Genomic DNA, 98,144 nt, shown 5'->3' with positions numbered 1-98,144 from the left:
GGACTTCACCCCGGCCCCATGGACAAGTGGACAAGCCGCTGACGCGTCTTGCCCACTTGCCCACAGGGCTCGACTACTACCAGCGATTCTCAACCCTGGATCCACACAAAACGACGAGGGACCTTCTCGATGACGGTTTTGCCCTCGCTCGGTTGTTCGTGAAGAATCACTGGCACCAAATCGATGCCCTCTACGAAACGAGCGACGGCCTGCTTCATGCCATCGTCATGCCCGTGCACGACGAAAGCTCTTCGTGTCGGCGCGCACGGAGCCGGCGCGGTGGAATTCGGTGCGGCCGGCTGCGCAGCATGCTCCTCGAGGCGCTCCTCGAACAAGTCGACGAGCCCGGATAGGTTTGTGGCTGAACGGTCGAGTTCGTGTTTGAAGGCCGTGCGGATACTGGCGATATCAGGTCCTTCACCCCAGTACAAGCCCATCGTGTCGAAGGAGCCGACTTGATAGCGGCTGAACTCCACGGTGCCGTGACCGAAGACGTCCTGGAGGGTGGCATCGACCTTCTTCGCGAGGGCTTCGATGTCGTTGTCCTTTCGCCCTTTCAAGTTGGCTACATCGAAGCCTCGCATCTCTTCGATGCGTCGTCGCAGCTTGGGAATTGCCGCACGCACTTGGGCGTCTGAAAGGGCCGCTGATTGAAGTGCTGGCGCGGAGGCCTTCCGTGTTGCCATCTTGGACGTACTCGCAAAAGTCTGTTGAACCGCCAGTACAGCAGTACAGCACTTTCCGGCCCGTGCAATCAAAGTGCACCGGCGTCACGCGGAGCCTCGTCGGGTCTCGTAGTCCTTTGGTCGTTGATTCGATCCCAGCCCGGCCTACCGATTTTCGTCGACGCTCCCGGCGCTGGAGCGGAGCGCCTGTGCCACCGGCGGCGCTCTAACGTGAAGGCCCGTTGTTCGTATCGGACGTTTCGACGGCGGATGCGCCGTCGGCGGCTTCATCCGCTGGCTGGCTGCCGTCGATGCGACTCAACACCCGCACCAACGCCCGTTCCAGCGCCGCCTTGCTCGGATTGGCCACGAAGACACAGCGCTTGCCGGTGCGCTTGCAGTGGTCCTTGACGCGCCAGTAGGCGTCGTGGCTGACGCAGCCGGTCTGGCAGATCACCAGGTCGGCGGCGGCGAGCGTGGCGTCGAGTTGCGCGACCTTGTCTTCCTCGCCGCCATCGTGGCGCAGGAAGCGTCCGCCGGTGCTTTCGACGACCTGCCGGTACGTCGGCACGCTGGCCGAGCGACCGCCGACGCAGAGCACCGCTCGATGGTTCAAGGTCGGCAGCGGCTCGGCCACGGCAGGGGCCGTGGGCGCGGCCTGGCGCAGCGCGGCCGCATCGGCCACGGCCTCGTCGGTGCGGCGGCGCTGGCGGTCGGCCTCCTGCCGCGCCTGCAGCAGCGCGCGCTGCAGCGCGTGGATCCGTTCGGCCTGCCCGCGGTTCTCGCGCGCCAGGTCGAAGCGCGTGCGCAGCTCGGGCGCGGCCTGTTCGAGGGCCACGATCTGCTCGCGCAGTTGCGCCAGCGCGGTATCGCGGCCGATCAGCTCGGCGCGCAGCCGCATCGTCTCGGCCTCGGCGCGCTCGATGCGGCGTGCCTGCTCGGCGCCGAGGCGTGTCGTGCGCTGCTGCGCTTCGGCCAGCGCACGGCCGAGCACGCCGTTTTCGTCGATCAGCGCCTCGAAGCGGGCGGCGTCGATGCGCGTGGCCATGCCGACCTGGTGCTGCAGCATGTGCACGTCGCCGAGCACGGCGTGCTCCAGCGCCTCGCTGCAGCGTGGATGCGTCATCACGGCCCAGAACGCGCCGGCCAGGTCCTTGCTCGCCGCTTCCTCGCGCCACCAGGCGGCGAGCGTGTCGGTGGTCTTCAGCTTGGCTGTGCGCTGCACGGTGAGCAGGTAGCGTCGGTCGAGCTCCTTCTGCAGGCCTTCGGCCAGCCGCGTGCGCTGGCGGCAATCGGCGACCACGCCGCAGTGCAGCTCGTAGTCGCCGGCCAGCGCCTCGCCGCCGAGTACTTTGTCCGTCAGGCGGCGCAAGGCGGCGATCGGCAAACACACGCCGATCAGCGGGCAGTGCGCGTGGCTGCCCAGCTCCCACAGGCGCCGCCGGCGCGAGCCGGCGGCCGGCGTCTCGGCGGGGGCGGGCAGGGGTGTCGCAGCGGGGCCGCCGGGCGGCAGCGTCGCCGGCGCGGCGGTCGAATGGCGCAGCACAGTGGACTCCTGGAGTCTTCGAGCACGTGCTGGCGGGCCTGGCTGGCGAGTGCGGTGGGGATGGGTTCGGCGTTGCTACTTGGTCAGGATCAGCTTGCCGAGCGAGGTGATGCGCAGGCGGTAGATCGCACCGTGGTGGTCGATTTCGATCTCGTTGCCGCCGCCGAGGATCGAGGCGCTGGCGAGTCGCGGGCAAGGTGCGCCGGCGCGCTTCGCAGCGACCGGCACGACGAGGGGCCCATCGGGCGAGGAGCATGCCGCGTTGGCGGCGAGTGGCAGGGAGCGGATCATGTTGGTGGGACTGTAATGCGAATCGTTCGCATTGACAATGGTCTGCTCCGACCGGCTTTTCCCGCTGCTACATGCTCGGCGCCGGGAACGCACCGGGCGGCTGCGGCGACGCATGCCCACCGCCATGCGGGGCCGGGTAGGCGCCGGGCTGTTGCCCCGGCGACGGCTGCTGCTGCCGCGCCGGCACCAGGTCGAGCCCCGCGCGCTGCCAGGCTTCGAGTCCGCCGCGGTACCACAGCACGTTGCGGTAGCCGAGCTGGATCGCGCGCAGCGACGCGTTGTACGACAGCCAGCACTGCGGGCCGCCGCAATAGAACACCAGCGGCACGGCGGTGTTGCCGCGGGTCAGCTGACGCAGCATGCGGGCCATCTGGGCTTGCGTCTGATCGTCGAAGGCGCCGGGCTGCGCGGTCCAGGCGGCGGGGATCGCGTTCGGCAGGGTCTGCGGGCCGCCCAGCGCGTCGAGCACGTGCATCGCCATGCCTTGCTGCAGCAGCGGCAGCAAGCCCTTGGTGGTGATCACCTGGCCGCCGGGGATCGTGTTCGGCGTCGGCCCGTGCATCGCGCCGGTGTGCAGCTCCTGCGCGGCGCGCACCCCCATGTCCTGGCGCTCCCAGGCCATCAGCTGGTCGAGCGGACCGTTGCTGGCGCGCGTGGCGCTGTCGGGGTTCAGCGGCAGGCCGTTGGGGCTCAAGCCCTGGGCGAGCGCGCACGGGCCGGCGAGCAGCGCGACGACAGCGGTGGCGGCCCAGCGGTGCAAGGTGTCGATCAGCGTGTCCATCGTGTGCACTCCGATCAGCGGGCGGCGTCCAGCCGCACCCAGCCGTTGCCGGCCCAGCGGTGGTACACGCCCTGGGCGTCCTGCGCGTAGGCGTTGTTCTGCCCGTCGCGATAGACCTGGCCGGCCGGCAGCGAGTGCGGCAGCATCTGCGTGGCGCCGGTCTGCGAGTCGACATAGGGCCCGACGCCGCGGATCGCCTGGTTGCTGTAGTTGGCGACGGCCGCCGATTGGCGCGCGCTGTTGTTGCGCCAGCCGGCGTTGTAGCTGTCATGGCCCTGCTGCACCGTGCGGTGGGCGGCCTGGTTGCCTTCGAACTGCGCCCGCTGCGCTGCCAGCGCACCCTGCACGTTGGTGCCGGCGGCCGTCATCAGGTCCCAGTAGGCGAACTGCTCGAAGGTGAACTGGCGGTTGCCCGAGGCGAGCAGCTGCCGGTACTGCTGCTGCAGGCGCGGGCCATTGACGCGCAGGTGCTGCTGCCACAGCTGCTGCTGCGCGTTGGCGTTCTGCCGCTGCATGTTGGCCAGCATCGACGCCTGCTGCTGGTCGAAGGCCTGGTTCGCCGCGGCGATCTGGAACAGCGACTGCGCATGCGCGGCCGGAACGGCGGAGGCCCAGACGGTCAATGCGCCCAGTGCGGCGAGGACCAGACGAACGGCGAGGGGACGGCGGCTCATGAAGATCTCCTGTGGCGGTGGTGCATGGGATGGCTGCACGATAGGAAGCCACCGTTAGAGCACCGTTAGAAGATCGCTTGATGCCGCGCTAAACCGCCGCCTTCCCCCTTGAATCGGGGGGCGCCACGCCTTCGACCCTCGCCTTCGGGTCGGTGAGCGTGAGCAGGATGTCGGCATACCAGGCGCAGTTCAGTCCGAGCGACTCGTCGAGCTGCAGGTCCCGGCCGCCCATGTCCATGCGGGACGAATGAACACCCAGCAGCTTCCAGGGCAGCTTGTCGGCTTCCGTGCTGCGCATCACGACCGGCGCACCGCTGGTGCCGCGATGGGTTCGCGCATCGGTCAGAAAGTAGCCCTGCCCCTGGAAGCGAAGCCCGAAGGACGACGCGATCGCGGCGTGCCGCACGACCGGCAAGTGGTGGAGCGTGTCGTGGAAGCCGAGGGGGAAACCAACGACGAGCAGCGAGCTGCCGACTTCCACTTCGTCGAGTGAGCGCTGGAGATGGGCCGGCGTGAAGCACTCCATCTCGACGTCGGCCGGGAGAACCGCGCGATCGAGCTCGATCACGGCGACGTCGATTTCGCCGGCGTCGTCCTTGCCTTGGCGCCAGATGCTCTTGCCATCCTTGTAGAGCAGGACCGACAGGCCGACCGAGCACGTCAGATTGGCCGCATCGGTGTGCAGCTCGATCTCGATACGGTCCGGATAGTGCTTCGTCGGCTCGTCGAAGACGACGTGCCGGCTGGTGACGAGGAACAGGCGGCCGTCGCGCTCGAAGAAGAAGCCGCTGGCGGCTGTCAGGGCGCGAGTCCCTTCGAACGTGGAAACACGGGTCGTGGTCAGCAGCAGGGGTTCGATCATTCGCATGGTGGGGGGCCTTCAGGTTCCGAGCAACTCGCCGACGGGCTTCAGGCTGTCGACCCGATCGCAGGCGGCCTTGACGATCATCAGGATCGGCACGCCGAGCAGCATGCCCCACACGCCCCACAGCCAGCCCCAGGCGAGCACGCCGATGAACACCGCCACCGGCCCGAGCTGGCTGGTCCGGCTGGTGAGCCAGGGCGTGAGCAGGTAACCCGACACCACGTGAATGCCCAGCGAAACGCCGGCGATCGCCAGCGCCATCTCCAGCGTGCCGAACTGCATCAGCGCGACCAGTGCCGCGCCGACGGTCACCACCAGCGAGCCGATGTACGGCACGAGGTTCAGCACCGCCGCCGCGATGCCCCAGACGCCCGCATGGTCGAGCCCGAGCCACAGGAAGGCGAGCCAGGTGGCCACGCCGACCAGCGCGCTGAGCAGCAGCTGCACCAGCAGGTAGCGCTGAATCTGCTCGGTGATCTCGTCGAGCGCCTGGATCGTGATCCGCTTCTCGCTGAAGGTCGGTCCGGCAATGCGCACCATCTTGCGGCGAAAGGCGCTGCCGGAGGCGACGAGGAAGTAGGTCAGCAGGCACACGGCGAGCGACTGCCCGACGAAGGCGACCAGGCCGCGGGTGCCGGTCCAGAGATATTCCTGGATGTTGAACTTGGCTCGAACGATCTGCACCTGCGTGACGCCCTTGGACTTAGTCACGGGCCCCGACGCAGCGTTCTCGTCGACAGCCTGTTCCAGCTGCGCAGCCGCCTCCTGCACCTTGTCCAGCGTGCCGCGGCCTGACCGGTCGGCGGTCAAGGTCTGGCGCAGTTTCTGCGCGGCGGCGGGCAGCGACTCGAGCAGTTCCGTCGCGTCGTCCGCCAAGGCGTAGGTGGTCCAGCCCAGCGTGCCGGTAACGGTCACCACTACAAGCGCGGCGCCGAGCCAGCGCGGCAGTTGCCAGCGTTCGAGCACATCGACCGCCGGCGACAGCGCGTAGCTGAAGATCAGCCCGAGCAGCAGCGGAATGATCAGCGCAGCCGCCCAGTGCAGCGTGTGGATCGCGAGCAGCAACGCGATCACCGCCAGCGCACCGCTGCGCACGTCGACCGGCATGTGCATCAGCGCGCGCGCGGGCGTCTCCACCTGCGCCTCGGTCGAGATCGCAGCGGCGCTGGGGTGGGTCGTGTCGTCGTCCACGGAGACTTGCACGGTACGGCGGACCATCGCGCATGAAGGTGGTCTTCCGCCGCGACTGGCTGTGGGTGCGGTCCTACGGACAGGCACGATGCTTGCCCCGCCGCCGCCATGCCCGATCTCAGTGAGTCGACATTGCCGGAATCGGCAGAGTTGCGCGTGCTCATCGTCGATGACGATCCCGATGTTGCCGATGCGCTGGCCGGCTTGCTCGAGCTGATGGGTTGCCGCACGACGGTCGCGTTCGGCGGCGAGTCCGGGCTGCGCATGCTGCAGCTGTTCAAGCCGGGACTGGTCTTCCTCGATCTGGGGATGCCCGGCTACGACGGCGTTGGCGTCATGCACCGGGCCAAGACCTTCGGCCAGGCGGACGGGGCCATGTACGTCTGTCTCACCGGCAACAAGTACGAGGAAGACCGGGCCCTGGCGTCGGGTTTCGACCGCTTCGTGCACAAGCCGATGACGATGGACAAGCTGTCCGAGATCCTGAGCGAGGCGCGCGCCCGATCCGTCGTTCAGGACCACTGGCGCCTGAAGTCGGTCGACGGCACCAGCAGCGCGTTCAGCGAAGCCGGTCCTCCGATGAACTGAGCCTCGACGGCGGCCCGATGCGGCCGGTGGCACGCGCCTATACTGCCGCGAATGAACGAAACAGTTCGTCTTGTTCGCCGTGCCAAGGCGGGCGCTCCGGTGCGTGCTGCCGCCCCGCGCAAGGAGCCGAGCCGCACCAACGACCCCGAACGCACGCAGGCCAACATCCTGCAGGTGGCCGAGGCCGAGTTCGGCGAGAAGGGACTCGCCGGCGCGCGCATCGACGCGATCGCCGAAGCGACGAAGACCAGCAAGCGGATGATCTACTACTACTTCGGCAGCAAGGAGGGCTTGTACCTCGCGGTGCTGGAGGAAGCCTATCGCCGCGTGCGCGATGTCGAGGCCGAGCTGCACCTGCAGGACCTGGAGCCCGAGGAAGCGCTGCGCCGGCTGGTGGCCTTCACCTTCGACCACCACCTGCACCACGAGAGCTACATCCGCCTGGTGATGTCGGAGAACATCCACCGCGGCGAGTACCTGGCGCAGAGCCCGCGCATCCAGGAGCTCAACGTGCCGGCGATCGCGGCGATCCGCAACCTGGTCGAGCGCGGCGTCAAGGCCGGCGTCTTCCGCAAGGGCCTCGACGCGGTGGATATCCACGCATCGATCTCCGCGCTGAGCTTCTTCAACGTCTCCAACCGCCACACCTTCGGGCTGATCTTCAAGCTCGACATGCAGTCGCCGGCCTACATCGCGCAGCGCCGCGACAACGTGGTCGAGATGATCGTGCGCTTCGTTCGCAAACTTTGAAGCAGGCCGCGCGGCCGCGGCGCCGCGCTGCACGGCGGGCGGGTTATCCCCCGGTTTAAAACTAACCAGTTCGTACAAAATGCGCGACGGAGACATTACGCGCATGCTCGACACGTTCATCGACCGGCTCTGCCGGCTGTTCGGCTTCCTGATGGTGACCTGCCTCGCGCTGATGGTGCTGATGGTCTTCGGCAACGTCGTGCTGCGCTACGGCTTCAACTCCGGCCTCACGGTGTCGGAGGAGCTGTCGCGCTGGCTCTTCGTCTGGATGACCTTCCTCGGCGCGCTGGTCGCGTTGCGCAAGCACGGCCACCTGGGCACCGACACGCTGATCTCGCGCCTGCCGGTGGCCGGCAAGAAGCTGTGCCTCGGCGCTTCGCACCTGCTGATGCTGGCCATGTGCTGGCTGATGGCCAGCGGCGGCTGGCAGCAGATGCTGATCAACCGCACCACCACCAGCGCGGTGATGGAGGTCTCGATGGCGTGGTTCTACGCCAGCGGCGTGGTGTTCGGCGTGCTCGGCGCGCTGATCATCGCGCACGAGTTCTGGAAGCTGGTGTCGGGGCGGCTCGCCGAAGCCCAGCTGATCGGAATCGTCGAGTCGGAAGAAGACGTCGCCACGGCCGATGCCGGCGCCGGCGCGCGAAAGGTGGCCCCGTGACGATCGCGATCTTCCTCAGCTCGCTGCTCGGCGCAATGGTGCTGGGCGTGCCGATCGCGTTCGCGCTGCTGTTCTGCGGCGCCGCGCTGATGTGGCACCTGAACATGTTCGATGCGCAGATCCTGGCGCAGAACACGCTCGAAGGCGCCAACAGCTTCCCGCTGCTGGCCGTGCCCTTCTTCATGCTGGCCGGCGAGATCATGAACACCGGCGGCCTGTCGCGCCGCATCGTCAAGCTGGCGATGACCCTGGTCGGTCATGTGCGCGGCGGCCTGGGCTACGTTGCGATCATCGCGGCGGCGCTGATGTCGGCGCTGTCGGGCTCGGCGGTCGCCGATGCAGCGGCGCTGTCCGCGCTGCTGCTGCCGATGATGGTTCGCGCCGGTTACGACCGGCCGCGCTCGGCGGGCCTCATCGCCTCGGCCGCGGTGATGGGCCCGATCATTCCGCCGAGCATCGGCTTCGTGGTCTTCGGCGTCGCGGCGAACGTCTCGATCTCCAAGCTCTTCATCGCCGGCATCTTTCCGGGCATCCTGCTCGGCGCCTCGCTGTGGCTCACCTGGTGGTGGATGACGCGCCGCGACCACCGCAGCAAGCCCGCCGAGCCGCCGCCGCGCGCCAGCCGCCACGACGTGCTGATCGCGCTGAAGGACGCCACCTTCGCGCTCGGCCTGCCGCTGATCGTGATCGTCGGCCTGAAGTTCGGCGTCTTCACGCCGACCGAGGCCGCGGTCGTCGCCGCGGTCTATGCGCTCCTCATCGCGACGGTGGTCTACCGCGAGCTGAAGCTGTCGCAGCTGTACGGCCTGTTCCTCGCCGCCGCGCAGACCACCGCGGTGGTGATGTTCCTGGTCGCCGCGGCGATGGTCTCGGCCTGGATGATCACCGTGGCCAACCTGCCGGCCGAGCTGGTCCGCCTGCTGCAGCCGCTGCTCGACCAGCCGACGCTGCTGCTGCTGGCGATCATGCTGCTGACCATCGTCGTCGGCACCGCGATGGACATGACGCCGACGATCCTGATCCTGACGCCAGTGCTGATGCCGCTGGTGCGCGCGGCCGGCATCGACCCGGTGTACTTCGGCGTGCTGTTCATGATCAACAACGCGATCGGGCTGGTCACGCCGCCGGTCGGCACGATCCTCAGCACCGTCGCCGGCGTCGGCAAGATCAGCATGGACGAGGTCACCAAGGGCGTGTGGCCGTTCATGCTGGCGCAGTTCGCCGTGATGTTCCTGCTCGTCTTTTTCCCCGCCCTCGTCACCGTGCCGGCGCGCTGGCTCTACAACTGAGCCCCCGCGCCCGCCATAACCCACGAAAGACACGTCCATGAAACACATGCTGCTGAAGACGCTGCTGGCCGCCGTCGCGCTCGCCGCTGCGGCGCACGCCACCGCGCAGACCCGCACGATCAAGTTCGCCAACCAGAACGCCAAGGGCCACCCGGTCGTGCTGGGCATGGAGAAGTTCGCCGAGATCGTCGAGGCGAAGTCGGGCGGCAAGCTCAAGGTCAACGTGTTTCCCGGCGGCGCGCTCGGCAGCGACCAGGCCAACGTCTCGGCGCTGCAGGGCGGCACGCTGGAGATGGCGTCGATGAACTCGGGCATCTTCGCCAGCATCGTCAAGGACTTCGAGATCTACGACTTCCCGTTCCTGTTCGCCACGCCGAAGGAAGCCGATGCAGTCGTCGACGGCCCGTTCGGCAGCAGCCTGCACAAGAAGCTCGAGGACCGCGGCATCGTCGGCCTGGCGTACTACGAGCTCGGTTTCCGGCAGATCACCAACAGCAAGCGCCCAATCACCAAGGTCGAGGACGTCGCCGGCCTGAAGCTGCGCGTCATTCCGAACCCGATCAACGTCGACTGGGTCAGCGCGCTCGGTGCCAACCCGACGCCGCTGCCGTTCCCCGAGCTCTACGCGGCGCTCGAGCAGAAGGCCGTCGACGGCCAGGAGAACCCGGTCGCGACGATCAACGGCGCCAAGCTCTACGAGGTGCAGAAGTACATGACGCTGACCAACCACCAGTACAACCCGCAGTCGGTGGTGATCAGCAAGAAGTTCTGGGACACGCTGTCGGCCGACGAGAAGAAGCTGGTGCAGGACGCCGCGCTCGAATCGGCCAGGCACCAGCGCGAGCTGTCGCGCAGCGCCGCCGCCGGCATCCTCGACAACCTGAAGAAGGCCGGCATGCAGGTCAGCGAGCTGCCGCCGGCCGAGTTGGCGAAGCTGCGCGAGAAGATGAAGCCGGTGATCGCCAAGCACAGCGCCGGCGTCGGCGAGGCCACCGTCAAAGCGGTGATGGCCGAGATCGACAAGGTGCGCGGCAAGTAGCGGAAACGAGCTCACTGAGGTTTCCGCCATGCAGATCGACGGCCGCACCGAGGTGATCGCGCACCTCGGCTATCCGACCCACGCCTTCAAGGCGCCGCTGGTCTACAACCCGTACTTCGAGGCCGCGGGCATCAATGCCGTCGTCGTGCCGATGGCTTGCCGCGCCGAGCACTTCGCCGCACTGCTGCCGCGCTTGTTCGCGCTCGACAACGTGCGCGGCGCGCTGATCACGATGCCGCACAAAGTGAGCGTGCTCGCGCTGCTCGACGAGCTGACGCCGACGGCGCGCGTCGCCGGCGCCTGCAATGCGGTGAAGCGGCTGCCCGACGGGCGGCTGGCAGGGGATCAGTTCGACGGCGCCGGCTTCGTCCGCGGCCTGCGGCGCAAGGGCTTCGAGCCGGCCGGTGCACGCGCACTGGTGGTCGGCTGCGGTGGTGTCGGCTCGGCGATCGCGGCCTCGCTGGCCGACGCCGGCATCGCGGCGCTGGCCTTGTTCGATGCCCAGTCCACCACCGCCGATGCGCTGGCGCAGCGGCTGCAGATGCACTACCCGCAGGTCAGCGTCGCCACCGGCAGCCGCGATCCGGCCGGCTTCGACCTCGTCGTCAACGCCACGCCGCTCGGCATGCAGCCGGGCGATCCGCTGCCGGTCGACGTCGCGCGGCTCGATCCGCGCTGCTTCGTCGGCGAGGTCGTGATGCGCACCGAAAAGACGGCTCTGCTGCTGGCCGCCGAAGCACGTGGCTGCCGCGTGCAGGTCGGCACCGACATGCTGTTCGAGATGATCCCGCCCTACCTCGAGTTCTTCGGCTATCCGACGACGACGGCGGAGCGGCTTCGGGCGCTGGCGCGGCTGCCGGCGACATCGCTGGAGGAAGCATGAATGAATTGCTGCTCGATGCGGCGCACGGCCCGGCCACACCGGGCCGCGAGCCGGAACAGCCCTCGTTCAGCGACGAGGCCAACCCGCTCGGCCTGAACGGCATCGAATTCATCGAGTACGCGACGGCGCGGCCGCAGGCGCTCGGCCAGGTGCTCGAATGCATGGGCTTCCGGCCGGTCGCGCGGCATCGCTCGCGCGAAGTGCTGCTGTACCGGCAGGGTGGGCTCAACATCGTGATCAACGCGCATCCGGTCGCCGACCGCGCAGCCGACGCCGCCGACGAGCCGCCGGCGATCAGTGCGATCGCGCTGCGCGTGCGCGATGCGCGCGCCGCGCACCGGCTGGTGCTCGAGCGCGGCGGCTGGGAGGTGCCGACGCAACCCGAGGCGATGGAGCTGAACATCCCGGCGATCCACGGTGTCGGCGGCAGCCGCATCCACTTCGTCGACCGCTACCGCGAGTTCTCGATCGTCGACGTCGACTTCGTGCCGATCCCGTCGGTGGATCCGCAGCCGCCGGCCGTCGCGGGCCTGCACTTCTTCGGTGTCGTGCAATACATCGGCCGCGGCCGCAGCGCGGACTGGATCGCGTTCTACCGCACGCTGTTCGGCATGACGGCGATCCCCGACGAAGAACGCTTCGGCATCCTGCCGGCCGGCACCTTGCTGCGCGCGCCGGCGCTCGAGCCGGAGAACGGCTTCCTGCTGCAGCTGATCGAGCCGCCGAAGGAAAGCGACGATCCGGCCGGTGAGCGCCTGCAGCGCATCGGCCTCGGCGTGCCCGATGTGCTGGCCGCCGTGCAGGCGCTGCGCGCGCTCGGCATGCAGTTCGTCGAGACCGCCGCAACGCACTCGGGTCAGCGTGGCGCGTTGACGAAGACCTACCTCGGCAGCGTGATGTTCGAGCTGGTGCACCACGAGCGATGACCCACCGCCGCAGCATCGAGCACACCATCGCCGGCTTCGGCATGGACACGATCACTTTGGCCGGGCCGCTCGAAGCCAAGCTCGATGCGATGCGCGGAGCGGGATTCGGCCAGGTGATGCTGAAGGCCAACGACCTGGTCGGTCATCCGCAGGGTTGGCAGGCGGCAGTGCAGGCGGTGAAAGCGAGCGGCTTGCGCGGCACGGGCTTCCAGGTGCTGCGCGATTTCGAGGGGCTGTCGGGACATCTGCATCAATACAAGGTCGACATCGCGAAGACGATGCTGCAGATGTGCGCCGCGCTCGGTTGCGACGTGCTGCTCGCCTGCTCGTCGACGTCGACGCATGCCAGCGCCGACCTGGACCACCTGGCGCGCGACCTGCGCAAGCTGGCCATGCTGGCTCTGCCGCACGGCATCCGCATCGCCTACGAAGGGCTGTCCTGGGGCCGCACGGTCAATGAGTTCACGACCGCGTGGGACGTCGTCTGCCGCGCCGACTGCCCGAACCTCGGCCTCGCCTTCGACTCGTTCCACGCGCTCGCCGCGGGCACGCCGCTGCAGGCCATCGAGCAGCTCGATGCGGCGAAGATCTTCCTCGTGCAGCTGTCGGACTTCATGTGGCAGGAGACGCGCACCTTCGAGGAACGCATGGCCACTGCGCGCACCTTCCGCGTTTTCCCCGGCGAAGGCGTGCACAGCGGGCAGCTGGTGGAGATGGTGCGCCGGCTCGATGCGCTGGGCTACGCCGGCGACTACAGCTTCGAGGTCTTCAACGACGACTACGTGCAGATGCCGCTGCCGATGGTGGCCGAGCGCGCGCGGCGCTCGGCGCTGTGGCTGGCCGAGGACGTGCTGCGCCGCGCGACGCCGCGGCCGAACCAGCTGCGGCTGCGCGGGTGATGGCTACGCCGCGTCGCTCTCGCGCAGGATCTCGACCAGGGCGCGCAAGCCCGCGGTGTACGAGCGCCAGCCCAGCCCTTGGATTGTTGCCTTCACCGCCGGCGAGATGATCGAATGGCTGCGCCACGGCTCGCGCGCGCCGATGTTGCTCATGTGCACTTCGAGCACCGGGAACGGCATCGCCTTGATCGCGTCGTGCAGCGACACGCCGTGCTGCGTCAACCCGGCCGGGTTCAGCAGTGCGCCCTGCGCGAGGTCGATGTTCTCGTGGAGCTTGTCGACCAGCGCGCCTTCGTGGTTGGACTGGAAGGTCTCCAGCTCGATGCGCAGCTCATCGGCCAGCCCGCCGAGCCGCTCATTGATTTGCGCCAGCGTCGTGGTGCCGTAGATGTGCGGCTCGCGGCGGCCGAACAGATTCAGGTTCGGCCCGTGCAGTACGAGGATCTTCATGCGCACTGCTCACTTGTGCAGGCGAGCCAGCTCGTCCGCGTAAAGCTTGGTGATCGCGGGGTCGTAGCTGGCGAGGAACTTCTCGGTCACCGGCTTGGCGATCTGGCGCATGCGCGCCTGCTCGGCCGCAGTCAGCTCGTTGTACTGCATGCCCTTGGCCTGCAATTCGGCCACCGCCTTCTGCGCCGCGGCGCGGCTCGCCTGGCGCTGGTAGGCACGCGTCTCGTTCGCCGCCTCGGTCATGATGCGCTGCTCGGTCGGCGACAGCCGGTCCCAGAAGCGCTTGCCGACGAGCATGATGTTCGCGGCGTACACATGGTTCGTCGCGCTGACGTACTTCTGCACCTCGAAGAACTTGTTCGACAGGATCACCGCGAACGGGTTCTCCTGCCCATCCACCGCCTTGGCTTCCAGCGCGCCATAGAGCTCGACGAAAGGCATCGGCACCGGGTTGGCCTTGAAGGCCTTGAAGGTGTCGAGGAACACCGGGTTCGGGATCACGCGCAGCTTCAGGCCATCGAGGTCCTCGGCCTTGGTGATCGCCCGCTTGCTGTTGGTCACGTTGCGAAAGCCCAGATCCCAGTAGCCGAGCGCGACCAGGCCCTTTTCCGGCAGGCGCGCGATCAGCGCCTGGCCGAGCGGCCCGTCGAGCAGCGCATCGGCCTGCGCGAAGTTGGCCACCGCGAACGGGAAGTCGACCAGGCCGAACTCCTTGACGATGCCGGCCAGCGAGGTGGTCGCCGGCGCCGACATCTCCTGCACGCCGCCCTGCAGCGCCGACTGCTGCTGCATCTCGTTGCCGAGCGCCGAGGCCGGGAACTCCTGCACCTTCAGCTTGCCGCCGCTCTTGCTCGCCACCAGCTCGGCGAAGCGCTTGACGCCCAGGCTCACCGGGTGGTCGGCATTGTTCAGGTGGCCGAACTTGATGACACGTTCCTGGATGTCCTGCGCATGGGCGCCCGCAGTCCAGGCGAAGCAGACCCCGGCAAGAGACAGGGCGAGGGTGAGACGACGCATGGTGGCGCTCCTTCGTTGCGATCAGAGCCACGATTGTCGAAAGCGCAGGAGAACCGCCTTCCAGATTGGAAATGCGTTCCGGATCGAGAAACGAGGGCGCCGTGAGCATCGCGCTGGAACGTGGCCTGGCGATCCTCGAACGGCTGGCCGCGCACAGCGAGGGCCTGTCGCTGATCGCGCTGGCCGACGAGATCGAGATGCCGCGCAGTGCCTGTCACCGCTTGCTCACCGAGCTGCAGCGGCACGGCTACGTGCGGCAGCTGCGCGAGCGCGGCGACTACGTGATGACGACCAAACTCGTCTCGCTCGGCCTGGGTTTCCTGAGCAACGCCGGCATCGTCGACATCGCCGAGCCGCTGCTCGAGCGGCTGGCCGAGACCTCGGGCGAGCTGGTGCGCCTGGCGATCGTCGACGACGACCGGCTGACCTGGGTGGCGAAGGCGCAGGGCACGCGCCGCGGCCTGCGCTACGACCCCGACATGGGCATGGACGCGCGGCTGTCGTGCACCGCGTCGGGCCACGCGTGGCTGCTGACGATGAGCGACGAGCGCGCGCTGGCGCTGGTGTCCAAGCAGGGCTTCGGTGCGCCGAAGGACTATGGCCCGAAGGCGCCGACGACGGTGAAGGCGCTGCTCGCCTTGCTGCAGGCGGCCCGCACGCGCGGTTTCGCGATGATCGACGAGGTCTTCGCGCCGGGCATGGCGGCGATGGCGGCGCCGGTGCTGCGGCGCGGCCACGCGGTCGGCGTGATCAGCATCGCCGGGCCGCGCCAGCGGCTGACGATCGCGCGCATGCAGGCGCTCGCGCAGCCGCTGCTGGCAGCGGCGGCCGAGCTGGGGCCGATCAGCGGCACGTCCAGCCTGTTCGGGCGGCCGCCGCTGGGCAAGGCCTGAGTGCGGCCGGCATCGCGGCGCGGGCGCAGCTTCCTGCGCCGCACAATCACCGCATGCATCTCATCCGCTGGATCGACAACACGCGCCGCCACCCGTCGGCGATCCTGCTCGTCGTGCAGCTGGCCGGCATGCTGCTGTACCCGTTCATCGAAGGCACCGATGCCGGCCGCATCGGCTTCGGCGTGTTCGGCATCGTGGTGCTGGCCATCACGACCGGGATGGTGCGCCGCACGCCGGGGCTGAACTGGGTCTCCGGCGGCATTGCGGTGCCGGCGGTGGTGTTGCTGGCATTGCAGGCGTTGTTCGGCATGCCGTCGTTGCTGCCGTGGTCGGCGGCGCTGGAGGCGGTGTTCTACTTCTACGCGGCCGGCAGCCTGATCGCCTACATGATGGCCGACCGCCACGCCACCACCGACGAGCTGTTCGCCGCCGGTGCCACCTTCACGCTGCTGGCCTGGGGCTTCGCCTATGTCTACGTGCTGACGCAGGCGCTGCAGCCGGGCTGCTTCGCCGCCGCGGTGAACCCGCAGTCGCCCCGCACCTGGACCGAGCTGATGTACATGAGCTTCGCGCTGCTGTCGAGCACCGGCATCGGCGACGTGATTCCGATCAGCACGCATGCCCGCATGCTGGCCGCGGTCGAGATGTTCGTCGGCGTGATGTACCTCGCGGCGGTGGTGTCGAGGCTGATCGGCCTGACCTTGCTGGACCGCAAGGACCTGCCGCCGCGTTAGCGCGTTAGCCCGAGGTCAGCGAGCTGCGGCGATGACACCGCTGCACGCGCGCTGCACATCGCCGATCAATACGTCCGCCGGCGGGCACTCGTCCCGCACCAGCAGCGCCTGGATCACCAGCGCATGCACGATCGCGAAGGCTGAGTCGGCGGTGTGCTGCGCATCGAGCCCCGCCGGCCAGTCCGACGCGGCGGCCAGCGCATCGCGGAACAGCGCGACGAACTCGCGGTAGATCTCGCGGTAGCTCTCGGGCGACGAGATGCGGCGCTCCAGCGTCAGCAGCGCACGCCACTCGGCGCTCTGCGCGGCCAGCGGCTGCACGTGCGCGGCGACCAGGGCGTCGATCGTCTGCTGCAGCGTGCGCGGCGTGTCCGCCCGCGCGGCCGCGGCCACCGCCGCCGCCTGCTTGCGCATCCAGCCGCGCACGGTGACCGCGGCAATCGAATCCTTGCTCGGGAAGTAGCGGTACAGCGTGCCCAGGCCGACGCCGGCCAGCGACGCGATCTCGCGCATCGAGACTGTTTCGTAGGGCTGTTCGAGCAGCAGGCGCACGAGCGCTTCCTGGATCGCGCCGCTGGTGATCCAGGCGCGCGATTGCGAGGGCTTGCGGCGGGGCTTGAGCGTCGAGGTCATGCGGGCAAAGCTGAACAGGGCCGTCTGCGGCGTTGGCGGGCAGGCGGGTCGCGGGGCCATTGTCACGAGTGAAGCGCCGGCCCGCCGGCCCGGGTTTCGGCAGCGCGCAAAAGGCGAACACCCCGATCACCCATCGCGCCTAAGCTTCAGCCACCCCGACGGGAGCCCCGACGATGAACCACCCGCTCGAAGCGCCGCTGCCGGCCACGCTGGCCGGGATGATCGATCGCCTCGACCAGCAGCGCCGCAGCGGCCGGCGCGAGACCGGCGACGCGGCCGGCAGCCTGCCGACCCGCCGCTACACCGACCCCGCGCACTGGCAGCGCGAGCAGGCAGCGCTGTTCGGGCAGTGGCCGGTCGTCGCGGCGCACAGCTCCGAGCTGCCGGCCGGCTCGGCGCTGGCCTTCGATGCGCTGGGCGTGCCGATCGTGTTGACGCGCTCGGCCGAGGACGGCCGCGCGCGCGCCTTCTTCAATGTCTGCCGCCATCGCGGCATGGCGCTGGTGGCGGCAGGGGCCGGATCCGAGCCGGCGCAGGCGAAACCCTGCAAGGCGCTGGTCTGCCCGTACCACGCCTGGACCTACGAGCTCGACGGCCGGCTGCGCCACCGCCTGCATGCCGAGACCTTCGACGGCATCGACCCGGCGATGCTGAACCTGGTCGAGCTGCCCTGCGACGAAACGGCCGGCCTGATCTTCGTGCAGCGCACGCCCGGCCCGGCAATCTCGGCCGCGGCCTTCCTGCAGGGGCTGGACGAACACCTGCAGTGGCTGGGGCTGGCCGGCATGACGGTGTTCCGCAAGGTCGACCGGACCTACGCCGCGAACTGGAAGCTGACCGCGGACGCGTTCCTCGAGGGTTATCACATCCGCGTGCTGCATCGCGACACGATCTACCCGTTCTTCGCCGATGCCTTCGTCGTCAACCTGCACGCCGGCCCCCACCAGGATTCGCTGGTCGCGCGCCGCGCCGCGTTCGAGGCCTTCGAGCCGCCGCGCGACCGCGTGGCACTGTGCAAGCTGGCCTCGCCGACGCAGCTGCTGTTCCCGAACACCTTCCTGATCTGGCACCCCGACTACGTCAGCCTGATCGGCATGTTCTCGCCGGCGGTGGATCAGGTGCGCTGGGTGCACACGATGCTGATCCCGCCCGAGCGCAGCGGCGCCGACTGGACACCGCACTGGGAGAAGACCTTTCGGCTGATCGAGCAGACGGTGTTTCAGCAGGAGGACATCGGCACCGCGGTGGCCATCCAGCGCGGGCTGGCCAGCGGCGCCAACACCACGATGCAGCTCGGCCGGCTCGAGCACGAGGTGCTGCGCTTCCACCGCGGCATCGACGCGGCGATCGACGGCACGCTGCTGCCGTTCAGTGCAGCGCCGACAGAAAGCTCTTCAGCTCCGCCGTCTGCGGCGCCGTGAACAGCTGCTCCGGCGGGCCCATGTCGTGGATGCGGCCGGCCGTGGCCGCTGAAGCACGTTTCAGGACTTTTAATCGGCGACGTCGTCTGCGCTCAAGGACAGGACGGCCACCCCGGCCCACGATGCAGCCACGATCAAATCCGGTGGAGTCTGAGTCATGTCCTGGAGCCGGCAATACGATCCCGACGTGACCGAAGGACCGTCCATGGCAGTCACGGCCTACGCATTCGCGCCCTACCGCCTGCTCCCGTCGCAGCGCCAGCTGCTGAGTGGCGACGTGCTCGTCAAGCTCGGTGGCCGGGCGTTCGACCTGCTGCTCTCGCTCGTCGAACGCCGCGACCGGGTCGTGAGCAAGCATGAGCTGATGGACCTCGTGTGGCCCGGGCTCTTCGTCGAAGAGAACAACCTGCAGGTGCAGATCGTCGCGTTGCGCAAGCTGCTGGGCCACCCGGCCATCGCGACCGTGCCGGGACGGGGCTATCGGTTCACGCTGCCGGTCACGGAGGAGGGTGCCGCTGCGGAGCCCGCGCAGCGAGGCGCCAGCGCACACGCAGCGGCCGACACCCGGGCGCTCACGAACCTGCGGCCCGCGTTGCCGAAACTGTTCGGACGCGAGCAGGACCTGGCCGCGTTGCTCGGACTGCTGACGCGCCATCGGCTCGTCACGGTCGCCGGTGCGGCCGGGATCGGCAAGACACGGCTGGCGCAGGCCGCGGCCGAGGCTTGCAGGGCATGGGCGCGTGACGGCGTGTGGTGGATCGACCTCGCGCCGCTGGCCGAGTCGTCGTGGCTGCCCGGCGCCGTGGCGGCGGCGCTGGGACTGCGCTTCGAAAGCGGGACCGATCCCGATGCCGCCGCCCTGCGCGAGCTGCAGGAGCGATCGGCGCTGCTGGTCCTGGACAACGCCGAGCACCTGCTCGACGGCGTGGCGGGTTTCGTCGCCCGGGTGCTGCAGGCCGCGCCGGCCGTGCACATCCTCGTGACCAGCCAGGAGCCGCTGCATCTGGAGGACGAGCGCGTGCTGCGGCCGGCCCCGCTGTCGCTGCCGGTCGGCGATGACCCGGCAGCAATGGACGCCAGCGGGGCCGTGGCGCTGTTCGTCGCGCGTGCGAAGGAGGCGGATCGACGCTTCGAGCTCAGCGCTGCCAACAGCGCCCCGGTGGCCGACGTCTGCCGGCGCCTGGACGGCCTGCCGCTGGCGATCGAGCTCGCGGCGGCGCGGCTGCCGCTGCTCGGCATCGAAGGCCTGCGCGACAGGCTGGACCAGCGCTTTCATGTGCTGACCGCCGGGCGTCGCGGCGGCTTGCGACGCCACCAGACCCTGCGCGCCGCGCTCGAATGGAGCCACCAGTTGCTGTCGCCGGTCGAGCAGGCCGTGCTGCGCCGGCTCGGCGTCTTCGTCGGCGGCTTCACGCTCGAGGCGGCGCAGCACGTGGCCGAAGACAGCGGCATCGACCGCTGGGATGTGCTGGAGCACCTGGGCACGCTGGTCGACAAGTCCCTGGTCGTGGCCGAAGGCGACGCGGTGCTGCGCTACCGGCTGCTGGAGACGACACGATTGTTCGCGCTGGAGCGTCTCATCGACAGCGGCGAGGCACCCGCCGTGCGCGCCCTTCACCGCGAGCACTTCCTTCAACTGGCCGAAGCCTGCCAGCGCCACTTGCTGCACGCCGACGGGCGGTCCCACTTTGCCGTTCTCGATCGAGAGCGCGACAACCTGCTGCTGGCCTTGGCCTGGGCACCGGCGGGCGACGATCCGACCGCCGGCTTGCGGCTGGCCGCCGCGCTGCACCACTATTGGTTCCTGCGCGCGCTGCCTGCATTGGGCGCGCAGGTCACGCACGCCGCGCTGGCGCGACCGGGTGCCGAGCGGCCCTCGCTGGCACGCTGCCGTGCGTTGATCACGGCGGGATGGTTGAGTACCTGGACCGCCGAGGATGGGGAAGCCGTTCGGCTGATGGACGAGGCGCTGCGGCTGGCGCGGTCACTGGGCGACGCCGCGACCTTGTGCTTCGCCCTGGCGAAATTCGCGCATGTCCGGCACAACCGGAACGAGACGCGCGAGTCCCTGCCCTTGGCGTGCGAAGCCCTGACCGTGGGTCGACCGCTGGGCGACAGCATCGAGCTGGGCGACGCGCTCGTCATCCGGGCCCACGTGCACTTGCGTTGCGGCGAGCGGATGCAGGCACGCGCGCTGTTCGACGAGGCGCTGGCGCTGCGACAGCGCTTGAACACGCCTTCGGGAATCCTGTCGGTGCGGTTGTGCCTGGCGTTCTTCGCGATCGAAGACCGCGCACCCGAAGAGGCGAAGCGCCAACTCGAGCATGCGCTGCCGCTGGTCCCGCTGGCGGACTCGCACAACGCCGGGCTGCATCTGATCTCCGTCACGGCGCAGTGGGCCGCGATCGCCGGCCTGCATGAAGCCGCTGTCGTGCTGGAAGCGGCCGCCGAAGGGCTTCTCCATCGCGCCAGCATGAGGACCGAGCTGGAGCCGCAGGAGCACGAGCGCCTCGACCGCGCCTGGTGTGCATTTGAACCGCGCGCGCGCGAAACGCTCGTGGCTGCCGGCCGGGCCTTGTCCTATGCGGATGCGCTGCAGGCGGTTGCGGACGCGCTCTCGCCGAAGGCATGAACGACTGCGCGCGATGGCGCACGCATCCATGTCGCAGGATGCCGGTGGCGCTCGGGCGCTCAGTGCAGCGCCGACAGAAAGCTCTTCAGCTCCGCCGTCTGCGGCGCCGTGAACAGCTGCTCCGGCGGGCCCATCTCGTGGATGCGCCCCGCGTGCATGAAGACGATGCGGTCGGCCACTCGGCGCGCGAAGTTCATCTCGTGCGTGACCATCAGCAGCGTCATGCCTTCCTCGGCCAGGCGCTCGACGACCTTCAGCACCTCGCCGACGAGCTCGGGGTCGAGGGCCGACGTGATCTCGTCGCACAGCAGCACCGCCGGCTCCATCGCCAGCGCGCGGGCGATCGCCACGCGCTGCTGCTGGCCGCCCGACAGCTGGTCGGGGTAGGCCGCGAACTTGTCGGCCAGGCCGACGCGCTCGAGCAGCGCGCGCGCACGCGCTTCGGCCTCGGCGCCGCGCCGCTGCTTGACCAGCCCGGGCGCCAGCATGATGTTGTGGCCGACGTCGAGGTGCGGAAAGAGGTTGAAGCTCTGGAAGATCATGCCGACGTGCTGGCGCAGCTCGCGCATCGCCTTCGCGTCGCCGTGGCGCAGCGGCCGGCCGTCGACGCTCAACGCACCGTCGTCGAAGGATTCGAGGCCGTTGATGCAGCGCAAGAGCGTGCTCTTGCCCGAGCCGCTTCGGCCGATGATGGCGATGACCTCGCCGGGCGCGACCGCGAGGTCGATGCCCTTGAGCACTTCGTTGGCGCCGAAGCGCTTGCGCAGCGACTGGATGTCGACGATCGGCTTGGGCATCTCATTGGCCACGGTGCAGTTTCCTTTCCATGCCCCGGCTCCAGGCCGAGATCGGGTAGCAGAGCGCGAAGTACATCAGCGCGACGCAGGCGTAGACGGTGAAGGGCCGGAAGGTGGCGTTGGTGATCATCGTGCCGGCCTTGGTCAGCTCGATGAAGCCGATCACCGAGGCCAGCGCGGTGCCCTTGATCACCTGCACCAGGAATCCCACCGTCGGCGGCAGCGCGATGCGCAGCGCCTGCGGGCCGATGACGTGGCGCAATTGCTCGGGCAAGGTCAGCGCCAGGCTGGCGGCCGCTTCCCACTGGCCCTTGTGGATCGCATTGACGCAGCCGCGCCAGATCTCCGTCAGGAAGGCGCTGGTGTAGAGCGTCAGCGCCAGCGCGGCGGCCGTCCAGGCCGACACCTCCATGCCCAGCAGTGCCAGGCCGAAGTAGGCCAGGAACAGCTGCATCAGCAGCGGCGTGCCCTGGAACAGCTGCACGTAGGCGCCGACGACACGGTCGGCGCCGGGCCAGCGCGCCAGCCGAGCGCCCAGCAGTGCGAGGCCCACCGCGCCGCCGCCGACGAAGGCGATCAGCGACAGCACGACCGTCCAGCGCGCCGCCAGCAGCAGGTTGCGCACGATGTCCCACAGACTGAACTCGACCATCGTGGGTCCTAACGTCCAAAGAGAAAGCGCGGGCCCAGCCAGTGCAGCAGCTGGCGCAGCGCGACGGCCAGCGCCAGGTAGGCGAGCGTGGCGACGATGTAGGCCTCGAAGGCGCGGAAGTTGCGGCTCTGGATCAGGTTGGCGTAGTACGACAGCTCCTGCGCCGCGATCTGCCCGCACACCGCCGAGCCGAGCATCACGATGATGATCTGACTGGTCACCGCCGGCCACACGCGCTTGAGCGCCGGCGGCAGCACGACGCGCATGAAGACCTGAGCGCGCGTCAGCGCCAGGCTCATGCCCGCCTCGATCTGGCCGCGCGGCGTCGCGGCGATGCCGGCGCGCACGATCTCGGCCGCGTAGGCGCCGAGGTTGATCACCATCGCCAGCACCGAGGCCAGCTCCGGCGTCAGCCTCAGCCCCAAGCTCGGCAGCCCGAAGAAGATGAAGAACAGCTGCACGATGAAGGGCGTGTTGCGGATCGCCTCGACGTAGGCGCCGACGATCAGCTGCAACCAGCGGGGGCCCCAGCTGCGGCCCCACGCGCAGGCGATGCCCAGCGCCATGCCGACGACGGCCGACAGCGCGGTCAACAGCACTGTCGCGCCAATACCGCGTAAAAGCAGCGGCCATTCGGCCAGCACCGCGGCAAAATCGAAGCTCGGCATCGTGCGCTCCCTCGAAGCGATCAGTTCGGCAGATCGCCCGCCGGGCGACCGAGCCACTTCTGCGCCAGCTTGTCGAGCTCGCCGGCGGCCTTGGCGGCGCCGATGACCTCGTTGACCTTCAGGCGCAGCTTGTCCTCGCCCTTGGCGATGCCGATGAAGTTCGGCGAGTCCTTGATCAGCAGCTTGTACTCGGCGTTCAGCGCCGGGTTGCGCTGCATCATGTTGCCGGCCACCGAGGCGCCGGTGGCGATGACCTGCACCTGGCCCGAGACGAAGGCCGAGACGGTGGCGTTGTTGTCCTCGAAACGCTTGATGTCGGCGTTCGGCGGCGCGAGCTTCGTCAGCTCCATGTCCTCGATCGCGCCGCGCGTCACGCCGACCGTCTTGCCGGCGAGGTCGGCGAAGCTCTTCAGCGCCAGCGACTTCGGTGCGAACACGGCCTGGAAGAAGGGCGAGTAGGCGGCCGTGAAGTCGATGACTTTCTCGCGCTCGGGGTTCTTGCCGAGCGTGGAGATCACCAGGTGCGCCTTCTTGGTCTGCAGGTACGGGATGCGGTTGGCGCTGGTCACCGGCACCAGCTCGACCTTGACGCCGAGCTTGGCGCCGATCAGGTTGGCCATGTCGACGTCCAGGCCCTGCGGCTTCAGGTCGACGCCGACGAAGCCATAGGGCGGGAAGTCGGTCGGCACGGCGATCAGGATCGTCTTCTTCGCGAGCACGTCGTCCAGCGCGGCCTGGGCGCGGGCGGCCAGCGGCGCCAGCAGCGTGGCGGCGACGGCCAGGGTGGTGATCAGGCGGCGGTTCATCGTGGGTTCTCCTGGGATTTGCGGCGGTCGGCCGCGTCGGGGTTGATCAGGTCGCTGAAGAGGCGCCGCGGCGCCTCGGCTTCGGGCAGCAGCGCGGCGCGCAGCCGCTGCAGCGGGTCGTCGCCGGTGCTCGGCTGGCCGAGGTGGTTGGCCACCTCCTCGATGTGCTGGCGCAGCAGCTGCGCGGCCAGCGCATGGTCGCCGGCTTCGAGCGCGGCGACGATGCGTGCATGGTCGGCGCAGGAGCGGGTTGCGTCGTGCGTCGACTGGTAGAGCGCGGCGATCAGCGTCGTGCGCGCGGTCAGGTCCTTCAGGATGTCGGCCAGCAGCGGGTTGCCGGCGCAGTCGGCCAGGCAGACGTGGAACTCGCCGAGCAGGTAGCTGCGCCGCGCCGCATCGCCCGAGCGGATGGCGGCTTTCTCGTCGGCGACGTGCCGCTTCAGCCGCTTCAGCGCCGCCGGCGGCAAGGGCGCCGCCAGCGTGTGCACGAGGCCGGTCTCGATCGCCACGCGCGCATCGAAGGCCGACTTGGCCTCGGCCGCCGACGGCTCGATGACATACCAGCCGCGGCGCGGGCTGACCTGCACCATGCCGCGCGCCGACAGCCGGCCGAGCGCCTCGCGCACCAGCGTGCGGCTGACCCCGAACAGGTCGGCCAGCGACTGTTCGCCCAGGCGGTCACCGGCGCCGATGCGGCCGGCGAGGATCGCATCGACGATGCGGCCGGCGATGGCGTCGGGGTTGCGTACCGCGTCGGCATCGGCGTTGCGCACCGCGTCGGGCGCTGTGTCCGCTGCTTCCTGGTGCGTTGGCGCCCCGGTTGGGGGCGTCTTGCGTTTCTGCATGGCGTGGATGACTTGTATGCAAGACGTCCACGCAAGAATGAGGCCAACGTGCGCGGGTGTCAACCCGCGACAGCCCTGCTACGCCGCCGGTCGGTGCTGCGATCCCAGGTCGAACGGCAGCCGGCGCAGCCGTCGCCCGGTCGCCGCGAACACGGCATTCGCCAGCGCCGCCGCGGTGCAGTGCGAGGCCGGCTCACCGATGCCGGTCGGCGCGGCGTCGCTGTGAATCAGCACCGTCTCGATCACCGGCATCTCGTCGAAACGCAGCAGCGGGAAGTCGTGGAAGTTGCTCTGCTGCACACGCCCGGCCTCGACGGTGATGCGCGCCTTCAGCGCCGCGGTCAATGCGAACACGATGCTGCCTTCGACCTGCGCCTTCACGAGCTGCGGGTTGATGACCCGCCCGCAGTCGACCGCGCTGACCACGCGCTGCACCTTCAGGCCCTTGCCGTTCGGCACCACCTCGATCACCTGCGCGACGCAGGTGTCGGTGTAGGTGCTGGCCAGCCCGCGCCCGGCGCCGGCCGGCAGCGGCCGGCCCCAGCCGGCGGCTTCGCAGGCCACGCGCTGCACGCGTGCGAGCCGGCCGGTGTCGATCACCTCGGTGTCGCCTTCGTTCTCATAGCGCAGCTCGCGCGGCGCGCCGAGCAGGCGCTGGCGGTAGGCGAGCGGGTCTTCCTTCATCGCATGGGCGCATTCATCGAGCAGCGTCTCGTTGACCAGCGTGTGGTTGGCGGTGTAGCCGCGCCGCCACCACAGCACGCGGATCGTCTGCTCGACGAGGCGGTGCCGCACGTGCATCTCCTCGGCGCCGTACGGAAACTTCTCGGCATCGATCACCACGCTGCGGTCCAGGCCGCTCGGGGCGATCGATTCGCGCTCGCTCTGCTGTCGCACCGACAGCGCGGCCACCGAGTGTTCCAGCGCCAGGATGCGGCCGTCAGCGGCGAGCGCCACGCGCGCGCGGTGCCGGCTCGGCGGCGAGAACAGGCCGTGCTGCATGTCGTCCTCGCGCGTCCACAGCACCTGCACTGGCCGCTCGGCCTCCCGCGACAGCAGCGCCGCCTCGATCGCGTAGTCGGGCATCAGGCGGCGGCCGAAGCTGCCGCCGAGCAGGGGGGTGTGCACGACCACCCGGTCGGCGCTCAGGCCGGTCAGGTCGCGCAGCAAGCGGTGCAGATAACTCTGGAAGTGGCAGGGCGCCCAGACCTCGCATCGCTCGGGCGTCCAATGCGCGACCGCATTCATCGGCTCCATCGGCGCATGCGGGTACAGCGGCACCTCGTAGTCCAGCTCGAGCGTGCGATGAGCCGTCGCGAAGGCCTGGGCCAGGCCTTCGGGCGTGCCGTGGCGCAGGCCGCTGACCCACGGGCGCAGGCCCTCACGCGGCGCGTCCGGCGTGCCGTCGGCGAGCGCGCGCTGCAGGTCGTCGGCCAGCGTCGTCGTCGACGCCAGCCGGCCGCCGCGGGGTTTGCGGTCGGCGCTGTTCTCGTTCCACTGCAGCTTCAGCTGGCGCCGGCCTTGCAGTGCGGCCCAGGTCGAGCTCGCCAGCACCGCCGCGCCGTCGCGGATGTAGAGCTCCGACTCGGGGAAGGTGTTGCCCCGCAGCGGGATCACCTGCTGCACGCCGGGCACCGCGCGTGCCGCGCGCGCATCCAGCCGCGCCAGCCGACCGTTGATCACCGGGCTGCGCTCGATGACCGCGAACAGCATGCCCGGCACGCGCACGTCGAGCCCGTAGACGGCCTGCGCGCGCACGATGGCGTCGAGGTTCTTCGCCGGCAGCGGCCGGCCGATCAGGCGGTGCTCGCGCGGGTCCTTGAGCGCGGGCTTCTCGGGCACCGGCAGCGCGGCCGCGCGCGCCACCAGCTCGCCGTAGCCGATGCGCCGGCCGCTCGCCGGATGCAGCACCGCATGCTGCTCGGTTCGGCAGTCCGCAGGCGCGACGCCGAGCGCCTGGGCACCAGCCGAGCGCAGCAGCTCGCGCGCCTGCGCGCCGGCCACGCGTGCCGGCTGCCAGGCCGCGCTGATGCTGTACGAGCCGCCGGTGATCATGAAACGCTGGCCGTCGGGGCGCATCGTGTCGACGCTGATCCGCGCCCAGTCGGCATCGAGCTCGTCGGCGACCAGCATCGCGATGCCCGTGGCCGTGCCCTGACCCATCTCGGTCTTCGAGATCGACACCTGCACCGCGCCGTCGCGGTTGATCGTCAGCCAGGCGTTGGGGCGGAAGGGGGCGGCGGCCGTGGCGGGCTGTGCCTGCGCGTTGCCGTGCAATCGAAAACCGAGCACCAGCGAAGTGCCGGCGGCCGCGCCCAGGCGCAGCACGTCGCGCCGCGTCGGTGCCGTGGCGTTGGCGGTGGCGGCGCTCATGACCGCGCTCCGCGCGCAGCACCCAGCTCGGCCGCCCGATGCACCGCGGCGCGGATGCGCTCATAGGTGCCGCAGCGGCACAGGTTGCCGCGCAGCGCGTCGTCGATCTGCGCATCGGTCGGGCGCGGCACGCGCTCCAGCAACGCAGCCGCCGACATCATCTGGCCCGCCTGGCAATAGCCGCACTGCGGCACGTTGTGCTCGATCCACGCCTGCTGCACCGGATGCAGCTGCTCGCCGCGGCCGAGTCCTTCGGCCGTCAGCACGCGCTTGCCGGCCAGCGCGGACATCGGCACGCTGCAGGCGCGCGCGGCCGCGCCGTCGACGTGCACCGTGCAGGCGCCGCAGGCGCCGATGCCACAGCCGTATTTGGTGCCCGTCAGGCCGAGCTCGTCGCGCAGCACCCACAACAGCGGCTGCTCGCCGTCGCCGGCATAACGCCGGCTGACCCCGTTGATCGTCCATTGCACTCGCAGCGCAGCCATGTCGCCTCCGCACGCCGGACATCGGCGCGGCGACTATTCTTCGGCGCGCTGCACGGCCAGGCCAGGGCCTTCGGACGAGCGACGGGAATCGGGCGCCGAATGGCGGCGGCTGTCAGCCGCGCTGCAGCTTGGCCTCGCGCGCCGGGAGGTCGACCGTAGGCAGCGGCCAGTCCGCTGCGGGCTCGTCCGCCTGCAGATCGTCGTAGCCGGAGGCCGGATCGAGGCGCGAATCGGTCATCCACTCGAGTGGCCGCTGCAACTGCCGGCTGATCCATGCCAGCAGGGCCAGACCCATCAGCACCAGCAGGGCCAGGAAGGCGAATTCATGCAGTTCCATGGTGCCGGCTCCTTGCGAGATGTGTCTGTGGTTGCAGTGTCGAGTCGCGCCGCGCAGGGGCCGTGCCGGCCGGCGCCCGTTTCAGATGCCGGCTGGCAACGCCGCCACGGGTAGGAAGTGGCCGACAAGGGTCGGTCTGCTCCGACAGGACAACCCGTCCCACACCGATCCGTGCTGCCCGGGGTGGGACCTATGGTTGCCATCACCCCGCCGTCCTGCGGCGTTCCCCGCCATCCAAGGAGTCATCCATGAATGCACGTACACCCCGAACCCCGCTGCTGAGCGCGCTGTGCGCCGCCGCGCTGACGCTGGGCCTCGCCGCCTGCGATCGTCCCGACCAGACCGCCCGCGACGACACGGCGGCCGGCCAGGTGGCCCAGAAGGCGGATGAGGCGCAGGGCGCGATCAACGATGCGGCGATCACCGCCTCGGTGAATGCCCGGCTGGCGCGCGACAACGAGCTGAGCGCAATGCGCATCGACGTCGACACGGTCGGCGGCAAGGTCGCCCTGAAGGGCACCGCGCCGAACGACAGTGCGCGTGAACGCGCGACGCAGCTGGCGCAGGCGGTCGACGGCGTGCGCAGCGTCGACAACCAGCTGGCGATTGGCTGATCGTCCTCGAGTCTTGACGAACAGACGCCGGCCGGGGCCATTCCGGCCGGCGTTCTTTTTTGCTCAGCGCCGCTCGACCGCCTTCAGGTTGTCGTCGCTGAGCCGGTCGATGCGCTTGTTGTACGGATCGATGCCGGCCCACTGCGGCTCGCGCTCCAGCACCAGCGTGATCGTCTGGCGGCCGCTGCGGATCGCCTGCACGTTCATCGACAGCACCGATGACGCGTCGAACCCCGCCTTGCCCGGCTCGGCGCTGAACACGCCGACCTCGACCAGCTCGTCCTGCAGCGGCGCTTCGGTCTCCTTGCCCTGGCCGTCGGCGTAGAGCTTGCGCGCCTCGATCACCAGCTCGAGCTCCCAGCGCTTGTCCTCGCGCGGCCGCTTGCGCGCTTCCACCGTCTTCAGGTCGAGCAGCGTGATCTTCTCGAACAGGTCGCTGATCAGCGTCTCGTGAGCGGGTCCCGCTTCGGCGCGCAGCAACGCCAGGAAGTCGCGCGTGTTCGGATACGGCGCGGCCTTGAACGCGTGCTGCGCGAGGAACTTCGCCAGCGTGCGGTTCAGCGCCGGTTCGCCGATGCGCTCCTTCAGCCAGTACAGCGCCAGCGAGCCCTTGTTGTAGTGGATGTAGGGCTGGTTCTCGACCCGGGCCAGCGGCAGCTCCTCGACCACCTCGCCGCCGCGGGCGCGCAGGTAGCGGTCGAGCTCGTACTTCAGGAAACGGCGGATCTGCTCGGGCCCGTAGAGGCGCTCCATCACCAGCAGCGCCGAATACTGCGCGAAGCTCTCGACCAGCATCGTCGCGCCCTGCTGGCTGCTCGGCACCAGCTGGTGGCCCCACCACTGGTGAGCGATCTCGTGCGCGGTGACGTAGCTGACCATGTCGATCTTGTCCGGGTCGACCTGGCGGTGGATGAAGCCGATCGATTCGGAATACGGAATCGTGTTCGCGAAGCTCTGCGCGAAGTCGGCGTAGGCCGGGAACTCGAGGATGCGTGCCTGCTTGAACTGGTAGGGGCTGAACTGCTCGGAGAAGACCTGCAGCGACAGCTTCATCGCCGCCAGCATGCGCTCGACGTTGTACGGATGGGGCTCGTGGTAATAGACCGCCAAAGGCACGTCCACCTCGCCTGCAGGACCACGGAAGCGCCAGGTGTCGCGCTTGACCGCATAGCGCGCCGACTGGATCGAATAGAAGTGCTCGATCGGCGCGTCGGGCTTGAAGCGCACCGTGCGGCGGCCGTCGGCGACCACCTCGCTCACGCTGGAGCCCGGTGCGATCGGCGTCTGGTCGGCATCGGTCGTGACCGTCAGGTCCAGCTGCACGAAGCCGCTGTCGCGGCGGAACGCCGAGTGCCGGCGGCCGCTCTCGTCCTCGAGCGTCGGCGGCCGCAGGTCCGGCGGCAGGGCGTGCTTGCGACGCTTTGCGCGGTCCTTCAAGAGACCTTCGCGCGACAGCCCGATGGAGGGCGTGATCTCGTTGTTGTCGATGAACGTGCCGTTGGCGACGATGCGCGTCAGCGGCGCGCGGTTCGGGAAGCCGCGCTCCTGCAGCGTCGTCGTGAAGGCCAGCGTGCGGCGCTCGCCCGGCTGCATCGGCTGCGCGAGCTTGTAGATGCGGTAGTGCAGCGTCGGCCATTGCTGGGCCAGCGTCGCGCCGTCGAGCTCGATCGAGTCGAGCTGCAGCGCCGGATGCCAGGCCAGGTGCAGCGCGTCGATCGGCTGGGCCTCGCGGTTCTCCAGCGTGTAGCGGCCGCGGGTCACGGCGCGTGCTTCGCGCGGATGCAGCTGCACGTCGAGCGTCACTTCCGTGATGCTCGGCTGCGGCAGCTTCTCGTACTGCAGCAGCGTCTTCTCAGCCTCGGCCAGCAGCGCTTCCTGATCGGGCTGGGGCCGGTAGCGGTTCAGCACGTTGGTGTTGTGGAAGATCCACGCGCCGCTGCCGGCCCAGGTGGCGAGCGCCGCGCCCAGCACCCAAAGTGCGCGGCCACGCAGCCGCTGGCGCAGCTGGCTGAGGCGCGGCCGCAGCGCGATCGTCGCGCCGCGGCGCCACAGCGCATACGCGAACACCGTGAGCAGCAGCGCGAACGCTGACCAGTAGACGTGCAGCCAGGCCGCGCCGACCCAGAAGCGGCCGAGGCCGTTCATGTCCGACAGCGGCACCGGCGTCGTCGTGCCGTAGTTGTAGAGCGTGTGCTCGAAGCCGGCGTTGGCCATCGAGATCGAGGCCACCAGGAACACCAGCATCACGCCCCAGCCGAGGTACTTCTGCGGCACCAGCACCTGCACGAAGACCGACAGCACCGCGAGCTGCAGCGAGGCGATCGCGGTCGGCACGACGAACCACAGCAGGTAGGCGTCGAGCTGGTAGCGGTGAAAGCCCTTCAGCGTCTGCACCAGCACGCCGGCCAGCGCGCCGACCAGCGCGGTGGCCAGCAGCACCAGCGCGATGGCGATGATCTTGGGCACCAGGTGCGCCCAGTCCGGCGCCGCGGTCGCGTCGACGATCTCGTGCACGCGGCGTTCGCGGTCGCGCCACACCAGCTCGCCGCCGTAGTAGATCGCGATGATCACCGGCATGATCGTGTAGGCCTCGTTCAGCGCCTGCACCATCAGCCGCGTCACCGGCCACGACGGGCTGCCGTAGAGCTCGCCGCCGAACCACAGGCTCGCGCCGCCGTTGATCAGCCCGATCGCCAGCAGCACGAAGAAGGCCGGGCTCTTGAACACGAAGGCCATGTCGAAGCGCGCCAGCGCCCAGGCCTGCGCCCGGCGGGTGGCGGCGTCGGCGCGCGGCGCGGGCAGGTCGGCGATTGCGGGCCGGCCGGCGTCGGTGAGCCGGGCCAGACGGGCGGCGGGTGTTTCGTCGGCCGCGTCGGCGTCGCCGTCGGTCGTCGCGGCGGCGGCGCGCGGCGTGCGGCCTTCGAAGCGGAACAGCCGCCACGCGATGCCGAACATCACCAGGGCGGCGCCGGTCCACAACACGCGGTTGGCCAGCAGCAACCCGCTCAGCGCCGGCAGCTGGCTGTTGCGCTCGGCGGCGGTCCAGTAGCGCATCGTGATCGACAGCGGTGAGATGCCGAACGGATCGAGCAGCGCGGCGAGGGTGTCGTGCCGCGGGTCGCGCAGCAGCACGCGCATCACGATGTACAGCACCAGCAGCGCGACGACGCCGACGTAGGTCCACATCATCGAGCGTGTCGCGGTGGCCAGCGCGAAGAAGGCCGCGCCGGTGATCAGCAGCGTCGGCAGCGCGATCGCGAACAGCGGCCACAGGTAGTTCGCCCAACGCTGCGGGCCGACCTTCTCGGGATCGAGCCACGGCATCAGCGAACCGAGCGCGACCGCCAATGGAATGCACGCCAGCAGCAGGAACGCCGCGGCGCACGCGCCGACGAAGCGGCCGACGAGGTAGTCACCCTTGCGCAGCGAGGTCGAGCGCAGGATCGGCGCGAAGCCGGTCTCGTCGTCGCGGATCACGACGTTGGCGACCAGCGCGACGGTGACGAAGACGGCGAACAGGCTCATCACCGCCAGCGTCTGCACGATCGCGAACGGCGAATTGATGTTGACGTTGCCGCGGCTGCCGATCTGGACCTGCTCGATCGTCGTGGCGCCGAAGCTCAGCAGGAAGAAGATCAGGCAGCCGACCCAGAACACCGGGCTTTTCAGCTGATAGCGCCATTCGAAGGCGGCGATGTGGCGCAGCATCGGCGGCGTCCTTCTAGGCGGCTGCGGCCGAAGCGGCAGCAGCAGCCGCTTCGGCGCGGCGGCGTTCACGGTGCAGCGTCGCGAAGTACACATCCTCCAGCGCCGCCGGCACCGGCTCGAAGCGCGGGTCCGGCGCCGCGTCGGCGAGCACGTGGATCTGCGTGCGGCCGGCGCGCAGCCGCGTCGCGATGACCTGGAACTGCTTGCGGTACTCGGGCAGCTCGGCCTTGTCGATCACGCTGGTCCAGACCCGGCCCTCGATCGAGGCGATCAGCGTTGCCGGCGTGTCCTGCGCGACGATGCGGCCATCGACCAGGATCGCCATCCGCGAGCACAGGTCGCTGACGTCGTCGACGATGTGCGTCGACAGGATCACGACGACGCTCTCGCCGATCTCCGACAGCAGGTTGTTGAAGCGGTTGCGTTCCTCGGGATCGAGGCCGGCGGTCGGCTCGTCGACGATGATCAGCTGCGGATTGCCGATCAGCGCCTGCGCGATGCCGAAGCGCTGGCGCATGCCGCCGGAGAAGCCGGCGATCGCGCGCTTGCGCACGTCCCACAGGTTCACCTGCTGCAGCAGCGCCTCGATGGTCTCGCGCCGCTCACCACGCGCGGCGATGCCCTTGAGCACCGCCAGGTGGTCCAGCATGTCCCAGGCCGAGACGCGCGGGTAGACGCCGAAGTCCTGCGGCAGGTATCCCAGCGTCGCGCGCAGGCGCTCAGGGTGAGTGCGCAGCTCGATGTCGCCGAAGCGGATGCGGCCGCTGCTCGGGATCTGCAGGGTCGCCAGGCAGCGCATCAGCGTCGACTTGCCGGCGCCGTTCGGCCCCAGCAGGCCGAACATGCCGCGCGGGATCTCGAGGGTCACGTTGTCGAGCGCACGCGTGCCGTTGGGGTAGACGTGGCTGAGCTGCTCGATCTGCAGCAGGGGCGGGGACATGCGGGGCTCTCCGGACGGGCGACAAGGGCGCACTGTCCGGGTCCACCGCCGGCGCGGCAAGGGGCAGGCGACGAAAAGTCGGGGCGGCAGGATGAGGCGTCTGCCCGGCGCCACAGGCCGGGCAGACGCGGGACCGTTCAGGCGTGCAGGCGGCTCGAGCGCGGCACGCTGGCCAGCAGGAATTCCATCTGGTCGGTCAGGATGCGGCGGCCGCGCAGGATCATGTCCTCGTGCAGGCTGGGTATGTAGGGCAGGTACAGCAGCGTCATGCGCGCTTCTTCGGGCATCCGGTTGCCCTTGCGGCCGTTGCAGGCGCGGCAGGCGGTGATGCAGTTCATCCAGGTGTCGCGGCCGCCGCGCGAGACCGGCACGATGTGCTCGCGCGTCAGCGTGTCGAAGCCGAAGCGGCCGCCGCAGTAGGCGCAGACGTGGCGGTCGCGCACGAAGAGCTTGGTGTTGGTCATCGCCGGCGTCTGGCGCCAGGCGCGGCTAGGGATCGAGCCGCGCACCGCGACGATCGAATGCACCTCTATGCGCGATTGCAGGCCGGTGGTGCGCTGGATGCCGCCACGCAGCACGTGGCAGGCGCGGCCGAGGGTCCAGGCGATGCCGTCACAGGCATACAGCAGTGCAGCCTCGCGAGGCGTGATCCACGCCTGCGGGCGGCCGGACACATCGAGCTGCAAGACGTCCAAAGGGGGTGACCTCCGGTGCACGATCCCGGAAGGGTAATGCATTCCGGTCGTTTTCCGGTGTCATCGGCCCCGCGGCGGCGCATTCAAACCTTGGCAGGTGGCGTGCCCAAGGGATTTCCCGGCGTCGAGATTGCTGCGCGATCTAGAAGCTGCCACCTAGAAAAAGCGGCCTGAGTTGGCAACACGGACCGGCGGAGTTCTGCAAAATAGCACGATCGTTCGTTCCTTTCGGGACCGCCGTGACCGTCACCTCCCTGCCTCCGCCGCGCAAACGCTCTTCTGCCAGCGCCGCCGCGCGTTCGTTGCAGAAGGGCCAGCAGACCCGCGCCGCGATCCTCGAAGCCGCCCTCGGCCTGGCCTCGCACATGGGCCTCGAAGGCCTGTCGATCGGCGCGCTGGCCGAGGTGACGCAGATGAGCAAGTCGGGCGTGTTCGCCCACTTCGGCTCGCGCGAGGAACTGCAGATCGCGGTGATCCGCGAATATCACCAGCGTTTCGAGGAAGAGATCTTCTTTCCCGCGGTGCGTGAGGCACGTGGCCTGCCGCGGCTGCGGGCCCTCTTCGAGCGCTGGGTCAAGCGCGTCTCCGTCGAGCTCGATTCGGGCTGCATCTACATCAGCGGCGCGGTCGAGTTCGACGACCGGCCGGGCCCCGTGCGTGACGCGCTGGCCTCGATGGTGCGCGCCTGGCAGGCGGCGCTCGAGCGCGCGATCCGGCTGTCGATCGACGAAGGCCACCTGCGCGCCGACACCGATTCGCTGCAGATGTTGTTCGAGATCCACGGCCTGATCCTGGCGCTGCACCACGACGCCCGTTTCCTGCGCCTGCCCGGCGCCGTCGACCGCGCCCGCACCGGCTTCGACCGCATCGTTTCGCTGTACCTCACCACCACGCCCGATCGCAAGCCCCGCGCTGCGACCCGCTGACCGTTTTCCCGTTCCGTATCACTCCAGGAGCTGTCCCATGCCTCAGTACACCCCGCCGCTTCGCGACATGCAGTTCCTGATGCACGAAGTGCTCAATGCCGTCGAGGAGCTGAAGGCCCTGCCGAAGCACGCCGACATCGATGCCGAGACGCTGAACGCGGTGCTCGAGGAGGGCGGCAAGTTCGCGGCCGAGGTGACCGCGCCGCTGAACCTGTCTGGCGACGCCGAAGGCTGCAAGCTCGACAAGACGACGCACGAGGTGCAGACGCCGAAGGGCTTCAAGGCAGCCTATGCGACCTATGTCGAAGGCGGCTGGCCGTCATTGAGCGGCGATCCGGAGTTCGGCGGCCAGGGCCTGCCGATCCTCGTGAACCAGTGCTTCTACGAGATGCTGAACTCGGCCAACCAGGCCTGGACGATGTACCCCGGCCTGTCGCACGGTGCCTACGAGGCGCTGCATGCGCACGGCACGCCGGAGCAGAAAGCCACCTATCTGCCCAAGCTGACCAGCGGCAAGTGGACCGGCACGATGTGCCTGACCGAGCCGCACTGCGGCACCGATCTGGGCATGCTGCGCAGCAAGGCCGAGCCGCGGGCCGACGGTACGTACCGCATCACCGGCCAGAAGATCTTCATCTCGGCCGGCGAGCATGACCTGGCCGACAACATCATCCACCTGGTGCTGGCGCGCCTGCCGGACGCGCCGCAGGGCAGCAAGGGCATCTCGCTGTTCGTGGTGCCGAAGTACCTGGTGAATGCCGACGGCTCGATCGGCGAGCGCAACGGCATCCACTGCGCCGGCCTCGAGCACAAGATGGGCATCCACGGCAATTCGACGTGCCAGATGGTGCTGGATAACGCCGTCGGCACGCTGGTCGGCGCGCCGAACAAGGGCCTGGCGGCGATGTTCGTGATGATGAACGCGGCGCGCCTGGGCGTGGGCAACCAGTCGCTCGGCCTGACCGAGGTGGCCTACCAGAACGCGGTGGCCTACGCGAAGGACCGCATCCAGATGCGCGCGCTGTCCGGCCCGAAGGCGCCCGACAAGCCCGCCGATCCGATCATCGTGCACCCCGACGTGCGCAAGATGCTGCTGACCGCGCGCGCTTATGCCGAGGGCGGCCGCGCGCTGTCGATGTTCACCGCGCTGCAGCTCGACAAGATGCTGGCCACCGACGATGCCGACGAGCGTCAGGACGCCGACGACATGGTCGCGCTGCTAACGCCGGTGATCAAGGCCTTCCTGACCGACAACGGATGGATCGCGACCTCGCACTGCATGCAGGTCTTCGGCGGCCATGGCTACATCCACGAGTCGGGCGTGGAGCAGTTCGTGCGTGATGCGCGCATCAACATGATCTACGAAGGCACGAACACCGTGCAGTCGCTCGACCTGCTGGGCCGCAAGGTGCTGTCGGACAACGGCAAGAAGCTGAAGAAGTTCGGCAAGCTGATCGCCGCGTTCGTCGAGGAGGAAGGCGTCAGCGAGCCGATGCAGGAGTTCGTCAACCCGCTGGCCGACCTGGGCGACAAGGTCACCAAGCTGACCACCGAGCTCGGCATGAAGGCCTTCGGCAATGCCGACGAGGTCGGCGCGGCGGCGGTGGACTACCTGCGCATCGTCGGCCACCTGTGCTTCGCGTATCTCTTCGCCCGCATGGCGAAGGTGGCGCTGGAGAAGCAGGGTTCGGGCGATCCGTTCTACACCGCCAAGCTGCACACCGCACGCTTCTACTTCGCCAAGCTGCTGCCCGAAACCGCGTCGCTGATCCGCAGCGCGCGGGCCGGTCTCGCGCCGCTGATGGCGATGGACGAAGCCTTGTTCTAAGCTGCCGCCTCCCACCTCCTGGAGACGTTAGCAATGAAGAAGCATCTGGTTGCCTTTGTCCTGTCCGCCGCTGCCGGCCTGGCCTTCGCACAGGCCTCGCCGGTCGGGCTGTGGAAGACGATCGACGACGAGACCAAGACCGAGAAGTCGCATGTGCGCGTCACCGACTCAGGCGGCGTGCTCAGCGGCAAGATCGAGAAGTTCCTCGATCCGAAGGCCAAGCAGGACGCCGTCTGCGACAAGTGCAGCGACGACCGCAAGGACAAGCCGATCCTCGGCATGACCATCATCCGCAACGCGAAGGCCAACGGCGACGTCTGGGAAGGCGGCGAGATCCTCGATCCGAACAACGGCAAGGTCTACAAGCTGCGCCTGAAGCCGCTGGACGGCGGCAAGTCGCTCGAAGTGCGCGGCTACGTCGGCCCGTTCTACCGAAATCAACAGTGGATCCGGGTCGAGTGACCCTGAATCCTTCACCGGAGAAGTCATGAGCAAGTTCAACGTGCGCAAGGTCGCCGTTCTCGGTGCCGGCGTGATGGGCGCGCAGATCGCCGCCCACCTCGTCAATGTCAAGGTGCCGGTGGTGCTGTTCGACCTGCCTGCGAAGGAAGGCCCGAAGAACGGCATCGTCACCAAGGCGATCGACGGCCTGAAGAAGCTGAAGCCCTCGCCGATCGGTAACGCCGACGACCTGGGGTTCATCCAGGCCGCGAACTACGAAGAGCACCTGGACCTGCTCAAGGACTGCGACCTGGTGATCGAAGCGATCGCCGAGCGCATGGACTGGAAGCTCGACCTCTACACGAAGATCGCGCCGCACGTTGCGCCGCACGCGATCGTCGCGTCGAACACCTCGGGCCTGTCGATCACCAAGCTCGCCGAGGCACTGCCGGAGTCGATCAAGCCGCGCTTCTGCGGCATCCACTTCTTCAACCCGCCGCGGTACATGTACTTGGTCGAGCTGATCCCGACGCCGACCACCCAACCGCAGGTGCTCGACCAGCTCGAGACCTTCGTGACCTCGGGCCTCGGCAAGGGCGTCGTGCGCGCAAAGGACACGCCGAACTTCGTCGCCAACCGCGTCGGCATCGCCGGCATGCTGTCGACGATCCAGGAGGCCCAGAACTTCGGCCTGAGCTACGACATCGTCGACGACCTGACCGGCAAGAAGCTCGGCCGCGCCAGCTCGGGCACCTTCCGCACCGCGGACGTGGTCGGCCTCGACACGATGGCGCACGTGGTCAAGACGCTGCAGGACAACCTGAAGGACGATCCGTTCTATCCCAGCTACGCGACGCCGCCGGCGGTGGCCAAGCTGCTGGACGCCAAGGCGCTGGGCCAGAAGACCGGCGCCGGTTTCTACAAGAAGGTCGGCAAGGACATCCTGCGTTTCGATCTCGCCAAGGGCGACTACGTGCCGGCCGGCGGCAAGGCCGAGGCGATCGTCGACCGCATCCTGAAGAAGCCCGCGGCCGAGCGGCTGAAGCTGCTGCGCGAGGCCAGCCATCCGCAGGCGCAGTTCCTGTGGGCGATCCTGCGCAACAGCTTCCACTACGTCGCGGTGCACCTGGCCGAGATCGCCGATTCGGCGCGTGAGGTCGACCAGGCGATGCGCTGGGGCTTCGGCACCAAGCAGGGCCCGTTCGAGCTGTGGCAGGAAGCCGGCTGGCAGCAGGTGGCGACCTGGGTCAAGGAAGACATCGATGCCGGCAAGGCGCTCTCCAAGGCGCCGCTGCCCGACTGGGTGTTCGATGGCCGCACCGGCGTGCACACGCCGGAAGGCTCGTGGAGCGCCGCGCAGAAGAAGTACATCCCGCGCTCGTCGCTGCCGGTCTACCAGCGCCAGCTGTTCCCCGAGGCGCTGCTGGGCGAGGGCGCGAAGGCGCCGATCACTGCCGGCACCGAGGAATTCAAGAACGACGAACTGCGCGCCTGGACGCTCGACGGCGAGGTGCTGATCGCCAGCATCACCAGCAAGATGCACCTGATCGGCCCGGGCGTGATCGATGGCCTGCTGAAGGCGGTCGAGCTGGCCGAGGCCAAGTACAAGGGCCTGGTGATCTGGTCGCCGGACGAGCCGTTCTCGGCCGGTGCCAACCTCGAAGCGATGCTGCCGACCTTCATGAAGTCGGGCGCCAAGGGCATCGCGCCGGAGATCAAGAAGCTGCAGGATGCGCTGCTGCGCGTGCGCTACGCCGGTGTGCCGACGATCGCCGCGGTGCGCGGCATGGCGCTCGGCGGCGGGTGTGAGATTGCCGTGGCCTGCGCGAAGCGGGTCGCTCACATGGAGAGTTATGTGGGCCTGGTGGAAGTCGGCGTCGGCCTGCTGCCCGGCGGCGGTGGCCTGACCTACATCGCGCGCCGTGGCGCCGAGAAAGCCAAGGCAGCCAACAACACCGACTACCTGTCCTTCGTCAAGGACGGCTTCCAGGCCGCGGCGATGGCCACTGTCGGCACCAGCGCGCTCGAGAGCCGCAAATTGGGCTACCTGCTCGACGACGACGTGATCGTCGCCAACAAGGACGAGCTGCTGTACGTCGCGATCGCGCAGGCCAAGGCGATGACCGACTCCGGCTGGCGTGCGCCGCTGAAGTCGCTGATCCCGGTGGCCGGCCGTTCGGGCATCGCCACGATCAAGGCCCAGCTCGTCGCGATGCGCGACGGCGGCTTCATCGGCCCGCACGACTACCACATCGCCGGCCTGATCGCCGACGTGGTCTGCGGCGGCGAGGTCGATGCCGGCTCGCTGGTGACCGAGGAATACCTGATGACGCTGGAGCGCAAGCACTTCTGCGCCTTGCTCGAGCACCCGAAGACCCAGGAGCGCGTGATGGGCTTCCTGCAGACCGGCAAGCCCGTGCGCAACTGATCCGGAGTACCGAACATGAGCAAGCAGATTCAAGATGCCTACATCGTCGCCGCCACGCGCACGCCGATCGGCCGTTCGCACCGCGGTTTCTTCCGCAACACCCGTCCCGACGACCTGCTGGTCGCGGCGATCCAGGGCGCACTCAGGCAGGTGCCCTCGCTCGATCCGAAGGCGATCGAGGACGCGATCATCGGCTGCGCGATGCCCGAGGGTGAGCAGGGGCTGAACATGGCCCGGGTGGCCGCTCTGTTGGCAGGTTTGCCGAACTCGGTCGGCGGCATCACTGTCAACCGCTTCTGCGCCTCGGGCCTGTCCGCCGTGCAAATGGCTGCTGACCGCATCCGCGTCGGCGAGGCCGACGTGATGATCGCCGGTGGCGCCGAGAGCATGAGCATGGTGCCGATGAGCGGCAACAAGCCCTCGTTCAACCCGGCGGTGTTCGCCCGCGACGAGGACGTCGGCATCGCCTACGGCATGGGCCTGACGGCCGAGAAGGTCGCGCAGCAATGGAAGGTCAGCCGCGAGGCGCAGGACCAGTTCGCGCTGCAATCGCACCTGAAGGCGATCAAGGCGCAGCAGGCCGGTGAGTTCACCGACGAGATCACGCCGGTCGACGTGATCGATCGTCTGCCGAATCTGCTGACCGGCGAGGTCGACACCAAGACCCGCACCGTCAAGCTCGACGAGGGCCCGCGTGGTGACACCACGCTCGAAGCGCTGGGCAAGCTGAAGACGGTGTTCGCGTCATCGAAGACCCCTGGCGGCCAGGCCACCGGCCTGGGCAGCGTGACGGCCGGCAACAGCTCGCAGACCAGCGATGGCGCCGGCTGCCTGATCCTGGCCAGCGAGAAGGCGGTCAAGCAGTACGACCTGAAGCCGCTGGCGCGCTTCGTCAGCTTCGCGTCCTGCGGCGTGCCGCCGGAGATCATGGGCATCGGCCCGATCGAGGCGATCCCGCGCGCGCTGAAGTCCGCCGGCCTGACGCTGGCCGACATGGGCTGGATCGAGCTGAACGAAGCCTTCGCGGCGCAGGCGCTGGCGGTGATCAACACCGTCGGCCTGAACCCGGAGATCGTCAACCCGATGGGCGGCGCGATCGCGCTCGGCCACCCGCTGGGCGCCACCGGCGCGATCCGCGCGGCGACCGTCGTGCATGCGCTGCGCCGCCACAACAAGAAGTACGGCATGGTCACGATGTGCGTCGGCACCGGCCAGGGCGCGGCCGGCATCTTCGAGCGCGTCTGAGCGTGATGCTGCGCCGGCGACACCTGATCGTGGCCGGCGCGGCCGGTGCGGTGCTGCCGCTCGCGGGCTGCGGCGAGGCGACGCCTCAGCTCTTCCGCTCGTTCGCCGCGGCGCGCGACGCGGTTGCGGCGCTGGCCAAGCGCGACGGCGTGCGCAGCAGCGGTGCCTGGCCGCTGTCGCAGGTGCTGCAGCACGCCGCGCAGAGCATCGAGTATTCGATCGACGGTTATCCGCAGCCGAAATCAGCGCTGTTCCAGGGCACCGTCGGCGCGGCGGCCTGGGCGCTGTTCAACGCGCGCGGCCGCATGAACCATGCGCTCGACGAGCCGATTCCCGGCGCGCCGGCGCTGGATGCCGCGCTGCCGCTGGACCAGGCGGTGGCGCGGCTGCTCGCGGCGTTCGAGCGCTTCGAGCGCCATGCCGGCGCGCTGCAACCGCATTTCGCCTACGGCGCGCTCGACAAGCCGGCTTATGCGCGCGCGCACCTGATGCATCTGGCGAATCACTGGTCCGAAGTCAGCGCGGCCTGAATCGGCAGAGCGAACCATGCAGACGATCCCTATCACCGCCGCCGATGGCTTCCAGCTCGCCGGCACCGTTGACGTCAGCGGCTTCTTCGCCGCGTGACGGCATCGATTCCCCAAGGAGACGACAGATGGACCACATCAAGACCGCGACGCTCAACGGCGTCGCCACGATCGAGATCGCGCGACCGGAAAAGAAGAACGCGCTGACGCAGGCGATGTACCAGGCGATGAGCGACGCGATCAATGCTGCGGTGCTCGACCCGGCGGTGCGCGCGGTGCTGATCACCGGGCAGCCGGGCCTCTTCACCTCGGGCAACGACTTGGAAGACTTCATGCAGCGCCCGCCGCAGGGCGCCGATTCGCCGGTGTTCCGCTTCATGCAGGCGCTGGTGGGCTGCGACAAGCCGGTGATCGCCGCAGTCACCGGCGCGGCGATCGGCATCGGCACGACGATGCTGCTGCATTGCGACCTGGTCTACGTCAGCGACGAAGCGCGCCTGGCGATGCCCTTCGCCAGCCTCGGGCTGGTGCCGGAATTCGCGTCGAGCCTGGTGCTGCCGCAGCTGATGGGCCACGTGCGCGCCGCCGAGAAGCTGATGCTGGGCGAGCCCTTCACCGGCGCCGCGGCGGTCGATTGCGGCATTGCCAATGCGGTGCTGCCGAGCGCCGAGGTGGTGCCGCATGCGCGCCGCATGGCCGAGCGTTTCAATGCGCTGCCGCCGGGCGCCGTGCGCGACACCAAGAAGCTGATGCGCGCGCCGCAGCGCCAGGCCGTGCTGCAGACGATCGCCACCGAAGGCGAAATCTTCGGCGCGCGACTGCGCAGCCCCGAGGCAATGGAGGCCTTCCAGGCCTTCTTCCAGAAGCGCAAGCCGGATTTCAGCAAGTTCTGACGCCGGCATGTCGCTGGCGCTGAAAGTCGCGCTCGGCCCGCTGCTGTTTGCGCAGGCGCTGCGCACGCGCCGGCGGCTGCCGAAGCTGCCCGAAGCCGATGGCCCGCGCAGCGGCGCCGTCGGTCGCGGCCGCGCACTGTCGCTGCTGGTGCTCGGCGATTCGTCGGCCGCCGGCGTCGGCGTCGAGACGCAGGAGCAGGCGCTTGCAATGCAGCTGGCGCGCTCGCTCGCGGCACGCGCGAAGCGCCGCGTGCAGTGGCAACTGCGCGCGCGCTCGGGCGTGACGACGGCGCAGGCGATGGCGCTGCTTCAGGAAGCGCCGCTTCATCCTGCCGAGGTCGCGGTGATCGTCACCGGCGTCAACGACGTCACCGACCAGGTGCCGCCTGAGCGCGCGATTGCCGCGCGCGAGGCCTTGTGCCGCGCGCTGCGCGATGCGCACGGTGTTCGGCACCTGGTTCTGACGCCGGTGCCGCCGATGCAGCGCTTCGCCGGGCTGCCGCAGCCGCTGCGCTGGATTGCCGGCCGCGACGCCGCGGCGCATGATCGGGCGCTGGCGGTCTGGGCCTCGGTGCAGCACGACGTGAGCCATCTGCCGTTCGACCTGCCGCTCGATGCCGCGCTGCTGGCGCGAGACGGTTTTCACCCCGGTGCCGAGGTGTACCGGGCCTGGGGGCAGGCGCTGGCCGAGCACATTGCCGGCCAGGTGCTGCCCCGACTCTCGATGACATGAGGAGACTCGCATGAAACAACAACGCAGCCTGAAGGGCCAGACCCTGTTCATCAGCGGCGCGTCGCGCGGCATCGGCCTGGCGATCGCCAAGCGCGCTGCGCAGGACGGCGCCAACATCGTGCTGGTGGCCAAGACCACCGAGCCGAACCCGAAGCTGCCCGGCACGCTGTACAGCGCCGCCGCCGAGATCGAAGCCGCCGGCGGCCAGGCGCTGGCGGTGCAGACCGACATCCGCGACGAAGACGCGGTGGCGCGCGCAGTGGCTGCGGGCATCGAGCGCTTCGGCGGCATCGACATCCTGGTCAACAACGCGAGCGCGATCAACCTGACGCCGACGGCCGCGACGCCGATGAAGCGCTTCGACCTGATGATGGGCGTCAATGCGCGCGGCACCTATTGCTGCACGCAGGCCGCCCTGCCGGCATTGATCAAGGCGGGGCAGGCGGGGCGCAATCCGCATGTGCTGAACATGTCGCCACCGCTGTCGATGAAGGACCACTGGTTCGCGCCGCACGTGGCCTACACGATGGCCAAGTACGGCATGAGCATGTGCACGCTGGGCCATGCGCGCGAATTCAGGAAGCACGGCATCGCGGTGAACAGCCTGTGGCCGCGCACGGCGATCGCCACCGCCGCGCTGCAGATGATTCCCGGCGTCGATACCAACAAGTGCCGTGTGCCGGAGATCCTGTCGGATGCCGCGTACCTGATCCTGACCAGCGACGCCAAGTCGACCAGCGGCAACTTCTTCATCGACGACGAGCTGCTCGCCAAGCACGGCATCACCGATCTCGATCGTTACGCGGTCGTGCCCGGCACCACCGACTTCATCCCCGACTTCTTCATCGACTGATGAAGGCCGCCGCGCTCCTGTGCGCAGCCGCGGCGCTGTCCGGCTGCGCGACGCTGTCGGACAAGGAGTGCCGCCGCGCCGACTGGCGCGCGATCGGCCAGAGCGACGGCGTGGCGGGCTGGGGGATCAGCCGTCTCGACGAGCATGCCAAGGCCTGCCGCGAGGTTGGCGTGGTGCCCGATCCCACGGCGTATGCGCGCGGTCGCGAGCAGGGGCTGCAGAGTTATTGCCAGCCGCAGGTCGGCCGCACGAAAGGCGCCGACGGCGCGAGTTACTACGGCGTGTGCAGCGGGCCGGCCGAAGCGGCGTTCATGCGTGGCTACCAGGTCGGCAAGCAGATCCACGACCTGAAGAAGCTGCAGGACAGCAACCGGCGGCAGCGCAAGGAGCTGACCGACCAGCTGGCGAAGAAGGACATCAAGGAAGACGAGAGCAAGCGCATCCGGCGCGACCTCGAGCGCCTGGACCACGACGACCGGCGGCTGCAGCGGCTGGTCGAGCAGGCGTACCAGATTCCGCTGTAATTCCTAACGCGTCGGCAACGCGGCCAGCGCGCAATCCACGAAGGCCTCGGCCGCCGGTGACAGCGCGCGCCCCTTCAGCGTGGCGATCGACACGCCGCTGATCAGCGGCGGCTCCAGCGGCACGAAGCGCACGCCGGCACGTTCGAGTACCGCCTTCGTGTGCGACGGGCACAGCGCCAGCCCGAGGCCCGCTTCGACCAGCCCGATCGCGGTGCCGAGGTAGGCCACTTCGTACTCCGGCCGCGGCGCGCAGCCGGTCTGCGCCAGCGCGTGCTCGACCAGATCGCGGAACGCACTGTCGCGGCTCAACAGGATCAGTGGCTCGCCCTGCAGCTCCGCCAGGCCCAGCGCGCTGCGCGCAGAGAAGGCATGCGCCTGCGGCACCGCGACACCGACCCGGCCGCTGCGCAACAGCCGCAGCGCGATGTCCTCGCTCACCGGCCCGAAGTGGCCGATCGCCAGCTCGGCCTCGCCCGATCGCACGCTGCGCAGGTTCTCCACGGCCAGGCGGTCGTGCACGCGGATCAACAGGTTCGGATGGTGGCGCTTCAGTGCGGCGCAGACGCCGGGAACGAAGCTCGCCGCCAGCAGCGGCGTCGCGGCCACGGTGAGGCTGCCGCGGTGTTTCGATTGCAGCTCGCGCACCGCGTCGACGCCGCTTTCCAGGTCATGCAGCACGCGCTCGGCGACTGGCAGCAGCTCGCGCCCGGCAGCGTTGATGTCGACGCTGCGGGTCGTGCGGTCGAAGAGGCGCGAGCCGATCTCCGCCTCGAAGTCGCGCACCAGCGCGCTCAACGTCGATTGCGTCACATGCAGCTGCGCCGCGGCGGCCGTGAAGCTGTGGGTATGCGCCAGCGCGACGAAGGCGCGCAGCTGGCGCAGCGTGACGCTGACGCGCGACGACGGCACGGTGCCGAAGGTCGGGGCGGGGGGAGGGGGCGGGTCGGGAGTCATCGGGCGGCTCCTGCTGGCGGTTGCCGCTGCGGTTGTCTCATCGCGGCGGCTGCTCGCCCGCGGTAGTTCTACGTAGCGCCCGTGATTCAGTGGTCGGGCCGATGGATTGAGCGGGCTTTATCGTTTGTACCGCGCGCCGCGGGCGTGTCCACTGGCGGCATTGCCATTCCCGCCCCCGCCATGACCCACGACACTGCCGCCCGCGCTCCGCTGAAGGTTGCCCTGATCGGGCTCGGCGCCATCGGCACCGCGCTGTGCGAGGTGCTGGCCGAGCCGCCGCGCAAGGTCGCGCTGCTCGGCGCGCTGGTGACGCAGCACCCCGGGGCCGCGACGACCAGCGCGCTGCCGATGTGGACCTCGCTCGATGCCCTGCTGGACGCCAGGCCGGAGGTCGTCGCCGAGTGCGCCGGCCACCACGCGGTGGCGGCCCACGGCGAGCGAATCCTCGTGGCCGGCTGCGACCTGCTGCTGGCCTCGGTCGGCGCGCTGGCCGATGAGGCGCTCCATCGACGGCTGCTGCGCGCTGCCGAGCGTGGCGGTGCGCGTCTGCTGCTCACTTCAGGCGCTATCGGCGGACTCGACATCCTGGCCGCCGCGCAGCGCTGCGGCCTGCACCGGGTTCAGCTGCGCAGCAGCAAGCCGCCCGCGGCATGGCGCGGCACGATCGCCGAGGCGCGCGTCGACCTCGATGCGCTGAAGGCCCCGGTGGTGCTGTTCAGCGGCAGCGCGCGCGAAGCGGCCACGCTGTATCCGAAGAATGCCAACGTCGCCGCGACGATCGCGCTGGCCACGCTGGGCTGGGACCACACGGTGGTCGAGCTGGTCGCCAACCCGGGATTGCAGGCCAACGTGCACCAGGTGGATGCCGACGGCGTCGGTGGGCGCATCTCGATCCGCATCGAAGGCAGCGCGTCGAGCAATTCGCGGACATCGATGCTGACGGCGTACAGCCTGGCCAATGCGCTGCTGGACAAAGCGCCCAGGTGACGCTGTGTCTCCGCACTTCGCTTGCGTAGGTCGGCTCACGACCCTGAGTAGTCATCGGCTGCCCTGATCTCTCTGCGCGCGCGCTCCTTGCAATCCGCAGGTGCGGGCGATATAGTGAACCACATGGTTCAGTATACAGGTACCCACCTCGATGCCTCTTTCGCCGCGCTGTCGGACGTTACCCGACGTGGCGTTCTGGAGCAGCTAGTGCGCGCTGACGCTTCCATCACGGACCTGGCCGAGAAGTTCCGCATGACCCTCACGGGCATGAAGAAGCACGTCGGCGTGTTGGAGCAGGCGGGGCTCGTCACCACCGAAAAGGTCGGGCGCGTGCGGACCTGCAAGCTGGGTCTGCGTCGACTCGAGGAAGAGGCGATGTGGATCGAGAGGTACCGCCAGCTCTGGGAGGCACGCTTCGACGAGCTGGACAAGGTTGTCGAAGGATTGAAACGCAAGGAGAAAGTCGATGGACGCAGGAAGAAGTAGTCAGCCAAGCTCCCTGAAGAATCGAATGTCGGTGGAGCGGAAGTCCGAGCGTGAGCTCGTCGTTACGCGAACCATCAACGCCCCGCCGCGCCTCGTGTTCGAGGCGTGGACCAAGGCCGAGCTGTTTCAACGCTGGTGGGTTCCGAAGTCGTTGGGCCTGACGCTGCTTTCCTGTGAGCTCGACGTTCGCGTGGGCGGTGCGTACCGCCTCGTGTTCCGCCACCCTGCCGCCCCAGAGCCCATGGCGTTCCACGGCAGGTACCTGGAAGTGACACCGCCGTCGCGTCTCGTCTGGACCAATGAAGAAGCGGGCGGCAACGGGCAGATCACCACGGTCACGCTCGAGGAAAGAGCTGGGCAGACGCTGCTCGTCGTGCACGAGCTCTATCCCTCGAAGGAAGCGCTCGACGAAGACATCGGCTCCGGGAGCACGAGTTGGAACGACGAGACGTTCGACCAACTTGACGAGCTTCTCGGCTCGGCAACCGACATGGAGTAACTCATGCCAGCACTCGGGCGCCTGCAATGGCGGTAGAAGTCCCGGCTCCGGCATCAAAGGGAACTGGCTGCAAGCGGTCACAGAACCGAGGCGACTACAGCCGGATGCGCAACCCCGCACGGCCGATCGCCCCGGCCGCGGCGACGATCAGCGCGGCATAGACCGCCATCGCCAGCATGCCCCCGAGCCCCGTGCGCCAGGCCGCCGGCCACGACAGCCCGAGCAGCGTCATCGCCGCCAGGATCACATACGGCAGCAGGTAGGTCACGAGCGGATTCGAGGCCGCCGGCTCGACCAGCCGCATCCAGCCGCCGCGGCCCGCCTGCACGAGCGCATGCAGCGCCAGGTACAGCAGCACGCAGATCGCGGCGCACAGCAGGCACCAGCTCGGCGTCGCGTGGATCTTCGAGATGCCGAAGGCCGGCCGCAGCGCGAGGCCGGCGATCAGCAGCAGCAGCGCCCAGGCCAACGCGTCGAGCAAACGCCGTTGCGGTGGTGCGGCGCGCCGCTCGTCGTGCAGGATCAGCGCGCAGACCACGCCGCACAAGACGATGGATGCGTGCGCCGCATGGGCCGATTGGCCGAGCAGCGCGCGTGCGACCGGTCCTCCGGGGCCCAGGCGGTCGAGCACCACGAAGGCCGTGCAGGCCGCCGTCAGCGCGATCAACACGCCGAGCCGGCCGCGGGCGGCGAGGTAGAGCACGCAGGCCAGCGCATAGGCCCAGCCGATCAGACCGAGGATGCCCCACCACTGCGGCGCGAGCCCGTCGCGGCCTTCGGGTCCGCCGCGGTACAGCAGCGCCAGCGCCAGCAGCAGTGCCCAGCCGGCGGCGCGCAGCGCCGCCCGCAGCAGCGTCGACCCGCCACGCCAGTCGCCCCACACCAGCACCACCGCCGCGAAGAACAGCAGCGACCAGCCCGCGATCGGCAGCGCCATCGACTCGGCGTGATGGCCGCTCTCGGCATTGACCATGAACAGACCCATCAGCACCAGCGCCAGCGTGCGCTCGCCGATGTGGCGCGCCAGTGGCAGCGGGCCGTCGCCCGCCTGCAGCCGGCGCTGCAGCGCGAACGGGATCGACAGCCCGACGATGAACAGGAACGCCGGGAACACGATGTCCGGAAAGCTCATCGCGTCGGCATGGGCCGGCATGTGCTTCCACCAGTGGCTGATGTCGGAAACACCCGCCAGTTCGTTGACCCACACCATCACGACGAAGGTCAGCCCGCGCAACGCGTCGATCGCCGCGTTGCGCTGCTGCGGCAGCGCGGGCCAGGCCGCCGGCTCAGATCGATACGCGGACACCGAGGAAATATTGGCGGCCATTGGTGTAGAAGGCGCGCGGCTGATCCCGGTTGTCGCCGAAGTACTTCAGCGTCGGGTTGTTCAGGTTCAGCGCGTCGAAGGCGATCGTGACGTTGTCGTTGATCTTGTAGTTCAGCGATGCGGCGAGGTAGCCCACGGCATCGGCGTATTGCGTCGTCGAGCGGTCCAGGCCGACCAGGTAGGCCGAGCGGTAGGTGTAGGCCAGGCGCGCGCTGAAACGATCGTCCTCGTAGTAGCCCTCGAGGTTCCAGGTGTCCTTCGATGAGCCGACCAGCCCATCGCCCTTCGAATCCTTGCCGCTGGTGTAGGTGTAGTTCGCGACGATGCCGAAGTTGCCGAACAGGGGTTGCTGGTAGCCCAGCTCGACGCCCTTGTTCTTCGCGCGGATGTTGATTGGCGAGGTGATCGTGTATTCGGTGATCGCGTTCTGGTTGCTGGCGTCGGGCAGCATCGCCTTGCGCGTGCCGAAGGCCAGGTAGGACGAGAAGTCCATGTGGAAGAGGGCGGCCGACAGAACAGCCTTTGGCGCGAAATACCACTCGATCGACGCGTCCAGGTTGCGCGAGCGCACCGGTTTGAGATCCACGTTGCCGCCGTGGCCCGAGTGCGTCAGGTTGTCCAGGCTGGTGATCGCGCCGGCGAGCGCGCTGTAGTCGACGCGCGTCATCGTCTTGGCGGCCGAGAAGCGGGCCACCAGGTCCTTGCCCAGCTCCAGGCGCAGGTTGGCGCTGGGCAGCACGTCGTCGTAGCTGCGCTCGTCGTGGATGCGGGTGAAGGGGCCGAAGGTCGGCGATTCGACCGGGTTCGGGCCTTCGGGGATGTTGAAGTCGGTGGCCTGCTTCGTACGCACGAAGCGCAGGCCGACGTTGCCGCGCCACTTGTCACCGGCCAGGTTCAGCATCGCGTAGGCGGCGGCGGTCTTTTCGCCGACGGCGAATTCGCCAGGCCAGTAGTTCTCGGTCGGCACGGTGTTGGTCTTGACCGCCTGCTCGACGGTGTGCGGCGGCAGGCGCCACAGGTTGCGCAGGAAGGCGTCGCCGCCACCGAAGCCGCGGCCGAAGTTTGCTGGGTACATCGTGCCGTCCCACTGCGCATTGCCCGGGCAGGCGCCGGTCTCGACCGTCTCGGCGCCCCAGCCGCAGCCGCCGTTGTTCGGGTAGCGCACCTGGCGCTTGTGGTCGGTGAAGCGCACGCCGAACTTGGCCGAGTCGAGCACGCCCTTGTCGATCGCCCATTCGGCATCGGCCTGCGCGTAACTCTCCTTGTCGACCACGCGCACGATCGAATACCACATGCCGAACAGCGACGACTCATGGAAGTCGGCGGTGTTCATGCCGGGGAACGAGACGATGGTCGGCGAGCTCATGCCGTTCATCGCGAAGTTCAGGCCCGCATGGCTGGAAAGGTAGGACTCGTAGCCCAGGTCGCCCGGCGTGTCGCCGAGGCCGCGCGTGTGGCCGGCCTTGCCGGTGATCGTCAGGTGGTCGCTGGCGCGGTACTTGCCGTTGACGTCGAGGTACCAGCTCTCGCTGGCGGCGCCGGGGCGGTACATGCTGTCGGTGAAGCCGACCTGGGTGCCGTGGGCGTTCGGGAACTGCGCGGCCACCAGCGTGCCGTTGCGCACCACCGGGTTGCTCGGGATGTCCTCGCTCGCCAGCAGGTTCTCGACGCTCGCCAGGTAGCTGTGGTCGTAGTTCGTCGCATCCATGTGCGAGAAGAAGCCGTTGACATCGAGCGTCAGCGCGTTCGTCGGCTTCCACTCGATGTCGAACAGGCCGCCCTTGCGCACGCGCTTCTGCGTGAACAGGTTGTGGTTGATCAGCAGCGGGTACTGCACGCCGGCCAGCTGCGGATGCGCTTCGACCACCGGGTTGGGCCGCGTCAGCGGCTCGCCGTGCTCGTCGTGCATTTGCTCGCCGTGCTCGTCGGTCAGCGGCAGCCGGGCCTCGATGTGGCCATAGCCCAGGAATTCCTGCGCATCGCGGCGCTCGTAGCGCGTCTCGGAAAAGACCTGGAAGGTCGCGCCGAAGGTGCTGTTCTGGTTCTTCCAGTTGAACAGCGCGCTGATCTGCGGTGCCGACTTGCGCGGCAGGTCGGCGTAGAAGCCCTGGACCGTCGCTTCGGCGGTGAAGGGCTTCGTGAAGCTCAGCGGCCGGCGCGTCTCGATGTCGATCGAGCCGGCGGTGCCGCCTTCGGGCAGGTCGGCCTGCGAGCTCTTGAAGACGGTGACCTTGCTGACGATTTCCGAAGGCAGCAGCGCGTAGCTGACGCTGCGGCCCATCGCCTCGGTCTGGCTCAGCACGAACCAGTCGCCGGTGCCGACCGCGTGGCCGTTGATCAGCGTCTGCGTCAGGCTGGGGCTGGTGCCGCGGATGCTGACGCGGTCGTTCTCCGAAAAGCCGCCTTCGCCACCGGCCATCGAGCTGATGTTGACGCCGGGAATGCGCTGCACCGCGTCGGCCACGTTCTTGTCCGGCAGCTTGCCCAGGTCTTCGGCGGTGATCACGTCGACGATGCCGTCGGCATTGCGCTTCTGGTTCAGCGACTGCTCGCGCGACGCGCGGATGCCGGTGACGATCACCGTGCTGGCCGGTTCGCTGGCTTTCGCGGCCGGCGCCGCCGCCGCGGTCTGCGCCTGGGCTGTGCCCAGTGCGCACAACAGTGCCGCAGCCGCGATCGGGGTCAAGGTCGACTTCATGCGCTCTCCTCCATACCAATAGGCTTGGGTCGGCATTGAACCGCTGCGCGGCCGCGACCGCCATCCAAGGATGTACCGCGCGGCATCGGTAGATCTACCGGGGTGCGGCGGTAAATCCCAGGCTTGCCGTGGCGCCGCGACTGGCCTGAAATGCTGGACCATGCGCTTGCTCCCTTTCTTCGCCCTGACCGCCGCCCTGCTGGCCGCTGCACCGGTGCGCGCCGCGGAGCTGAACCTGTGGGTGATGTCGACCACCGAGCAGCCGCAGCAGGACATGCGCGAGCTGCTGCGTCCCTACCTCGCCGGCAAGCCCGACCTGCGGATCAACGTCACGGTGCTGAACTGGGAATCGGCCTGGGCCAAGATCACCGCTGCCGCGGCCTCGGGCCAGGGCCCGGACGTGATCGAGCTCGGCACGACCTGGGTCGCGGCGATCTCGTCGATGGGCGCGCTCGAGCGCCTGAGCGACGCGCAGCAGGCGCAGGTCGGCGGCGCGAAGGCCTTCTTCCCGGTGATGTGGGGCACCACGCACCGCGCAGACGACAGCAAGGTCTACGCGATTCCCTGGTATGCCGATGCGCGTGCGGCGTTCTACCGCAGCGACGTGTTCAAGGCCGCCGGCGTCGACCCGCGCGACGCCTTCGCCAACTGGGGCAGCTTCAAGCAGGCGATGCAGAAGATCAACGGCACCGAGATCGGCGGCAAGAAGGTCGCCGCGCTCGGTTATCCGGGGAAGAACGACTGGAACGTCGTGCACAACCTGGCGCCGTGGATCTGGAATGCCGGCGGCGACTTCCTCTCAGCCGACCGCAAGCGCGCGGCGATCAACTCGACCGAGGCGGTGCAGGCGATCGTCTACTACACCGGCTTCGCCGCCGAGGGGCTGGTGCCGAAGGGCGCGCTGGAGAAGGACTCGACGCAGATCGAGTCGGGCTTCTTCAACGGCCAGTACGCGGTGATCTTCAGCGGCCCGTGGATCCTGAAGCAGCTGAAGACGCCGAAGGCCAAGGGCGGCCAGCTCGAATCGCTGACCGCGCGCAACTTCGGCATCGCGCCGTACCCGGCGGGCCTGAAAGGCCACCAGACCTTCTTCTCCGGCTCCGACCTCGCGGTCATGAAGTCGTCGAAGCACAAGGCCGAGGCCTGGCAGCTGCTGGCCTACCTCACCAGCCGCGAGGCGCAGGTCGGATTCAGCAAGGCCTCGGGCATGCTGCCCGCGCGGCTCGACGCGGCGCAGGACCCGCAGCTCACCGCCGATCCGCACTACGCGCTGTTCCTCGACCAGGTGCGCAACGGCCGCCACTATCCGTCGGTGCCGGGCTGGGGGCCGCTCGAGTCGGTGTACCTGAAGAACCTCGGCCAGATGTTCGACATCGTCGGCGGCGTGCGCGGCAAGTATTCGCCGCTGGCGATCAAGCAGGCGATGGATGCGGCCGCGTCCGAGGCCGATCAGGTGCTGGCCGAGACGCGGTAGTGCCGTGATCGTGAAACGGCGGCGCTTCGACGCCTTTCCGTATCTGCTGCTGCTGCCGGCGCTGCTGATGATGGCGGCGGTCAACGGGCTGCCGATCGTGCAGGGCTTCTGGATGTCGCTGCTGAAGCTCAACCAGTTCACGCTGGGCCAGTACCTGGACGCGCCTTTTGTCGGTTGGGACAACTACCGCCGCGTGCTGTTCGATCCGGCCAACCCCTTGCGTGCCGGCTTCGCGATCGCGTTGCGCAACACGGTGCTTTTCACCGTGGTGGTCTCGACGCTGTCGATCGGCATCGGACTGGGCATGGCGATGCTGCTGCAGCGCAACTTCCCGGGCCGCGCGCTGGCGCGCACACTGCTGCTGCTGCCATGGATCGTGCCGAGCTACGTTGTCGGCATGTTGTGGGGCCAGCTGTGGCAGCGCGACACCGGGCTGATCAACACCGTGCTGGTCGACTGGCTGCACCTGGTCGACGAGCGGCCGTTCTGGCTGATCGGCAGCAACGCGTTCTGGGCCATCGTCATCCCGACCGTCTGGCGCGGCTGGCCGCTGCTGATGCTGGTGTTCGGCGCCGCGCTGCAGGCCTTGCCGGAGGAGCCCTACGAGGCGGCGACGATCGACGGCGTCAGCCGCTGGCAGCAGTTCCTGCACATCACGCTGCCGCTGTTGAAGCCGGTGATCCTGATCCAGCTGATGTTCCAGATCATCGACAACCTGTACTCGTACAACATCGTCTCGATGATGTTCGGCCACGGCGCCGGCTACCCCGGCGAATGGGCCGACCTGCTGCTGCCGCTGCTGACGCGGCAATCGTTCAGCTACTGGCTGTTCGGCCAGGGCGCGGCCGTGTCCTTCGTGCTGATGGCGCTGATGCTGCTGTTCGTCGGGCTGTGGCTGAAGGGCTTCCGCAGGAGCCTGGTCGATGCGTACTGAGCGCTGGCTTGGGTCTGCGTTGACGACGCTCACCTGGGTGCTCGTCGCGCTGACCCTGTCGCCGATCGGATGGATGCTGTGGGCCTCGCTGAAGAGCGGCAGCGAGCTCTCGGGCGGCGCGTCCGAGCCCGGCGCGGCGCTGCGCTGGCGCAACTATGTCGAGATCTGGACGCAGGTCGACTTCGGCGCCTTCCTGCTCAACAGCCTGGTGATCTGCGGCGTGGCCACGCTGATCGCCACCGGCTGCGCGCTGTGCGCCGCCTACGCGCTGGCGCGGCTGCGTTTTCGCGGCAGCGACGGCGTGTCCGTGGCGATCACGCTGACGCAGGTGGTGCCCGGCATGCTGTTCTTCCTGCCGTTGTACATGCTGTACCGCGCACTCGGCGAGCGCTGGGGCCTGCCGATGCTCGACACGCGGCACGGCCTGGTGTTCCTCTACGTCGCGCTGTTCACGCCGGCCAGCATCTGGATCATGCGCGGCTTCTTCGTCGGCATCCCGCGCGAGCTCGAGGACGCCGCGGTGATCGACGGCTGCTCGCGCTTCGGCGCGCTGTGGCGCATCGTGCTGCCGCTGTGCGGGCCCGGCATCATCGCCACCGCCACCTTCGTCTTCCTGCTGGCCTGGGACGAGCTCTTCTTCGCCTGGGTGCTGACCAGCTCCACCAGCGTGCAGCCGCTGCCGGTCGGCATCCGGCTCTTCGTCAGCCAGTTCCACCAGCGCCTCGACCTGCTGATGGCCGCCGGCATCGTCTCGACCTTGCCGATGCTGCTGGTGTTCTTCGCCGGCCAGCGCTGGTTCATCAAGGGCCTGACCGCCGGTGCGGTGAAAGGATGATCGGATGGCAGCGCTGCGTCTGAGCGGGATCAGCAAGCACTACGGCCGCGGCGCGCAGGCCGTGGCCGCGCTCGACACGGTGGACCTGCAGATCGACGATGGCGAGCTGGTGGTCTTCGTCGGTCCGTCGGGCTCGGGCAAGTCGACCTTGCTGCGCGTGCTGGCGGGGCTCGACGAGCCGACCGCCGGCGAGATCCACATCGGCGAGCGCCGCGCCGACACGCTGCCGCCGGCGCAGCGCGGCATCGCGATGGTCTTCCAGTCGTATGCGCTGTACCCGCACATGAACGTCTACGACAACATGGCGTTCGCGCTGCGCCGCGGCGGGGTCGCGAAGGACGAGGTCACACGCCGCGTCGGGCGTGCGGCGGAGATCCTGCAGCTCGATCCGCTGCTGCAGCGGCTGCCCCGCGCACTGTCCGGCGGACAGCGCCAGCGCGTGGCGATCGGCCGCGCGATCGTTCGTGAGCCGGCGGTGTTCCTGTTCGACGAGCCGCTGTCGAACCTGGATGCCGCGCTGCGCCAGGCGATGCGCGTCGAGATCGCCCGCCTGCACCAGCGCCTGGGCGCGACGATGGTCTACGTCACGCACGACCAGGTCGAGGCGATGACGCTGGCCGACCGCATCGTCGTCTTCGATGCCGGCCGCGTGCAGCAGGTCGGCACGCCGGCGGCGCTGTACGAGACGCCGGCCAACCTGTTCGTCGCCGGCTTCCTCGGCGCGCCGCAGATCAACCGCCTGGCCGGGCGGCTGCTGGCGGCCGGCGCGACCGGCGCGGAGATCGAGGTCGCCGGCCTCGGCCGGCTGCAGCTGCCGGTGGATGCGCGGCGCGCCGCGGCCGGCAGCGCACTGACGCTGGGGCTGCGGCCGGAACACTTGCAGCTGCGACCGGGGTCCGGGTCGGGTCAGGTGCAACTGCTCGAATACCTGGGCGATCACCGGCTGGCCTACGTGGAGCTCCCAGGTCTGGGCGAACCGCTGTGCGCCAAAGTGAGCGGCCATGGGCCTTCTCTGCGAACCGGCGAATCCGTCGCCGTCGACATCGCGACGGGGCACGGCTTGCTGTTCGACGCGTGCGGCGATGCCTTTCCGGGCTTGAAGTGAAATCAATACGGTCCTTGTCGCTCAACCGAGCGTCGCCTCGCGACCCTGTGCAGTCGTCGGCGCCGTATCGCGCATGCACAGACCGAGCGAGCCAAGGCCACGGGGTACCCGCTGCCGCTCGTGTCCCCCGGTCGCTGCGCTCCCTCCTCCTCTTACCTCGCTGCAGCGGGCACCCCATGTCCTTGGCAACGGCACCACGGTGGCGTGCGAAGAATCAATTCCAGGGCCGCGCCGGATCAGGACGGCAGGGTGCCCTGTGGAGCGAAGTAAGAGGAGGAGGGAGCGGAGCGACCGGGGGACACGAGCGCAACAGGGCACCCTGGCGGCCTGATCTCGCTGAGTCTTCAATCGCAATGGCAGCAACGGGGCGAAACCAGTCGCTCGACAGCGAGCGGTTCAAGGCGTCGCGCTGCTGACGATCGCTCTGGAAACGACCGCAATGAAACTACTGCACAACCACCTCGGCTTCGAAGCCGCCGGTCCGAAGGTCGCGCTGTTGCAGGCCGATGCGCCGATCGAGCCGCGGCTCTTCGCCCTCGTGCCGTCCGCCGGCGGTGCGCCGGTGTTCGAGGGCCGCCTGGCACCGCTCGCACCGGTGCCCGGCTGGCAAGGGCGGCACTACGCCGCGGCGGACTTCTCGGCGTTGCAAGCAGTCGGCGACTACGGGCTGCAGTTGGGCGAGGGCGCGTCGCTCGTCGCCGCGCCGCTGACCATCCGCGCCGAAGTCTTCGACGAGTCGCTGCAATCGGACCTCGTCCACTACTTCAAGTCGCAGCGCTGCAGCGGCATCTTCGACGCCGCCGACCGCTCGTGCCCGGTGTTCGGCAGCGAGCAGCGCGTCGACGTGCATGGCGGCTGGTACGACGCGTCCGGCGATGCGTCGAAGTACCTGTCGCACCTGTCGTACGCCAACTTCATGAACCCGCAGCAGACGCCGCAGGTGGTGTGGAACCTGATCGCCGGGCTGCAGCAGGGCGGGGCGGTGGCGCCGTGGCTGGCCGAGCGCACCGTCGACGAAGCGCTGCACGGGGCCGACTTCCTCTGCCGCATGCAGCACGACGACAGCTGGTTCTACATGACGGTGTTCGACCGCTGGACCAAGGATGTCACGCAGCGGCGCCTGTGCAGCTACACCACGCAGCAGGGGCACTTGTTCGCCAGCTACCAGGCGGGCTTCCGCCAGGGCGGCGGCTGCGCGATCGCTGCGCTGGCGCGCGCGAGCACCTTGCCGCGCGACGGCGAATTCCCGCGCAGCCACTGCCTCGCCGCCGCGCAGCGCGGCTTTGCGCACCTGCAGCAGCACAACGCGGCCTACCTCGACGACGGCCGCGAGAACATCCTCGACGACTATTGCGCGCTGCTCGCCGCCTGCGAGCTGTGGTCGGCCACCTGCGACGAGCGCTACCACCGCGCGGCGACCGATCGCGCGCACCGCCTGATCGCACGCCAGCATGCCGACGGCTGGTTCTGGGCCGACGACGATCGCACGCGCAGCTACTTCCACGCCGTCGACGCCGGGCTGCCGCTGGTCGCGCTGCTGCGCTACCTCGACCTGGCGCCCGACGACGTCGCGGTGCGTGACGGCGTGCGCCGCGCGCTGCGGCACGAGTTGCGCATCACCAACGACGGCGCCGGCAACCCGTTCGGCTACCCGCGCCAGTGGGTGCAGGCGCCGGGCGAGCCGGGCCGCGCGCAGTTCTTCATCCCGCATCACAACGACAGCGGCTACTGGTGGCAGGGCGAGAACGCGCGGCTCGGGTCGCTCGCCGCCGCTGCGTTGGCTGCCGAACGGCGCTTCGGTGAAGACGCGTCCTTGAGAAGTTATGCACGCTCGGCTCTCGACTGGATCTTCGGCCGCAACCCCTTCGACACCTGCATGATGCAAGGCCGCGGCCGCGGCCATCCGCACTACGAACCCGGCTACTGGAACGCGCCCGGCGGCGTCTGCAACGGCATCACCGCCGGCCTCGACGATGAGGCCGACATCGACTTCCGCGCCCCGCACGAGACGACGCCGATGCATTCGTGGCGCTGGCGCGAGCAGTGGCTGCCGCACGGCGCGTGGCTGTTCCTTGCGCTGGCGTGGTGGCGGGCGCGCTGAGATGTCTGCCCCCAGCTCACTTCGTTCGCGGCCCCCAAGCAACTGTGTTCGGCGTCAAGCGGTGACTCCGTGAAGGTCGGGGTTCCAAGGCTTGCCGCTGCGAGCCATGGCGTTGAGGATGCGCAGGAGCTTGTGCGAACAGGCCGTCATGGCGACCTTCTTGGGCTTGCCGGCGGTGAGCAGGCGTTGGTAGAAGGGCCTGATGACGGGGTTGAAGCGCACGGCACTGAGCGTGGCCATGTGAAGAGCGCAGCGCACGATGCTGCGCCCGCCCCAGATGCTGCGCTTGCCGCGCGAGCTGCCCGAATCGTTGTTCAGCGGCGCCAGGCCGGCCAGCTTGGCCGCGCGGGCGTTGCTGATCTGGCCCAACTCGGGCATGAAGGCCACGATCGCCGCGCAGGTGTTGGGGCCAATGCCCTTGATGTGCTCGAAGCGCTTGTCCAACTCTTTGAAGTGCTGGTCCAGATGCGTTCCGATCTCCTTGTCCAGCGCGTCGATCTGCTCGTTCAGGGTCTTGATCACTGCATCGATGCTCTTGCGCAGCACCCGCATTGGACCTTGGCGCCGGTTCGTCTCGGCCACGCGCATGTCCATCAGCTGTCTGCGACGCAACACCATCGCCTGCAAGGCTTCGAGATGTGCCGGCGCCGGCGCCACCTGCACCCCGGCCTGATCGGCCTTGTGCGCCAGGGTGTGCGCGTAGTGCGCAAGCGCCAACGCGTCGATGGCGTCGGTCTTGGCCAGGTGCCCCATGCTGCGTGCGAACTCGCGCGCGGCGCGTGGGTTCACCACCGCCACGGGCAGGCCAGCGTCCAGCAGCAGGCTTGCCAGGGCATGCTCCAGGCCTCCGGTGGCCTCGATGACGATCAGACCTACTCGGTGCTCTCGCAGATCCGCCAGCAAGGCCACGAAGCCGGCCGGCTCGTTGGTCACGCTCTGGGTGGATCGCGCACCGTGCACGCCCCACTCGAAGCGAGCCTTGGCCATGTCAATGCCGATGTAGTCCAGGTGCCGACCATCGGGATCGGATTCACGAGCCGCGTCCGTCATAGCCCATCCTTGCAACATGCGAAGTCCATTCGGGTAACTGTTCGGGCTTGGCAACGAACGCAAGAGCGTGCACGCCCAACTGCTTGGGGACGAGTTGCGAGCTCAAAGGGGCGACGGGCTGTGCACACACCTGCGAAACCAATACCGGGCGTGCCGACCTCGGTGCGGAGCGCTATGGATTTGTGGACGATGCGGCTGGCGCCGCACCGCCGGGCTTGCCGTGGACAACGCTGCGCGTTGCCCACCGCGCCCGCCTTCGCCCACAAGCTCCACAGCGCTCCACTACGACAGATCAACGTAAAGCCAGCATACAAGGGGCGCTCAGTCGCCTTGGGAGCGGCCCGACGCCGACTGATGTGCTCACCCCGGCGTGCGCAGCGGCTTCGGCGGTGCCTGCGGCAGCGCCGGCGCATCCGGATCGATGCGTTCGGCCTCGGCGATCACCTGCGCGCCGAAGAGCAGCAGGATGCCCGCCACTTCGAGCGTCAGCAGCACCGCGATCGCGGTCGTGAAGGAGCCGTAGACGCGGCCGATCTGCGACAGCGTCTCGAAGTACCAGACCAGCGCGTGGCGCGACAGCTCCCACAGCAGGGTCGCGATCAACCCGCCGAGCAGTGCATGGCGCAGCGACAGGGGGCCGACCGGCATCACCAGGTAGATGGAAGTGATCACCAGCACTTCGCCGGCGAGGCCGAGCAGGTAGAGCATCACGCCCGACAGGCCGCCGAACGACAGCGCGCGGCCGAGCACATGCCACTCGCGCTCGCCGAAGTTCTGCAAGCCGGTGGCGACGATGGTCACCACCAGCATGCCGATGCCCAGGCACAGGACATAGACGTAGGGCAGCGCCGCCGACACCAGCGCATGGCGGCGGCGGATGGCGACGCGGTGCCGGAAGATGATCGACATCGCGTTCTCCAGTGCGGTGAAGGCGAGGGTGCTGAAGAACAGCATCGTCGCCAGCAGCAGCCAGCCCAGCGTGCCACGGTGCGCGTGGAAGGTCTGCAGCTCGGCGACGATGGCGTCGGATTGCCCCGGCAGCAGCCAGGCAAGGTAACGCTCGAGCGCGGCGAAGACCGGCGCTTCGCCGAGCAGCCCGCTCAACACCGACACCGCCAGCACCAGCATCGGCACGATCGACACCAGCGCGTAGTACGCCACGCCGCCGGCCAACAGGAAGCCCTGGTTGGCGCGAAACGCGCGCAGCACCTGCGCTGCGAATCGCAGCGGGTGCCGCGCGATGTGGTGCAGCTCGCGGGGCCCAAGGCCGCGCGGCCCAGGGCCGGCCGGGGGCAGCCAGGCCCGGGGAGTGCTCACTTCGCGATGGACTTGGCGCCCATCAGCGCGAGTGCGAGCACGACGACAAAGGCGATCGCAAACAGCACGAACAGGATCTTGGCGATGCCGGCGGCGCCGGCGGCGATGCCGGTGAAGCCGAACAGCGCGGCGACCAGGGAGATCAACCCGAAGATGATGGCCCACTTCAACATGGCAGCAACCTTTCGTTTGCCTCGGTGGTGCGGCGCGGAACCGGATGTTCCGACCGACCTGGCAGTGCCACTGGAGCAAGCGATGTGCGCGCGCGGCGTCGGCGCCGGCGAGGGCAGGGTGTAGGACGGTACGCCGCGGTGCCGGCGGCCGGGATCGACGAGTCAGGTCGCGTCGAGCAGGGTCAATTGAGAGGATGCAAGCAGGCGCTTGAAGTCCCGGTCGAAGCTGGCCAGGCGTTCGCCGGACTGGACGACGGCAGCGGCCAGCCATGCATCGGGCAGATGATTGCCGCCGAGCGTGTGGTCGATGCAGAGCTGGCGCAGGCGGGGCCATTCCGGTCCGAGCACGGCCATCTCCACCCCCGGCACTGCGAGCACTGCATCGATGAAGCCGACTGCGTCGGCAGTCGGCGTCGGCTGGACGAAGATGCGCGGGCTCGTCACCAGGCGCAAGAAGCTCGCTGCGACCATCGGCATCAGCCTGAAGCTGGCGCCCTGTGCACATTCGGCCAGCGCGGATTCGAGCCAGGCGCGTGCGGCGCGGTGATGCGGGTGATCACTGCGAGACGCTGCGACCATCACGTTGACGTCAGGCGTCATCGTCGGCCTCGAGCGCGGCCAGCAGCGACTGGTTGCTCGTGGGGTCGATGCCGGTGACCAGGCCGCCGCGGCCACGGTAGACCGGCAGCCGCGGCTTTGTCGCGGGCGGCAGCTGGCGGACATCGCGCAGCCGCAGTCTCAATCCCTCTTCGATCAGCCGCGTCAGCGTGGTGCGCTGCTGCGCGGCGAGCGCCTTGGCGCTGGCCAGCAGTCCGTCGTCGATGTCGAGTGTCGTCTTCATCGCGAAATCATACAGATTTCTGTATTCATTGCGGCTGCTGCCAGGCGCTGGCCGGCACGTCACGCAGCTTGGCGGCGAGCTCCATGCCGGTGCGCACGTTGAACTTGTGGCAGATGCGCAGCCGGTGCGCCTCGACGGTCTTGGTGCTGATCTGCAGGTGGTCGGCGATCTGCTTGCTGAGGTAGCCGCCGACCAGCTCGGTGAGCACTTCTCGCTCGCGCGGCGTCAGCGCGGCGATGTCGCGCAGTAGCGCGGCCTTGCTGGCGAATGCGGCGCGCGCATCGCGGTCGGCGGCGATCGCGCGGCCGATGGCGTCGAGCAGGCTGCGCGGATCGGCCGGCTTTTCGAGGAAATCGGCGGCGCCCTGCTTCAGCGCCTGCACGACCATCGGGATGTCGCCGTGGCCGGTCAGGAACAGCACCGGCGGCAGGTATCGGGCCGTGTCGCGCACGCGGCGGCGCAGTTCGTCGAACAGCTCCAGCCCGCTCATGCCGGGGATGCGCACGTCGAGCAGCAGGCAGGCGAAGACGCCGATGTCGGGCGCGGCCAGCAGGTCGGCCGCGCGTTCGAATTCGCGCGCCGCCCAGCCGCGCGTGTCGAGCAGCATCGCCAGCGAGCGGCGCACGGCGGGATCGTCATCGACGATGGCGATCAACGGGTCGGCGGGCGGCATGGGCGTACTCATCGGTGGATCATCGCGCAAGCGATTCGGTGGCCAGTACGGTGGTGCTGCGCGGCAGCCGGAACGCGAGGCGCGCGCCACCGCCCTCGCGGGCTTCGGCCCACAGGCGGCCGCCGTGGCTCTCGATCACCGTGCGGCAGATCGCCAGGCCCAGGCCCATGCCGTCGGACTTGGTCGTGTAGAAGGGTTGGAACAGCGGCGCGGCATCGGCGAAGCCCGGGCCGCGGTCCTCGATGGTCACGGTGACGGCCTCGTCGCCGTCGGCCTCGATGCGCACGCTCACCGCATCGGCCGGCGGCGGCGCCGGCAGCGTGGCCACCGCTTCGAGCGCGTTGCGCAGCAGGTTGAACAGCACCTGCTCGATCATCACGCCGTCGCCATCGATGCGCAATTCATCGTCGTCGGCGATCACCCGCACCGGCACCTGCAGCCGCTCGGCCAGCGGCGCCAGCAGCGCGAGCGGCTCGGTCAGCAGGTCGCCGACGCGGTGCGGCCGGTGCTCGACCGCGCGCTTGTGGATAAAGCTGCGCAGGCTGTGGATGATGCGGCCGGCGCGGTGCGCTTCTTCGCCGAGGCGGGCGACGGCGTCCTGCACCGTCGGCAGCCGCGGCGGCGATTGGGCCAGGCCGCTGTCGGCCACCGCCGCGTAGTTGGCGATCGCTGCCAGCGGCTGGTTCAGCTCGTGCGCGATGCCGGAGGCGAATTCGGCCAGGCTGGCGAGCCGCGCGGTGTGCTGCAGCAGCGCATCGCGCTCACGCGCGATGTGAGCGGCCGTGCGTTCGGCGGTGGTGTCGTAGAGCGAGACCATCCAGCCCTTCGGCGCGCTCGCGCCGTCGGCCAGTGGCGAGACGAAGAGCCGGGCCCAGAACAGGCTGCCGTCGGCGCGCTGCAGCTCCAGGGGCTGGCCGTCGGCCGGGCTCGCGCCGGCCAGCATCGCCGCATGCTGCGCGGCGCAGTCGGCCTCGCGTTGCGCGGGCCAGAACGGGAACGGCGCGCCGGCGCCGACCAGCGTCTCGGCCGCCAGCCCGAGCATGCGGCCGAGCGCCCGGTTGGCGTAGATGATGCGGCCCGCGCGGTCGAAGGCCATCAGCCCGGTCGGCAGCGAGTTCTCCATCGCCTCGCGAAAGCGCAGCGCGTCCTGCAGCGCCTGCTGTGCCGCCTGACGCTCGCGCAGCCAGCGCTGCAGCAGGCGCAACAGCACGATGACCAGCAGCGCGAACAGCAGCAGCGCCAGCACCAGCGCGCCGAGCAGGGCGGTGGTGTGGGCCGGCGCGTGCGGGCTGGCCCACAGCGCGAGCCCGCTGTCGGCGGGTCCGAAGTTCAGTTTGGTGACGGTGTCGATGCGCTCCGGCAGCGCGCCGTCGCGCGGCGACAGGCGCTTGTTGTGGCGGTCGACCAGGCTCAGCTCGTAGCGCTGCACGAACCACCACGGCACTTCCTGCTCGAGCAGGCGATCGAGGTCGTACAGGGCCAGCACGGTGCCGTGCTCGCCGGCCTCGTCGGCGATCGGCACGGCCAGTGCCCACAGCGGCGCGCCTTGTTCGATCACGCGGCTGTATTCGGGGCGTTCGAGCGAGCGCGCGCGTTCGATCGCACCGGTCACCAGCGGGTCGGTGAGCGGCGGCAGCGTGGCGGGGCGCTCGTCGCCGTAGTGCGGCAGGCCGGTGATGCGCCTGCCGTGGCGATCGAGCAGCTCGACCGCCAGCAGCGCCAGGTTGTCGCGCATCAGGCCGCCTGAGCGGGTGATGAATTCGGCGATGGCGTCGCGGTTTGTCGGTGGCGCGAGGTCATGCGCCCAGTTGGCGAGCAGCCGCTGGTTGGTGGTCAGCGTCTGCTGCACGGTCTGTTCGAGCCACAGGAAATCGAGCGCCGCGCGCCGGTCCTGCGCCTCCCGCTGGTCGGCATACCAGAGCCAGCCGAGCACGGTGGCGCCGACCAGGCCGAGCATCAGCACCAGCGACGCGAGCAGCCAGGGCCAGCGGCTGTACAGCAGGCGCTCGCGGCGCGGCACGGCCGGGGTCATCGCAGCGCCCAGTCGGCTGCGCCTTGCAGCCCGGCGTCGGCGCCGAGCTCGGCGGGCACGAGCTGCATTCGGTACATCGGCGGCAGCGCGTCCAGCGCCTGCTGCAGCCGCGCCAGGGTGCCGCTGCGCAAGCCGAGGCCGCCGCCGATCGCGCAGCGGCGGACGCCGAGCAGCACGGCCAGGTCGGCGAGCTTCAGCGCCAGCGCGGTGGTGCCTTCGCGCCACGCGGCGTCGGCGCGCACATCGCCCGCTTCGGCGGCATCGCAGAGCGCCGCGGCGCTGCCGAAGCCCAACGCCAACGCGCGCCGCGTCAGCGCGGTGCCGGAGGCGATGTCCTCCAGCGTCGTCCGGCCACCGTCGGCCAGGGTCTCGCCGAGCTCGGCATCGAAGCCGTTGCCGGCACGGTGGAGCCGGCCGTCGAGCACCAGGCCGGCGCCGACGCCGGTCGACACGGTGACGAACAGGAACTCGCGGCAGCCGCGGCCGGCGCCGAAGCGGTGTTCGCCCCAGGCGGCGGCGCGCGCGTCGTTGATCACCGTGACCGGCCGGTCCAGCCGCTCGCGCAGGGCCCGGGCAAGCGGGAAGCCGGTCCAGCCGCGAAAGACCGCGCCGTTGTGCATCGTGACCCGATCGTCATCGACCACCAGCCCGGCGATCGCGACGCCGACCGGCACCGCCGGCGGCGTGCGCAACGGCGCCAGCAGCTGCAGCAACGCATCGATCACCGCGTCCGGCCCCGCCAGGCCCGGCGTCGGGACTGCCGCGCGCCAGCCGATGCGGCCGTCGTCGATCAGCGCGGCCCGGCTGTGCGTGCCGCCGATGTCCAGCGCGATGACGGGGCTCACGCGAATGCAGGGGCGGGGAGTGGTCGACCCGCCATTGGACCGGAGCCCGGTCCGCCGCCGCAACGCGGAAATCTACCCGTGACCCCTCACTTCGGGATCGGCCGCGGCTTGCCGTCGTGGTCGATCGCCACGTAGGTCAGGTTCGCCTCGGTGACCTTGACGACCTGCAGGTTGGCCGGATTGCGCTCGGCCAGCACGGAGACCTGCACGGTGATCGAGGTGTTGCCGACCCGCACGACGCGTGAATAGAAGCTGACCAGGTCGCCCACCGACACCGGCTGCTTGAAGGTGAACTGGTTGACCGCGACCGTCGCGATGCGGCCCTTGGCGATGCGCGCCGGCAGCACCGCGCCGGCCAGGTCGACCTGCGCCATCAGCCAGCCGCCGAAGATGTCGCCATTGCCGTTGACGTCTGCGGGCATCGGCATCACGCGCAGCACCAGCTCGCTGCCATCGGGCAAACTGCTGGGGCCGGTCAGCGCCGTCGGCATCGGGCTTGAAGAGTCGGACATCGGCTTGATCTCTCGGTGAGTTGCGGCTTGATTGTCCACGACGGTTTTCTGCGCGACCGCTCTTCGCCAGCCCTCCCACGCCAGCAGCCCGCTCCTTCGATGCGCCGTTCCCAAAGCCTGAATGTCCCGCTGGCCCCCGAGGCCGCCGGCCCGCGCTCGGATTGGGACACGCTGCGCCGCCTGTTCCCGTTCCTGTGGCCGTACCGCTGGCGCATCGGCATCGCGCTGCTGTTCCTGTTCAGCGCCAAGGCGGCCAACGTCAGCGTGCCGGTGCTGCTGAAGCACCTGGTGGATGCGCTGGACTTGAAGGCGGGCGACCCGCGCGCGCTGCTGGTGGTGCCGATCGGCCTGCTGCTGGCTTATGCCGGGCTGCGGCTGGCGACCTCGCTCTTCACCGAGCTGCGCGAGCTGGTGTTCGCCAAGGTCTCGTTCGGCGCGTCGCGGCAGATCGCGCTGCAGGTGTTCCGCCATCTGCACGCGCTGAGCCTGCGCTTCCACCTCGAGCGCCAGACGGGCGGGCTGTCGCGCGACATCGAACGCGGCACGCGCGCGCTGCAGTCGCTGGTGTCGTATTCGCTGTACACGATCCTGCCGACGCTGGTCGAGGTGCTGCTGGTGCTCGGCATCCTCGGCTTCCGCTTCGACGCCGGTTATGTCTGGATCACGCTGGCCGCGCTGGCCGCCTACACCGTCTTCACCGTCGCGGTGACCGAGTGGCGCACGCGCTTCCGGCGCGAGATGAACGAGCTCGATTCGAAGGCCCATACGCGGGCGATCGATGCGCTGCTGAACTACGAGACCGTCAAGTACTTCAACAACGAGGAGCTCGAGGCGCGGCGCTACGACGAGGGGCTGGACGCCTACCGGCGCGCGCAGCTGAAATCGCAGACCACCTTGTCGCTGCTCAACGTCGGCCAGCAGCTGATCATCGCGACGAGCCTCGTCGCGATGCTGTGGCGGGCGACGCAGGGGGTGGTCGACGGCCGCTTGACGCTCGGCGACCTGGTGATGGTCAACGCGTTCCTGATCCAGCTCTACATCCCGCTGAATTTCCTCGGCGTGCTGTACCGCGAGGTCAAGCAAAGCCTGACCGACCTGGAACGCATGTTCGGCCTGCTCGAGCGTGAACGCGAAGTCGCCGACGCGCCCGGTGCGCCCGACCTGGCGGTGAACGAAGGGACAGTGCGCTTCGAGAACGTCAGCTTTTCGTACGACCCGGCGCGGCCGATCCTGCACGACGTCAGCTTCGAGGTGCCTGCGGGCAAGACGGTGGCGGTGGTCGGTGCCTCGGGGGCCGGCAAGAGCACGCTGGCGCGGCTGCTGTACCGCTTCTACGACGTCTCGGGCGGGCGCATCACGATCGACGGGCACGACATCCGCGACGTGACGCAGGCGAGCCTGCGACGCTCGATCGGCATCGTGCCGCAGGACACCGTGCTGTTCAACGACACGGTGGGCTACAACATCGGCTATGGCCGCGCCGGCGCAAGCACCGAAGAGGTCGAAGGGGCAGCGCGCGCCGCGCACATCCACGGCTTCATCAGCGCGACGCCGCTGGGCTACCAGACGGTCGTCGGCGAGCGCGGGTTGAAGCTGTCCGGCGGCGAGAAGCAGCGCGTCGCGATTGCCCGCACGCTGCTGAAGAACCCGCCGATCATGATCTTCGACGAAGCCACGTCGGCGCTCGATTCGGCCAACGAGCGCGCGATCCAGGCGGAGCTGAAGAGCGCCGCGCAGGGCAAGACCGCGCTGGTCATCGCGCACCGGCTGTCGACGGTGGCCGATGCGCACCAGATCGTCGTGCTCGATGGCGGCCGGGTCGTCGAGCGCGGCACGCATGCCGCGCTGCTGGCGGCCAACGGTCCTTATGCCCGCATGTGGCGCCTGCAGCAGTCGGCCGCCGACGATTCCTCGGGAACCGCGGTCTCGCACCGCTAAACTCCCGGCCCGTGGAAACCAAGTGGCTTGAAGACTTCGTCAGCCTGGCCGAAACCCGCAGCTTTTCGCGCTCAGCCCAGTTGCGGCACGTCACGCAGCCGGCGTTCTCGCGCCGCATCCAGGCGCTCGAAGCCTGGGCCGGCATCGACCTGGTCGACCGCTCGGCCTACCCGACGCGCCTGACCTCGGCCGGCGAGACGCTGCATGCGCAGGCGCTGGAGATCCTGACCGCGCTGCAGTCGGCGCGCAACCTGATGCGCTCGCACCGCGCCAGCGGCCAGGACGTCATCGAGTTCGCGGTGCCGCACACGCTGGCCTTCACCTTCTTCCCGCACTGGCTGATGGAGTTGAAGCGCAGCTTCAGTGCAGTCAAGACGCGCCTGATCGCGCTGAACGTGCACGACGCGGTGCTGCGGCTGACCGAAGGCGGCTGCGACCTGCTGATCGCCTACCACCACGCGTCGCAGCCGCTGCAGCTGAGCCCCGACCGCTACGAGATGCTGTCGCTCGGCCACGAGACGCTGGCCGCGTATTCCAAGGCCGACGCCGCCGGCCAGCCGATGTTCCGGCTCGCCGCGGGTGCTGCGCCGGTGCCGCTGCTGGCCTACGCCACCGGCGCCTACATGGGCTACATGGTCGAGCAGATCATTCGCCAGATGCCGGCGCCGCCGGCGCTGGAGACGATCTACGAGACCGACATGTCCGAGGGCCTGAAGGCGATGGCCCTCGAAGGCCACGGCCTCGCGTTCCTGCCGGCGAGCTCCGTGCGCAAGGAGCTGAAGGCTCGCCGCATGGTCGCCGCCGCGCCGCCGGGCGTCGGCGAGCTGACGATGGAGGTGCGCATCTACCGCGAGCGGCCGGAAGTGGCGCGGCATGCCAAGTCGGCGGCGCAGCTGTTGTGGGAGTACCTGCGCGCTCAAGCGCGCTGAGCGTCGCGGGCCTCAGTGGCCCAGGATCTTCGACAGGAAGTCCTTCGTCCGCTCGCTTTGCGGGTTATCGAAGAACTGATGCGGCGGCGCCTGCTCGACGATCTGGCCCTGGTCCATGAAGATCACGCGGTTGGCCACCGCCTTCGCGAAGCCCATCTCGTGCGTGACGCAGATCATCGTCATGCCCTGGCCGGCGAGCTCGATCATCACGTCGAGCACTTCCTTGATCATCTCGGGGTCGAGCGCCGAGGTCGGTTCGTCGAACAGCATGATCTTCGGCGTCAGGCACAGCGCGCGCGCGATCGCCACGCGCTGCTGCTGGCCGCCCGACAGCTGCAGCGGGTACTTCAGCGCCTGCTCGGAGATGCGCACGCGCTTGAGTTGCTGCATCGCGCGCTCCTCGGCCTCGGCGCGCGGCAGCTTGCCGACCCACATCGGCGCCAGCGTCAGGTTCTCCAGCACCGTCAGGTGCGGGAACAGGTTGAACTGCTGGAACACCATGCCGACCTGCTTGCGGATCGCCTCGATCGCCTTGACGTCGTCGCTCAACTCGACACCGTCGACCCGCAGCGTGCCTTCCTGGTGCTCCTCGAGCCGGTTGATGCAGCGGATCAGCGTCGACTTGCCCGAGCCCGACGGCCCGCAGACGACGATGCGCTCACCGCGCGCGACGTCGAGGTCGATGTCGCGCAACACGTGGAAGTTGTTGCCGTACCACTTGTTGACCTTCTGGAAGCTGATGATCGATTCGGTCATGGTCAACGCGTCTTGCTGACGGAAACGTGCTTCTCGACCCACAGGCTGTAGCGTGACATCGAGAAGCAGAAGACGAAGTAGATCGCGGCGATGAAGAGATAGGCCTCGATCTTGAACGGGCGCCAGTTGGCGTCGGAATTCAGCGCCAGCCCCATCGCGCCGGTCAGCTCGTAGAGGCTGACGATGGTCACCAGCGAGGTGTCCTTGAAGATCGAGATGAAGCTGTTCATGATGCCCGGCACGACCATCGCCAGCGCCTGCGGCAGCACGATCTTGCGCTGCGTCTGCCAGTACGACAGGCCGATCGAGTCAGCGGCTTCGAGCTGGCCCTTCGGGATCGCCTGCAAGCCGCCGCGCACCGTCTCGGCCATGTAGGCCGCGGTGAACAGCGTGATGCCGACGAGCACGCGCACCAGCACGTCGATCGTCATGCCGGGCGGCATGAAGAGCGGGAACATGAAGCTGGCCATGAACAGCACGCTGATCAGCGGCACGCCGCGGATCAGCTCGACGTAGATCACGCACACCGTGCGGATCGCCGGCATGTTCGAGCGCCGGCCCAGCGCGACCAGCACGGCCAGCGGGAACGCCAGCACGATCGCCAGCGAGGCCAGCATGACGGTCAGCGGCAGCCCGCCCCAGCGGTCGGTCGTGACCGGCGTCAGGCCGGCGAAGCCGCCGGCCATCAGGCCGAAGAAGAGGGCGAGCACAGCCACCCACAGCAGCGCGAGCCACGGTCGCCAGAAGGCGCGCATGCAGCTCGCGACCAGCAGCGCGACCAGCGCCAGCGTCGCAACCTCCGGCCGCCACTGCTGATCGAACGGGTAGCGGCCGAAGATGATCAGCCGGTGCTTCTCGGTGATCACGCCCCAGCAGGCCGCGATGCCGCGCGCGGCCTGGCAGCGGTCGGCATCGGCGGCGAAGACCGCGCGTGCGAAGGCCCAGTCGATGGCGCCGGGCAGCCACCACAGCGCGAGCGCCAGCATGAACAGCGTGACCGTGGCGTTGCGCCAGTCGCCGAAGAGGTTGCGGCGGATCCACGGGATCAGGCCTTCGGTGCGGACCGGCGAAGGCCGTGCAGGGATCGGTTGGAAGACGTCGGCCATCGGCTTAACGTTCCTTGATCGCCGCGCGCTTGTTGTACCAGTTCATCAGCCCCGAGGTCGTCAGCGACGTGAACAGGTACACCAGCATGATGATCGCGATGCACTCGACCGCGCGGCCGGTCTGATTCAGCGCGGTGTTGGAGATCGACACCACGTCGGGATAGCCGATCGCCACCGCGAGCGACGAGTTCTTGGTCAGGTTCAGGTACTGGTTGGTCGTCGGCGGGATGATCACGCGCAGCGCCTGCGGCAGCACGACCAGGCGCATCAGCTGCCCGCGCGACAGGCCCAACGCGCCTGCCGCTTCGCTCTGCCCGCCGGGCACCGACTGGATGCCGCCGCGCACCACTTCGGCGATGAAGGCCGCGGTGTAGAAGGTCAGGCCCAGCAGCACCGAGATGAACTCCGGCGTCAGCGCGCTGCCGCCTTCGACGGCCACGTCACCGGCCTTCGGCAGGTTCCACTCGTTCGGCGACCCGCCGGCGAGCCAGCCGAGCAGCGCGCCGCCGAGCATCAGGGCCACCGCCGGCGCGGCGACCGGCAGCGGCCGGCCGGTGCGCTCGAAGCGCAAGCGCACCCAGCGCGCATAACCCCACGCCGCAGCGGCCCCCACGATGAGGCCGCCGGCCGTCAACGCATGGCCCGTGCCCCACACCGGCACCGGCAGGTTCAGCCCGCCCTTGCTCAGGAAGAACACGCCGAAGGCCGACAGCGGCTCGGCGGGATCGGGCAGCCATTCGGTCAGCAGCAGGTACCACATCAGCAGCTGCAGCAGGATCGGGATGTTGCGGAACAGCTCGACATAGCCGTAGCACAGCCCGCGCACGATCGCGTTGTGCGAGAAGCGGCCGATGCCCAGCAGCGTGCCGATCAGCGTGGCCAGCACGATGCCGATCACCGCGACGCGCAGGGTATTGAGCACGCCGATCAGGAACGCCTTCCAGTACGGATCGAGCGCGTCGTAGGCGATCGGCAGCTCGCCGATGTCGAAGCCCGCGGGCTGCAGCAGGAAGTCGAAACCGCTGCGGATGCCGCGCACCCGCATGTTCTCGAAGGTGTTGTGCGCGAGGAACCAGACTGCCAGCACGATCAGCGTCAGTGCCAGCAGCTGGTACAGCAAGGCCCGCACCGCGCGGCTGCGCAGCGACCAGTCGCGTTTGCCCTTGGGGGCGGCGCGGGCCGTCATCGGCTCAGAGTCAGGCGATCAGCGCACCGGCGGGGCGTACATGATGCCGCCCTTGTTCCACAAGCCATTCACGCCGCGCGGCAGGCCGAGCGACGACTTCTCGCCGACGTTGCGCTCGAAGATCTCGCCGTAGTTGCCGACCGCCTTGATCGCGCGGTAGGCCCAGTCCTTGTCGAGGCCGAGCAGCTTGCCGGTGTCTTCGCTGGTGCCGAGGATGCGCTGCACCACCGGATCGGTGCTCGTCTTCTGCTGGTCGGCATTGGCCTGCGTGACGCCGTATTCCTCGGCCTCGATCAGCGCGAAGACCACCCACTTGGCGATGGCGAAGAACTCGTCGTCGCCGCGGCGCACCACCGGCCCCAGCGGCTCCTTCGAGATCAGCTCGGGCAGGATGATGTGGTCGGCGGGGTTCTTGGCTTCCTGCTTGCGGTACGAGGCCAGGCCCGACGCATCGGTGGTGTAGGCCTGGCAGCGGCCGGAGAAATACGCGCCGTTGGCGGCTTCGACCTTCTCGAACACCACCGGCTTGATGTCGAGCTTGTTGGCGCGCGAGAAGTCGGTCAGGTTCTTCTCGGTCGTGGTGCCCGACTGCACGCAGACCGTCGCGCCCTTGAGCTGCTTGGCGCTCTTGACCTTGCCCTTGGCCGGCACCATGAAGCCCTGGCCGTCGTAGAAGGTCACGCCGATGAAGTTCATGCCGAGCGAGGCGTCGCGCGTCAGCGTCCAGGTGGTGTTGCGCGACAGGATGTCGACCTCGCCGGACTGCAGCGCCGTGAAGCGCTGCTGCGCCGTCAGCGGCACGTACTTGATCTTGGTGGCATCGCCGAGCATTGCGGCGGCGATCGCCTTGCAGACGTCGACGTCGAGGCCGGTCCAGTTGCCCTGGCTGTCGGCGGCCGAGAAGCCCGGCAGGCCGGTGTTGACACCGCAGACCAGCTGGCCGCGGGCCTTGATCGCATCCATCGTCTTGCCGGCCTGCGCGGGCAGCGCGGCGAGCGCCAGCGCGGTCGCGGCGACGGCGGCGCCGAGCCAGGTCTTGGTCGTCTGTTGCTTCATGTGGTGCATCCCCCGGGAGTTGTTCGGCACTTGGAAACAGCGGCTGCCAGGCGGGCCGGCGGCCGCAAGCGTGCGCGAGTATAGGGACGCAAGAAGCGTGCGAGCCCTGGCGCCAACCCGTAGCGCCGGGGCTCGGAGAGCCAAGCGCCGCGCGTTGCTCAGGGCCGTGCTTCAGGGCCGTGCTTCAGGGACGCGCGATCGCCGCGGCTTCGCTGTCCAGGATGCCGAGGAAGCGCTGGACCAGGCCGTCCTTCAGCTGCCACACATGCACCCACTCGCACTCGAACACGCCGCCGTCCGGCAGCGCCTGCGTGCGCTCGAAGCCGATCACCGTGACGTGGTCCGGGCCGACCAGGAACTGGCGCGGCTCGAAGGCCTGGATGCCGTCGACCTGCGCCACCATGCCGAACCACTCTGCCACCTGGCCATGGCCGCGCGCGGTGCCGGTGTAGGGCGCCTTGCGGTCGCCGATGAATTGCCAGGTGACATCGGTGCTCAGCAGCGCGAGCAGGCCGGGGATGTCGCCGCGGCCGAAGGCGGCGTAGAGGTTCTGGATCGTCGACAGCGGATCGCTCATGAGGATCTCCTGCAGGGTGAGTGGACGGACCATCCGGTCTACGCCGTTCGCGCCGCCGCGGATGCAGCGAATGACAGAATTGCAGAATGAGAACGATGTTGACGATCACCCGCCCCGACGACTGGCATCTGCACCTGCGCGACGGCGCGGCGATGGCCGCGGTGCTGCCGCACACTGCGCGCCAGTTCGGCCGCGCGATCGTGATGCCGAACCTGAAGCCGCCGATCACGACCACGGCGATGGCGCTGGCCTACCGCGACCGCATCCTCGCCGCGCTGCCGGCCGGGCTGACGTTCGAGCCGCTGATGACGCTGTACCTGACCGATCGCCTGGACGCCGACGAGATCCGCCGCGCGCGCGCCGCCGGCATCGTCGCCGCCAAGCTCTACCCGGCCGGCGCGACGACCAACAGCGACGCCGGCGTCACCGACATGCGCAAGATCCACGCGGTGCTCGAGACGATGCAGCGCGAAGGTTTGCTGCTGCTGGTGCATGGCGAGGTCACCGACCCGGCCGTCGACGTGTTCGACCGCGAGGCGGTGTTCATCGAGCGCGTGATGCAGCCGCTGCGGCGCGACTTCCCGGCGCTGAAGGTGGTCTTCGAGCACATCACGACCAAGGAAGCCGCGCAGTACGTCGCCGAGGCCGGCCCCGAGACCGCCGCGACGATCACCGCGCACCACCTGCTCTACAACCGCAATGCGATTTTCCAGGGTGGCCTGCGGCCGCATTACTACTGCCTGCCGGTGCTCAAGCGCGAGCAGCACCGCCAGGCGCTGGTCGCCGCCGCGGCCTCGGGCAGCGCGAAGTTCTTCCTCGGCACCGATTCGGCACCGCATGCCTCGGTGATGAAGGAAGCGTCGGTGTGCGGCGCCGGCTGCTTCACCGCGTTGAGCGCGCTGGAGCTGTATGCCGAAGCCTTCGAGGCCGTCGATGCGCTGGACAAGCTCGAAGGTTTCGCCAGCCATCATGGGCCGGCGTTCTACGGGCTGCCGCGCAATGCGGGCACGGTGACGCTGAAGCGCGAGAGCTGGACGCTGCCGCAGAGCGTGCCGTTCGGGGATGCGCAGCTGAAGCCCTTGCGAGGCGGCGAGACGCTGGCCTGGCGGCAGGTGGATTGACGACGCTGAAGCTGGACCCGTTCGTCGTCGTCGGCGACGCGCCGTTCTCGTGCCGGCGCGATGACATCGTCGCCGCGCGCGGCCAGCCTTTTGCCGAGGCGCGCAACGACGTCGGCCTGACCGAACTCGACTACGGCGACATCGTGTTCCGCTTCCAGGACAACGGCCGGCTCGAGGAGATCACGACGCAGGCGCCGGTGCTCGAGCTCGATGCCGTCGCGGTGCCGTTCCGCAGCCTGGAAGCCTTCGTGCAGGCGCAGGACCCGGATGCCTTTCGTCGCGCCGGCTTCATCGTCAGCCCGCGCTTCGGCCTGGCCTTCGACCCGTCGGAGCCGTGCTGGATCACCGCGCTGGCGCGCCACTGCCTGGCGCAATGGCGCGCGCTGTGAATCAGGCTCAGGCCGGCAGGAAACCTTCGATCGACAGATACCGTTCGCCGGTGTCGTAGTTGAAGCCGAGCACGCGGCTGCCGGCCGGCAGCGCGGGCAGCTTCTGCGCGATGGCTGCCAGCGTCGCGCCGCTGGAGATGCCGACCAGCAGGCCCTCCTCGCGCGCGCAGCGCCGCGCCATCTCGCGCGCGGCTTCGGCCTCGACCTGGATCACACCATCGAGCAGGGCGGTGTGCAGGTTCTTCGGCACGAAGCCGGCGCCGATGCCCTGGATCGGGTGCGGCGCCGGCTGGCCGCCGGAAATCACCGGCGAGGCGCTCGGCTCGACGGCGAAGACCTTCAATTGCGGCCACTTGGCCTTCAAGACCTGCGCGCAGCCGGTGATGTGGCCGCCGGTGCCGACGCCGGTGATCAGCGCATCGATGCCCTCGGGGAAGTCGGCGGCGATCTCGGCGGCGGTGTGGCGCACGTGCACGTCGATGTTCGCCGGGTTGTCGAACTGCTGCGGCATCCAGGCGCCCGGCGTGCTCTCGACGATCTCCTGCGCCCGGGCGATGGCGCCCTTCATGCCCTTCTCGCGCGGCGTCAGGTCGAAGCTCGCGCCGTAGGCCAGCATCAGCCGGCGGCGCTCGATGCTCATGCTGTCGGGCATCACGAGGATCAGCTTGTAGCCCTTGACGGCGGCGACCACGCCCAAGCCGATGCCGGTGTTGCCCGAGGTCGGCTCGACGATCGTGCCGCCGGCCTTCAATGCGCCGCGCGCTTCGGCATCCTCGACCATCGACAGCGCGATGCGGTCCTTGATCGAACCGCCGGGGTTCGAGCGTTCGGACTTGATCCATACCTCGGCGTCCGGGAACAGGCGGCTGATGCGGATGTGCGGCGTGTTGCCGATCGTCGCGAGGACATTGTTGGCTCTCATCGGTTCAGGTCTCCTTGCGCCGCGATAATCGCACGCGTGAAGCAAGCCAGACCGCCGCTGGGGCGATCGCCGAAAGGCGGCCCTGGAGGAAGGTCCGGACTGCACAGGGCGGCGTAGCAGCTAACGGCTGTCCACCGTGAGGTGAGGATCAGAGCAACAGAGACGAGTCGGCGCGGGGTCCCGAGCCGGGTGTTCTGCGCAGCGCCTGCGTCAGCAGGCGCCAAGGCGGCGAAAGCCGACTTGCGACGGGCGAAAGCCCGGCGGGCAGCAGCCACCCGATGCGGGGCGAAGCCCCGCATCGGGTGAAACGGGCAATCTCTACGCGCAGCAACACCGAATAGGCACACATTGATCCGGCCCGGGGAGTGTGCGGGTAGGTGGCACCGAGCCGGTGGGGTGACCCCCGGCCCAGACGAATGGCGGTCACGGCGCGGTCTTCGCAAGAGGAACGCGCTGCACAGAATCCGGCCTATCGGCTTGCTTCACACTTTTCTTGTTCTTCAACCAGCGGCAGCGCGGCGCCGTACGGGTCGGGCGACGGCTGGATCAGCGCCGCCAGCATGCCGATGCCCGAATACAGCCCGACCAGCTGTGTGACCTCGATCAGCAGCGCATCGTCGGCTTGTGCGCGCACCTTCGCGAACAGCGCATCGTCGACGTCCCGCCGCAGCACCAGCGCATCGACGAGCTCGAACAGCACGTGCGTTTGCGCCGACCACAACGCCGGATCCGGCTGCGCGCGCCGCGTATCCGCGATCTGCGCGTCCGAGAGACCCATGCGCCGCGCGATCGTGCCGACATGCAACTGCCACTCGTAGTGGTTGCGCCAGGCCACGCAGGTGCGCAGGATCAGCGCCTCGCGCAAGGGGCCCGGCAGCACGCGGCGATCCAGCAGGCCGGTGGGTCCGAGCAGGCCGCTGTCGACGAGGTGCTTGAACAGGCCTTCGTTGCGCGCGACGGCTCGGAACAGCACCGGCGGCGTCATGCCGGGCGGCAGCAGGCGGGCGAAGCAGTCGGCGAGCGCGGCGGAGTAGGGTGCGGTGACGGGGGCGATGCGGTCCATCGGGAGTTCCTGGGTCGATGCGCTACTAAATCAGTAGCGTTGCCGATGCTACAGTAAACGTAGCATGCCCTCACGCACCACCGCCCCGATGTCCACGCGTCAGCGTGCTGCCAAGGACGCGATCAACGCCGCGCTCGAGCTCTTCCAGCGGCGCTGGATGCTGCGCGTGATCTGGGAGCTGCGCAGCGCGCCGCTGACCTTTCGCGCACTGCAAGCGGCCTGCGGCGAGCTCTCGCCGACGGTGCTGAACCAGCGTCTGGCCGAGCTGCGCGAAGCCGGCCTCGCCGAGGCCGGCGCCGACGGTTATGCGCTGACGGCGCTGGGACTCGAGCTGGTGGCAGCGTTCGAGCCGCTGACGATCTGGGCGCTGCGCTGGCAACGCAAGACAGGCACCGAATGACGCTTGTCTAGACGTCGGAGCGGCGTTCGTGGAGCGGCCGCTACACTCGCCCGCTTCGATGAATCCCGACTCTCACCTGCTCTGGCGCCGCCCGCGCTGGGCGCTCGCGATGCTGCTGGCCTGCCTCGGCTCGCTGGGTCCGTTCGCGATCGACACCTACCTGCCGGCCTTCCAGGGCATCGCCACGTCGCTGAGCGCCACGCCGGCGCAGATGCAGCAGACGCTGTCGGCCTACCTGTTCGGCTTCGCGCTGATGAACCTGTTCCACGGTGCGCTGTCCGATGCGATCGGGCGCCGGCCGGTGGTGCTCGGCGGCTTGATCATGTTCACGCTGGCGTCGCTGGGTTGCGCGCTGTCCGAATCGATCGGCGCGCTGATCGCCTTTCGCGCGCTGCAGGGCATGTCGGCCGGCGCCGGCATCGTCGTCTCGCGCGCCATCATCCGCGACATGTTCCCGCCCGCTGATGCGCAGCGGGTGATGTCGCAGGTGACGATCTTCTTCGGCGTGGCGCCGGCGGTGGCGCCGATCCTCGGCGGGCTGCTGTTCGTGCATGCCGGCTGGCATTCGATCTTCTGGCTGCTGACCGGCATCGGCGCGCTGCTGATCGTGCTGAATGCCAGGCTGCTGCCGGAGACGCTGCACCTCGACCAGCGCCAGTCCTTCCATCCCGTGCCGCTGCTGCGCGGTTATGGCCAGCTGATGGGCAATCCGCGCTTCGTCGCGCTGCTGTTCGCCTCCGGCGTGCCGTTCAACGGCATGTTCCTGTACGTGCTGTCGGCGCCGGAGTGGCTGGGCACGCATCTCGCGCTCGGGCCGACGCAGTTCTTCTGGTTCTTCGTGCTGACCATCAGCGGCATCATGGGCGGCGCCTGGTTCTCCGGGCGCATGGCCGGCAAGCTGCCGCCGCGGCGGCAGATCCGGCTCGGCTTCCTGGTGATGGTGTCGGTGTCGGTGCTCAACGTGCTGCTGAACCTCGTGCTCAAGCCGCACCCGGCCTGGGCGCTGCTGCCGGTGGCCGTGTTCGCCTTCGGTTGGGCGCTGATGGCGCCGGTGGTCACGCTGATGGTGCTCGACCTGGCGCCCGACCGCCGCGGCATGGCCTCGTCGCTGCAGGCCTGCGTCGGCAGCATCGCCAACGGCGTCGTCGCCGGCGTGATCGCGCCGCTGGTGATGCATTCGACCGTCGCGCTCTCGGTGGCGTCGTTCGCTCTGATGAGCGTCGGCTTGATCGCCTGGACCTGGGTGCGCCGGCGCAACCCTTGAAATCCGGCGCTTCTCCGGCTCAAGAACTGCGGCGCGCCAGCCGATAGCCCTCGGGAGAGGTCCGCGTCCCGGCGGCCCGACTTATCCCTGCCGCCCGCATGTCCGCATCCCTCGCTTCGTTCTTCGCACCGCGCCGGCTCGCCGCCGCGCTGCTGGCCGCGTTCGCCGCGGCCGGCCCGCTGCAGGCCGCCGGCGACGCGCCCGCGATGCCCAAGCCGATGCCGGCGCGCATCGACACCCGTATCGGCCACGCCGCCGATCCGAAAGTCAAGCTGGTCGAGCCGGCCCCGCCGGCGCGCGATCCGATGGACGTGCTGCGTGAGCGCCTGGCCGAGCGGCTGGGTGCGCAGAAGGCGCCGGACGCCCAGTCGCCGTTCGTGCTGCGGGTCAGCAGCAAGGCCGAGGCCGGCGCGCAGCCGGCGCCGGTCGCTGCCGCGTCGGCCGCCGTCGCGAAGCCGCGCAAGGTGGCCGCGCCGGAAGGCTCGAAGGAATCCACCGCTGATCTCGTCACCCGCCTGCGCGCCGACAAGGCTGCTCACCGCACGCCCGACGGCCATTCGCCGCACTGGAGCTACGACGGCTCGGCCGGCCCCGAGGGCTGGGCGCGGCTGAACCCCGAATTCGCCAAGTGCGGCAGCGGCCAGCGCCAGAGCCCGATCGACATCCGCGGCGGCATCCGCGTCGACCTGGACCCGGTGCAGTTCGACTACCGGCCGAGCGGTTTCCGCGTCATCGACAACGGCCACACGGTGCAGGTCAACGTCGGCAGCGGCAATACGATCGAGGTGCAGGGCCGGCGCTACGACCTGGTGCAGTTCCACTTCCACCGGCCGTCGGAGGAACGCATCGACGGCCGCCAGTTCGACATGGTCGCGCACCTGGTGCACAAGGATGCCGAAGGGCGCCTGGCCGTGGTGGCGGTGCTGCTCGACCGCGGCAGCGCGCATGCGCTGGTGCAGCAGGTGTGGAACAACCTGCCGCTGGAAAAGGGCGAGGAGCTGGCCGCCAAGGCGCCGATCGACCTGAACCACCTGCTGCCGCAGGACAAGCGCTACTACACCTACATGGGCTCGCTGACGACGCCGCCCTGCAGCGAAGGCGTGCTGTGGATGGTGATGCAGCAGCCGGTGGCGATCGCGCAGGAGCAGATCAATGTCTTCGCGCGGCTGTACCCGATGAATGCGCGGCCGATCCAGAGCGCTTCCGGGCGCCTGATCAAGCAGTCGAACTAGTCGCCGCCGGGCCGCCCCAAGGCGACGCTCCCCCTTGGGGGGACCGGCCCGCAGGGCCGTAGGGGGCCTAGGAGTCCGGGCGGCAGAAGCCGCCGGACTCCTAGCCTGCGGCTGTATGTCCGGCTCCCCCGCGCCCCCTCCGCGAGGGGGCTCCAGCGTGTTCGACCGCTCCCACCAGCCTCCCTCCGAGAGGGAGGCTCCAGTCAGTTCGACAATCGCCGCTGCGCCACGGCTCAGCCTGCGCTCATCGATGCCATCCGCCGCAGATTCAGCGCCATGCACACGAGCTTCCACTCGGCGCGCACCCGGTGCAGCCCGCGCATGCTGAACTGTCGGAAGCCCAACACGTTCTTGATCCAGCCATTGGGTGGTTCGGCCAGCCATTTGCGGCGTCGGTAGGCCTCACGTGCCTCTGAGGTCTTCATCTTCTCAACCATCGCTGAGGTCAGCGGCAGCGTCGTCTCGTTGATTGCTCGGTGCCCCTTGCCTTCGCGGCCGATGGCCACGACAAGGTCCGTGCGCTCGGCCAGCGCCTCGAACACCGCCTCACTGCGGTAGCCCGCGTCGGCCAACGTCTGCTCGGGGTATGCGCCGAGCGTGTCCTTGACTGCCTCCACCATTGGGGGCAGTTCGTGCACGTCCGATGCGTTGTTGATCAACTCGGCCGCCACGATGATGTGGGCCGTGTCGTCCACAGCCGTCTGAGCGTTGTAGGCCGGGTCGAACCCGCCGCCGGCGCGCGGCATGATGCGGCTGTCGGGATCGGTGAAGTTGTCCTGATCCTTGTCCTGCGGAACGCCGAAAGGCCGCTTGTAGCGTCCTCCCTTGGGCTTGCCGTCCTTGCCGCGCGGCTTCTGGTCATCGTCGTCGCTACGCCCGCGTTCGAGGTCGGCTTCGCGTTGGCGCTGTTCCAACCGGGTGCGTGCTGCGGCGATGGCATCGAGCCGGTCTTGTCGCCGCGCGATCTCGGCCGGGATGTCCAGCTCGGGTTCATTCTTCTCGGCTTCGTCGGCTTGCTGCGCACGCTTCAGAAGCGCGTCGATCTGTGCCTTCAGCTCGGCTTCGGCCTTGAGCATGTGGCCGTAGCTCATCGCCTTGTGGCGGCTGGCGTTGGCCTTGACCTTGGTGCCGTCCACTGCGATGGTGCCCAGCCTGACCAGGCCCATCTCGCGCGCCAGGCGCACCACCTGCACGAACAGCTCCGACAGCTCCTTCAGGTGGAAAGCGCGGAAGTCGCGGATCGTGCGGTGCGCCGGGAAATTGCCCGCGGCCAGCACCCGGAATGCCACATCCTCTTGAAGCTTGCGCGCGATCTTGCGCGAGCTGAATACGCCCGTTGCGTAGCCATACACCAGCACCTTGATCATCATCGCCGGGTGGAAGGGCTGGTTGCGCGGGCCGTCCTTGTCGTAGCGCGCATGAAACGCGCTCAGCTCCAGCGTGTCCACCGTGTCGCTGATGAAATGCGCCAGGTGCCCTTCAGGCAGCCAATCCTGGATCGCCTCGGGCAGCAACAGCATCTGCTGCGTTTCATACGGGAGGTAGTTCGCGGCCATGGCCGCCAAACGCACCGCATCCTTCAGTGGCAGTCAGGGACTTCCCTTCTGCCGCCCAGACTCCTAGTCTTCGGCGTCGAGCTGCGTATCGACGTGCCGCAGCAGCCGCAGCAGCTCGCTGCGCTCAGCGGCGCTCAGGCCATGCACTGCTGCCTGCGCCAGCCGGCGATGCTGCTGCTGCAGCTCACGCTGGACCGCGGCGCCGGCGTCGCTGAGCTTGAGCGGCTGGCTGCGCCGGTCACCGCCGGCTTCGGCATGTTCCAGCAGCCCGATCTCCAGCAGCCGCTTGACCAGCCGCGCCAGCTGCGCCTTGTCGCGCCCGCTGTGCTCGGCCAGCGCGCTGAGCGTCGCGCCGGGGTGGTGCGAGAAGAACCCCAGCACCTTGCTCTCCAGGTGCGTCACCGCCTCGGGCCGATCGCGCAGCCCCTGGTACTGCAGCGCGCGGAAGCGGTGCATGACCCGGTGCACCAGGTCCATCACCTCGTCGGCCGAATTAGTTGACATTGTCCATCATCACCCGCATGATGGGAGACATTGTCAACCAATTCGGAAAGCCTTGCGATGAGCGAAACCACTGCCCCCCGGCGCGTGCAGCGCGTGCGCCATGAGACCCGCCGCCGCCAGCTGCTGGTCAAGCGGGTCGAGGACCTGAGCCCCGGGTTGCGCCGGATCACGCTGAGCGGCGACGAGCTGGCCGGTTTCGTCAGCGCCTCGTTCGACGACCACGTCAAGCTGATCTTCGATGCCGGCGACGGCGCCGAGCGCCCCGCGGTGATGCGCGACTACACGCCGCGGCGCCACGACGCGGCCGCCGGCGAGCTCGACATCGTGTTCGCGCTGCACGGCGACGGCCCTGCCGCCGCCTGGGCGACCCAGGCGGCGCCGGGCCAGCCGCTGGTCGTTGCCGGCCCGCGCGGCTCCTTCGTGATCCCGCTCGACTACGACTGGCACCTGCTCGCCGGCGACGAGACCGCGCTGCCGGCGATCGCACGGCGGCTCGAGGAGTTGCCTGCCGGCGCACGCGTCATCGTGCTGCTGGCGGTGGCGCCGGAAGACCGCCGGCCGCTGGCCAGCGCGGCGAACGTGACGCTGCAGTGGCTGGATGACGATGCGGCTTTGCTCGCCGCGGTGCGCGCGCTCGAGCTGCCGGCGGGCGAGGGCTACGCCTGGTGTGCCGGCGAAGCGGCGCTGATGGCCGAGCTGCGCCGCGTGCTGGTCGACGGCAAGGGCCACGACAAGCAGGCGATCCGTGCTGCCGCGTACTGGAAGCGCGGCGCCATCGCGCACCACGAAACGCTCGATCTTTGACCGTGACTGCCGGCGCACGCGGCTGCATGACGCTGGGCGACCGCAGGCGTTCAGTCGTGAGCGACGTAGGAAGCGCACTTCAGCGGGAACAGCAGTCGCTCGGGTCCGCTGAGACCTTTCAGTGCATGTAGCTGGCCGTCGAAGAACTCCAACCCAGAGCCGACCAGCAAGTCCTTGACGATCGCCGAGACCAGCACCTCGCCGGGCCGCGCCGCCGCCGTGATGCGCGCTGCGATGTGCACTGCGAGCCCGGTGACGTGACCGGCGGCCGCGTCGCACTCGCCCGAGTGGATGCCGATACGCACGTCGAGGTCCATCGCCCGCAGTCCGTCCGCGATCGCCTCGCCGCACCGTACCGCGCGTGCCGGGCTGTCGAAGACCGCGAAGAACCCGTCGCCGGCGTTGTCGATCTCGCGGCCTCGATGGCGCGCCAGCTGGGTGCGAACGAGGTCGTTGTGGCGCCCGAGCAAGGCATGCCAAACCGCGTCGCCAAGCTGCTCGGCCAGCGTCGTGGACCCCACGATGTCGGTGAACAACAAGGTCAGCAGCGCACGGTGCGGGTCGCCCTGGTTGATGTCCTCCGCGAGGGGCGGCGGCAACCGTTGCGAGGCGGCGCCGATGAAGGCGATCGGCGGCTCTTCCCCGAAGACCAGCATGGGCAGCGGACACTTCGGGAAGCTGCAAAGAATCGCGGTCCAGCCGATTTCGCGCAGCGCCGCCTGAACCAGCGAGACGATGGCCGCCCCGTCCTCGCGGACGGCCATGAACCCTTCAGGAACAGCACCTTGCGCCATGCCAGCGGGTCGTTTCAGCGCGATCATGTGGACCTCCTTGCTCGAGCCTGCTGCCTATGTCGGCACGGGAATACACAGGCCGAGAGGGAGTTTCGGATCCGCCTCCCAAAGAGTCCTTTAGCGCGCCTAAGCGTTGCTAAAGCTGTTCGCAGCAGGCGACTCCGGATCCGGATCACAAACCAGCCGCCACGGCGACGCTGGTGGTACGGGCGGGGGGGCTGGACGGGCGCATGGCCTGCGGTTTACAGTCGGCGGCCCGCGTCGGAGCGGGCTCACGGGCGCGCGCCACGCACTCGTCGGCCGCATAAGCAGTCCAAGAATCGAGGAGGACATCTCCATGGCCGGCAAGAAGAGCAAGTCTCCAAAGGGCGCCGCTGTCGCGCCTTCCGGCGCGGCGGCCTCGGTGCCAGCGAATGCCGCGCCGGGCGAATCCGAGGCCGCTGAAGAAGCAGCGCCGCCCCGGACTGCCGACGTCACGGTGCAGGCCGTTGACGCGCCCGAAGCCGTGCAAATTGGTGTCAACCTTGACACTCTCGCCGATGCCAAGTACGGCTTGGCGCTCTACCTTGACCTCGAGCATCTTCAGGCACTGGGGCAGCTCGATGCGCTGAAGGCCTTTCTCGACGAGGTGAGCCTTCAGGCGGTCGCGGTCGGGAAGTCGTACAAGACAAAGTAGCCGCCGTGCATGACGGCGACCGATGACGAGCGCCTGCTGCGGCTGAACTCCAGCTGCCGCTGCAGGCCGCCGGCGGAGACGATTGAGCGCGCGTTTACCTTGATGTCGGCGCTTGGAATCAGCCGGGTTACCGACATCACGCGCATGGATCGCCTCGGATTGCCGGTGTTCGCAAGCGTGCGGCCGCGCGGCAGGACGCTGCGGGTCCACGCCGGCAAGGGGTTGCAGCCTATCGAAGCCCGGGTCGGCGCTTTGATGGAGGCGTTGGAGTATGCAGCTGCCGAGCCCCAGAACAGCCGTTGGCGAATGCAGACGTTGCGGGTCGGGGACGTTGTCGAGCAGTTCGGCTGCGCCGTGCATCTGATCGACTTTGCGCCGAAGGTGGGCATCGCGATCCAACTCTCGCAGCCGATACCGACTGTCGAGTGCGACGACCTGCGGGGCGATCGGAGCGTCCTACTGCCTGCCGAGCTCATCTTCGTGCCCTGCCCAGAAGCGCTCGGCAGTCAGCTCTTCGGCATGTCGACGACTGGTCTCGCATCCGGCAACTCGCTTGCCGAAGCCACGCTGCATGCGCTGCTCGAAGTGCTCGAGCGTGACGCGGTGTCGATGAACATGGCACGCGACGAGTCGAGCTGGGTGGTCGACCTGCCAGAACCCTTCCGCACCTTCGCTTCGACGTGGCAGGCGTTGGGGATCCACCTCAGCGTACGCTTCGTTCCGAATGAATTCGGGCTGGCCTGTTTCGAAGCGGTGCTGCACGAACCGTACAGCGCCGACGTGAACTTGGCTGGGGGATCTGGGCTGCACGTCGATCGCGAACTTGCGTTGGCGCGCGCCATTTGCGAAGCGGCGCAATCGCGCCTGAGCCATATCCATGGCGCACGCGACGACATCACGACGTTCTACGGAAAGTATGCTGATTGGAGCGAAGCCAAGCGCGTTGGCGTCGAGACCGCGCGGATCGAACGGATTTTTGATCTGCGCAGTACGGTCGAGTTCGATTCCGTGCCACACCAGTGCTTGGAAGGACTTGCACTGCCGACCGTGCTGCAGGGCTTGCTGGAGCGGCTGTCGCGCGCCGGATTCAGCGTGGCGTACCGACATCGGTTCGATCTCGACCTGAACGGTCTGCACGTCGTGAAAGTCGTAGTCCCGAAGTGCGAGGACGTCGAGCAGGATTCGCGCCGCGTCGGACCACGCCTGCTGGCGCGATTGGTCGGCAATGGCAGGCGATAGCGTCACCTTGTTCGCCGGCCCGTCGGCGTATGGTGTGCCGCGCGCGATGTTGGGCGAACGCACACAGCTGCTGCCGCCCGTGCAGCGCGGAGACATCGACCGCCTTCTGGCCACTGCCGAAGAACCTGGTGTCATCGTGGTGTGCGATGGTGTGTTCCAGATCGCGCCGGCGGTTTCTCACGCCGAGCTTTGTAACGCCATCGATCGCGGTTGGGCGGTGTGGGGCGTGTCGAGCATCGGCGCGATCCGTGCCTTCGAAATGCGAAACGAAGGGATGCGCGGCTTCGGGTACGTGCATTCGTTGTTCGGATCATTCGACGACTTCACCGACGATGAGATGTGTCTGCTGCACGCACCGGAGGAGCCTTACTTTCCGGTGTCGGAGGCGTTGGTCAATTTGCGCTATGCGCTCGAGCGCACGCGGTCGAGCTCCGGCATTACGCCGGAGGCCGAGCGGACGCTCATTTCTGCGCTACGCGCGCTGTGGTTCGGCGACCGGACGATCGAGAAGATGCGCGGCGTGATGGTCGACGAGGCACGCATCGACGTACAGAGTGCCGACCGCCTTCTGGCCTGGCTGCAGCGCTACCGGGTCAAGACGCTTGACCTGATCGAACTCATGACCCAGCGGCCGTGGGCGTCGCCGCAGGCTCGTTGAAGGGAAGGTCGCCGTTCACGTCGGTATGGCGATTGCCATCGCGTCGTTGATCGACATCGTTGCGCCAATCCGTCGCAGCTCTCGCAGCTTTTCGGCGCTCATCGCCTGCTCCAGCCGAGCGGTGGTTTCGTTGATGACAGCCGCTTCGGCAGGATCCGGTTCCTCGTCACGTTCGTGCCGCACCTCGCTGCCGAAGCCGCTGATCAGCGCAGCATCGACATGCCTGCCTTCCCTCGCGGCCGCCAGGGCGAAGATGTCCGCCGCAAGGTAGGCCAGGCTGGGCAGCGCGCGCAACGCGGCGCGCGCCGGCGCATATGCGGCCTGGCAGCGGCCGAGTTGCACCAATGCGAGCGCCTGATTGCACAGGATCAGCGCTCGTACGCGCGGCCGCAGGTTGCCGTCGTCGACGAAGTGCTGCGCCGCTTCGACAGCCTCCTCGAAGTGTCGTTCGATGAGCAGTTCGTCGGTGATCTGCACACGGCAGACGGCAGCCAGGGCATCGAAGCCAGCCCGTTCGGCGATTGTCTCGATCTCGCGTAGGCGGCCGATCGTGCGGCTGCGTTCGTATTGGAAACCGGCGGCGACGATACAGGTCAGGCGGGTCCTCAGCGGCAATTGCCGGTCCTCGATCTGCCGCATCAGCTCCCACGCTTCGTGGGCCTTGTCGCGCATGCCGGGTCGCGATTCGAACAGCCGAACCAGGAGCGCCAACGCGCGAAACTCCCCCGCCAGGTTGCCGGTCGAGCGGAAATCGTTCAGCGCCTGCTGCGCCAGCTGCGTGCCGGTCTCCCGGCTTCCGTCCACATAGTGAGCCCAGCTCAGCTCGACGCAGGCTGCCGCGCGCAATGCCGGCTCGGCGGAGCAGAGCAACTCGAGGGGAATGGAAGTCTGCGCGATTTCGGCTTGCAACTGCCCAAAGCAATCGATCTGGCCGAGCGCAGCGACGAGCCGCGCTACAAGGTCCGGATCTCCCGACTGGCTCGCCCACGCGAGCGCGGAGCGAACGTTGTGGCGCTCGTTCAGGTAGATCTGCGCCCACTCGCCGTCGCGCATGCGTTCGAGGTCGGTCTGCGCATTGGTGAACCATCCCGCGACGACGTGCGCGTGCTTTCGCCGCGCGGCCTCCGATTCGCCCGCCTCGTCGAGCCGTTGACGAGCGTATTCACGTGCGCTGTCGAGCAGTGTGAATCGGTGCGAGGGGTCGGCACAATGGTGGACTAGCGACTTGTCGACCAGCGCGCTGAGCGATTCCATCGTCTGGGGCTCATCGAGGGCGTGATCTTCATCGCCGATCCGGTGCACCAGACGCAGTGCCATTTGCAGCGTGAATCCGCCAACGAATGGTTCGAGTCGGCGAAACACCTTCTGATCCACCAGTGAGAGCAGGCCGTAGCTCCAATCAAAGGTGCTGCGGAGGGTGTGGTGCCGTGCAGGTCCACCGCGCGGCCCGCTGAGCAGTTGCAAACAGTTCGCGAGCTGGCGGTGGACTTCGGCCAGTCCCAGCGTTGCGATCCGAGATGCGACCATCTCGATCGCCAGCGGCAAGCCATCGAGCTTTCTGCAGATATCGATTGCAGCGGACATGTCCTCGCTGCGGAGGTCGAAGTGATGATTCGCCGCCGCGGCGCGTTGCTGCAACAGCGCGATCGAGCCGTATTGAAGGGCTCGCGTCGGCGACACGTGCGGCGGAGGAACTTCGAGTGGTTCGACTCGATAGACCATTTCGCCGGCGACGCGAAGCGGTGCCTGCGACGTGACCAGCCAATGAACGCCTGAAGCGCTCTCAAGTGCGCATTGAATGAGCTCAGCGACTCGTTCGATCAAGTGCTCGCAGTTGTCGATCACGATGAGCGCGCGAATCTGCGACATCGCGGCCACGAGGTCGCTTTGGGCGAGGCTCGTATTGTCCAGTTCGACGCCCAGAGTCTTGGCGACGAGCGGAATCACCTGCGCCGGCTCCCGAAGGGGGCCTAAGTCGACCCAGTAGACGTCTTCGGGTGCCGTATCGCCCTGCTGCGCCAGTATGGCCTTCGCCAGTGATGTCTTGCCCACGCCGCCGGTTCCGACGATGCTGACCAACTGAGCCGAGGCTGCCACCTGCACGAGTTCCTTCACGGCGGTGTCGCGGCCAACCAATTTGATCGGCACCACTTGTCGGACGACGTGAACGCGGGATCCGGTTGCACTCGCAGCCGGGGCCGCATCGGGGGGCGAGTCGTCTGCCTTCGCGGCGGTCAGGCGATAGCCGAGGCTTGCGACCGTGGCGATCGCATGCGCGCCCAGAATCTTTCGCAAGGTGGCGATTTGAACCGATACGTTGTTCTCTTCGACGACAAGTCCGGGCCATGCGGCATCGAGCAGTTGACCCTTGCTAACGACCTGACCGTGGCGGTTCGCCAACGCTACAAGCACATCGAACGCTCGGCTTCCAATGGGCGTCGGCTGGCCGCGCACCAGCAAGACGCGTTCGAGGACATTCAGCTCCCATTCCATGAATCGGAGCTTGTTGCGCTGAAGAAGTCCGGACATCGGTCGGCGTCGTGGAACTGTGCGACTGTAGCCGGGCGCCCGGGAGATCGCTACCGGCTTGCTGTGGGTATCATCGCCGGGTGGTCGGAACCGACCAGGAGTTGGCGATGCAAGGGAGAAGGGCGTTCCGTCGTGCCGGCGAGCTTGTGTTGTTGGCGTCGTTGAGTGCGTCCGTGCTCGGGCAGAGCCTTCCGCGGCCAACTAGGCGCGTGGATCAGAACACAGCGCAATCGGCACGGGGAAGCCCGAAAGCACCGCCGCAGCCGATGGTTGTGGCCGCCGAGGTGTCGCCGATCAATTCGATGACTATCGGTGCGTCCTATCTGCGAATGGATGGCGACGGCAGCGTGCGCTCAACTCCCTTCGTCCTAGAGCACGCACCCGGCACATGGACCCTCCGCCTTTTGGGCGACGGCTATTCGCGAGTCGGTGCCGGCGCAGACGCAGCTTCCGGATGGTCGGACGTCTCGCTCTTCGTCGCTCGGCGCTACGCGATTGCCGAAGACTGGATCCTGATGCCCCACGTTCAGCTGACCTTGCCCTCGCGGAGCGACGCGGGTTCCGAGCACGCCAGCCAGGATGTCGGCCTGTTGTCGATTCATCCCATTTCCAACAGCCTGACTTTGCTGGGCGCGGCCGTCCTGGTTCGGGGCGGCCCACCGGAGGTGGGTGCGAGTCGTTACGCGAAAGTGGGTCTGGCGGGCGCGCGGTACGCATGGACGGATGCGACCTTCGCAGTCCTCATGTTCCGGCGATCATTGACACGAGGTGCCGGTGACACCGCTGCCAACCTCGAACTCGACTTCCCCGTCTACCACCGTATAGGCGGCATCCTCACTGCGTCCCGCGGGCTGACCCCGGGGAGCCGGCATCGGGCGATTCAGTTCGACCTCGTATTTCCGTTCTGAGCGGGGCGGCGGTTGCTAGACGGCGCACCCTGATAGGGCCGACCCGCTGATCTCAATTCCCACTCAAATTCCTATGTAGGTCCTTCAGCGCCGCCGCGTCGGCGCTGCGCACGACTCGCGCACCACCAGGTCCATCGGCACATCGACGGCCTGGGGCGCCGCCGCCTTGCCGTCGCCCAACCGCTGCAGCAGCAGCTGCGCGGCAGCGCGGCCGGCGCGTTCGAGGTCGAAGTGCACGTAGCTCATCGGCGGATCGGCGAATTCCAGCAGCGCCGGGCTGCTGATCGCGATCACCGACAGGTCCCGGGGAATGGTCAAGCCTTGCGCGCGCAGCCATTGCATCGCGCCGGAAAGCAGCTGCGTGCCGAGGCCGATCAGCGCCGTCGGCGGGGAAGCCAGCGCCAGCAGCGCGCGCATGTCGTCGGCGCCGGACAGCGTCGGCGCCGCGGACAGGCGCAGCAGCTGCTCATCGACCGGCAGCTTCAGGCGCCGGTGCGCGTCGACATAACCCGCAACGCGCTCGTCCGCCGGCCGCAGGCCAGGCCCGGCGGTCAGCAGCGCGATGCGCCGATGGCCGAGCGAATGCAGGTAGCGCACCGCCTGCGCGATGCCCTCGCGGTGGCCCATGTGCACCTGGTCGCAGGGCAGCGCGAGGTCGCGGTCCATCATCACGAGCGGCAGCGTCGACGCGGCAAAGGGGTTCGCCGGCTCGTCGTGCCAGTTGAACGACGTGGTGACGACGGCGCCGTCCATGCCGCGGCGCTGGAACATCTCGAGGATCTGCACCTCGCGCTGCCGGCTGTGGTGCGAGTTCGCCAGCAGCAGCGTGTAGCCGTGCGGGTCGAGCTGCGCTTCGACCGCGGCGACGAAGGCGGCGTACAGCGGGTTCTGAATCTCGCTGACCATGCAGCCGATGGTCTGCGTGCGGCCCAGCCGCAGGCTGCGCGCGCCGGCGTGCGGCTGGTACTGCAGGCGCTGCGCGGCGGCGAGCACCTTGGCGCGCAGTTCGTCGCTGACGTAGCGGCCGCCGTTGAGCACGCGCGACACCGAGCCGATCGTCACGCCGGCGGCTTCGGCGACATCGCGCACCGAGACCCGTTTCGCCTTGTCCATCGGGTAAGTACTTAAAACGATTTCAGCATCCTATCGCAGAGGTGACATCCCGCGATTCGGCGGCGTTTATAAAATCGTTTTCATATCAACCCGATGGAGAGCCCGATGACCCGTGTGCCTTATGTCGACCTCGCTGCGGTCGAAGGTCCGCTCGGCGCGCGGCTGCGCGAGCGGCCGCCGCTGAACGTCTTTCGCGTGCTGCCGCATGCACCGGCCGCGGCCGCGGGATTCCTGGCGCTCGGGCAAGCGGTGCTGCGCGACGCGTCGCTGCCGGCGCGGCTGCGCGAGCTGGTGATCCTGCGCGTCGGCGCTTTGAGCGGCGCGCATTACGAGGTGCACCAGCACCGCAAGATGGCGCTTGCCGCCGGCGTGTCCGACGCGGCGATCGAGGCCGTGCTGACGATGCCCGGAACGCTCGCGTCGTGGCGTGCCGCCGCGCTGTCGCAAGCCGAATGCGCGGCGCTGACCTTCACCGACGAGGTGCTGCGCAACGTCAAGGCCGGCGACACCACCTATGCCGCGCTGGCCGCTCACTTCGGGCCGCAGCAGCAGATCGAGCTGCTGATGACGATCGGCTTCTACATGCTGGTGTCGCGGCTCCTGGAGAACCTGGAAGTGGACCTCGAGGACGTCGAGGTCGAGAACCTGGAGCTGCGCCATGGCTGAGCAATTGATCGAACCGCGGCGCCAGCTGTTCGCGCCGGCGCTGGGCCAGGCGGGCGCTGCCGCGCGGCTGGCCGGGCGCCGTGTGCTGGTGGTCGGCGCCGGCCAGCGCCGCAGCGGCGAGGCCGAGCCGCCGGTCGGCAACGGCCGCGCGATGGCGGTGCTGTTCGCGCGCGAAGGCGCGCAGGTCTGCTGCGCCGACATCGATGCCGACAGCGCCGGCGACACGGCCGCGTGGATCGAGCGCGAAGGCGGCTGGGCGCGGCCGCTGGTGGCCGATGTTGCGTGTGCCGAGACGATCGAACCGTTGGTCGCCGCGGCCACGCAGGCGATGGGCGGCCTCGACGGCCTGGTGATGAACGTCGGCATCGCCAACCACAACCCCTTCGGCCACGAGACCGCCGACGCGTGGGATGCCGTGCAGAACGTCAACCTGCGCGCGCACATGCTGGCGGCGCAGGCGGCAGCCGCGCGCATGACGGCCGGCGGCAGCATGGTGTTCGTGTCGTCCACGGCGTCGATCTCGCCGCAGTCGGGCCTGCCGGCCTACGAGACCTCGAAAGCCGCGCTCGCCGCGCTGGCCCGCGCGGTGGCCTTCGCGTCGCAGACGAACGGCCTGCGCGCCAATGTCATCGCGCCGGGCCTGATCGACACGCCACTCGGCCGCGAGGCCTCACGCCGGCGGCCGGCACGCGCGGCACGCGCACTGCCCTTCGGTCGCCAGGGCACGGCGTGGGAGGTGGCCTACGCGACGCTGTTCCTGCTCGGCGCCGAGTCCTCGTACGTCAACGGCCAGGTGCTGATCGCCGACGGCGGGCTGTCGATCGGCGCGGCGCGCAGCAGCGATGACTGAAGGACAGGCCATGCAGCACCCCCCCGATGCGCGCCGCCGCGCGCTGTGCACGACCCTCGCGGCATGGCCGCTGCTGGCGGCGCTGCCGGTCGCGCGCGCCCAGCCGCCCTGGCCCGCGAAGCCGATCCGCATGCTGATCCCCAGCGCCGGCGGCAGCGGGCCGGACATCCTGTGCCGCGTCTTCACCGAGCGCCTGGGCCAGGCGCTGAAGCAACCGGTGATCGTCGACAACCGGCCCGGTGCCAACGGCGTACTGGCGGTCGGCGAGGCGGTGCGTGCCCCGGGCGACGGTCACACGCTGCTGTTCGCCAGCTCGTCCTTCACCGTCATCAACCAGGCGCTGCAGCCGAAGCTGCCGTACCACGTGCTGACCGACCTGGTGCCGATCGCGCAGATCGCCTCCGGCGGCATCCACCTGGTCGTCAGCACGCGGCTGCCGGTGCACAACCTGAAGGAGCTGATCGCGCTGGCGAAAGCCAACCCCGGCAAGTACGACTGCGCGACCTGGGGCATCGGCTCCACCGGCCACCTGGCGCTGGAGCTGATCAAGGGCGAGGCCGGCATCGACCTGCGCCACGTGCCGTACAAGACCGTGTCGCAGATCTACCAGGACCTGCAGGGCGACCGCATCCAGATCGCCTTCGTCGATGCCACCAGCTCGCTGGCGCAGATCCGCGGCGGGCGCATCCGCGCCATCGCTGTCAGCGGCTCGCGCCGCATGCCGGCGCCACCGGACCTGCCGACCTTGGCCGAGCAGGGCATCCCGTTCAGCACCGACGCCTGGTACGGCGTGTTCGCGCCCAAGGGCACGCCGGCGGCGATCGTCGAGGTGCTGCACCGCGAGATCCTGGCCACGCTGACCGCGCCCGAGCTGCAGGAGCGCTTCCTGCAGCTGAACCTCGCCAACATGCCGCTGAAGACGCCGGCGCAGTTCGCGCAGACGGTGGCCGAGGACTTCCACACCTGGCGCAGCATCGCGCAGCGGCACAACATCCGGCTCGAGTAGGTGGAAGCGGATTCAGCCCGAATTCAGGCCGCGCTAAGGACGTTCAGGCCCGCGATGCGCAGACTGGCCATCAACCGGGCTCCGATGGAACCGGCAAGCGCTCGACGAACCCTGCGACCCAGGCGGCGAGCTCGTTCAGACCGGGTCGCGCGCTTCTGAAAGGACTTCGTATGAACGCGAACCTTGGGTCTCGGGCTTTTTGCGCCATCGCGGCTTCGCTGTGCGCGGCGCTGGGATTGCCGGCGCACGCGCAGCAGGCGTCTGCGGAGTTGTACCCGTCGCCGACCGTCGCGCGGGAGGCACGCATCGCCGCGGTAGTTGCCGCCACGCCGGCCGCACCTGTCGCAACGGCCGCACCTGTCGCAACGCCGAAGCCGCAGCAGCCGTCGCAAGCCGCCGCCGCCCAGGCCGCGCGAGGCACCCTCGTCTGCACTAATCCGCCGCAGGGCTACCTCGGCAGGATCTGGCGGTCCAACTGCCATCGCGTCCGTTGACCGTCGTCGCCGGCAGCGGACCCAAGCCGGCGCACCACCCCCTCCCGCCGGCCCTTCACCTGGGAGCCCGCATGAACGTCCTGCCCTGTTCCCTGCCGCCGCCTGGCTTGTGCGGTCCGGGTCGCATCAGCCGCCGCGGCGCACTCGCGGTTGTCGCCGCCAGCCTTGCGCCGGCGCACACACTGGCCGCTGGAGCGCTGCTGCTGATGATGCTGCCGAGCATCGCCACCGGCGTGCTGGCGCTGCTCGGTCTGCGCCAGCAGCTTGCGGTCGAGCGCGAACGCCACGACAGCGACCGCGACCGGTCGCGCGAGGCGCTGATGCTCGAACGCCAGCGGCTGGCGATGGACTGGCAGGCGGCGCAGCGCAACCAGCGCGTCACCTTGTTGACGACGCTGCTGCAGTTCGACGAAGACTTCCGCCGCTCGGCGATCGAGCAGCTGATGGGCAACGTCGCGGTCGATCGCGCGCATCGGCATCCGGTGACCGCCTTGCTCGCCGATGACCTCGACGGCCGCGGCAGCCGCGTCGGACTGCGCCACGGCCATCTCGCGGTCCAGCGCGGCGACGACGGCGGCTGGATCGACAACCAGCTGCTGGTCGACCTGGCGCGGACGCCGAATGCGGATGCTGAAGACCCGCTGCCCGTCCCGGTGACCGGCTTCGTGCGCGACCTGAATCGCCAGATGACGAACGCGCACCAGGAGCGCTTTGCACAGAGCATGCGCACGACCGTCGACGACGTGCGCCGCAACTGGGTGCTTGCCGGCGAGCGCAAGCTGTCGCGCGCGCGCAGGCCGAGCGGCCATCCCGACACCGTCGCCGCGGCTTTCATGCCGGCCAAGGGCAACGGCGCTGCGCGCTATGCGGTCACGATGGCGGGCTGATGCGTTGCCGCGGGCGGCTGCGGCATCGCTTGCAGCATCGCCTGTGGCGAGGTGCCGCCGCCGGCCGGCACGGCCACTCACGCTTGCAGCTGCCTTCGTGTTCGCGTTCGCGCTCGCAGGCTGCGCCTTCGCGCCTGTTGCGCAGCGCACGCCGGCATCGGATGCCGCAGCGCCGATCGTGATCAACGCGCAGACGGTCGGCACCGTCTGCCAGCCGGCCGATGCCGCGCCTGCTGGCGCCCAGCAGGTGCCGACATTCGGATTCGCGGCCCGCGCGTGCACCGGGCTGCCGCCGAACTTCGACGAGCCGACGCTGGTGATCGTCGGCCTGGACGCGACCGGTCCGCGCGCAACCGCCGCCGCCGCCGGGTTGCGCCTGGGCGACCGCATCGTCAGCTTCAACGGCTGCACGAGGCTGACGGAGCTGCAACTGAGCGCGAAGATCCGCGGCTACACGATCGGCAACGCTGCCGAGGTGGCCGTCGCGCGTTACGACGGCGACCGCTACGTGCCTGTCGTTGCACTGGTGCGCAGCGTCGCTGCCAGGCCGGCCAGGGCGCCTGCCGGCTCGTGCGCGGCCATCGGCTTGCGGCCGGCGGTCGCCGCGCACGCCCGCTGGCCCTAGCCGTGGCGAGATCGCACAGCGGCCCCATCCGGATCGAGTAGGGTGCGTGGGCGGGCGCGCTCACTCCACCATTCCCCACACCCGAGCTTTCCCGCCCCGGTGCCGCGTCGCGTGGAGCGGCTGCTCACCCAAAGCTTTCATAGCCCCAGGTAAGTCCTTATTTTTGAAGCACTTTTTACTTTTCCGAAGTGCTTGCACACTCGTTACTAAGTACTTGATTTCATTGATTATTTTTATCCGCTCGCGTTGACCCACCCCACTTCGTCGGCTAAAGTGTCGTGAAGTGGCGCAAGGTGGAGAATCGTGGCGGGGGTGGTCTTTCAAGGGACGTCAGCACTGACGCTGGACGTGAAGGGGCGGCTCAACGTCCCTTCGCGCCATCGCGACGCGCTGATGGCCGCCACCCATGGCCAGCTGACCCTGACCAAGCACCCGGTCGGCTGCCTGCTGCTGTTCCCGCGCCCGGCCTGGGAAGGCTTCCGCGACAAGCTGCTCGGCCTGCCGATGGCCGCCGACGGCTGGCGCCGCGTCTTCATCGGCAGCGCGGTCGACGTCGACATCGATTCGGCCGGCCGCCTGCATGTCTCGCCCGAGCTGCGAGCCGCGGCCGGGCTGGTCAAGGACGTGCTGCTGCTCGGCATGGGCCAGCGGCTCGAGCTGTGGGACACCGCCCGCTACGCCGCCCACGAGGCGCAGACGATGGCCGGTGAGATGCCCGATGCCATCAAGGACTTCGTCTTCTGATGTCCGCCGACAAGCAATGGCAGCACACCACCGTCCTCCTGGCCGAAGCGATCGATGCGATCGCCACGCGAGCGGACGGTGTGTACATCGACGGCACCTTCGGCCGCGGCGGGCACGCGCGTGCGCTGCTGGCGCGCTTGGGCGCGCAAGCGCGGCTCTTCGTCTTCGACAAGGACCCCGAGGCGATCGCCGAAGCCCATGCGCTGGCCGCCGCCGATCCGCGCGTGACGCCGGTGCACGCCAGCTTCACCGCGATGACCGAGGCGCTCGCCGAGCGCGGCATCACGCAAGTGCAGGGCGTGCTGCTCGACCTGGGCGTCAGCTCGCCGCAGATCGACAACCCCGCGCGGGGTTTCAGCTTCCGCTTCGAAGCGCCGCTGGACATGCGCATGGACACGACCCGCGGCGAGACCGCCGCGGACTTTCTGGCCCGGGCCGATGAACGGCAGATAGCAGAGGTGATCCGTGACTACGGCGAAGAACGGTTTGCTGTATCGATTGCAAAGGCGCTTGTTGCTCGCCGGACGGGCGGGAGTCCTGTTCGAACCACGAGCGAACTTTCCCAAGTCGTGGCTCGTGCGGTCAAAACCCGCGAACCGGGCCAGGACCCTGCAACGCGCACATTTCAAGCTCTTCGGATTTTCGTCAACGCTGAGCTCGAGGATCTCGAGCAGGCCCTGACCGGTTCGCTCACGCTGCTCGCTCCCGCTGGGCGCCTGGTCGTGATCAGCTTCCACTCACTCGAAGACCGCATCGTCAAGACCTTCATCGCGCGCGAAAGCCGCGCGACGGTGGACCGGCGCGCGCCGTTTGCCGAGCCGAAGCCGATGAAGCTGAAGGCATTGGGTCGCATCAAGCCGAGTGAAGCCGAGGTGGCCGCGAATCCGCGGTCACGCTCGGCGATCCTGCGTATTGCCGAACGTACGGCTGAGCGCACCGAGGCCTGACATGAACAGGCTGAACCTCTTGCTGCTGGTCGCCGTCATCGCCAGCAGCCTGCTGCTGATTCGCAGTGCCTACGACGCGCGGCGCCTGTTCGCCGAGATCCACAAGGCCGAATCCGAAGCGCTGCGCCTCGAAGGTGAATACAAGCGCCTCGAAGCCGAGCGCCAGGCGCAGGCCACCAGCCTGCGCGTCGAACGCACCGCACGCGAGAAGCTCGCGATGCGCACGGTGACGCCGGCCGTCACCCTTTACGTCATCGATCCCGCGGCTTCCGGAGTGCCACGATGAAGCTCTTCCAGCGCTCCACCACCCGCGGCGTCAACTACGCCACCAGCCCGCTGCTCGCGTCGAAGACGCCGAACTGGCGCAGCCGCTTCGTCGTCGCGCTGGTCGCCTTCAGCTTCGCCGGGCTGCTCGGCCGCGCGGCCTACGTGCAGCTGATCGGCCACGAGTTCTTCCAGAAGCAGGGCGAGAAGCGCTACGCCCACCGGCTGGACGTGCCCGCCAGCCGCGGCCGCATCCTCGACCGCCACGGGCTGCTGCTGGCCACCAGCGTGCCTTCGCCGAGCGTCTGGGCGATTCCGAAGGACTTCGAGGCGACGACGCTGCAGCGCCGCAAGCTGCTGCCGCTGCTCGGCATGGATGCCAAGGAGTTCGACGCGCGCCTGGCCTCCGGCAGCAACAACTTCGCGTGGATCAAGCGCCAGGTCGATGTCGATGCGTGGGCGCAGATCAAGGCACTCGGCATCAAGGGCCTGTACGAGACGCGCGAATACCGGCGCCGCTATCCGGAAGGTGAATCCGCCGCCCACGTCGTCGGCTTCACGAACATCGAGGACCAGGGCCAGGAAGGCATCGAGCTCGCCTTCCAGGCCGATCTGAAAGGGCACCGCGGTTCGCGCGAAGTCGTCAAGGATCGCTTGGGCCGAGTCGTCGAGGACATCGGCCAGGGCGTTGAATCGGCCAACGGTCGCGATGTGCAATTGGCGATCGACTCCAAAGTGCAGTTCTTCGCCTACCAGCGCGTGCGCGACGCCGTCGCCCAGCACAAGGCCAAGGCCGGCAGCGTCGTCGTGCTCGACGTGCAGACCGGCGAGATCCTGGCGCTCGCCAACTACCCGAGCTACGACCCCGGCGTGCGCCAGCGCCTGTCGGGTGACCAGCTGCGCAACCGCGCGCTGACCGATGTCTTCGAGCCCGGCTCGACGATGAAGCCCTTCATTGCCGCCTGGGCGCTGGAGACCGGCCGCGTGCGCACCGACACCCCGCTGCACACGGCCCCCGGCAGCCTCGTCGTCACCGGCGTGCCGATCCGCGACGCGCACCCGAACGGCATGTTGACGGTGGCCGAGGCGATCCAGAAGTCCAGCAACATCGGCACCGTGCGCATGGCGATGCAGATGCAGCCGCGCGAGCTGTGGGAGCTGTTCGCGAGCGTCGGCTACGGCCAGAAGCCGCAGATCGATTTCCCCGGCGCGGTGACCGGCCGGCTGCGCCCCTACAAGAGCTGGCGCCCGATCGAACAGGCGACGATGGCTTATGGCTATGGGCTGTCGGCCTCGCTGCTGCAGATGGCGCGTGCCTACACCGTGTTCGCCAACGACGGCGAGGTGATTCCGGTCAGCATGCTGCGCCAGGAGCAGCACGGTCCCGGCCTGCGCGTGATCTCGAAGGAAACCGCGCGTGACGTGCGCAAGATGCTGCAAGCCGCCGCCGGCCCCGGCGGCACCGGCCCGCTGGCGCAGACCATCGGTTATTCGGTCGGCGGCAAGAGCGGCACCGCGCACAAGCAGGAAGGCCGCGGTTACGCCAGCAACAAGTACCGCTCGTGGTTCGTCGGCATGGCGCCGATCGACAAGCCGCGCATCATCGTTGCCGTGATGGTCGACGAGCCGGGCAACGGCGTTTATTACGGCGGCGCGGTCGCCGCGCCGGTGTTCAGCCAGGTGGTGCAGCAGACGCTGCGCATGCTCGGCGTGCCGCCGGATCTGGATGTGAAGCCGCAGGTGGTCGCGAAGGCGCTGCCTGCCGTGCAAGAGAGTTTCTGAAAGAGCCAGTCGTGGACCCCAAGCTCATTTCATTCGCGGCCCCCAAGGGGCGCGGCGCCCTTCGGGCGGCCGGGCGGGCGCCATGTTGACCCGCTTGAAGTCCCCCGAAGCCGCCGCCCGCTGGCTCTCGGAATGGGTCACCGGCACCTTGCGCACCGACAGCCGCCAGG

General features: G+C 68.8%; 99 protein-coding genes and 1 other RNA gene (1 of these 100 cut by a window edge). 56 read left to right on the top strand and 44 right to left on the bottom strand.

The genetic code is table 11. From position 1 onward, the window contains the following. Positions 1-89: 89 nt before the first annotated feature. The 7 genes from HLB44_RS31990 to HLB44_RS31960 all read right to left on the bottom strand — a co-directional run bounded on the left by HLB44_RS31990 (position 90) and on the right by HLB44_RS31960 (position 6,013). Positions 90-686 (bottom strand): TIR domain-containing protein, encoded by a 597-nt coding sequence (locus HLB44_RS31990; RefSeq protein WP_217283881.1) that lies wholly within the window; start codon positions 684-686, stop codon positions 90-92. A gap of 205 nt (positions 687-891) precedes the next feature. Continuing rightward, positions 892-2,211, bottom strand: coding sequence for a DUF2325 domain-containing protein (locus HLB44_RS37625; RefSeq protein WP_343051683.1), 1,320 nt, complete (start codon positions 2,209-2,211; stop codon positions 892-894). Positions 2,212-2,286: 75 nt separating this feature from the next. Next, positions 2,287-2,502, bottom strand: coding sequence for a hemin uptake protein HemP (gene hemP / locus HLB44_RS31980; protein WP_173133151.1), 216 nt, complete (start codon positions 2,500-2,502; stop codon positions 2,287-2,289). Between the two features lie 67 nt (positions 2,503-2,569). Next, positions 2,570-3,283 (bottom strand): rhodanese-like domain-containing protein, encoded by a 714-nt coding sequence (locus tag HLB44_RS31975; RefSeq protein ID WP_173133148.1) that lies wholly within the window; start codon positions 3,281-3,283, stop codon positions 2,570-2,572. A 14-nt stretch (positions 3,284-3,297) separates the two neighbouring features. Further along, positions 3,298-3,957: a hypothetical protein gene (locus tag HLB44_RS31970; RefSeq protein WP_173133145.1), complete on the bottom strand. Its 660-nt coding sequence runs from the start codon at positions 3,955-3,957 to the stop codon at positions 3,298-3,300. Positions 3,958-4,045: 88 nt separating this feature from the next. After that, entirely contained in the window at positions 4,046-4,819 is a 774-nt protein-coding gene (locus HLB44_RS31965) for a S1 family peptidase (RefSeq protein WP_173133195.1), read from the bottom strand. A gap of 18 nt (positions 4,820-4,837) precedes the next feature. After that, positions 4,838-6,013: an AI-2E family transporter gene (locus HLB44_RS31960; RefSeq protein ID WP_343051682.1), complete on the bottom strand. Its 1,176-nt coding sequence runs from the start codon at positions 6,011-6,013 to the stop codon at positions 4,838-4,840. A gap of 108 nt (positions 6,014-6,121) precedes the next feature. On the opposite strand from HLB44_RS31960, the gene HLB44_RS31955 reads away from it, so the two are divergent. The 8 genes from HLB44_RS31955 (at position 6,122) to HLB44_RS31920 (ending at position 13,048) form a co-directional block, all read left to right on the top strand. Beyond that, positions 6,122-6,601: a response regulator gene (locus HLB44_RS31955; protein ID WP_173133139.1), complete on the top strand. Its 480-nt coding sequence runs from the start codon at positions 6,122-6,124 to the stop codon at positions 6,599-6,601. 51 nt (positions 6,602-6,652) lie between these two features. Then, entirely contained in the window at positions 6,653-7,351 is a 699-nt protein-coding gene (locus tag HLB44_RS31950) for a TetR/AcrR family transcriptional regulator (protein WP_173133136.1), read from the top strand. 103 nt (positions 7,352-7,454) lie between these two features. After that, positions 7,455-8,012: a TRAP transporter small permease gene (locus HLB44_RS31945; protein WP_173133132.1), complete on the top strand. Its 558-nt coding sequence runs from the start codon at positions 7,455-7,457 to the stop codon at positions 8,010-8,012. Continuing rightward, positions 8,009-9,301: a TRAP transporter large permease subunit gene (locus HLB44_RS31940; RefSeq protein ID WP_173133129.1), complete on the top strand. Its 1,293-nt coding sequence runs from the start codon at positions 8,009-8,011 to the stop codon at positions 9,299-9,301. Before HLB44_RS31945 ends, HLB44_RS31940 begins: the two co-directional genes overlap by 4 nt. A 37-nt stretch (positions 9,302-9,338) precedes the next feature. Beyond that, positions 9,339-10,340 (top strand): TRAP transporter substrate-binding protein, encoded by a 1,002-nt coding sequence (locus HLB44_RS31935; protein WP_173133126.1) that lies wholly within the window; start codon positions 9,339-9,341, stop codon positions 10,338-10,340. Between the two features lie 28 nt (positions 10,341-10,368). Continuing rightward, positions 10,369-11,223: a shikimate dehydrogenase family protein gene (locus tag HLB44_RS31930; RefSeq protein ID WP_173133123.1), complete on the top strand. Its 855-nt coding sequence runs from the start codon at positions 10,369-10,371 to the stop codon at positions 11,221-11,223. After that, positions 11,220-12,149 (top strand): VOC family protein, encoded by a 930-nt coding sequence (locus HLB44_RS31925; protein WP_173133120.1) that lies wholly within the window; start codon positions 11,220-11,222, stop codon positions 12,147-12,149. Before HLB44_RS31930 ends, HLB44_RS31925 begins: the two co-directional genes overlap by 4 nt. Then, positions 12,146-13,048: a sugar phosphate isomerase/epimerase family protein gene (locus tag HLB44_RS31920; RefSeq protein ID WP_173133117.1), complete on the top strand. Its 903-nt coding sequence runs from the start codon at positions 12,146-12,148 to the stop codon at positions 13,046-13,048. The genes HLB44_RS31925 and HLB44_RS31920 overlap by 4 nt, the downstream gene beginning before the upstream one ends. Positions 13,049-13,051: 3 nt before the next feature. Here the strand turns inward: HLB44_RS31920 and HLB44_RS31915 are convergent, their stop codons facing one another. Further along, a complete protein-coding gene (locus HLB44_RS31915; protein ID WP_173133114.1) occupies positions 13,052-13,498 on the bottom strand; it encodes a type II 3-dehydroquinate dehydratase in 447 nt (148 codons plus the stop codon). A gap of 9 nt (positions 13,499-13,507) precedes the next feature. Continuing rightward, positions 13,508-14,515 carry a TRAP transporter substrate-binding protein gene (locus tag HLB44_RS31910; RefSeq protein WP_173133112.1) on the bottom strand — a complete coding sequence of 336 codons (1,008 nt, stop codon included), beginning with the start codon at positions 14,513-14,515 and terminating at the stop codon, positions 13,508-13,510. Between the two features lie 101 nt (positions 14,516-14,616). Here HLB44_RS31910 and HLB44_RS31905 point away from each other — a divergent pair, with 101 nt between their 5' ends. Together HLB44_RS31905 and HLB44_RS31900 are read left to right on the top strand one after the other, a co-directional pair. Then, the gene (locus tag HLB44_RS31905; protein ID WP_343051680.1) at positions 14,617-15,408 is read left to right on the top strand and encodes an IclR family transcriptional regulator; all 792 of its coding nucleotides are present in this window, start codon (positions 14,617-14,619) and stop codon (positions 15,406-15,408) included. A gap of 53 nt (positions 15,409-15,461) precedes the next feature. Continuing rightward, a complete protein-coding gene (locus HLB44_RS31900) occupies positions 15,462-16,142 on the top strand; it encodes an ion channel (protein WP_173133106.1) in 681 nt (226 codons plus the stop codon). 15 nt (positions 16,143-16,157) lie between these two features. Here HLB44_RS31900 and HLB44_RS31895 read toward each other — a convergent pair whose 3' ends face one another. After that, complete coding sequence (locus HLB44_RS31895; RefSeq protein WP_173133103.1) at positions 16,158-16,775, bottom strand: TetR/AcrR family transcriptional regulator; 618 nt, start codon at positions 16,773-16,775, stop codon at positions 16,158-16,160. A 173-nt stretch (positions 16,776-16,948) separates the two neighbouring features. Here HLB44_RS31895 and HLB44_RS31890 point away from each other — a divergent pair, with 173 nt between their 5' ends. Continuing rightward, positions 16,949-18,196 (top strand): aromatic ring-hydroxylating oxygenase subunit alpha, encoded by a 1,248-nt coding sequence (locus tag HLB44_RS31890; RefSeq protein ID WP_173133100.1) that lies wholly within the window; start codon positions 16,949-16,951, stop codon positions 18,194-18,196. A 205-nt stretch (positions 18,197-18,401) separates the two neighbouring features. After that, entirely contained in the window at positions 18,402-20,828 is a 2,427-nt protein-coding gene (locus tag HLB44_RS31885) for an ATP-binding protein (protein ID WP_173133097.1), read from the top strand. A 59-nt stretch (positions 20,829-20,887) separates the two neighbouring features. Here the strand turns inward: HLB44_RS31885 and HLB44_RS31880 are convergent, their stop codons facing one another. The 8 genes from HLB44_RS31880 to HLB44_RS31845 all read right to left on the bottom strand — a co-directional run bounded on the left by HLB44_RS31880 (position 20,888) and on the right by HLB44_RS31845 (position 27,791). Beyond that, complete coding sequence (locus HLB44_RS31880; RefSeq protein WP_173133192.1) at positions 20,888-21,625, bottom strand: amino acid ABC transporter ATP-binding protein; 738 nt, start codon at positions 21,623-21,625, stop codon at positions 20,888-20,890. Position 21,626: 1 nt separating this feature from the next. Further along, entirely contained in the window at positions 21,627-22,277 is a 651-nt protein-coding gene (locus HLB44_RS31875; protein ID WP_173133095.1) for an amino acid ABC transporter permease, read from the bottom strand. A gap of 8 nt (positions 22,278-22,285) precedes the next feature. Further along, positions 22,286-22,945 (bottom strand): amino acid ABC transporter permease, encoded by a 660-nt coding sequence (locus HLB44_RS31870; RefSeq protein ID WP_173133092.1) that lies wholly within the window; start codon positions 22,943-22,945, stop codon positions 22,286-22,288. Between the two features lie 20 nt (positions 22,946-22,965). Next, complete coding sequence (locus tag HLB44_RS31865) at positions 22,966-23,751, bottom strand: transporter substrate-binding domain-containing protein (RefSeq protein WP_173133089.1); 786 nt, start codon at positions 23,749-23,751, stop codon at positions 22,966-22,968. Next, on the bottom strand, positions 23,748-24,596 hold the full coding sequence (locus tag HLB44_RS31860; protein WP_173133086.1) for a GntR family transcriptional regulator: 849 nt from the start codon (positions 24,594-24,596) through the stop codon (positions 23,748-23,750). Before HLB44_RS31860 ends, HLB44_RS31865 begins: the two co-directional genes overlap by 4 nt. A 78-nt stretch (positions 24,597-24,674) precedes the next feature. Then, positions 24,675-26,969, bottom strand: coding sequence for a xanthine dehydrogenase family protein molybdopterin-binding subunit (locus HLB44_RS31855; RefSeq protein ID WP_173133083.1), 2,295 nt, complete (start codon positions 26,967-26,969; stop codon positions 24,675-24,677). Further along, entirely contained in the window at positions 26,966-27,454 is a 489-nt protein-coding gene (locus HLB44_RS31850) for a (2Fe-2S)-binding protein (RefSeq protein ID WP_173133081.1), read from the bottom strand. The genes HLB44_RS31855 and HLB44_RS31850 overlap by 4 nt, the downstream gene beginning before the upstream one ends. Positions 27,455-27,566: 112 nt before the next feature. Continuing rightward, positions 27,567-27,791, bottom strand: a complete 225-nt coding sequence (locus HLB44_RS31845) for a hypothetical protein (protein WP_173133078.1) — start codon at positions 27,789-27,791, stop codon at positions 27,567-27,569. A gap of 248 nt (positions 27,792-28,039) precedes the next feature. Here HLB44_RS31845 and HLB44_RS31840 point away from each other — a divergent pair, with 248 nt between their 5' ends. Then, positions 28,040-28,405, top strand: coding sequence for a BON domain-containing protein (locus HLB44_RS31840; RefSeq protein ID WP_173133076.1), 366 nt, complete (start codon positions 28,040-28,042; stop codon positions 28,403-28,405). 63 nt (positions 28,406-28,468) lie between these two features. On the opposite strand, the gene HLB44_RS31835 is transcribed toward HLB44_RS31840, so the two are convergent. From HLB44_RS31835 to HLB44_RS31825, 3 genes are all read right to left on the bottom strand, one after another. Further along, a complete protein-coding gene (locus tag HLB44_RS31835) occupies positions 28,469-32,113 on the bottom strand; it encodes an ABC transporter permease/M1 family aminopeptidase (protein WP_173133074.1) in 3,645 nt (1,214 codons plus the stop codon). A gap of 13 nt (positions 32,114-32,126) precedes the next feature. Beyond that, positions 32,127-33,053: an ABC transporter ATP-binding protein gene (locus HLB44_RS31830; RefSeq protein WP_246312578.1), complete on the bottom strand. Its 927-nt coding sequence runs from the start codon at positions 33,051-33,053 to the stop codon at positions 32,127-32,129. 137 nt (positions 33,054-33,190) lie between these two features. Further along, positions 33,191-33,748: an HNH endonuclease gene (locus tag HLB44_RS31825; RefSeq protein ID WP_173133072.1), complete on the bottom strand. Its 558-nt coding sequence runs from the start codon at positions 33,746-33,748 to the stop codon at positions 33,191-33,193. Positions 33,749-33,987: 239 nt separating this feature from the next. Between HLB44_RS31825 and HLB44_RS31820 the strand changes: the two genes are divergently transcribed. The 10 genes from HLB44_RS31820 (at position 33,988) to HLB44_RS31775 (ending at position 44,146) form a co-directional block, all read left to right on the top strand. After that, complete coding sequence (locus HLB44_RS31820) at positions 33,988-34,674, top strand: TetR family transcriptional regulator C-terminal domain-containing protein (RefSeq protein WP_173133070.1); 687 nt, start codon at positions 33,988-33,990, stop codon at positions 34,672-34,674. 37 nt (positions 34,675-34,711) lie between these two features. Continuing rightward, entirely contained in the window at positions 34,712-36,502 is a 1,791-nt protein-coding gene (locus tag HLB44_RS31815; protein WP_173133068.1) for an acyl-CoA dehydrogenase C-terminal domain-containing protein, read from the top strand. A gap of 33 nt (positions 36,503-36,535) precedes the next feature. Further along, a complete protein-coding gene (locus tag HLB44_RS31810; protein WP_173133066.1) occupies positions 36,536-36,964 on the top strand; it encodes a DUF2147 domain-containing protein in 429 nt (142 codons plus the stop codon). Positions 36,965-36,989: 25 nt separating this feature from the next. Beyond that, entirely contained in the window at positions 36,990-39,371 is a 2,382-nt protein-coding gene (locus tag HLB44_RS31805; RefSeq protein WP_173133064.1) for a 3-hydroxyacyl-CoA dehydrogenase/enoyl-CoA hydratase family protein, read from the top strand. Positions 39,372-39,386: 15 nt separating this feature from the next. After that, on the top strand, positions 39,387-40,616 hold the full coding sequence (locus tag HLB44_RS31800) for an acetyl-CoA C-acyltransferase (protein WP_173133062.1): 1,230 nt from the start codon (positions 39,387-39,389) through the stop codon (positions 40,614-40,616). A 5-nt stretch (positions 40,617-40,621) separates the two neighbouring features. Next, positions 40,622-41,146 carry a DUF1569 domain-containing protein gene (locus tag HLB44_RS31795; protein WP_173133059.1) on the top strand — a complete coding sequence of 175 codons (525 nt, stop codon included), beginning with the start codon at positions 40,622-40,624 and terminating at the stop codon, positions 41,144-41,146. A gap of 125 nt (positions 41,147-41,271) precedes the next feature. After that, positions 41,272-42,036 (top strand): enoyl-CoA hydratase, encoded by a 765-nt coding sequence (locus HLB44_RS31790; protein WP_173133056.1) that lies wholly within the window; start codon positions 41,272-41,274, stop codon positions 42,034-42,036. A gap of 7 nt (positions 42,037-42,043) precedes the next feature. Then, positions 42,044-42,769, top strand: a complete 726-nt coding sequence (locus HLB44_RS31785; RefSeq protein ID WP_173133053.1) for an SGNH/GDSL hydrolase family protein — start codon at positions 42,044-42,046, stop codon at positions 42,767-42,769. A gap of 10 nt (positions 42,770-42,779) precedes the next feature. Continuing rightward, the gene (locus tag HLB44_RS31780; protein ID WP_173133050.1) at positions 42,780-43,622 is read left to right on the top strand and encodes an SDR family oxidoreductase; all 843 of its coding nucleotides are present in this window, start codon (positions 42,780-42,782) and stop codon (positions 43,620-43,622) included. Beyond that, positions 43,622-44,146, top strand: coding sequence for a DUF2799 domain-containing protein (locus HLB44_RS31775; protein ID WP_173133047.1), 525 nt, complete (start codon positions 43,622-43,624; stop codon positions 44,144-44,146). The genes HLB44_RS31780 and HLB44_RS31775 overlap by 1 nt, the downstream gene beginning before the upstream one ends. A 3-nt stretch (positions 44,147-44,149) precedes the next feature. On the opposite strand, the gene HLB44_RS31770 is transcribed toward HLB44_RS31775, so the two are convergent. Next, positions 44,150-45,100 (bottom strand): LysR family transcriptional regulator, encoded by a 951-nt coding sequence (locus HLB44_RS31770; RefSeq protein ID WP_173133045.1) that lies wholly within the window; start codon positions 45,098-45,100, stop codon positions 44,150-44,152. A 180-nt stretch (positions 45,101-45,280) separates the two neighbouring features. On the opposite strand from HLB44_RS31770, the gene HLB44_RS31765 reads away from it, so the two are divergent. From HLB44_RS31765 to HLB44_RS31755, 3 genes are all read left to right on the top strand, one after another. Continuing rightward, positions 45,281-46,087 (top strand): aspartate dehydrogenase, encoded by an 807-nt coding sequence (locus tag HLB44_RS31765; RefSeq protein ID WP_173133043.1) that lies wholly within the window; start codon positions 45,281-45,283, stop codon positions 46,085-46,087. A 123-nt stretch (positions 46,088-46,210) separates the two neighbouring features. After that, the gene (locus HLB44_RS31760; protein ID WP_173133041.1) at positions 46,211-46,573 is read left to right on the top strand and encodes an ArsR/SmtB family transcription factor; all 363 of its coding nucleotides are present in this window, start codon (positions 46,211-46,213) and stop codon (positions 46,571-46,573) included. Next, positions 46,554-47,072, top strand: coding sequence for an SRPBCC family protein (locus HLB44_RS31755; protein WP_173133038.1), 519 nt, complete (start codon positions 46,554-46,556; stop codon positions 47,070-47,072). The genes HLB44_RS31760 and HLB44_RS31755 overlap by 20 nt, the downstream gene beginning before the upstream one ends. A 94-nt stretch (positions 47,073-47,166) precedes the next feature. On the opposite strand, the gene HLB44_RS31750 is transcribed toward HLB44_RS31755, so the two are convergent. Then, complete coding sequence (locus tag HLB44_RS31750; RefSeq protein WP_173133035.1) at positions 47,167-48,378, bottom strand: DUF5009 domain-containing protein; 1,212 nt, start codon at positions 48,376-48,378, stop codon at positions 47,167-47,169. Beyond that, the gene (locus HLB44_RS31745; protein ID WP_173133032.1) at positions 48,359-51,097 is read right to left on the bottom strand and encodes a TonB-dependent receptor; all 2,739 of its coding nucleotides are present in this window, start codon (positions 51,095-51,097) and stop codon (positions 48,359-48,361) included. Before HLB44_RS31745 ends, HLB44_RS31750 begins: the two co-directional genes overlap by 20 nt. A 160-nt stretch (positions 51,098-51,257) precedes the next feature. Here HLB44_RS31745 and HLB44_RS31740 point away from each other — a divergent pair, with 160 nt between their 5' ends. The 5 genes from HLB44_RS31740 to HLB44_RS31720 all read left to right on the top strand — a co-directional run bounded on the left by HLB44_RS31740 (position 51,258) and on the right by HLB44_RS31720 (position 57,546). Next, positions 51,258-52,571, top strand: a complete 1,314-nt coding sequence (locus tag HLB44_RS31740) for an extracellular solute-binding protein (RefSeq protein WP_173133029.1) — start codon at positions 51,258-51,260, stop codon at positions 52,569-52,571. A gap of 10 nt (positions 52,572-52,581) precedes the next feature. After that, complete coding sequence (locus tag HLB44_RS31735; protein WP_217283880.1) at positions 52,582-53,505, top strand: carbohydrate ABC transporter permease; 924 nt, start codon at positions 52,582-52,584, stop codon at positions 53,503-53,505. Continuing rightward, on the top strand, positions 53,495-54,340 hold the full coding sequence (locus tag HLB44_RS31730; RefSeq protein ID WP_173133023.1) for a carbohydrate ABC transporter permease: 846 nt from the start codon (positions 53,495-53,497) through the stop codon (positions 54,338-54,340). Before HLB44_RS31735 ends, HLB44_RS31730 begins: the two co-directional genes overlap by 11 nt. A gap of 4 nt (positions 54,341-54,344) precedes the next feature. After that, entirely contained in the window at positions 54,345-55,445 is a 1,101-nt protein-coding gene (locus tag HLB44_RS31725) for an ABC transporter ATP-binding protein (RefSeq protein ID WP_173132993.1), read from the top strand. A 439-nt stretch (positions 55,446-55,884) separates the two neighbouring features. Next, positions 55,885-57,546 carry a glycoside hydrolase family 9 protein gene (locus HLB44_RS31720; RefSeq protein ID WP_173132978.1) on the top strand — a complete coding sequence of 554 codons (1,662 nt, stop codon included), beginning with the start codon at positions 55,885-55,887 and terminating at the stop codon, positions 57,544-57,546. Between the two features lie 54 nt (positions 57,547-57,600). Here the strand turns inward: HLB44_RS31720 and HLB44_RS31715 are convergent, their stop codons facing one another. The 9 genes from HLB44_RS31715 to HLB44_RS31675 form a co-directional block, all read right to left on the bottom strand. Beyond that, complete coding sequence (locus HLB44_RS31715; protein WP_173132975.1) at positions 57,601-58,596, bottom strand: IS110 family RNA-guided transposase; 996 nt, start codon at positions 58,594-58,596, stop codon at positions 57,601-57,603. Positions 58,597-58,956: 360 nt separating this feature from the next. Further along, positions 58,957-59,892, bottom strand: a complete 936-nt coding sequence (locus HLB44_RS31710; RefSeq protein ID WP_217283887.1) for a YihY/virulence factor BrkB family protein — start codon at positions 59,890-59,892, stop codon at positions 58,957-58,959. A 17-nt stretch (positions 59,893-59,909) separates the two neighbouring features. Further along, positions 59,910-60,086 (bottom strand): DUF1328 domain-containing protein, encoded by a 177-nt coding sequence (locus HLB44_RS31705; RefSeq protein ID WP_173132972.1) that lies wholly within the window; start codon positions 60,084-60,086, stop codon positions 59,910-59,912. Between the two features lie 162 nt (positions 60,087-60,248). Then, entirely contained in the window at positions 60,249-60,686 is a 438-nt protein-coding gene (locus HLB44_RS31700) for a TA system VapC family ribonuclease toxin (RefSeq protein ID WP_173132969.1), read from the bottom strand. Continuing rightward, a complete protein-coding gene (locus tag HLB44_RS31695) occupies positions 60,676-60,927 on the bottom strand; it encodes a DUF2191 domain-containing protein (RefSeq protein WP_173132967.1) in 252 nt (83 codons plus the stop codon). Before HLB44_RS31695 ends, HLB44_RS31700 begins: the two co-directional genes overlap by 11 nt. 25 nt (positions 60,928-60,952) lie before the next feature. Then, positions 60,953-61,612 (bottom strand): response regulator transcription factor, encoded by a 660-nt coding sequence (locus HLB44_RS31690; protein ID WP_217283879.1) that lies wholly within the window; start codon positions 61,610-61,612, stop codon positions 60,953-60,955. Between the two features lie 7 nt (positions 61,613-61,619). Continuing rightward, the gene (locus HLB44_RS31685) at positions 61,620-63,632 is read right to left on the bottom strand and encodes a sensor histidine kinase (protein WP_173132964.1); all 2,013 of its coding nucleotides are present in this window, start codon (positions 63,630-63,632) and stop codon (positions 61,620-61,622) included. Beyond that, the gene (locus tag HLB44_RS31680) at positions 63,629-64,477 is read right to left on the bottom strand and encodes an ROK family protein (RefSeq protein ID WP_217283878.1); all 849 of its coding nucleotides are present in this window, start codon (positions 64,475-64,477) and stop codon (positions 63,629-63,631) included. Before HLB44_RS31680 ends, HLB44_RS31685 begins: the two co-directional genes overlap by 4 nt. A gap of 86 nt (positions 64,478-64,563) precedes the next feature. Further along, complete coding sequence (locus HLB44_RS31675; RefSeq protein ID WP_173132961.1) at positions 64,564-64,989, bottom strand: acyl-CoA thioesterase; 426 nt, start codon at positions 64,987-64,989, stop codon at positions 64,564-64,566. A gap of 99 nt (positions 64,990-65,088) precedes the next feature. On the opposite strand from HLB44_RS31675, the gene HLB44_RS31670 reads away from it, so the two are divergent. Continuing rightward, entirely contained in the window at positions 65,089-66,927 is a 1,839-nt protein-coding gene (locus HLB44_RS31670; protein WP_173132958.1) for an ABCB family ABC transporter ATP-binding protein/permease, read from the top strand. A gap of 11 nt (positions 66,928-66,938) precedes the next feature. After that, complete coding sequence (locus HLB44_RS31665; protein ID WP_173132955.1) at positions 66,939-67,856, top strand: LysR substrate-binding domain-containing protein; 918 nt, start codon at positions 66,939-66,941, stop codon at positions 67,854-67,856. 12 nt (positions 67,857-67,868) lie between these two features. Here HLB44_RS31665 and HLB44_RS31660 read toward each other — a convergent pair whose 3' ends face one another. The 5 genes from HLB44_RS31660 to HLB44_RS31640 all read right to left on the bottom strand — a co-directional run bounded on the left by HLB44_RS31660 (position 67,869) and on the right by HLB44_RS31640 (position 72,537). Continuing rightward, entirely contained in the window at positions 67,869-68,612 is a 744-nt protein-coding gene (locus tag HLB44_RS31660) for an amino acid ABC transporter ATP-binding protein (RefSeq protein ID WP_173132952.1), read from the bottom strand. Between the two features lie 2 nt (positions 68,613-68,614). Then, a complete protein-coding gene (locus HLB44_RS31655; protein WP_173132949.1) occupies positions 68,615-69,718 on the bottom strand; it encodes an amino acid ABC transporter permease in 1,104 nt (367 codons plus the stop codon). 4 nt (positions 69,719-69,722) lie between these two features. After that, positions 69,723-70,904 (bottom strand): amino acid ABC transporter permease, encoded by a 1,182-nt coding sequence (locus HLB44_RS31650; protein WP_173132946.1) that lies wholly within the window; start codon positions 70,902-70,904, stop codon positions 69,723-69,725. Between the two features lie 18 nt (positions 70,905-70,922). Further along, positions 70,923-71,969 (bottom strand): amino acid ABC transporter substrate-binding protein, encoded by a 1,047-nt coding sequence (locus tag HLB44_RS31645; protein ID WP_425500884.1) that lies wholly within the window; start codon positions 71,967-71,969, stop codon positions 70,923-70,925. Between the two features lie 175 nt (positions 71,970-72,144). Beyond that, on the bottom strand, positions 72,145-72,537 hold the full coding sequence (locus HLB44_RS31640) for a nuclear transport factor 2 family protein (RefSeq protein ID WP_173132940.1): 393 nt from the start codon (positions 72,535-72,537) through the stop codon (positions 72,145-72,147). A gap of 86 nt (positions 72,538-72,623) precedes the next feature. On the opposite strand from HLB44_RS31640, the gene pyrC reads away from it, so the two are divergent. Together pyrC and HLB44_RS31630 are read left to right on the top strand one after the other, a co-directional pair. Further along, a complete protein-coding gene (gene pyrC, locus HLB44_RS31635) occupies positions 72,624-73,658 on the top strand; it encodes a dihydroorotase (protein WP_173132937.1) in 1,035 nt (344 codons plus the stop codon). Then, complete coding sequence (locus tag HLB44_RS31630) at positions 73,655-74,047, top strand: hypothetical protein (RefSeq protein WP_246312576.1); 393 nt, start codon at positions 73,655-73,657, stop codon at positions 74,045-74,047. Before pyrC ends, HLB44_RS31630 begins: the two co-directional genes overlap by 4 nt. Positions 74,048-74,054: 7 nt before the next feature. On the opposite strand, the gene cysK is transcribed toward HLB44_RS31630, so the two are convergent. Continuing rightward, positions 74,055-74,969 (bottom strand): cysteine synthase A, encoded by a 915-nt coding sequence (gene cysK / locus HLB44_RS31625; RefSeq protein ID WP_173132934.1) that lies wholly within the window; start codon positions 74,967-74,969, stop codon positions 74,055-74,057. Between the two features lie 38 nt (positions 74,970-75,007). Between cysK and rnpB the strand changes: the two genes are divergently transcribed. From rnpB to HLB44_RS31600, 5 genes are all read left to right on the top strand, one after another. Then, positions 75,008-75,457: RNase P RNA component class A (gene rnpB / locus HLB44_RS31620), an RNA gene on the top strand. Between the two features lie 5 nt (positions 75,458-75,462). Further along, the gene (locus HLB44_RS37620) at positions 75,463-76,089 is read left to right on the top strand and encodes a hypothetical protein (RefSeq protein WP_246312575.1); all 627 of its coding nucleotides are present in this window, start codon (positions 75,463-75,465) and stop codon (positions 76,087-76,089) included. Between the two features lie 31 nt (positions 76,090-76,120). Then, positions 76,121-76,432 carry a winged helix-turn-helix transcriptional regulator gene (locus HLB44_RS31610; protein WP_217283877.1) on the top strand — a complete coding sequence of 104 codons (312 nt, stop codon included), beginning with the start codon at positions 76,121-76,123 and terminating at the stop codon, positions 76,430-76,432. 58 nt (positions 76,433-76,490) lie between these two features. Beyond that, the gene (locus tag HLB44_RS31605) at positions 76,491-77,696 is read left to right on the top strand and encodes a multidrug effflux MFS transporter (protein WP_173132928.1); all 1,206 of its coding nucleotides are present in this window, start codon (positions 76,491-76,493) and stop codon (positions 77,694-77,696) included. Between the two features lie 98 nt (positions 77,697-77,794). Then, positions 77,795-78,928, top strand: coding sequence for a carbonic anhydrase (locus tag HLB44_RS31600; protein ID WP_246312574.1), 1,134 nt, complete (start codon positions 77,795-77,797; stop codon positions 78,926-78,928). 233 nt (positions 78,929-79,161) lie between these two features. Here HLB44_RS31600 and HLB44_RS31595 read toward each other — a convergent pair whose 3' ends face one another. Both HLB44_RS31595 and HLB44_RS31590 read right to left on the bottom strand, forming a co-directional pair. Continuing rightward, a complete protein-coding gene (locus tag HLB44_RS31595) occupies positions 79,162-80,484 on the bottom strand; it encodes an IS1182 family transposase (protein ID WP_173132924.1) in 1,323 nt (440 codons plus the stop codon). A gap of 63 nt (positions 80,485-80,547) precedes the next feature. After that, positions 80,548-80,988, bottom strand: coding sequence for a MarR family winged helix-turn-helix transcriptional regulator (locus HLB44_RS31590; RefSeq protein ID WP_173132920.1), 441 nt, complete (start codon positions 80,986-80,988; stop codon positions 80,548-80,550). 57 nt (positions 80,989-81,045) lie between these two features. On the opposite strand from HLB44_RS31590, the gene HLB44_RS31585 reads away from it, so the two are divergent. Then, a complete protein-coding gene (locus HLB44_RS31585) occupies positions 81,046-81,792 on the top strand; it encodes a siderophore-interacting protein (protein WP_173132917.1) in 747 nt (248 codons plus the stop codon). A gap of 50 nt (positions 81,793-81,842) precedes the next feature. Here HLB44_RS31585 and HLB44_RS31580 read toward each other — a convergent pair whose 3' ends face one another. After that, positions 81,843-82,613: an adenylate/guanylate cyclase domain-containing protein gene (locus HLB44_RS31580; RefSeq protein WP_173132914.1), complete on the bottom strand. Its 771-nt coding sequence runs from the start codon at positions 82,611-82,613 to the stop codon at positions 81,843-81,845. A 310-nt stretch (positions 82,614-82,923) separates the two neighbouring features. Between HLB44_RS31580 and HLB44_RS31575 the strand changes: the two genes are divergently transcribed. From HLB44_RS31575 to HLB44_RS31565, 3 genes are read left to right on the top strand one after another with little or no spacing between them, the layout of a single operon-like run. Then, positions 82,924-83,262 carry a hypothetical protein gene (locus HLB44_RS31575; protein WP_173132911.1) on the top strand — a complete coding sequence of 113 codons (339 nt, stop codon included), beginning with the start codon at positions 82,924-82,926 and terminating at the stop codon, positions 83,260-83,262. A 9-nt stretch (positions 83,263-83,271) separates the two neighbouring features. Beyond that, positions 83,272-84,501 carry a YcaO-like family protein gene (locus HLB44_RS31570; protein ID WP_173132908.1) on the top strand — a complete coding sequence of 410 codons (1,230 nt, stop codon included), beginning with the start codon at positions 83,272-83,274 and terminating at the stop codon, positions 84,499-84,501. Next, the gene (locus HLB44_RS31565) at positions 84,488-85,159 is read left to right on the top strand and encodes a TfuA-like protein (protein WP_173132904.1); all 672 of its coding nucleotides are present in this window, start codon (positions 84,488-84,490) and stop codon (positions 85,157-85,159) included. The genes HLB44_RS31570 and HLB44_RS31565 overlap by 14 nt, the downstream gene beginning before the upstream one ends. A gap of 15 nt (positions 85,160-85,174) precedes the next feature. On the opposite strand, the gene HLB44_RS31560 is transcribed toward HLB44_RS31565, so the two are convergent. Beyond that, complete coding sequence (locus tag HLB44_RS31560; protein WP_173132901.1) at positions 85,175-87,688, bottom strand: ATP-binding protein; 2,514 nt, start codon at positions 87,686-87,688, stop codon at positions 85,175-85,177. A 266-nt stretch (positions 87,689-87,954) separates the two neighbouring features. On the opposite strand from HLB44_RS31560, the gene HLB44_RS31555 reads away from it, so the two are divergent. Next, complete coding sequence (locus HLB44_RS31555) at positions 87,955-88,596, top strand: hypothetical protein (protein ID WP_173132898.1); 642 nt, start codon at positions 87,955-87,957, stop codon at positions 88,594-88,596. Between the two features lie 84 nt (positions 88,597-88,680). Here HLB44_RS31555 and HLB44_RS31550 read toward each other — a convergent pair whose 3' ends face one another. After that, the gene (locus tag HLB44_RS31550; protein WP_173132895.1) at positions 88,681-89,709 is read right to left on the bottom strand and encodes a LacI family DNA-binding transcriptional regulator; all 1,029 of its coding nucleotides are present in this window, start codon (positions 89,707-89,709) and stop codon (positions 88,681-88,683) included. Positions 89,710-89,814: 105 nt separating this feature from the next. On the opposite strand from HLB44_RS31550, the gene HLB44_RS31545 reads away from it, so the two are divergent. The 11 genes from HLB44_RS31545 to HLB44_RS31495 all read left to right on the top strand — a co-directional run. Continuing rightward, complete coding sequence (locus tag HLB44_RS31545) at positions 89,815-90,375, top strand: carboxymuconolactone decarboxylase family protein (protein ID WP_173132892.1); 561 nt, start codon at positions 89,815-89,817, stop codon at positions 90,373-90,375. Next, a complete protein-coding gene (locus HLB44_RS31540) occupies positions 90,368-91,225 on the top strand; it encodes an SDR family NAD(P)-dependent oxidoreductase (protein WP_173132889.1) in 858 nt (285 codons plus the stop codon). Before HLB44_RS31545 ends, HLB44_RS31540 begins: the two co-directional genes overlap by 8 nt. A gap of 10 nt (positions 91,226-91,235) precedes the next feature. Beyond that, positions 91,236-92,231 carry a Bug family tripartite tricarboxylate transporter substrate binding protein gene (locus HLB44_RS31535; protein ID WP_173132885.1) on the top strand — a complete coding sequence of 332 codons (996 nt, stop codon included), beginning with the start codon at positions 91,236-91,238 and terminating at the stop codon, positions 92,229-92,231. A 170-nt stretch (positions 92,232-92,401) separates the two neighbouring features. After that, on the top strand, positions 92,402-92,725 hold the full coding sequence (locus HLB44_RS31530) for a hypothetical protein (protein WP_173132882.1): 324 nt from the start codon (positions 92,402-92,404) through the stop codon (positions 92,723-92,725). 71 nt (positions 92,726-92,796) lie between these two features. Next, entirely contained in the window at positions 92,797-93,612 is an 816-nt protein-coding gene (locus HLB44_RS31525; protein ID WP_173132880.1) for a hypothetical protein, read from the top strand. Positions 93,613-93,709: 97 nt separating this feature from the next. Further along, on the top strand, positions 93,710-94,237 hold the full coding sequence (locus tag HLB44_RS31520) for a PDZ domain-containing protein (RefSeq protein ID WP_173132877.1): 528 nt from the start codon (positions 93,710-93,712) through the stop codon (positions 94,235-94,237). A 303-nt stretch (positions 94,238-94,540) separates the two neighbouring features. Continuing rightward, positions 94,541-94,981, top strand: a complete 441-nt coding sequence (locus HLB44_RS31515; RefSeq protein WP_173132874.1) for a division/cell wall cluster transcriptional repressor MraZ — start codon at positions 94,541-94,543, stop codon at positions 94,979-94,981. Further along, a complete protein-coding gene (rsmH, locus tag HLB44_RS31510; RefSeq protein WP_173132872.1) occupies positions 94,981-95,928 on the top strand; it encodes a 16S rRNA (cytosine(1402)-N(4))-methyltransferase RsmH in 948 nt (315 codons plus the stop codon). Before HLB44_RS31515 ends, rsmH begins: the two co-directional genes overlap by 1 nt. A 1-nt stretch (position 95,929) precedes the next feature. Next, the gene (ftsL, locus tag HLB44_RS31505) at positions 95,930-96,214 is read left to right on the top strand and encodes a cell division protein FtsL (RefSeq protein ID WP_173132870.1); all 285 of its coding nucleotides are present in this window, start codon (positions 95,930-95,932) and stop codon (positions 96,212-96,214) included. Then, positions 96,211-97,974, top strand: coding sequence for a peptidoglycan D,D-transpeptidase FtsI family protein (locus HLB44_RS31500; RefSeq protein ID WP_173132868.1), 1,764 nt, complete (start codon positions 96,211-96,213; stop codon positions 97,972-97,974). The genes ftsL and HLB44_RS31500 overlap by 4 nt, the downstream gene beginning before the upstream one ends. 82 nt (positions 97,975-98,056) lie before the next feature. Next, a protein-coding gene (locus tag HLB44_RS31495) for a Mur ligase family protein (RefSeq protein ID WP_173132866.1) crosses the window boundary here: on the top strand, positions 98,057-98,144 show its 5' portion. Its footprint extends 1,478 nt past the window's final position; only the first 88 of its 1,566 coding nucleotides appear in the window; the start codon lies at positions 98,057-98,059; its stop codon lies off the right edge, out of view.

Source organism: Pseudaquabacterium terrae, assembly GCF_013266755.1.
In the GTDB taxonomy this organism is placed as follows: domain Bacteria; phylum Pseudomonadota; class Gammaproteobacteria; order Burkholderiales; family Burkholderiaceae_C; genus Pseudaquabacterium; species Pseudaquabacterium terrae.
The sequence above is the reverse complement of the archived record's forward strand: the minus strand, read 5'-3'. Positions and strand labels throughout refer to the sequence as shown.

Coding starts and splice junctions, on each gene's coding strand:
- HLB44_RS31745 (WP_173133032.1), bottom strand. CDS start 51,097: ATGAAGTCGACCTTGACCCCGATCGCGGCTGCGGCACTGTTGTGCGCA.
- HLB44_RS31955 (WP_173133139.1), top strand. CDS start 6,122: ATGCCCGATCTCAGTGAGTCGACATTGCCGGAATCGGCAGAGTTGCGC.
- HLB44_RS31585 (WP_173132917.1), top strand. CDS start 81,046: ATGAGCGAAACCACTGCCCCCCGGCGCGTGCAGCGCGTGCGCCATGAG.
- HLB44_RS31660 (WP_173132952.1), bottom strand. CDS start 68,612: ATGACCGAATCGATCATCAGCTTCCAGAAGGTCAACAAGTGGTACGGC.
- HLB44_RS31550 (WP_173132895.1), bottom strand. CDS start 89,709: ATGGACAAGGCGAAACGGGTCTCGGTGCGCGATGTCGCCGAAGCCGCC.
- HLB44_RS31815 (WP_173133068.1), top strand. CDS start 34,712: ATGCCTCAGTACACCCCGCCGCTTCGCGACATGCAGTTCCTGATGCAC.
- HLB44_RS31705 (WP_173132972.1), bottom strand. CDS start 60,086: ATGTTGAAGTGGGCCATCATCTTCGGGTTGATCTCCCTGGTCGCCGCG.
- HLB44_RS31600 (WP_246312574.1), top strand. CDS start 77,795: ATGTCCGCATCCCTCGCTTCGTTCTTCGCACCGCGCCGGCTCGCCGCC.
- HLB44_RS31895 (WP_173133103.1), bottom strand. CDS start 16,775: ATGACCTCGACGCTCAAGCCCCGCCGCAAGCCCTCGCAATCGCGCGCC.
- HLB44_RS31845 (WP_173133078.1), bottom strand. CDS start 27,791: ATGGAACTGCATGAATTCGCCTTCCTGGCCCTGCTGGTGCTGATGGGT.
- HLB44_RS31535 (WP_173132885.1), top strand. CDS start 91,236: ATGCAGCACCCCCCCGATGCGCGCCGCCGCGCGCTGTGCACGACCCTC.
- HLB44_RS31740 (WP_173133029.1), top strand. CDS start 51,258: ATGCGCTTGCTCCCTTTCTTCGCCCTGACCGCCGCCCTGCTGGCCGCT.
- HLB44_RS31755 (WP_173133038.1), top strand. CDS start 46,554: ATGGACGCAGGAAGAAGTAGTCAGCCAAGCTCCCTGAAGAATCGAATG.
- HLB44_RS31790 (WP_173133056.1), top strand. CDS start 41,272: ATGGACCACATCAAGACCGCGACGCTCAACGGCGTCGCCACGATCGAG.
- HLB44_RS31500 (WP_173132868.1), top strand. CDS start 96,211: ATGAAGCTCTTCCAGCGCTCCACCACCCGCGGCGTCAACTACGCCACC.
- HLB44_RS31760 (WP_173133041.1), top strand. CDS start 46,211: ATGGTTCAGTATACAGGTACCCACCTCGATGCCTCTTTCGCCGCGCTG.
- HLB44_RS31675 (WP_173132961.1), bottom strand. CDS start 64,989: ATGTCCGACTCTTCAAGCCCGATGCCGACGGCGCTGACCGGCCCCAGC.
- HLB44_RS31880 (WP_173133192.1), bottom strand. CDS start 21,625: ATGCCCAAGCCGATCGTCGACATCCAGTCGCTGCGCAAGCGCTTCGGC.
- HLB44_RS31640 (WP_173132940.1), bottom strand. CDS start 72,537: ATGAGCGATCCGCTGTCGACGATCCAGAACCTCTACGCCGCCTTCGGC.
- HLB44_RS31540 (WP_173132889.1), top strand. CDS start 90,368: ATGGCTGAGCAATTGATCGAACCGCGGCGCCAGCTGTTCGCGCCGGCG.
- HLB44_RS31910 (WP_173133112.1), bottom strand. CDS start 14,515: ATGCGTCGTCTCACCCTCGCCCTGTCTCTTGCCGGGGTCTGCTTCGCC.
- HLB44_RS31935 (WP_173133126.1), top strand. CDS start 9,339: ATGAAACACATGCTGCTGAAGACGCTGCTGGCCGCCGTCGCGCTCGCC.
- HLB44_RS31670 (WP_173132958.1), top strand. CDS start 65,089: ATGCGCCGTTCCCAAAGCCTGAATGTCCCGCTGGCCCCCGAGGCCGCC.
- HLB44_RS31770 (WP_173133045.1), bottom strand. CDS start 45,100: ATGACTCCCGACCCGCCCCCTCCCCCCGCCCCGACCTTCGGCACCGTG.
- HLB44_RS31800 (WP_173133062.1), top strand. CDS start 39,387: ATGAGCAAGCAGATTCAAGATGCCTACATCGTCGCCGCCACGCGCACG.
- HLB44_RS31835 (WP_173133074.1), bottom strand. CDS start 32,113: ATGCTGCGCCACATCGCCGCCTTCGAATGGCGCTATCAGCTGAAAAGC.
- ftsL (WP_173132870.1), top strand. CDS start 95,930: ATGAACAGGCTGAACCTCTTGCTGCTGGTCGCCGTCATCGCCAGCAGC.
- HLB44_RS31920 (WP_173133117.1), top strand. CDS start 12,146: ATGACCCACCGCCGCAGCATCGAGCACACCATCGCCGGCTTCGGCATG.
- HLB44_RS31965 (WP_173133195.1), bottom strand. CDS start 4,819: ATGATCGAACCCCTGCTGCTGACCACGACCCGTGTTTCCACGTTCGAA.
- HLB44_RS31690 (WP_217283879.1), bottom strand. CDS start 61,612: ATGAGTACGCCCATGCCGCCCGCCGACCCGTTGATCGCCATCGTCGAT.
- HLB44_RS31700 (WP_173132969.1), bottom strand. CDS start 60,686: ATGACGCCTGACGTCAACGTGATGGTCGCAGCGTCTCGCAGTGATCAC.
- HLB44_RS31730 (WP_173133023.1), top strand. CDS start 53,495: ATGCGTACTGAGCGCTGGCTTGGGTCTGCGTTGACGACGCTCACCTGG.
- HLB44_RS31725 (WP_173132993.1), top strand. CDS start 54,345: ATGGCAGCGCTGCGTCTGAGCGGGATCAGCAAGCACTACGGCCGCGGC.
- HLB44_RS31570 (WP_173132908.1), top strand. CDS start 83,272: ATGACGGCGACCGATGACGAGCGCCTGCTGCGGCTGAACTCCAGCTGC.
- pyrC (WP_173132937.1), top strand. CDS start 72,624: ATGAGAACGATGTTGACGATCACCCGCCCCGACGACTGGCATCTGCAC.
- HLB44_RS31580 (WP_173132914.1), bottom strand. CDS start 82,613: ATGATCGCGCTGAAACGACCCGCTGGCATGGCGCAAGGTGCTGTTCCT.
- HLB44_RS31970 (WP_173133145.1), bottom strand. CDS start 3,957: ATGAGCCGCCGTCCCCTCGCCGTTCGTCTGGTCCTCGCCGCACTGGGC.
- HLB44_RS31720 (WP_173132978.1), top strand. CDS start 55,885: ATGAAACTACTGCACAACCACCTCGGCTTCGAAGCCGCCGGTCCGAAG.
- HLB44_RS31890 (WP_173133100.1), top strand. CDS start 16,949: ATGAACCACCCGCTCGAAGCGCCGCTGCCGGCCACGCTGGCCGGGATG.
- HLB44_RS31785 (WP_173133053.1), top strand. CDS start 42,044: ATGTCGCTGGCGCTGAAAGTCGCGCTCGGCCCGCTGCTGTTTGCGCAG.
- HLB44_RS31650 (WP_173132946.1), bottom strand. CDS start 70,904: ATGACGGCCCGCGCCGCCCCCAAGGGCAAACGCGACTGGTCGCTGCGC.
- HLB44_RS31925 (WP_173133120.1), top strand. CDS start 11,220: ATGAATGAATTGCTGCTCGATGCGGCGCACGGCCCGGCCACACCGGGC.
- hemP (WP_173133151.1), bottom strand. CDS start 2,502: ATGATCCGCTCCCTGCCACTCGCCGCCAACGCGGCATGCTCCTCGCCC.
- HLB44_RS31810 (WP_173133066.1), top strand. CDS start 36,536: ATGAAGAAGCATCTGGTTGCCTTTGTCCTGTCCGCCGCTGCCGGCCTG.
- HLB44_RS31950 (WP_173133136.1), top strand. CDS start 6,653: ATGAACGAAACAGTTCGTCTTGTTCGCCGTGCCAAGGCGGGCGCTCCG.
- HLB44_RS31565 (WP_173132904.1), top strand. CDS start 84,488: ATGGCAGGCGATAGCGTCACCTTGTTCGCCGGCCCGTCGGCGTATGGT.
- HLB44_RS31885 (WP_173133097.1), top strand. CDS start 18,402: ATGGCAGTCACGGCCTACGCATTCGCGCCCTACCGCCTGCTCCCGTCG.
- HLB44_RS31775 (WP_173133047.1), top strand. CDS start 43,622: ATGAAGGCCGCCGCGCTCCTGTGCGCAGCCGCGGCGCTGTCCGGCTGC.
- HLB44_RS31545 (WP_173132892.1), top strand. CDS start 89,815: ATGACCCGTGTGCCTTATGTCGACCTCGCTGCGGTCGAAGGTCCGCTC.
- HLB44_RS31530 (WP_173132882.1), top strand. CDS start 92,402: ATGAACGCGAACCTTGGGTCTCGGGCTTTTTGCGCCATCGCGGCTTCG.
- HLB44_RS31865 (WP_173133089.1), bottom strand. CDS start 23,751: ATGAACCGCCGCCTGATCACCACCCTGGCCGTCGCCGCCACGCTGCTG.
- HLB44_RS31555 (WP_173132898.1), top strand. CDS start 87,955: ATGGTTGTGGCCGCCGAGGTGTCGCCGATCAATTCGATGACTATCGGT.
- HLB44_RS31870 (WP_173133092.1), bottom strand. CDS start 22,945: ATGCCGAGCTTCGATTTTGCCGCGGTGCTGGCCGAATGGCCGCTGCTT.
- HLB44_RS31765 (WP_173133043.1), top strand. CDS start 45,281: ATGACCCACGACACTGCCGCCCGCGCTCCGCTGAAGGTTGCCCTGATC.
- HLB44_RS31875 (WP_173133095.1), bottom strand. CDS start 22,277: ATGGTCGAGTTCAGTCTGTGGGACATCGTGCGCAACCTGCTGCTGGCG.
- HLB44_RS31830 (WP_246312578.1), bottom strand. CDS start 33,053: ATGTCCCCGCCCCTGCTGCAGATCGAGCAGCTCAGCCACGTCTACCCC.
- HLB44_RS31900 (WP_173133106.1), top strand. CDS start 15,462: ATGCATCTCATCCGCTGGATCGACAACACGCGCCGCCACCCGTCGGCG.
- HLB44_RS31840 (WP_173133076.1), top strand. CDS start 28,040: ATGAATGCACGTACACCCCGAACCCCGCTGCTGAGCGCGCTGTGCGCC.
- cysK (WP_173132934.1), bottom strand. CDS start 74,969: ATGAGAGCCAACAATGTCCTCGCGACGATCGGCAACACGCCGCACATC.
- HLB44_RS31610 (WP_217283877.1), top strand. CDS start 76,121: ATGTCCACGCGTCAGCGTGCTGCCAAGGACGCGATCAACGCCGCGCTC.
- HLB44_RS31795 (WP_173133059.1), top strand. CDS start 40,622: ATGCTGCGCCGGCGACACCTGATCGTGGCCGGCGCGGCCGGTGCGGTG.
- HLB44_RS31605 (WP_173132928.1), top strand. CDS start 76,491: ATGAATCCCGACTCTCACCTGCTCTGGCGCCGCCCGCGCTGGGCGCTC.
- HLB44_RS31805 (WP_173133064.1), top strand. CDS start 36,990: ATGAGCAAGTTCAACGTGCGCAAGGTCGCCGTTCTCGGTGCCGGCGTG.
- HLB44_RS31695 (WP_173132967.1), bottom strand. CDS start 60,927: ATGAAGACGACACTCGACATCGACGACGGACTGCTGGCCAGCGCCAAG.
- HLB44_RS31525 (WP_173132880.1), top strand. CDS start 92,797: ATGAACGTCCTGCCCTGTTCCCTGCCGCCGCCTGGCTTGTGCGGTCCG.
- HLB44_RS31655 (WP_173132949.1), bottom strand. CDS start 69,718: ATGGCCGACGTCTTCCAACCGATCCCTGCACGGCCTTCGCCGGTCCGC.
- HLB44_RS31850 (WP_173133081.1), bottom strand. CDS start 27,454: ATGGCTGCGCTGCGAGTGCAATGGACGATCAACGGGGTCAGCCGGCGT.
- HLB44_RS31930 (WP_173133123.1), top strand. CDS start 10,369: ATGCAGATCGACGGCCGCACCGAGGTGATCGCGCACCTCGGCTATCCG.
- HLB44_RS31855 (WP_173133083.1), bottom strand. CDS start 26,969: ATGAGCGCCGCCACCGCCAACGCCACGGCACCGACGCGGCGCGACGTG.
- HLB44_RS31945 (WP_173133132.1), top strand. CDS start 7,455: ATGCTCGACACGTTCATCGACCGGCTCTGCCGGCTGTTCGGCTTCCTG.
- HLB44_RS31685 (WP_173132964.1), bottom strand. CDS start 63,632: ATGACCCCGGCCGTGCCGCGCCGCGAGCGCCTGCTGTACAGCCGCTGG.
- HLB44_RS31915 (WP_173133114.1), bottom strand. CDS start 13,498: ATGAAGATCCTCGTACTGCACGGGCCGAACCTGAATCTGTTCGGCCGC.
- HLB44_RS31990 (WP_217283881.1), bottom strand. CDS start 686: ATGGCAACACGGAAGGCCTCCGCGCCAGCACTTCAATCAGCGGCCCTT.
- HLB44_RS31590 (WP_173132920.1), bottom strand. CDS start 80,988: ATGTCAACTAATTCGGCCGACGAGGTGATGGACCTGGTGCACCGGGTC.
- HLB44_RS31975 (WP_173133148.1), bottom strand. CDS start 3,283: ATGGACACGCTGATCGACACCTTGCACCGCTGGGCCGCCACCGCTGTC.
- HLB44_RS31860 (WP_173133086.1), bottom strand. CDS start 24,596: ATGCAGAAACGCAAGACGCCCCCAACCGGGGCGCCAACGCACCAGGAA.
- HLB44_RS31595 (WP_173132924.1), bottom strand. CDS start 80,484: ATGGCCGCGAACTACCTCCCGTATGAAACGCAGCAGATGCTGTTGCTG.
- HLB44_RS31575 (WP_173132911.1), top strand. CDS start 82,924: ATGGCCGGCAAGAAGAGCAAGTCTCCAAAGGGCGCCGCTGTCGCGCCT.
- HLB44_RS31715 (WP_173132975.1), bottom strand. CDS start 58,596: ATGACGGACGCGGCTCGTGAATCCGATCCCGATGGTCGGCACCTGGAC.
- HLB44_RS31560 (WP_173132901.1), bottom strand. CDS start 87,688: ATGTCCGGACTTCTTCAGCGCAACAAGCTCCGATTCATGGAATGGGAG.
- HLB44_RS31645 (WP_425500884.1), bottom strand. CDS start 71,969: ATGCACCACATGAAGCAACAGACGACCAAGACCTGGCTCGGCGCCGCC.
- HLB44_RS31780 (WP_173133050.1), top strand. CDS start 42,780: ATGAAACAACAACGCAGCCTGAAGGGCCAGACCCTGTTCATCAGCGGC.
- rsmH (WP_173132872.1), top strand. CDS start 94,981: ATGTCCGCCGACAAGCAATGGCAGCACACCACCGTCCTCCTGGCCGAA.